Below are 115,343 nucleotides of genomic sequence, written 5' to 3' on the forward strand. Positions count from 1 at the left end.
TTCATGCGGGCGAGCATACCGTCCCGCCAACCGCCCTGCTGGAGAATCACCATCTTGTAGCCGCTGCAAAAAACCCTCATCAACGCCAGCCACACGAAAACGGTGCGCTAGGGAGTAACAATCCTCGACACTTCTAAGTGCTAGGTCGCTCTCAATTCTCTCCACAGGACCCTAGCGAATCTCAGGGATACCCCCTTATCAAAACTCGCGGAAAAGTGTGCGCGGCTTGGGCTATGGTCTGCGAGCAAAGCACGATCAGAATTTAACCCGCCCCCACCCCCTCGACTTTTGACATTGCCGCGCACCACTGGGGGTAACGGCTTGCAAACCGTTGCCACTTCAAACGGGACCACCCCCCCGGGCCAAAACATTCATTTTTTGCCAAAAAATGCACGCGATTACAGAAACGGCTAGCGTTGCGTTGCACTCTGGAAACCGACCACCCCGGGGGGAAGGGAGGTCCCCCAACCAGAATTTTGATATGTAGGGGACGTTTGATTGCAAAAGCCCCGAACGTAGGCAATCCGCGGGAAGGGACCCGACCGCGGGGATTGGGTCCTTCCGGGTGCACCCCGCAGGGGCTAAGTCGGTAGCAATCGGGGCGTTTTCTTACACGCCTCGAAAAACTCGACTTGTACTACCAATACCAAACGCCTTCACTTAGTCGCCCCCGATGCCGTCATAGAGCAAGAGCAGCTCCACGTCGTCAATCTCTTGGGCGGGTGTCTGCGGGCTCAGCCGGGCCGCGTACCACCCATCGAGTACCCCGCGGGCATAGAACAACAGCCGCTTGCCGTCGCGTTTAACGTGGTGGTCTGAGGCGAGCCATCGGACTTCGCGGTCGAAGTAATTGACCGTCACGTCCAGCACGTCCGCCATCGCTTGCTTGGTCAGCCAGGTATCGGGCCGGGTGGGTTTGCTGGGGTTGGCCATGTTCCGACTACTCGCTTTGCTCTTACTACCACCGGGAAAATAATTGCCGTGTACAAAAAAGTCTCTCGATCGCTACTGGCGTAGCCCCCGGGGAGGGCCTCGGGAAGAACCTAGAGCATGGGGGGGAACATATTTCTATGTCGCGATACTTCCGCAAGGGCTAGGTAGTTACCATCACGAAGTAGTACCTACGCCCTTGGCCCGTTGTTCCGCCTCGGCATGGGCTCGGGGAGTAAAGTAGTTCGCCTTGTCCGCCGTCGTGATTCGCTTATCCCCGAGGCGAGCGAGTAGCCGCTGGCAGCGCTCTCGCTTTGCGTTGCTGTCGAGGAGGTCCTTTTGATCGTTGGGGGCTTGGTACCTCATGTTGTCGCTCTCTTTTTAGGTGTCGGGTATTGTCGCTTTTAGAAGTTCACTAGGCGGTAACGGTAACGGAAGGTCGCTCTAGCCCGTGTTTGTGGGGCTTTTGTTACCGTTACCGGTATGGCCGTTGCAGTGGTGGTGATGCTCAGCCGTGCGATGGTTTGCGATGGTCGGTTTGTTGTCGTCGAGGAGGAAGCAGCGCTTCGGTCGGCCCGCGGTCGATTCCACTTGCCATGTTCCTAGTCCCCGCCCCGCGAGCTTCTCCAGGGCGGCCTCGGCTTCTCCCGGCTTGCGGTACTGCCGTGAGGCATGAGCCAGGTCCCGCGGTGTCATCGCTCCGCCGCGACGTTCGATCAACTCGACCAATTCCCGCTCGGCACGCTCCTCGGGCGAATCGTTGAACATGCCATAGACTCGCTTGGCCTCATTGCCAAACCAGTCAGTTAGCTCGATGGCCGCCTCGATGGAAAGCTGGTCGATCGCATGCCCGGCAGCCGCATCACCGGTGGCCCATGTGCAAAGTTGAAAGACGAGAGCGAGCCGGGCCGTGTACGCTTCGAGCTTGCTCCAGGCAGCGGCCAGATCGTCGTCGAGGTCGGCCAGCTCCGCACGGTGGCGATTGAAGTATTCCACCCACACGGCTTTTGCCTCGGGCGTGAGGTCCAGGGGGAAGGGCTCGGGTTCTGGTACTTCCCCTTCGTATTCATCATCGAGGCTTGCAGCCCCAGCCGGTTCCAACTCACAAAGCCGGTCAAACACTTCGGCCATGCGTTGCTCGACTTCGGGCGAGACGGTTTCGTCGGTCCACACCACCGGTCGAGGTCGGGGCATCGCCAGTAGCAGCCGTGCACAGAGCCCGTCCTGCATGTGTTCACGTCCGATGGCCGTTCGCAACACGCCCGGTTGCACGCCGCCCACCAGGGAGACGGCGGCCCGCGGTACATGCATCATGCGGATCGGTCCGCTTTTCCGATCCACGGTTAAAGCACCCGCACTCCACACGGCCAGCCAGTGGCCGAGGTCGCTCCCCTTGCCGCCCTTGTACTCCGCGATGCCGTGCAACCACCCGGCCAGTTCATCGCGGGCGACAAGCAAACCGTCAAACTGCCCAGCTAGCAAAGCGGTCAGCGCCTCGATCGTGCAATCGCTGGTGAGGTAACGATTGCAGATCGGCGGCTCGGGCTTCCACGGGGGGAGGTCGTCGCTCTTGCTCCGCTTCCAGGTGGCATAGTCGCGTTCGTATTGGGCCAGATCACGCTCATGGTCCTGCAAGGCTTGCTTATGCTTGGCGATGGAATCCGCTTGCTTGGTTTCGAGGAACTTCAGCGCGGAGTTGAGGGAGGGCGTCTTGTGGGTTCCGCTCTTGCCGACGATGGCCGCCCAGAGAATCGACGGTTCGGTCCACGTCCGTTTGAGGCGAATCACCCGACTGTTGCCGATCGCGCGGGCGAGTGAACACAACAGCGGAAGGGCCACGAACGAAGCATCGCAACCGATGGCAGCCGCCGCTGCCTTCACGTAATCGGCTACCACCGCGGGCAACGTGTTCACCGGGAAGGGCTCATACGCTGGTAACGGTAACGAAACCTCCTCGGGCTCGGGCGAGCTTGTGTTACCGTTGCCGTCGAGGTGTGCCACCAGTTCACTTTTCAGTGGGCTCAGTTTTTCCAGCCAGTGGCGTTTCGACTTGGGGGCTTCGATCTGCAATTGCCCGCCCGAGGCTTGTAGCTTCACGCCGTCGGCCTCGGCTTGCTCGATCAACTCTATAACGTCCATGCGATGATGTCCTCCTCATGCTGGTCGTCCGTGTTGAGCGAGTCGAGAAGTTGATCTAAGTCACGCATGGTCCGCTCGGCGCGGTTGGCCGCATCAATCGTCAAGGGCCGTAGCGGTCGCACTACCGCCGTCGCCCGTCGTTTGCCCGGCCAGTACAGTTCTCGATACCGCCGGGGCAAGGTCGCTTCCAGGTAATCCTCGGCTATCACTTCGGCAGCGTGAGCATGAGCCACCGGTAACCGCTCGATCCGCACGTCGAGATTCTTTTCAGCGAAAATTTCGAGATACCCGTCGCCATCGGTAACGACCAAAACTGGTTGACGCGGCGGGAGATCATTCTTGTTACAATCCATCGTGTAACCTCCGAAATTTGCCCGCGTCGATGGTCGCCAAACACTTCGGCGCGGGCTATTAAACTTGTCAGTTCGTAGCCGCTTCCAACTCACGCTCAGCCGCGGCAATGGCCGCTTCGCGTTGGCGATTCGTGCGGGGCTTGGGCAGGGATCCCCCGTCAGCCGCCGCCGTGGTGGCTTCGATGAATCGGCGGACCGCTTCGATGCTGGTCTTGCGTCGTCCGCCCACTTTTACGGTGGGCAGTTTCACGCCGCTCACGCCGCGCAGTCGCCAGCGATGAAGGGTCGAAGGATGGGGCCGGTCGCCAGTGGCTTTCTCGACCGCCGCCCCGAGGGGGAGGAGGGTTTCATCGGGGAGGATGACAACCGTGAAAGATTCGAGTCGCATCGCAATTTGCTCCAAGGGTTCGCGTTGGTTTGATGAACAACGCAATCAATTGAAGCAAATAAACGTGACACTATCGCATGGTTTTTTTGACAGGCTTGACGGCCTATGAGAGAAGGTCGAAACGCCAGAGTGTGACAGTGTGATAGTTAGGGGGTGTCAGGATTTTGACACATAGCGTGACTTTATCTTTGCGACGTTGGCAGCGGATAAGTGAGTGCGTTCGACGACGACTTGGTTATCGAAACCCTTACGGAAAAGGCTTATCGCATGTTTGGTTGTTGGTGCCAGTCTTCTAGAGTCCGGTAAGCGATCAGCGGAAGTAAGCCAGAAACTAGGAACGCGCCCTAAGGCTCGCTGTGTTTCCTTCACTACGCTAAGTGCCAGGAAATTGAGTTGCTCCCATTCTTTCTCTCGCTTTTCAAAATCGTAGAAGCTCTCTGCCAGAGCTAGAATAATGCTGCGAGCATTTTCCGCGAAAGTTGCCTCATCTAGTGGGAATTCAGTAGAGCTAGATTTCCAGTCATAATCCTCATCTATGTCATCGAACATGTATCTTGGAGGTACACGCCATTCTGGATCGTTCAACTGTTCGCTAACGACTCCAATCCAAGCGTCCGCCGCGAAAATGGCAGCTCCTACGTAAGTATCGTATGGGCCTCGCCAGCCAGCAAATGCACGTGACTTGATCGTTACAGGAGCTGGGCTTGCCATACCAAACTTGTTTGCGATCAGTTGGTCGTCCGCCGCCTTGCTTAATTCATAGCGGTGCAGCCAGAGCTTCTCGAAATCCTCTCGCATCTCGAGCGCATTATCACGCATAACATCAAGTTCAAATTCTGATGTTCTAGCTAGGTCGAATCGATAGCCGTCGTTGCAAATATCGACAAGGCATATATCGAGATGCTCAACTAGGCTAGCGATTAGCTCAACGATGCGATAAGCCGACAGCCCCACACTCTCAATTGAGGATTTTTGCTGAACCTTGTCTGATGTCTTCCCCATCGCACTACCTTCACAAAACGCCGGGCCGACCGACCGCTGGCTTTGGCGTAGTGCGGACCAAAACAAGCGGTCGAGTCTGTGCGGTCCCACTCCGTCGAGTTTAGGGCCGCGAACCCGGCTAGGTTTCGTTGTCTTATCGGTGATGTAAGGTGTGCGGGGGTTGATCTCGAATCTCTGGCGCGTCCCACCAGCCGATGGCAGCCCCGTAAACCGTGAGGACCGAAACGACGATGAAAAACACCAGCACCCCCGCGGCCAACCGTTCACGCCAGGTCCACCTACCGTATACGCGAAGTTGTTTCTTCTGGCGTTTCATGCTTTGCTGTCGATTCCACGAACGGCGTCATCACCGAAATAGTATGCCGTTTGAGGCATTGTCCCGGAAACGTGCAAGGCGAGTCAATCCACCGCGAACCATCGCACGATCCTCAGTCGAGCGAGCCTCAGCCAATCTTGCGCACCACTTCGATCCCCTTGGCCAGATCACGCTCCGCATATACTTGTGTCACGTCGGCAGAGCTATGCCCGAGGATCACTTGGGCGGCCTCTAGACCAAACTCACGACGGATTTCAGTGGCCGCGGTATGGCGGAGGCGATTAGGTGCCCACTTCTCGATGTCGTGCTTGTCGCAAGCCCGGTGAATTGCTCGACGGTAGCTATCCGTGGAGTACATCTCCCCCGCTTTGCATTTGGCCTTCCGCTTGCGATTCGTGCCCGGTCGGTTGCCGGTAGCTTGAGGCGTTATTCTGGTAGCATGTTTTGACGCTCGCCGTTTCGCTTCACTATCGCAAGGGCGAAAACAGTAGGCTTGTGCGTCGCGGGCCAGGTACTTCAAGAGAATCGCTTGCGCCTTAGGCCCGCAGAGAATCACCCGGGTCTTGCCGTGATGCTCAGTCTTGTGCGACTCAGGACGGTAGGTCCACACGTCCCCGCCACGATCCACGTCACACGGTCGCAACTGGCAAACCTCATTAGGCCGACAGCCTGTTGCGCGCTGAAATCTCACCATATCGGCTACCACTTCGGGCAAGTGGGCTAGCGTAGCATCGACGACGGAATCATCGACCGGCAACACGGGTGGATTCTCTCGTGCTTCAGTGCGTCCCTTGCGTAGCCCTGTCACCATCGACAAGGCTTGTGGGATGCTGGCGGGAATCATCTCCTCAGCCGCCGCCCACTTAAACATACGTTTCACGCGGTCCACGTTCTTGTTGATATACCTACGGGAATGATCCAGCCCAATCATCACTTGCCGAACGGCCTTGAGCGACAATGGCCCGAAATCCACGGCACGGCAGCGCCCATAGAGGGGCTTAATCAGCTTGCAGCTCTCGACGATCATCTCGTATTCACGGGTTGGCTTGCCGTTCTTGCGGTAATAGCCACGGGCAAAGCGAACATAGGCTGCCATGACTTCACTCACAGTAATCTCAGTTTGCCGATCATCGCGAAGCTGCCCGCCGCCTTGAAGCCACTCACCTACGAGCCGCTGGTACTCTTGTTTGCTGGCCGCGGAATTGTATTTGCCCAGATAGATGTCACGGCCATTCAGGGTGACGACCGCCAAGCCTTTGGCTTTGTGGCGACGGTATTTAGGTGGGCGCAAGAAAGAAGCGTTCGACATGGTGAAACTCTCCATCGGAAGGAACTCCTGTACGGTACAGGTTTCCCCATGATTTCGAGTCGCACTGTCAAACGCTGACAGGTAAACCTAACTTATGGTCTCGACTGGACTTACAAAAAGTGGCGGGGGCCGGATTCGAACCGACGACCTCGAGGTTATGAGCCTCGCGAGCTACCGGGCTGCTCCACCCCGCGTCAGATACGCAATTCTATCGGCAGGTTTGTGGGCTGGCAAGGCTCGAAACTGGCTACTTCGAGTCGGTTTTCTGGTGATTAATGCGAGTCTCTGATAGGCGGACTCGCCCGTTCGTCACGATCAATAGAGTCGTCAGGGTCTAGCTCTCCTAACATGCGGCATCTTCTGCGGGGTCGCTTCTGTCTAAGGGGTGCAGGGGCCGATAGATAGTAGGTTGAGCGGCTGGGGAATTCGTTTTTCTCTGAGACTATATATATATGGTCGCGATTTGCCGCGAAATGATGGATTTCCTACACTGTTACTAGCCGCAGGTCACGACACCATTGGCGTGGGAGAGCGGCTCGACTTGTCTCTCGTGGAACAGAGATTTCCCTATGGCACAAACGGACGCCTCGATGATGGGCTCCGCGACGGGGGCGGCTTTGCCGGTTGCCCAGCCGTTTGGGGAAGTCGTGCGCGAAGTCGGTGCTAGCGGAGAGCCAGTCGTCGGCGTCACGATTGAACTCACCAAACCGAAAGTCCCCGCGGGTGAGCTGCCCGCTGAGGACCAAGACGTTCGCGGCAATCTGCCGCCGCTCGCGACTTTTAGCGACTTGCTCGGCGAAGCTCCGGCTTGGTTGCTGAGTGCAGCACTGCACATGATTGTGCTGATCATCTTCGGCCTTCTGGTCATTGCCAACCGTCAGCCGCCCGGGTTTCTGTTGCAGCTCGAGCCGAGCGATACCATGGGCGAGGATCTCGAAATGGGCGAGTTCGACATGCCGCTCGAACTCGACGACGAGTTGATCGAAGATGCTGTGGCGGTTGATCCACAACTTGCCGAGGTCGCTGAGACGGAAGTGTTCACGGTCGATTCGATGCCGACCTTGGCGACGGGGCTTGAGCCTTCGAGTGAACCGATTCGCATGTCTCTCTCCGGACGAGAAGCGGGAATGAAAGCTGCGCTGTTGGCGGCCTACGGAGGAACCGGGGCGACGCAGGATGCCGTGGCGGAAGGATTGGAATGGCTCAAACGAAATCAACAGAATAGTGGTCTTTGGAGTTTGAAAGGAAAGTATTCTGACGGCGTCAATTCGGATAACCCTGAGGCGGCGACTGGGATGGCATTGCTGGCCTTTCAAGGTGCTGGGTACACGCCGTTGAGCGACCCGAAGGATCCGCACACACGAGTGGTGACGAGGGCCTGGTATGCGCTGCTCAAACGACAAGACCAGGACGGCAACTTCTATAGCACGGGCCGCAGTCATGGGCGGCTTTATACGCAGGCTATTTGCACGATCGCTTTGTGCGAGCTTTACGGTATGACGCGCGATGAACAGTACCGTGCGCCGGCGCAGTTGGCGGTTGACTATTGTGTTTCGGTGCAAGGCCCAGAGGGGGGCTGGAAGTACTTCCCCAACGAAGGGGGCGACCTTTCGGTGACGGGCTGGTTTGTGATGGCGCTGCAGAGTGCCCGCATGGCGGGGCTGAACGTGCCGAGCGAAACGTTGGTGCGGATCAATGGTTTTCTTGACCTGGTGACACACGATGGCGGGGCTCAATACAGTTACGACGCGCGGCACGCCGCCACTCCCTCGATGAGTGCTGAAGGGCTGCTCTGCCGTCAGTATCTTGGGTGGAAGCATAACGACCGGCGACTGATCCGCGGTGCCGACCGGTTGATCAAGAACCTGCCGAGTTGGAAGGGAACACGGAACAGCTACTACTGGTACTATGCCTCGCAGGTTTGTCATCACATGGAAGGGAAGCATTGGCGAACTTGGAACGACCGGATGAAAGTGGTGCTGCCCGCGCACCAAGTAAAAAAAGGACGCGAGCGAGGCAGTTGGGACCCGAGCGGCGACGTCGGCAAAGGACACGGCGGGCGACTCTACGTGACGTGCCTTTCGATCTACATGCTTGAGGTCTACTACCGGCATTTGCCGATTTATAAGACCGAGTTACTTTCGGGCGGCTAAGCCAAATAAAGACTGGGCCGACGAGCGGCTGGTGTTTTGCACGCTTTGACATTTGCACCAAAGTTGCATTTCGGCGTGCAAAAGTCCGAGGTGATTTTGCATTGCTGTGCTGCTTATCTCTATTGGCTCTAACGATTTAGGGCGTATCGGTGAAAACCGGGCTACCGACTTTTGCTTTGCGATCGTTAGCGTGCAGTGCAAAATTGCCGCATTGATCATGGCGGTCACTCTTTGAGCTCTTGAGGCGTTCATGCTCGCGAGAACTGTCATGGCTAACCCCGTATTTTACCAGGTTGGGTGGCCAAAAGCGGGTGGGAAAACAAGGGGAGGTAGGCGTTGAGTCTCCTAAGAAGGGCGCTTGCAACGCACCACAATAGAGGCCGGCGGAGCGTTCCACACACCCTACTTACTTGACTTGCGGTCAGCGTCAGGCCGTGGGCTAGGAACTCTCCGGAAAACGATTCTTGGCGTTGCCATTATGCCAATAATAGACGCTGACGTACCTAGCCCTCGGTGCGAGCAACTTTCCGAAATTGGGTCAGAAGCGGGAGAGTTTGAAGTTGCGGGAGGTGGCGTTCGAAACACCCGCTCTCAGCGACTTGTCACCGCGGCGCATCGACAGCGGTTGGTCCAACTTCACTCGCGAAGACGGTCCGCGAATTGAAAGAGGTTGTCGTAACCTCTGCAGCTTAGGAGCGGCGGCGACTGGCTGCTATAGCAAACACCGTAAGTGCGACGATCAGGGAACTTGGCTCTGGCACGGGAGCAGTATTGACGATAGTGGTAGTGCCGTAATTGGTTTCCCAAGTGGCAAGAGTTCCAATGCTTGGGTCGCGTTGCCACGCGAGGAAATCGAATCCGTCGACACGCTGGTTACCATCGAAGTCGCCAGGTATCGAGCTGCCAGTGCCCTGGAAATCACTGAGCACGACCGATGTTGCGGTGTAGTCGACTTGAAAGGAGCCGGTTCCACCGCTGTAAATATTCAATCGTGCACCGTCGGCGACGTTGCTGAAGATGCCTGCAAGCGCCGAAGAAGTAAGCACTGTGAACATATCGCTTGGAGCTGGCGTGAATCCGTTGATCAATGCCAACTCCAGTTCGCCAGCCAAGCCGGCTGTGCCCGAGATGTCGAAGACATCGAAATCGGGGTTGAGCGGATCAGAGTTGTCTGTGCCGCCGATTTCAAACGACAGCAAGCCGGTCACATCTTGACCGTAGTTGCCAGTTAGCGAAAGAATACCTGCAGAGTTACCAGGAGCGACGGTATCTTGGTTGAAAACATTTCCTACCACGGTTCCCTCGCCTTGCAAAGCACCTGTGGTGACTGTAACTCCTGTGCCGGCACTATTGTCGAGTGTACCGCCATCCAGGCTAAGCACTCCTGCAATGCCATTGCCACCTACCGTGACATCGCCATCAACCATGACTGTTGCGCCATTATTAATGTTCATCGTGCCGGTGCCATCGAAACCAACGAACAAATTACCACTCAGATCCCAAGTTGTGGCTGCACCGTCGACGGTGGTCGTCCCAGCCGAACCAATATTAAAACCAGTTACCAAGGTTGTTTGATTAATACTGCCTCCACCGGAGAGTATCAACTCTCCTCGGTCTACAAATGTCGCACCTGAGTACGTGTTCGCACCCGTGAGGGTTTGCGTGCCGATACCCTCTTTCAGCAAGTCGCCTGTGCCGCTGAGTACGCCACCGAATGTTCCGCTGCCATTGTCCAGACCGACGACTAATTGGGCAGACCCCAGTTGCACTGAACCCGCGCCTGATAGTGCGTCAATCGATTCATTATTACTATCCAGGTCGAAAATTGCCCCTGCAGATACCGTGACGTCCGTCACATCGGCCAAACGTTCGATAGCCCCCAGTCGGAGCATACCGCCAGTGATGTTGGTCGGCCCGGTGTAGCTATTCGCACCACCCAAGATCAACGTCCCGGTATCGGCTTTTGTCAAACCCCCTGTTCCTGAGATCGGAAAGGACTTGGTAAGTGTGGTGGCACCTGTCACGCTAATCGTACCGCCACCACTGTTGAGCGTAGTAGTGCGCTGCATGGCAAATGTATTAGTGGCGATCAACGTGCCACCATCAAAACTCAAAGCCCCCAAGGGAGCGCCGAGATTATTGTTAGCGTTAACTTCAAGCGTGCCACCATTGAAGGATGTGCCGCCCGTGTACGTATTCGCACCAGACAAAACTTGCGCTCCAGCACCTGTTTTGACGAAACCACCCGTGCCTTCGATCGTGCCGCTAAAGTTGCCGCCGCTATCGGCAGAACCGACAGTCAGGATGCCGGTGCCCAGTACGACGTCTCCCGTGCCGTTGAGTCCATCAATCGCATCGTCGATGTCATTCAAATCAAGCCCACCGGCGTTTAATCCCGCGGTGGCTGCATTTACTGTAACCGTCGAAACATCAGGAAGTCGACCGTTGCCATCGAGCCGCACTAAACCTTGGGTAATGATTGTATCCCCAGCATAGGTGTTTGCTGCGGACAGTGTGAGTCGTCCAATGCCGGTTTTTGTGAGCGAACCCGTGCCAGAAACGACACCTCCCAAATCCATCGCAGCATCTTCGCCAACGGTGCTCAAAGTACCGCCACCGTTGTTTAGAGTGACTACGCGGGTCGTGTTGAAACTATTCTCGCCTTGGACTCGCAGCGTACCTCCATCAAAGGATAAAGAGCCTGCAGGATCGCCCAAACTTTCATCTTCTTCGACGTCCAGAATCCCGCCATTGATCGCCGTGTTGCCGGCGTAGGTGTGTGGGAATTCATCCATTCCTACAGACTTGGTGCGTATTAGCTGCGTTCCTGTACCAACTTTCGTAAGTCCGCCTGAACCGCTAATTACGCCGGTGAACGTGCCTCCTCCATCATTGGCCCCGATAGTAAGCGTGCCGCTACCCAGCGTCACGTCACCGGTACCTGCCAATGCATCAATCGTGTCGCTCACGTTATTGAGATCGAAAGTAGCTCCGTTAGCGACGCTCACATCGGTTACGTCGGGCAATTGCCCCGCTCCAGAAAGGCGTACTGTACCAGCATTGATGGTTGTCGATCCTGTGTAGGTATTCGCAGCCGTGAGTTGCAATACGCCAGCGCCGGTCTTCGTGAATTCGCCATCCAATATGGGAATGTCGTTGGACAGCGAGCCCGACTGAGTCAATGTAGTGCCAGTATTCACATTAAATGTACCGATGCCCGGCGAAAGCAATACAGAACGAGCATTGGTGAAACTCGCCGTCGTGTTGAGCGTTCCATCGGTGAGCTGCACAGCGTTTCCTGCATCTCCTAGTTGATTGGAAGCATCGACACGCAGTGTCCCGGCGCCAATGACGGTATTACCCAAATAAGTATTGGCGGCTTCTAGATCGAGATCGCCATCGCCCGTTTTGATAAGAAGACCTGGACCAGAGACAATACCCGTGCGAGTGAGCGTTGTGCCGGCAACGACTTCAAACGTGCCGTTGCCCGGTCCCATGACAGCCGGTCGGGCCGTAGTAATGTTTCCAGTGGTACGCAGTGTTCCTCCATCAAGAGTGAGCGTACCAAGCGTGCTGCCTAGGTTCACGGCACTGCTGATTTCCACCACACCCGCGTTGACATTCGTGCCACCCAAGTAGGTAGAAAATCCGCTGAGCACCAATGTGCCATCACCAATTTTTGTTAGCCCCCCGGGGCCAGTGATGTTGCCTGAGGCGTCTAGTGTCGTGGTGTCATCGACATCGAATGTGCCGCCGCCAGCTTCAAGCTGAGTGCCGCGAATCATGCCAAAGCTGGCGGTCGTATTCAAAGTGCCTCCGTCAAACGAAAGCAGTGTGCCAAGTGAACCAAGATTCTCGCTTTGGCTGACTTGCAACACGCCATCGTTGATGAAGGTGCCGCCCGTATAGGTGCTGACGCCAGTGAAGACCTGCGTGCCTGTGCCCTCTTTGATGATGGCACCACCCACGCCACTGATCACACCGCTATACGAACCACTGCCATCATCGGCACCAATCGTGAGTGTCCCCAGGCCAAGCAACACGTCGCCACCACCGAGTAGTCGGCCAATCGTGTCTGTAACATCGGTCACGTCAAACGTCGCACCATTGAAGACATCAACACCACCATTGGCAAGCAGTCCTCCGCCTGTAAGACGAAGTGTTCCTTCGGTGATCTCGGTCAATCCACCGAATGTGTTTGACTGGGTAAGCACGAGCGTTCCAGCACCAGATTTCACCAGATCGGCATTCGCCGCACCCGCGATGGGGCTGGCAAAGGTAAGCGTCGTGCCAGCGGCTGTTTCAAACTCACCGATGGAGTTAATCGTCGTTGTACGGCCGGTGGTGAATGTGGATGTCGTACGCAGCGTCCCTTGATTAAATTCGAGTGTAGACGACAAAGCACCTAAGCTACTGTTGTCCGTAATTTCTAAAGTACCTTGATCAATCAGCGTGGAAGCCGTGTAAGTATTCGCACCGCTGAGCACTTGAGTACCACTACCCGTTTTGACAAAAGCGCCGGTCTCTTGGATAGAACCACTAAAGTTACCGTCGCCATCAGCATCACCTACAGTCAGCGTGCCACCTCCTAATAGCACCGTGCCATTGCCGAAGAGTCCGTCAATCGTGTCGCTCACGCCGTTCAAATCCCACACCCCGCCAGCAGTGACATCAAAAGCATCGGGCAATTCCCCGGAACCAAACTGCAAAGTTGCATTGCTAGAAATAAACGTATTACCCGCGTGGATTGCAGGCTCGGTGAGAATCATTGTGCCCGGTCCTTGGATAGAGAGATTCCCCGTGCCACTGATGCCGGCAGACTGTGTAAGCGTGCCACTATTCACAGAGATGGCACCGGAACCCGCGATCACAATCGGATGCAGATTGGTAAAGCTCGCCGTGGTTTCTAAAATGCCACCATCGAGAGTGACTGCCCCACCATTGGCACCAAGATTTGCATTTTGACTCACACTTAGACTAGCGTCTTGAACTGTCGTGCCCCCTTGGTAGGTGTTTACGCCCGAGAGCGTGGCAAATTCTTCGTTGTCAGCAGCAATCGTCAAGCTTCCCACGCCACTGATGATACCCGGCACATTAGCCGCCACCCCACCTTCGTCACCGATGCGAATAATCCCTCCGCCGCTACCCAGCGTGATGTCTCGGCCAACGCCCAAATCAACTACGTTGTCGGTAATCTGTAACGTACCACTATCGATGCTAATGTCTCCCAACGAATCGCCTAAATTACTGTTGCCGCTAATGGAGAGAATGCCTTCGTTGATCGTGGTAGGCCCCGTGTAGGTGTTCGCTCCGGCAAGAATCAGCGTGTGCGTTCCATCTTTGATGAGTCCTCCCGTTTCAGAAATAATACCACTGAATATTGTAGCTCCGCCAACTTGATCGACAGTCAAGTCACCACCACCTAGCAGGATATTTCCGGCCCCTGAAATCGAGTCGACCGTATCGTGGTTGCCATTGAGATCCCAAGTCGCACCGCTGGCGATGCTGACATCGGTCGTATCGGGAAGCTGCCCGAAATTGATGAACTGCAATGTGCCGTCGTTGATGTTCGTAGGACCACCGTAGGAATTGGTACTCGCCGAAAGCTGCAACGTACCGTTGCCTGTTTTGGTAAGTGAGCCAATCCCCGTGATAGGAGTGCCGGCAAACATGGCAAAAGTTGTGCCGGTGTCGACATCAATCGTTCCGCCACCGGCGTTGAGCTGAATGCCCTTCAAGTTGTTCATTGTAGCAGCGGTTTCAAGGGTACCACCGTCGATCTGAATCGTACCATTGCCTAAATTGCTCGACGTGCTGCCTGTGATGCGCAGCGTGCCGCCATTGATTTGCGTGCCACCATCCCAGGTGTTGCTTCCAGACAGCGTTTGCGTGCCAAGCCCGACCTTCACGAAAGCTCCAGACTCGGTAATGTTCCCAGTAAACGTACCACTGGCGTTGCCACCACCAACGGTGAGCGTACCGCCACCCAGGGTGATTGAGCCGCTGCCAATAAGCGCGTCGACCGTATCGCTCACGCCGTTAAGATCAAATGTCGCCCCACTAGCTACGTCGATGTTGCTGGTGTCGTTGAGCCTACCTGCACCCGAGAGTCGAAGAATTCCAGCATCGATGTCGGTGGTTCCAGTGTTCGTATTGTTTCCGGTTAGAGTAAAAGTGCCCGAACCAAGTTTGCCTAAAATCCCCGCACCGCTAATGACGCCCGAATAAGTTGTCGAAGTGCCATCTGAACCCACTCGCAGAGTCGTAAACAGTTCAGTCGATCCGGCACCTGCCAAGCTGCCGATATTTTCAGGATTAAAAACTTGGAAAGTCGCGCCCGAATTGACAGTCACCCGGGTTGAATCACCCAGTGCATCGCCAGCACCCGACATTGCAAATGTTCCCTCATTGACAAAAATGTCGCCATCGAATGTCCCTGCATCAGCACTTGTTTTATTCCAGATACCATCGCCAATCTTATTGATCGTAGTTGTGGAACTACCTGTGATGCCGCCCGATTGCACAAGCGTAGTACCACTGTTGACATCAAATGTCGCTGAGAGTCCTGGGTCGATCGTCACAGTGCGACTGTTGGTCAGCGTCCCGGTGGTGTTGAGCGTGCCGCCTCGAAAGATAATGCCGCCACTGCCTAAGTTACTACTGCTGCCAATGCGTAGCACACCCGCATCAATGGTCGTCGTGCCGGTATAAGTATTGTTGCCAGATAGCACCATTGTGTGCGTGCCTAGTTTACGGAAACTGCCTGCTTCGCTAATCACACCTGAGAAGGTTCGTGTGCCGCCATTTTCATCGACAAAGAGAGAAGCTCCGCCCAAAAGAATCGAGCCTGCTCCGCTAATCGAATCGACTTGATCGGTCAGCCCGTTCAAATCCCACGTCGCTCCCGAAGCAACAGAGACATCTGAAGACAAAGAGAAATCACCATTTCCTGAAAACTGCACGAGTCCATCATTGATAACCGTCGATCCCGTGTAGGTTTGTACGGAAGCAATGATCGCGGTATGATTGCCCGTCTTGGTAAAACCACCGCTTCCGCTGATGACGCCGCTCCAAGTAAACGTGCCGCTGGAAGCATCCACAGTAATTCTTCCACCGGTGCCTCCTGTATCAACACTCGAAAGCGAGCTATTACCAGACAAAGAATTGACGGTCTCGCTGCGATTGTTGAGGTCGAGCGTTGCGCCGGCTGAGATGTCGACATCCGAAGCATTGCTGATGGCATTGGTAGCGTTGATTCTTAGGATACCATCACTGACGTTGGTGTCCCCGGTGTACGTATTTGAAGCGTTCAAGACGAACGTACCATTACCCGATTTCGTGATCGCCCCGGTGCCCGAAATCGTAGCAGATTGTGTGAGCGTGGTACCGTTGTTGACTTCGATCGTGGCAGTCGTCGAATTCGTGGTAATGTTGCGTGAATTGGTAAAAGAAGACGTCGTGTTGAGCGTACCTGATCCAATTTCAACTGTGCCGCTGCCAAGATTCGCCTGACTACTGACGCGCAATTCGCCTTGGTTGATGTCGAGTATGGAAAAAGCGTTGTTGCCGGAAAGAATCAATGTTCCGGCACCGTTCTTTTGCATTTCACCCGTTTCAAGAATGTCGCCGCTAAAGGTGCGTGTGCCGGAGGTTTCATCGACCGTCAGGATACCTCCTCCCAGCCGAATCGTGCCCGCCCCGGCTATCGAGTCGACTGTATCGCTAACGCCATTGAGGTCAAACGTGCCGTTGGCTTCGACCAGTACGTCAGTCGAGTTGGAAAGCCTGCCGGATCCTTCTAGCCGCAGCGTGCCGTTGTTTACCGTGGTAGCACCCGTGTAGGTATTGCTGCCGGAGAAGACGGTTTCACCAGTTTGATTTTTGACAATACCCCCCGTACCGCTAATCACTCCCGAGAAAGTAAATGAGGGATCTACCGCCGTGCTTTCACCGAGTGTTAACACGCCCGATCCTAAATCGACCGAGCCGCCACCAGTTAAAACATCAATATTTGTATCAAAGTTATTGAGATCGAAGGTGCCGTCGGAGAAGACGCCTAGATCAGCCCCGGCTGCTAAGTTGGAAGATGAATTTATCTGAAACGTGCCGTCAAAAATATCTATTTCACCTAGTGCAGTGCTTGATCCACTGATACGCACAAAAGAACCATTGTTAATCGAAAGTCTGCCATTGGTGACAAAACCAGAGCCTGTGATGCCACTATCAAAGAAAACATCGCCTCCGCCTGTCACAAAAATAGTGGAGCCACCCTGTTGAAAATTAACATCCGAATCAAAGTCGATCGTGCCGTTGTTCGCGCGGATGCTCAGGGTTTGGTCTCCTAAGTTCACCACGGAATTGAATTCCAACTCTTGCGAGTCGTTATTCACAATCTCCGTATCAACGGTCAGCGCTCCACCCGACAAAAACATCGCTCCGCCGCTAGAAACGTAAGAGGAAGACAAGGTGATTGAGTCGATATCGTAGTCGACATCGTTATTGAAAATGTCCTGAATATCTGGCGACGTGTCAGAGCCTTCTAAGATAATGTCAGTATTGATGCCGTTCGTGGGCGGAGCAGATAAACCACTCCACTGAGTAATATCTCCCCAGTTGCCGTTCGTTCCCGTGCCGGTCCAAGTAAAGGTGGCTGCCTGGGAGTAAACAATTAGCCCCATTAGTGACAAGGCTAGTGACAGAATACCGACAGCTGGTACTTGATAGTTTCTTCGCGCGCGCAGACACAAATCATACGAGAACGTCATCTCACACCTTCCCAACCCGAGGCTGATAACTGATGACAAAAGACGAGAAATCTGCTCGACAAATCGCAGTGTTTGCAGAATGGACCACATTGCCGATCAGGCAGATCTCGCAGCAGGCGCGCCACATTCTATTCGCGTATGCAACATGTCGCAAGTAATTATCTTGTTTTGAATTAGATTTTCCTTGATCGGCCTAAATGCGCGTTCTTCAACGGACTCATTGCTTAGGCCATATGCTCATGCACCACCATGCGTGCCAGCGTCTAGAAATCAGTTTGGACGAATGAATTCGCTGCCCCTCCGTTCTTGTGTTGGGGGGAAACGAGTCACCCAACAGCTCACTCTCGGCACTGAATCGCCTGATTGTCGAGCGGCTGCAAGCAAAGCTACTTGATTTCAACCTGAATCCAAGTCGGCCGACAATCGTACGCTGATTTCTCTGGATGAGTTTTCTGACTTTTGACATCTTGAAGCTGCACACCGACTGATGCGAAAAGGACGTGACTTTGGGGTCAGCGCCGTACTGGCTTTCCAAAGCATTTCCGACTTGCATCATGCCTACTCCAAAGACGACCAGTGAAAGGCGTTACTGTGACAGGTTGGTAACCCCACAGAGGAGGTCTGAGAGATGAAACGCTTCCAGTTTGGAGCACTCGTCGCGCTCAGTAGTTTGCCACTGTTCGCACTCGGCTGCGGTTCTTCCAACCCAACTACCACCCGCCTGATGCCAAGTCTCGCGGAACTCGTCCTCGGGGTTGCTCTGGTAGGTAATGCTGCCGCCCACGGGGAGTTGCCACCAGCCCCCGGTTGCGGTGACGGTGCGGATGAGGATGTTGGAGTCGAAGCCTAGTTAGAAGGTGGAGCTGCAGTAGGCACCGCGGGCGTGAGGGTTCGAGTTCGGCGATGATTTCCATTGCGCACCTTGGGTGCACCGGTGATGGAGCCGCCGGGGAAGCTGGTGCGGAGGAGATCGACGATCCTCATATTCTGGGCATCTTCTTCAATGTCGCCCGAAGAATCTAATTGCAGAATTCGATGCGGCTGGCAATTCCTGATATAGTAAGCCTTCATCGCTTCCGCGAACTCCTCCTCTAATTCTACAGTGGGTCAGATCGAATGAAAAAAATGGCCATCTTTGTCGCGATGTTGGACATTAGCCTGTCAATCTCCTCTGGCTACGCACAATCCGGCTTCCTCCTCGAACCGACCCACGCCCTCACCGCCTCGGCGGACTTCGACACCCAGTTCACGACCGGCGCGTGGACGCCCTCCGCGCCCACCGTGGGCGGCCCGGGTACGGTGCTCCGCTTGGACATCGACGCCTACACCGGCGGCGGCTCCTCAGACGCTGACATCGAGAACGATTTCGCGCCGACGGTCTACGACCTCTCCGGGCTTGTGCTCAATTACAACGATAGTTTTTCTGGCGCCCGTACATCATCGCTCTTACGCCCGGCGGGCTCCTCCTGGCGGTTCGTTTCCAGCGGAGGGATCGATCCGCGCATCGAGCGGACTAACTCAGGCCGATGGGAATTCGAAGCCCCGATGGAGTTTGCCAACGACGTCACCTATTTCTCGTCGTTCCGGCCGGCCGCACTTTTTCTAGAAGGGGCGATCACCGGAACCGGCGGCTTGATTGTCGACGGCGTCCTGCAAGATTACAGGGTCGGTAATGTCGGCAGCACGCTGAAGCTCAACGCACATGCCTCTTATACGGGACCGACCATCATTCGGGCCAGAGGGCTGGATATCGAAGACGCTGGCAGCTTGAGCGCGACCAGTTCCATCACGATCGAACCAGCAGGCCGCCTCACATTTCTTGTGGGTTCAAACTTGTCGGGCAATCGGATCGGCGATACGATCCCGGTGACGCTTGCCGGCGGTGCCCTTACCGGCAATGGTATTTCTGCCACTTCGTACACCGAAACCATCGGCGACGTCACCCTGGCACGGGCCACCTCGAGTCAAATCGGCATACGTCCCTATCGGGGCGACCTCGCCTTGAGCAGCCTCACTCGGCAGCGGCACGCGACGCTATCGGTATATGGCGAAAGCCTGATCCGCGGCGTCGGCGGCGTAGTGACCGAAGGCGGGATCAATCCCGGTAACGCCCTGCCGCTCGTTGGTGGAGCGGGCGTCGCAGGCACGACTGGCATCAGCATCGTCCCCTACATGGCTGGGCATTCGAATCAGGATGCCAACCCCATCTTCGCGGAACCCAACAGCCTGGTCACGCTCGATCCCAGCAACAACTTCCGTGTGCTCGACCGAAGCACCGAGTTACAAGCCAATTTGACGCCCGATACGCTCACCAACGCCAACGTGCTGCAGTCTAGTGACTCGGTGCTCACCGCCCCCACCTCCGTAAACGCGTTGGTGTTTCGTTTTAGTGCTGAAATCGGGGGCCCAGGGTCGCTCAGCATCACCAGCGGAGCCCTTGTGTCATCCGACGTTGCTAGTGTTATCGCTTCGATTGGCGTCAATGACCTACTGTTTCCCAACGACGCGTACGTGTGGGCTTCCGAGCGGGTCGAGATATTCTCCGATGTCACCGTCACTGGCGACTTCAACAAGAGCGGTCTCGGACTGCTCGAGCTTTTCGGCCCCACGACGGCCAGCGGCGGAGCGGCCTTCACCCAAGGCAAGACGGACCTCTACGGCTCGCTCGACGCGACTGACCATGTGATCGTGGGAGGAGACGGTGAGCTGGAGATGCTCGCCGGAGCGTCCCTCACTACGCCTCTGCTGGAGATCGCGGGCGAAGAAGCCCGCTTCACGATGAGCGGCGGCGACCTCCAGGCCGGCGCTGTGATCGGCAATCTGTTCCTCGAAGGCGGCGCGTTCTCCCCCGCGTCCGCGCTCGAGACCAGCATCGACGGCAACCTCACCCTGTTCAGCGGCAGCGAATTGGCCATCGATATCGAAGGCACGGGCGCCGGCCAGTTCGATCAGATCGACGTCTCCGGCGACCTGCTGATTACCGGCGGACTCGACCTTGCGATCGGAGCCTACACCCCAATGCCCGGCGACGTGATCCCCATCGGCCTGATCGACGGCACGCTGGCGGGCCAGTTTACCGGGCTGGGTGAGGACGACGTTGTGGCCACGGCAGGCAACGTCGACCTCCGCATCAGCTACACCGCCGGCGACGGCAACGACATCGCCCTGCTAGCCGTCTTGCAAGGTGATTTCGATCGTGATAACGATGTCGACGGGATCGATTTTTTACTCTGGCAGCGTGACCCAAGCGTCGGGCTACTCTCCGATTGGGAATCTAACTACGGTATCCCAGCGAATGTGGCTGCCGCAGCAGTTGCCCCCGAACCGTCCTCGATGCTGTTGGCAGCTAGTATAAGTCTGCTTTTCTATTCCCGAGAAAGACGGAGTTAAATGCCGCCGTCTGTACGTCACCGCAATCAGTCGCGCGCATGCTAAAGTCTCTCGAAGTTGGACAAACCGAACTCACAACCGCAATTTGCAGAATTGCACAGTCGTAACAGACCGATGCTGTTTCGGCGAATTCCAACATTACCTCAGCTGCATCGACTGAGACGCATTTCTGCGCGGTCGCTACGGAATCGCTTCGCTATAAGAGTGGGAGTGCGTCGTCAATCGGTTTGGGCCGGGTTCAGCTTCCATTCTAGTACAGCTTATTCGTCCTGTGGCTTCAGAGAATGCCGTCGTGCAATCAAGCCAATGCCTTCAACAACCCGCGCGCATAGTGCCACGTCTCGCGATACTCGACCTCGGGGTCGCTCTGGGAGGTGATGCCGTCGTCCTTGGACTGCTTTTTCGCCGGATTTATCCGATAAAATCTCGAAGCCTTGCAATGGGCCGCTCAGGTGGCGACATATGCAGGTGTCGTTATCAAAAAACACTCTGGAATAGGGATGGAGCTATGCGATTTTTTTCGAAGAAGGCCGTTGGTCTCACAGCAAGAAAGTTCCGCGCCGAGCGGCTCGAGGATCGGCTGCTGATGTCGGTGAACGAAGGAAGCTTCGCGCCGGGGGGCGATTTCGACGGCAACCAGCTTGTTGATGGCAATGATTTGGCCGTATGGACAGCCGACTACGGCTCGACCGACGATCTGGCCGCGGATGCCGACTGCAATGGTCTGATCGAAGGTCAGGACTTTTTGGCATGGCAACGAAACTTCGGACGCGAACTCAACACGGACTTCGACTTCGGCGACGCTCCGGCATCGTATGGCACGACCCTGGCCGACGATGGTGCACGGCATCTCGCCACGGGTCCGACACTCGGAGCCACTCGCGATGGGGACTTCGACGGGGTGCCCTCCGGCCAGGCCGACGCGGACGGCGCCGACGAAGACGGCATCATTTTCACTGACCCGATTCAAGTCGGCGCCCTCGGCGTGAGTGCGTTCGTCGATGTGTTCGGGGCAGAGGGGCAGGCGACTAAGCTCGACGCGTGGATCGACTTCAACGGCGACGGATCGTTCGGCGGCTTCGGCGAACAGATTTTTGCGTCGCTCGAGTTGGCGGGGGGGCCAGATGGCAGGCGGTTGCTTCGGTTCGATGTGCCGAGCTTCGCCGTCGCCGGTGAGCAGATCGCGCGGTTCCGCTTGAGCACCGAGGGCGACCTGGGGCCGACGGGCGCTGCCGCTGACGGAGAGGTGGAGGACTACGTCGTGACGATTCTCGGGCCAACCGCATCGACCGGCCTCTTCCAAGATCAGCCAGCGATCTCCGATTCGGAAACGGGCGCAAGCAGCGTGTCGGCGGCCGACATCGATGGTGATCGCGATATTGATGTCGTGTCTTCGCGCGGCAACACCTTGGTCTGGCACCAAAACTTGGGCTCCGGCATCGCCTTCACCGAACACATCATTGACGACACCTTTGACGCCAACGTGTCGGCGTCGATCGCCGCCGACCTCGATGGCGATGGCGATATCGACGTCATCTCGGCGACCAACTTTCAAAACGGCGTAACCAATCGTGGTGTCTTCTGGCACGAGAACGATGGCAGCGATAACTTCACGCGTCGCGGAGTCTCTAACGCCGGCGTCGTCAATCGGGTAGAGAGCCTGTTTGTCTCCGACGTCGACGGCGACGGTGACCAAGACATCCTCGCGATCACCAATTCCACGAACGGCAACAACATTTCCGTGCTGGTGAACGACGGCTCGCAGAGCTTCTCCGTTCAGGCTGTTGGCGCGGCGAGCTTCGGCCGAAGCGTTTTCGCGGCGGACGTGGATTCCGATGGCGACATCGACGTTCTCTCTGCTTCGCGAAACGACGACAAGGTCGCGTGGTTCGAGAATCAGGGAGGACTCAGCTTCCAAGAGCACGTGCTCACGACGAGCGCCAACGGCGCCGCAAGCGTATTTGCCGTGGACCTCGACGGCGACGGCGACACCGACGTGATCAGCGCGTCGAACCAAGACAGCACGGTCGCCTGGTTCGAGAACGACGGTGAGCAGAACTTCACCGAGCGGGAGATTTCGACGAACGACCGCGGGACGTTCGCCGTGTTCGCCGCCGACTTTGATGGCGACGGGGACATCGACGTACTCAGCAGTGCGACGGCCAACGGGGAGCTTGCCTTGCACGTGAATGACGGCAACGAGAACTTCGCGAAGCGCAGTTTTGGCTCAGGCCTTGCCAATGCCCGCCGGATCTTCGCCGCCGATATTGATGGCGATGGCGATCTCGACGCCCTGGCCGCATCGGCGACGCCGGGCAGCACCGTGTCGTGGTTTGAGAACCAAGTACTCGAGGGCCAGCCCGAAGTCGTCTTCGATAACGGCGCGGGCGGCGTCAACACTCCCGGCCAAGTCTTCGCCGATTCGCCGGGGGACCGGCTGAACGCCGACGACGTGACGCTCGCGGAAACGACGCTGGTGACCTCGATCGCTTGGAACGGTCGCTACGCGAACTTCCTGGAAGACAATGCCCCCTCTGAGCTAGACGACTTCACCATTGCGATCTACGCCGACGCCGACGGCAGCCCGGCGAGTGGCCAGCCGCTTGCGGAGTTCAACGTCGGCAACGCTGTGGGCCGCACGCCCACCGACCGCAACTTTGTCTTTTCCTACGAAGCCGACATCAACTTCCTTATGGAGGCCGGCGTCCGCTACTGGGTCTCGCTGCGAAACAACACCCCCGACGACCCGGCCAGCTTTCAATGGTTGGTTGATCCCGACCTCACGAATAACGTCCATTTCTCTAGCGACGGCGGCGCCACGTGGCTGTTTCAGGGCCAGCAGGCCGACTTCCGGCTGTCTGGGGTGACGCTGAATCAGCAGGCGGCATCTCTATCGTCTCAAACAGCGATTGAGTCTGATTTGACAGAGCGGGAATCCGACACGCAAGACGAGGCGCTGCTGCTCTACCTGGAAGAGGCGGATGCCGTTGAGGCCTTCGGGATATAAGTGGCACCTAGGCTGAGGCACCCTACGGTTACAGATTTCAGCTAAGTGCTTCTGGGATTCCACGCGCCTTGTGCCCCGTCTCGCGGTACTCGTCCTGCGGGCAACTCCGGTCGCCTATTTCTCTGCGAACACGGATTCCAGCAATTCCTCAGAGAGCCACTCCTGCGGCCCTTCGGGTGATCGGTCGTCAGCTTGCTGAGAAAGGGTCTCTACGGGAGTGTCATCTGAAAAGGACACGAAGTGACGGACAGCTGATTCCAATTGTCTCACTTCTGTGAGTATAGGAGGGACTTGCCTTGGAACGATTGCTTCGACGCGATTGTCAATGTCATGCAGTGCCATTTCTAAGGCAGCATCGATTAGCTCCGAGCGATCCGCAATTGGTTCTTCTGTTGAAGGACTGCTCGCTGCCGCGACGATCGATTGCGTCTGTCCGTAATTGGTCTTCCATAACGCAAGATCAAAGCCGTTGACGGCCCCATCGTTGTTGGCATCGCCGTCGGCTACGGTGGCACCGCTGGTGACGCCGAAGCCGCGTTGCCAGGTGAGGAAGTCGAAGCCATCTACGTCATCGTCAGTGTCGAAGTCGCCCGCCGGCAACGTGAAGACTTGGCCGGTCGCATCGCCATTGCCTGTGCCGACTCCGCCGAGCGGCAACGGTGTGGGATCGACCGTGTCGAAGATCGAATCGTCGTCGATCAGATTCAGACCAAGGGTTCCAGCGCCGGCAATGTTCTCGATATCGACCAGGTAGGAAAAGGGCTGCTGTTCATCAACGCGGAGAATCGTTCCGGTGGCGGTTCCAGTCGTCGCAATCTGGAAATCAGTGACATCGACGCCCGTAACCGATTTGTTGAAGGTTACCCAGAAGGTCAGAAAAAACGGTGGGAATGATATCTCATCAAGGCGAACGATGCTCAGCACTTGCGGCAGCATGTTATCGATCATGTAGACTTCGCCCTCGAAGTCTCCGTTGCCAACGCCAAAGTTACCGAGCGGGTTACCATTAGGATCGACAATTGTATCATCGTCTTCTAGGTCGAGGCGCAGGGTTCCAGTGCCGGTGATGTTATCGACTGTCACGGTATAGGAGGAAGGTGTCCCTTGCACAACTTGCGAAACATTTCCTGCTACATCGCCCGTGGTTGTCAACGAAAAATCGTCCACGCTTACGCCTATCGCATCGCGGTCAAAGACGACTGAATAGGATACGCTCCCTGCATTGGTTGGAGTGGGATCTAACCGTGTGATCGAAGTCGCCAATAGCGGCGCCACAGTGACCGTCGACGAGGTTACGTTTGCCTGAGGAAGAGACAATAACGGATCGGTTTGGTCGAAATACGTTGCCGAAGTTGTTGTTGCTCCTGTTGTTTGATGAACCAGGCGAAAACTCGTTTCTGGAGCAGCCCCCGCATTGGTGGGAAACTCGGCGACAACGAGATAAGAACGAGTAGTAGCTGCGAGCACAGCAACGGTGCCAACGCCCGAGGGAAGTGAAAGTGAGAGCAACCCATTGGTCAGCGTCAAGTTGTCAACAGAGCTAATAGCGGTGTCAATTGGGGCGTTAAAGACACCATTATCATCGTCGTCTCGATAGAGAACCAGTCGGTCAATCACCGCATTGGCCTCAGCGGTTGTCAAAGCCGTACCACTGCTTGTCTCGATGCGGAGCTGCACTGATTCCAACTGCGCAGCGGCATCGCCGCTCCGTCCCAAATGGGTAAAGTCAATCTTCAACAGCTCGCTCTCATCACCGGGTAAAATCTGCGCTGGTGCAGTATCGGAAGTATTCAAACTGAACTGCGCACGGCGGTTCTCCCACCAGGTGATGTCATTAGCACGAACTGCGGCTCCGAGGACATCGAGATCACCGTCCCCGTCCACGTCCGCCGTGGTTACGGAAGTAGAACCATCAAAACTGCCGTCGATGGTATGCTCGGTCCAGGCCGAGCCATCGCTGGCGGTGTTCTCCCACCAAGTGATGTCATCGGCAGCAAATGCCGCTCCGAGGACATCGAGATCGCCGTCCCCGTCCACATCCGCCGTCCTGACGGAAGCAGCACCGTTGAAACTGCCGTCAATGGTATGCTCGGCCCAGGCCGAGCCATCGCCGACGGTGTTCTCCCACCAAGTGATGTCATCGGCCCGCTGTGCAGCTCCGAGGACATCGAGATCGCCGTCCCCGTCCACGTCCGCCGTGGTTACAGATCTAGCGCGATCATAGCTGCTGTCGATAGTATGTTCGGTCCAAGCCGAGCCATTGCCGGCGGTGTTTTCCCACCAAGTGATGTCACCAGCATTATCTGCAGCTCCGAGGACATCGAGATCGCCGTCCCCGTCGATGTCTGCTGTTGTTACGGATACTGCACCAAAAAAAATGCCGTCAATGGTTACTTCTGCTTGCGAATTGATCGTGATCCCCGAGTGAATCGCCAGATTCGCTCGCCAGACGCGGCGGTTGTTATTGGAGGAGACATAGCTGACGTCCAAATCACCATCGTTATCGATGTCGCCTATTGCGACATCCTCGGCAGTTGGCGGCATTTCCAGGACGTGGCGAGTGAACGTGGGATCGCTCTCGCCGCCGTTCTCATACCAGGCAATCGTCCCCGAACCGCTGCGCCCGCTGGCCAGCAGGTCGAGATCGCCATCTGCGTCCAAATCGCCCACGGTCACGTCATAGGCACCGGTGAGTCCGCTATCGATAGTCTTTTTGAAAGGATTTCCTTGAAAGAAATTTCCTGTAGTGCCATGGTTGTTGTACCAGACTAAATCGCCATCGGTACCGGAAGTGGCGATGACGTCTGTGAAACCATCACCGTCAAGGTCCGCGGCAGTTAGGTTGCGTGGGGCATTCAGAGGAACGCTCGCCGTTGTTCCCCCAGCATCGAGAGTAATGGTGTTTGCGCTCAAGTCGGCAGTAATGATATACAGTTGCCCACCCTGATTAGAATCGGTCGTCGTAATATAGTCGGCACTCAAGCCAGACCCTGACGGTGTGAAGCCGCCCGAGCCGTTGTTTTCATACCTGCCCACATTGCCGTCGAACAGGACGTCCAGATCGCCATCGCCGTCATCGTCGACCAACTTGACAGACGCGCCAACGCTGCTGTGCGAAAAAATGAGTTTAGGAGAACTAAAAAAGTTGGGACCAAAATTTTCAAACCACTGCACCTTATCGTCCGAGACAGACGAGGCGAACACATCGAGATCGCCATCGCGATCGACGTCTCCCACGTCGAGTCCGCGGACGTTGTTGGCTTGTGCAGCCGTGGCAATCGTTTGTGCCGAGCCAAACGTGCCCGCCCCGTCGGTGTTCTCGTACCAGAACACGCCGTCGTCGGCCGCCAACTGGTCGAGGTCCCCATCGCCGTCGAGATCGGCCATAATGATGAGGGTGTCGGTGGCCTCGTTGGTATCAATCAATTGCTCCGGGCCAAATGGCACAGCCGTGAGCATGTGACGCGATTCGAGCTGTTCGAGACTGAGGCGACGTCGATGGGCAGGCGCAGAGTGTGATCGCGGCTTATGAGTCATAGTGTTGGTTTCAGAGTACCAAGATGAGAGTCGTGTCCGGGTAAGGTCGAATCACCACCATCGCTGTCGATTCGACCTAACCAGCTATTATGCTCAAAACGCGACTAATTGCGAGGAGAATGCTGCAGATTGGATTATCTGCGTGAGACCTCGAGGTGTTTCATGATAACTGGAATGGGGTCAGCTTAGCGCTTCCAGCAATCCCCGCGCCTTGTGCCACGTTTCACGGTACTCGTCCTCGGGGTCGCTTTGCGCCGTAATACCGCCACCGACGGGGAGTTGCCACCAACCTTGGCTTGCCGTGACGGTGCGGATAAGGATATTCGAGTCGAACGTGCCGTCGAAGCCTTGGTAGAAGAGCGAGCCGCAGTAGGCGCCGCGGGCGGTCGGTTCGAGCTCGGCGATGATTTCCATCGCGCGGACTTTGGGGGCGCCGGTTATCGAGCCTCCTGGGAAGCTGGCGCGGAGGAGGTCGAGGGGCGTGATGCCTTCCTGCAGTTCGCCGCGGACGACCGAAGTGAGGTGTTTGACAAAGGCGTAAGTTTCTAACTCAAAGAGCTTCGCGACGTGGACGCTTTCAGGTTTGCAGACGCGTGAGAGATCGTTACGCAGGAGATCGACGATCATCACGTTCTCAGCTCGATCTTTCTCACTGGCAAGTAAGTCGTCGCCGGTGAACAGATCGGCCACGGCATTTGGCGAACGCCCACGGGTGCCCTTGATGGGGCGCGTTTCGACCTGCCGCTGTCCTTCCGTTCCTGTACGGACGGTGAGAAAGCACTCGGGCGAAGCGCTGCAGATTTGTGAGTCGCCCAGATCGAGGTAACAGGCATAAGGAGCGGCGTTTCGCGTTCTTAATCGCTGATAAAGTTCAACTGAAGAACTGGTTGCTGGGGCGAGCAAACGCTGGGCGAGATTCACTTGGAAGCAATCGCCGGCGTAGATGTAGTCGATGCCGTGCTGGATACACGCGCAGAATTGGTCTTTGGTAAAGTTGCTGGTGACGGTTTCGCCCTGGATGGAGTGTTGGGGTGCGAGCTGCGAGTTGGGAGTTTGTGTTGGAGAACTTACCGAATGAGGTCGTGGATCACGAAGCCACTGCTTCGCTTCGGCCAGACGAGCTTCAGCTCGTTGGTGCCTATCAGCAAAGTCGGTCTCGGGGAAACCCTGCGAGATGATCCAACTCTGGCCGGTGTCGTGATCGAACGCGAACACTAAATCGTAGAGCCCAACAGCCAGGGCAGGCACCGGCAAATCGTCGTACGTGGGCGGGGCGATTCTTTCGAGGCTACGGGAGAGATCGTAACTCGCTAGACCTGCGATGCCGCCTTGAAAGGGTGGTAAGTCGTCGCGATTCTTCGCTTCGAATGGCTGCGCGACCCGAGCCAGTTCGCTGAGTGCATCCGAACCGTTGGCGGGGATCGTAAACCAGTGAAAGGGATCAACCGCCAGAAAAGAATAACGCCCCGTCTTTTCGCCTTGCAGCGCGCTATCGAAGAAAACAAGATGCTCAAGACCGGCAAGCCGTACGAAGACCTGCTCCGCGGTGAGCTTTGCGGGGAGGGGTTCAGCTAGTGGGAGTTGGAAGGTCTCTAGCATTTGTGGCCGTAACTATTTCCGCTTCAAATAGTGGCGAGTTTCTTCTCGGGTGGCGAATCCCCAGTTGAGGGGCTCGTCTTGTTGGTAGGTTTTGCCTAGGGTTATCGCCGTGAGGGCTTTGCACATTTCGTAGCCCAGGTAGAACGCGTGGCCGGCGTCGAGGTTTTTTGGCAGGCCACCTTCTGGGCCGGAAGTGCGTAGTTGCTCCATCACGGTGAAAGGGTCGGCATCGTGGAGGTGCAGTCCGTTGCCTACAAGGTGGACTTCGCCGTCGGTGGCGAAGATGCGGTAGTTATTGTCCTTAATCGAACTGGCAAGTTGTTCGATTTCATTCAAAGTAGTTTCGACGACTTCAGGATCGCGAAGCATCACCAACCGTGGTTCGACGTGCTTGGGCAGCACCCGCTGCGTGACGGCATGGTGCATTAGTCGACGGGCGAGGTCACATTCGAGGACGCTAGTTCTGGCCCAGTTAATGACTTCGGTCGTGAGAATGCTGCGGATGCCGATTTCTTGGCAGAAGCCTAAGAGCAACGTGTTGACGCCGGCGGAATCTACGTCGGTCAGTTCGGTAAGATTGCCGACGCCCATCATCATCTCGGCGTCAGGGTAGCGCTGGCGAATTTCGAGATACCGTCCGAGACTCTTAGCAAAGCCGAAAGCGATGGGTTCGAGAATGGGATCGATTCGTAGGCGGACGCCTTCGCGGGCGAGAAAGTCGACCGTCTCGTCGAGTCCTTCCAAAGTGGCAGGAACGTCGGGTGTCGCGATCACCTCCACACCCCAATCGATTGCCGCCTCGCGGTTAGTGCTGTTGATGCTGAGGACGAGCTCGGCACCGGCGGCGACGGCGGGGGCGATTTCTTTGGGGTTGAGACTGTCAATCGAGACGCGATACCCGGCGTCTCGCAAAGCGTGGACGGTTTCGCCGACACCGTTCCAGGGGGCGCCCGGTTCGCAGCCGACATCGATCACGTCGGCACCATTCTCTGCATGACGCCTTGCGATCTCCAGAATCTCCGCAAGTTCTAATCGAGGGCAGTGATTGATCTCGGCGATGATCTCCAGGTCGTACGCGCCGTATTCGGTGGGTGGGGCAGGGCGGGAGAAGAAAGTCGGGAGTTGGCGAAGATCGCGGGGGCCAATCACGATGGGGCAATGTGCGGCGGCTTCAAGCGGCTGCACGTCTCCCTCGCAGTAACCGGGGACGAGAAGTTGAGTTGCCTGCTCAGGAAGTTCAAGCCGCTTGGCGATCCACGCGGGGGACATCAATGCAGCGACGGTAATCGGCATGACTTGGACGGAGTAGTCGAATCCAACTTCTGCAGCGAGCGGCGCGACGATCGACTTGAGCGCGTGTTCCGCCAAGCGTCCGGTGACGAAGTGGTAGTGTTCGCGTTGAGAAGAAGAATCGGACATCGAAAGTAGCTCGGGCCTCCAGGCCCGAGATGTTGGCGGTTGGTAATTCAACCTCTAATAATTGGTTGATTCGCTCAGAAGTTCAAACTCTCTCTACTCAGCCTTGGAAGGCCGAGCTACGGAAGCCGCCGTTGACCTTCAATGTTTGCCCGGTGATGAAGGAGGCTTTCTCTGAGGCTAAGAAAGCGACCGCAGCGGCGACATCATCGGGTGTCCCCCAACGGTTCAGCAACGCTTCCTTCTCCGCACGAGATTGCCAGTAGTCGGACGCTTCTTCGCCCCAGGCGGTTTTGATCCAGCCCGGCGCGACGCAGTTGACGCGGACTTCGGGGGCGAACGATTTCGCAAGGCTTCTGCTAGCGCACATGATGGCCCCCTTCGAGGCGGCGAACATCTCGCCGCTGTCGCCCTCCATGCCAAGTTCTGCCTGATCCCAACCGATGTTGATGATGCATCCTGAGCCACGCTCGCGCATGCGGCTGCCAATTTCGCGTGAGAGCAGCAGAGTAGCAGCGACGTCGGTTTTCCAAACGGTTTCGAATTTCTTATCAAACGAAAGGTCGGCGTCGGCGCCCGTGAGGACGTCGGCGCCCGCGTTGTTCACCCAAATGTCAATCGGACGACGTTGCCACAAGCCCTCGGCGAACTTGCCGAGCCGGTCGGTTGCGGAGAGATCAAGCAGCACAATGTCTGTCTCGCGACCGAGTTGTTCAACCTCCTTCTGAACTGCTTCGGCCGCGGTCCGGTCGTGTCCGCCGTGGACGACGATATTCACGCCCGCGTTGGCTAGCTCAAGGGCAATCGCTCGGCCGATACCTCGGGAACTGCCGGTGACGACGGCCCACTGCTGTTGTTTGTCATAGGGTGCGGAAATGGTTGGACTCGTCGATCGTGGTGGGTGGACTGTTCTCGTGTGATTGGCTCAGGTATAGGATAACAGTCTTGCAGGTTCTCTTGAATGATTCACGGGAGATTGATGTCGTGTCGAACGAAACCGTTGCCGGACCACGAAGGGTTTGGATGCCATTTGTTTGGGTTGGGGGCCTTGCGGCTCTTTACGCTGGGTATCTGATGACCGATGCGCCTGACGATATAAAGAACGTTGTTGGGTACATCGCCGTGGCGGTCGCGCTAACCGGGCTGGCGATTTGGATTTGGCGAAGTAGCGGATTGCGGGGGACTGGCCGTTTGGTGGCGGTCGCTTTAACGCTCGTCGTCGCCCTGTTCTTTACCCCTGCGACTTTGTTCCTCGCTCAAGTGCTTCCGATTGAAGCCGTGCATAACGGCGATGTTGGGATCATTGGTTGGCGCTGGCGCGGCGGCGAAGCAGATCGTGATCTTGCACCGGCAGTCGCGAACGTTAAAGAAGTCGTTGCGGACGATCCTGACTGGAGTTCGGCGGCAACAGATTATCCGCGGTTTCTGGGTACCGGTTTTTGGGCAGAAGCGGAGAATGTGAAGCTCGATCGTGAGAGACTTGCGAAGTCGTCTCCCAAGGAAGTTTGGCGGCAGCGGATTGGTGCGGGTTGGTCAGGCTTTGCGGTGATCGGTCGACGTGCGATTACACAAGAGCAACGGGGCGATGACGAGCTAGTCACTTGCTACGACCTCGACACAGGAGAATTAATTTGGGCTCATGACGATCCGGTGCGCTGGGATCCAAGTGGCGCCGGTTCGCTAGGCTACGAAGGCCCGCGTGCCACACCGACGATCCATAAGGATCGCGTTTATGCGCAAGGTGCGACGGGGATTCTAAATAGTCTGGAACTTCACACGGGCAAGGTTGTTTGGTCGCGTGATGTGCTCAAAGAGAACAAGGCACAGAATGTTCTCTGGGGTAAAAGCAATTCGCCGCTTGTCTTTGATGGAGTCGTCGTCGTCAGCGTGGGTGGTGAGGATGGCCGTTCGTTGATTGCCTATGATGCGGAAACTGGCGACGAGCTATGGACTTCAGGCGACGCGCTTTCCTCTTACGCTTCGCCCGTGTTAGCTACGCTTGCGGGTGTGCAACAGATTCTCAGTGTCGATCAAGGTCTTGTGCGTGCCGTTCGCGCGGATGACAGCAAGCAGCTCTGGACTTACGACTGGCCGAGCGACAGTGGTGCTGACGCGGCAGTTTCTCAGCCGGTCCCGCTAGGTGAGGATCGTGTTTTTCTCTCCAAAGGATATGGACATGGTTCGACCGTTCTCCAGATCAAGCTCGACGGCGAGTCTTGGGATGCCAAGCCAACTTGGCGGGGGGGGAAGCAGGGCGTTTTGCCTGTGATGAAGACCAAGATGGGCAATGTGGTCGTGCATGAGGGCTACGTTTACGGGCTCGACGAAGCGATTTTGCAGTGTGTCGACCTAAAGACGGGGCGCAAACGCTGGAAAAAGCGGCGCTCTCCTAAATTAGGGCACGGTCAGATTCTACTGGTCGATGATGTAATTCTTATCCTCAGCGAGTACGGCGAAGTGGTTCTCGTCGAAGCCTCACCGAAGCGGTATACCGAACTCGCTAGCTTCGAGGCGATCGAAGGCATCACTTGGAATAACCCCACGCTCGCGGGGAACCTCTTGTTGGTTCGTAACGCACTGGAGGTAGCTTGCTTCGAGTTACCCGTTGTAGAGCAAGAAGTTACGGAACCCAGCGAGCCGACAGAATAAGAAAGTCGACGATAACCAACTGGATTCGCTACTTTCAGTTTCTGTCGCGTGCGTGCGAAATTATTGTCGCTTGCCACACATGTGGCGTGGCTCGCCGCAGTTTTGCGCAAAAGATTTCTATCCGGTTCGTATTCTCGAAACGAAATAACTCGCACAAGAGTTAGTCAGAACGCGTTCGCAGCAACTCTCACTGCGCGCGTCCCAAAGTGAAAAAATCTGGACGATTCTTCTGGCAATTGGAAAACGGAATAAGTAGGCTGCTGACATTAGAGAAGGTGCGAGCATCAAACACACCTCTACCACATGAGCTGACGTATTTTGCTCTCGTCACCTTTGAGGAGCAACGTATTACTTATCGAACACTCTTCAGGACCAAAGTTCGGTAAGTGATTTTTGAGCTGTTGCTTCGTTTCTCTTTTCATTTTTGTTCCTGCTGACCGTCAATGTCCTATTCTGGGGAGTCGTCCATGCCTTCATTCTCAGGTCGTAAAAAGCCAACACGTAAAAACCAATCAAAACGGGCGAAGCGCCGTGCCGTTAACGCTCGCAACGGTCTTCGATTGGAAACTTTGGAAAGCCGGATCCTGCTTACCAGCGACCCGGTTTTGAGTTTTACGGCTCCAGGGCCGATTGATGAAGGCTCTTCGGTAAGTGTTGGCTTTAGTTTCTCCGATCTGGTTGAAAGCAGCGGCACTTCGAGTGTCGGTCTTGATCCGGCAGACTTTACTGCAAACAGCACAGCAAATGGCCTTTTTGATCCGGCGACAGACGTCGTCATTGATACCGATGCGTTGACGATTTCCGGTGGATTTACTGGGAGTGGTGTCATTCAAACGGCGGATGCGGGTTTCGGCTCGTACGAGATTGCCGTGTTTGCCTTCGATGACTTCGAACTAGACGCGGGAATCAACCTACGGGCGACGGGCTCGCGACCGTTGGCGTTGTTGTCGCAATTAGATGTAGACATTTCAGGAAACATTGATGTTTCTGCCGAGTCATTCGTGAATACGAATCTTACGCAAGCAACTATTCCAGGTGCTGGTGGCGGCATGGGTGGCGACGCTCAAGGCAACGGCTTGGGCGGACGTGACGGTTACGCGGCTGCGGGTGCTCCGCTCACCTCGGTCGGTGAGCTTGGTACCGGCGGACCTTTGGGAGGAGCCAGCGGCTCGGGAGGTGGAAGCCACGGCAACGGTCAAGCTGGATCAGCCTTCGGCAGTGGTCGAGGCTCGGGTGGAACGGGCTTCCTTGACGTTGTGAATTCCATCCAAGGCGGTAGCGGCGGAAGTGCAGCTGGTGTGAACACAACGGCTACTGCCATCGGATTTGGTGGCGCAGGTGGTGGCGGAGTAGAAGTTGGGGCGGTGAATTCCATCGTCATTTCTACGACGGGGCAAATCTTGGCCGACGCAGCTAGTGGCTACCCAGGTTTTAATGGGGGAACTGGCGGTGGTGGTGGTGCTGGTGGCGGCATCCTCGTTCATGCGACCAACATCACTCAAGACGGCACCTTGAGCGCCGATGGTGGTGACGGTGGAAGTGGTATCCAAGTTGGTGGTGGTGGCGGTGGCGGTGAGATTGTGCTCGCTTACAGCGCCTCAGGCACTTTCTCGGGGACGGGAACCGAAAGCGTTGCAGCAGGCAGTGGCAATGTGTTTGCGAATCCTACTGCTACAGATGGCTCTGTCAGCACGATCACCTTCAGCGGTACGCCGATCATTGAGAATTACTCCTACACGATTAACTGGGGCGACGGTTCAGCAACCGAAACGGGAAGCGATACCGGCGGTGAAATCGCTGTTACCCCTGGCAGTCCGGGTGGACCTGACACGATGGGCAGCTTCAACGGCACGCATAGTTACGTTGATGATGGTGTGTTCACCGTTGAGGTGATAGTGACCGACACCGGCGGCGGTAGCGTAACGGAGCTGTTTGATGTCACCGTCAATAACGTGGCCCCGAATAACTTGGTTCTCAATGCGACGCCAGTGATCGATGAGAACGGTGTGGCGACGCTTGATGTTTCCTTCGACGATCCAGGGGTCCTTGACGCCCATGAAGTCGTCGTCGATTGGGGCGATGGCAATACGGATACCGTGAATTTAACCGTGGGTGATCGCACAACCCAGTTGACACATCAGTACCTGGACGATGCTCCGACCGGGACCGCGAGCGATAGCTTTACGATTAACGTCACAGTAACGGATGATGATCTAGCGTCGGGAAGCGGAACGGCAAACGTCACCGTTAACAACGTCGCCCCGACAAACCTCGTGCTGACTGCAACGCCGACGATTGACGAGAACGGTGTCGCAACGCTTGACGTTTCGTTTGACGATGTGGGAACGCTCGACACGCATGATGTAACGATCGACTGGGGCGATGGCACGGTCGAATCCGTTGCACTCACACTCGGCGACCGTAGCGGCTCGTTCACGCACCAGTATCTTGATGACGACCCGACCGGCACGGCCAGTGACGCGTTTACCATCAATGTGACCGTTGCGGATGACGATCTTGGTTCGGGAAGCGAAACCGCAAGCGTAACGGTGAACAACCTAGCGCCGGAGATTACTAGCCTAACAACCAGCTCGCCAGCGATTGGTGGAGCAGAGCAGGGCGAGACCGTTACACTCTCCGCCGATTTCACTGATGTTGGAACGCTGGATACGCACACAGCGGTGATCGATTGGGGTGACGGCACGACGACCGTGGGTGTCGTCGACCAGAACACAGGGACGATCACGGGTGACCATGTTTACGCCAATGGTGGTTTCTACGATGTGACGCTCACCTTGACGGACGACGATACGGGTGAAGCGGTCGAAACAACTGCTACGGTGATTGCCGGCGTAGGCCTGAATGATGGTGTTCTTCAGTTCGTCGGCACCAACGGCGACGATCGAGTAAAGGCGTTCCACACCTATAATTGCGATATCAAAGTGAAGTATCGCTTGGACGGCGGTGCGGTTCAGTCCGAAGTGTTTGACCCTGCGGACGTGGATCGAATCGTCTATTACCTGGGTGACGGTAACGATGTTGGCTTCGTCTCTTCGTGGATCGATCTCGATGCGACCATGTTCGGCGACGGTGGCCACGACCTGTTGCTTGGTGGGCACGGCAACGACGCGCTAATCGGCGGCGATGGCGACGATACCCTTGTTGGGCGTAGCGGTCGCGACTTGCTAATCGGCGGCGACGGCTCGGACTTGATCGTGGGGCAAGGTGGTTCAGATATCCTGATCTCCGGCACGACAAGCTTCGATAGCGATTTGTCCGCCATCGATTCCATCATGGCCGAGTGGACCTCGAGCCATGACTATGACACCCGTGTCGCCAACCTGACACAACAAGGCTTAAATCCCGAAGCAGTTGACCGGCTCAATGGAGATATCTTCTTAGTCGCGGATCTGACTGTGTTCGACGACGACGATACGGACTTCCTGATTGGTGGCCGAGGGAAAGACCTCTACTTCGCCAATCTTGAAGGTGGCACCGAGGACTATGTCTTCGGGCTGCGTAATAGCGAGTTCGTTGAAGAACTAGACATCGTGTAGTTCTTGCTGCTTCCCGAATGACTCCATCGAACCGTCGGCCACTTTCGAGTGACCGGCGGTTTTTTGGCCACAGATGAACACTGATTTCACGGATTGTTCGCGTGAAATCAGTAGCCACGCTCGCCAGAGCGTGGACTTGTGTCCGTGTGATTGTTGAATCGATCCACCGTCTGGCAACGGTGGCTACGGCGTGGGGATGCGAGGTTCACTGCGGTGCGTTCTCGATCAGCCAATCTTCGAGGATGATATGCTTCACATGCGGTGCCCGTAGTAGCGAAGCCCTTGAAGGAAGCAATGCTGAGAGCCAGGAACGACGGGCCAAGCCGGCGACCGCTCTCAGGCGAAAGCTCTCAATGGAGTTGCTGCCTGTCTGTTGTTCGACGTTCTCTGCCAGCCGCTGGAAGGTTGCCGGGATGACGTTGGGCTCGGGCCCAATGTGAATTACGGTTTCAACACCAGCAGCGAGGGTTTCGCATACGGCATCCCAGAGCCGTTGAGGATGGTCGACCCACTGTCTTAGGACTTCGCGGCCGGAATGGTCGTCATAGCTGCGCTTGCCCGTGACCAATGAAACGACGGGGGGCGAAGGAGGCTGCAACCCGCCAGGAAGGTTCTGCATCATAACAGCCGCCCGGTCAGGAACGGCACATTGCCGGACGATTGGAGTGTGTAGCGGTGGCCACTGATCGGAATTGAGCCGCAGGTGGGCTTTGTGCGGCAAGAGCTCGTGCATCTGATCCTTGAATCGCTGGACCGTCTGGTTCTGGCCAATCAAGAGATAGGTATTTGGGGACAACACGGCCGAGATGCCGATCGTTCCTTTTCCTTCGCTTGTGATCGTGACGCACAGACGATCAACGTCTGCTTCGGGGATTGCTGGTCCACGCGAGAATAACACGCCCATCCGCGTCTCTTCAGAGAGCAGAACGCAGTCCTCAGCCAATGCCAAGGGGACCCGGACAAGGTCTTCCACGGCAAAGACACCGCTGCAACACACTGCCGAAAGCTCACCCAGACTGTAGCCGAAAGAAAGTTTTGCTCTGCCATGGTCTACTCCATGGACTTCTTTGAGCAGCCGAAGTTGGGCTATCTCGGTTGCCACAACCAGGGCAACCGCCTCGCTGTAGTGAGCTAGGTCGGGTTCATTGTCATCCTGGACTAGCTGGAGCAAATCAACTGGACGGCAGGCTTCACGCTCACAGACAGCTCCGAACCGACCCAGTTCTTCGGCAACGATCTCCCGATAGGCAGCGATCTCGAGCAATTCGCTGGTGCGTCCTAGATTCGTGACGTTGTAGCCCCGGAAGGCTAAAGCCGCGTTGACGACTCGGTCAGTTGATAGTCGTTGGGGCTTGGCCATTGGAAAAGCAGACGTTGAGCCACGGGTTTGTTGTCACGGAAGATTTGGCTACCCAATCATACACCGTCGCTTCTCCTTTGATGGCGATGAGGTGAATCGTCTGGAGCGATCGTAACGGCTGCACCGGTTGTAGCTCCCTTTCCTTGTGACAAAGTCTCGCATCAAGGAGTTCTGCCAGTTAATTCGTCGGGGATTGGACTTTCCTAACCTAGATTTCCACTGGACAGCTAGAGCCGCAATCTAGGAGAGCGACGCAGTCCGGTTCCAGTCAACGAATAGAAGCTTTGAAAATCGGAGATGAAGATGACAAAAGCCAGCGAAATCATGTCAACCAACCTGACCGTGATCGATCAAAATTGCTCAGTCAAAGAGGCCATCGACACGTTACTAGAGAAGAATATTAGTGGCTTACCGGTTACGGATGATTTCGGCCACCTCGTGGGAATCGTTACTGAATTTGCTTTGCTAGCAATCGCTTACGACCACAAGGTGACCAACGACACCATTGCTGAGCACATGACGACCAATGTGCTATCTGTCGAGGCAGATGAGCCTGTCAATAAAGTCGCCGACCTATGCATTGTGCATCGAGTGCGTCGTGTGCCAGTGATGGACAACGGAAAGCTTGTCGGCATGATTTCGCGACGTGACGTTCTCAAGGCAATCTACCAAGAAAGTAGTGCGGCACTTGCCAGCTAAATAGCTGAAGCAACAACGCCTGAAACCAGATACGTGTTCAAGTTCTCCACAGATCTGCCGACGAACGAACGCCTGATCGAGGCTCTGCTGACCTCAGCAGTCCTCCTGATCTCGGGGTTGATGTGGTTTTACTATGTGGATACGCCTTGGCTGCTGCACCTGTATTACCTGCCCGTCGTCTTGACGGGATTCTTCCTGGGCAGGTCACGAGCGAGGTTGTTGTCGCTACTAAGCGTTCTCACAGCGACGATCATCTTCGTTCCCAGTCTGAATGAGACATCAGCGGGAATCCCACTTGCGACGGTTCTTGCTTTCTGCCTCTGGATACTGACGCTCGTAACGACCGCCATGCTTGTTGGTTCGATGAGTGATCGTTGGCGTGTGGCGATGCACGAACTACGCGAGTCTCACAAAAAAGACGTGTTGGTCGACCCGCTCACGCAGATTGCCAACCGCCGGGCATTTGAGTTTGAATTGACTCGACGTCTTGCAGAATGGTCTCGTCACAAGACACCTGCCGCGCTTCTCACCTTTGACATTGACTACTTCAAGAGCTTCAACGATCGCTACGGACACCAAGCGGGCGACGCCGTCCTAAAGGACGTTGCCGCGACACTCATGGAAGCGGTGCGGGATACTGACCTTGTAGCCCGTTGCGGTGGTGAGGAGTTTGCCGTCATCCTACCGGGAGCTGATGCGGTTCATGCCAAAGAGGTTGCTGAGCGTGCTCGTAGCCTGGTTGAAGCAACACGTTTCGTTCATAACGGACTTACACTCCGCCTCACGGTTAGCGTTGGCGTCGCTTGCCTCATTGACGGTGACGATGCTGAGTCACTCACGACACGCTCGGATGCCGCGCTCTACCAATCGAAAGAAGCAGGGCGGAATTGCTCTCACTTGCATGATGGAATTCACTGCAAGAAATTTGGTAACGGCATCGCTAAAGAATCAGCAGACGCCCTCAAGCCTGTTGTAGAAACCGTTGGCGGAGGGGATCTCTATGCCGATCCCACAACAGGGATGCCCGCAGGAAAAGTGTTCCTGGAAGAACTTCGTCGCCGCACGGCAGAGACGCACCGATACGGTGGGCAGTTCTGTGTAGCGATTCTCAAGATCAACGACTATCTGTCCGTAGATGTTGACGATGTCAAAGCGCAGAAGAGCCTGATCGCAACCGTCGCTCAGTTAACCACTTCCGTACTGCGTGAGCCAGACTTGGTGGTTCGGTACGACAAAGACTTACTGGCCGTGATGATGCCAGCCACGACGCTTGAACGGTCGCTAATTCCTCTGCAACGCTTACGGGCGAAAGCCGACGAACACCACGAGAAGCAATATCCCACGCTGAGCTATGGCGTCACCATTGGCGTGGTGGAACTCGAAGAGAATGATACGGCCGGCTCGCTGCTCCACCGAGTCGAATCCGCTTGTCAACATGTCGCAGAATCCGACTGCGTGGGTATTGGCGTTGGCAGGAATGACTATCTAGAAGTTGTCCGTGGAGAGCAACTCGTAACCAACAGCTAAGGCGGCTTCCCCATGTCGCAGAGACAAAAACGATCGATTCTGCAGCGAAGCACGATGGGAATCGTGCTTCTGTTGTTTCATTGCTGCGCGATAAGTGCTTCGGCAGTGGACGTGACCTATACGGTCTCTTCCAACACTGACGATGCGGATGAAATCAGCGACGGCACAGTGTACGTCACCGATGGGAGTAGTTTTTTTTCCAGTACGCGTGTTGGATTTCGTTTCCAAAACGTAAACATCCCCGCTGGGGCAACGATTACCAGTGCTACGCTGGAAGTCTTCTCCAACAGCAACGGAACAACAAGTTTCTCCGTCGATATCCTTGCGCAAGATGCCGATAATCCGTCCACTTTTACGACCTCAAACGGCAATATCACCAGCCGACCGATCACCAGTGCCCAGACACTTTGGTCAACAGGTTCGGTGAGCTATAGCGTCGGCGATTCAATTGTGTCGCCGAATTTCGCTTCTTCGATCCAGGAAGTGATTGACCGTAGCGGGTGGGCATCGGGTAATTCGCTGGTTGTCCTGACGACGGCCAATTCAGGTGACAAGGGTATCTATAAGCGATCAGGGTCACCCACCCATGCGCCACAGCTTCATATTTCGTACACAACGGTGAGCAGCCCGCTTAGGCTCCACTTGAAGCTTGACGAAACATCCGGAACAGCAGCGAACGACTCTTCAGAATACAACAACCACGGCACCTTGGTCTCTAGCCCCACTTGGCGAACAGATGGACAGAAGGGAGGGGCGTTAGATTTTGAAACCGACGATGGTGCCGACCGAGTTGATGTCCCTAGCTTCGATACTGATAGCTCGACAATCACCCTTGCCGCTTGGGTAAAGGTAGAGACGCTTCTGAATGACTCCCGGCTGATCATGAAATCAACGGGTACCGCTAGTAGCAACCAAACCTGGGGAATGACGATCAATAACACGGGAGCATTTGACTTTCGCGTTTCAGCAGGAGGAACGTGGGATCGCGTTCAAGTGCCCGGAGTGATCGTCGTCGGACAGTGGTACCACGTCGCGGGCACTTACGATGGCACAACGATGCGTGCTTACATCGACGGGGTTGAAGTCGGCTCGAAAGCTCACTCGGTGGGTGGGAAGATCGATGCTGATCTAGGTGCCCCCATTACCCTTGGTGATTCGACGGCTGGGGGCAGACCCTTGGATGGCTTGCTCGACGATGTTCGTGTGTACGATTACGCTTTGCCTTCCAGCGAAGTTCTTCGCCTTGCGTCCTCGGGCTTAATAGGGCACTGGAAGCTAGATGAAACGAGCGGCACGACGGCAGTGGATAGTTCGGATTCGGGCTACGATGGGACTTACACCAATGGTGCCACACCAGGGTCTGCAGGCGTTCGAGGATACGCTGCTGACTTCGATGGCTCAAACGATTACATCACTGTTAGCGGCGGCTCGGACTATAACCTCCAACAGAATGTGACCGTCTCTTGCTGGGCAAAGAGCGACACGGCAACCTGGAGTGGGTGGGGCTGCCTAGTTAGCAAACGCAACCAGTTCTATCTGCATCCCAGCGCTGGCGGTACCTATATCTACTTTGCTGGCGATACGACCGGCTCAGGTGACCATTCGGCAGGCGTCGATATGGCTACCATCGGGAGTATCCAAAATTGGCACCACTACGTTGGGGTCTACGACTACGACGCGGGTGAAGTCCGGTTTTATGTAGATGGGGTACTGCGTGCGACTACAACGCTTACGGCGAACACTTCGCTAGAATCAGATACCGGCGCGCTAACGATTGGCTGGGATGATGGGCTTGGGGGGACTCGATACTTCGATGGAAAAATCGATGACGTTAGGCTTTATAACTGCACGCTCACCAATGCAGAGGTGGCAGAATTGTACGGTTTAATTGGCCACTGGAAGCTTGATGAGACTAGTGGCACAACGGCAAGTGACTCCTCCGAATTGAAGCACGATGGAACCCTGATCGGCTCCCCGGCGTGGAACTCAGGAGGAGTTTACTCGGGTGGTCTGGAGTACGACTACACGGATGGAAACGACTACGTTGAAATCCCGAACTCAGATGCCCTGGATATCCTGCAACTGGGTGACTACTCGATGTCCACTTGGTTCAAGCCCTCCTCGGTACCCCCAGAAACCGGTTCCGGCAACCTCTCCGGATACGGCTTGATTAAAAAGCGTAACAGCTCTTTAGGGCTCCACTACTCACACATCACCGGCTTTCAGTTTAACCATTACGCTGACGAAGGCTCAGGCGGAGTGCAGCAAGCGGTCACTTCGACGGGCAACTACCCCGGGAAGTGGCATCATGTTGTAGCGACCGTCAATGTGTCCGCGGGGCTAGTCAGCATGTATGTCAACGGCGAGCTCGTTGGAACGAACTCCTTCGTCCCTGGGTCCCCTGGTATCGACTATGGTAGCCAGCAGTGGCGGCTTGGCATTTCGAACCCAGGTGGCTCAAGTTCCGAGCGGCCTGCTCATGGGGTGCAAGACGACGTGCGACTCTATAACCGCGTACTCACCTCGGCAGAAATAGCTGAACTTCACGGTTTGGTGGGTCATTGGAAGCTCGATGAAAACGCCGGGAGTACAGCGACCGATTCGTCGCTCGCCGAGAATGACGGGACGTACCAAGGTGGCGCTGCCCCTGGTGCGTCGGGGCCGTACGCCAAAGCAGGAGCCAATGCGGCTGAATTTGAAGGAAACTCAGGCGACAAGATTGCGTTGCCCACGATGGACTTCGATTTCTCGAATGGATTGACACTTTCCGTTTGGTACAACGTGGACAATCTTACGGGCAGCTATACCGACTTTTTCTCGCTGAGCAACGGTTCGCTCGTCGATGATATTTGGTTCGGACTGGATAACGCGCAGGGACTTGACCTGTTTCTTGCAGATACTGCTGACGGTGCTTCGTTTCGGGGGCTCATCGAAAGTACTTCCATAGCCCTGAATAGTTGGCAACATGCTGTAGCTGTCATCGACTCGTCAGGAAACGCCGTCTTGTATCGGAATGGCGTTGTTGTCGCTTCTGGCTACGTCGGTTTGCCTCGAGATACCGCCAGGACTGTCAACGGGATTGGAGAAACTACCTTCGGCCATACCATCGACGGCAGACTTTTTGACACGCGAATCTATAATCGACCGTTATCCGCTTCCGAAGTCGCCGAACTTCACGGCCTTGTTGGCCACTGGAAGTTCGACGAAGGCTCAGGCATCACCGCAGCTGACAGCACAGCTTTTGGTAACAACGCCACCCTCTACGGAGCCACTTGGACCAACAGCTGTGAAGGTGGAAATGCCATCGAATTCGATGGCGTTGGCGGCATTGCTTCCACAGATGCCGACTTCTGCCCACCTGCCACCGGTTCTGTGGCGATGTGGCTCCGGTCGGCCGGGAATCCCGGCTCGCGGTCACGCCCATTCGGCAACGGTGGCAATTGGGAAGTGCGGCAAGAGCCCGATGGCACACTCTCATTTGACCTTGGTGGCGAAGGCCCGGACGTCGGTGCCGGGGGCGATGAATTCGTTACCACTGAAGGGCTGAGCTTTGAAGATCGTTGGTACCACGTCGTGGCCCAGTTTGATGCGGATGACGAATCGTTTGAAATCTACATTGATGGTTCGCTTGTCCACAGCGGCACGAACGGAGACGACATGACGGAACAGGCGGCGAATATTCTCTCCTTTGGTACTCGTACGGGAAGCACCGAGTACTGGGAAGGCGGGATGCGCGACTTCCGCGTTTACAATCGCTGGCTGGCTGCCGGAAACATTGCGGAAATCTACGGAAGCCTGGGACATTGGAAGCTGGATGAAACTAGCGGGACAGTCGCCACGGACTCCAGCGGAGCGGGCAACGATGGTGCCTATGTTGCTTCTCCGACCCTCGGTGTGACGAGCCGTTACCCGGTGAAACTCGGCACGGCAGTTGAGTTCGACGGCACCAACCGGATGGAAGTCCCGGGGAGGTTGAGCGAGCCTGCCAATGTCACGATTGCTGCGTGGGCCAAACTCGACGCCGCCGATGCAGGGGGGGCAGAAGTCATCAGTATCGGTAACAGCTTCGCGCTTCGCATGGACGACTTCAATAACCTGGTGTCCTTCATCTACAACGGCACGGACTACGACACACGCGTCACGCAAAGCCAAAGCTATCAAGGTACCGGCTGGCACCATTTCGCCGCTGTTTTCAACGACACCGATGATCTGTACGAACTGTATGTTGATGGCATCCTTGTCGACACCATTTCCACGCCTGATTCCATCTCATGGACCGACGCCCCGAATACGACGATCGGTGCCCACGCTTGGGCGGATGGAAACTTCGACTTTAGCGGCTCGATTGATGATGTCCGCGTCTTTGGTCGGGCTTTATGCGCCGCAGACGTCTATAACGTCTATCGAGACTTCGTCCCCGCGGGTGTGCGAATAAAATCTTGGGTCGAGACACGGTAGCTCAAGATCTTCTTTCTTGGCCCCGCGTGAGACGTGGCTTGCGAAATAGTCGTAGAGCAATGCTGGAATCGGCACTAAGGGTGCGTGCTACCGACATGGCTATCGATGCGTTCGCCGGTGCCGTCTAGCGTGTAAGCATTACCAGAAGCAGGGCAGACCGGGATTCCGCTGGGAAAGTGCTCTGCTTCCAGATCGGAGAGATTCGTCGGGAAGCTGCCGTGTTCGAGGTTGTACTTTTCCAGTGCGGTATTCAATTGGGCTCGATTGTGAGAGCAAGCCTTCTCTGCGGCATTACGATTCGAGACCGAAGCTCTGACAACGAGGACACTCGCAAGAATCCCAATAACCGTCACGACTGCTAGGAGTTCAAGCAATGAGAACGCGCGACGCTTCGAGGATTGGATCTTCATATTTTCTTGCCCCAGGTTTCTCTTCCTATCGGTGTTGATCTCCTCATGGAAGGTGGCACCTTCAGCGGAGGAAAATTGGATCGCTAAAAAATACCTCTCTACTGGGGTTATGCAGATTCGTTGATTCATCTTTTCACCATCCCGTAGGACTTGTCGGGTTGAGATCACGCTCTATGAGGGCTTTGACGATTGTGACGGGTAGCAGTTCTTGGGGTGGCTGTACTGCTCAGTAAGACTTTGACTCTGCACTTCTAGGAGCTACTTTTTGCTAGGTGTTGCCACAGGGCAACGTCGTTAGAGCGCTGATGCCTCTAAGAAACAAGAAGACTACCATCCTCGACTTGCAACTGTCATGGCAAAGCCCCGCGCTATCGTTTTGCTCATCGAAGAAGAGCCAATCCTTCGCGAAATCACCGCGTTTCGCTTGGAGTTGCTCGGCTTTGAAGTCATCGAACGTGAGAATGCAGCGCAGGCTTCACTGTGGCTCAGTTCGAAGCTCCCTAACCTGGTAGCCGTTGGACAAATGTCTGACGTTGACTCCATAGATTTCGTGAATCGACTTAGCGACGACCAGCGGACGAATCATCTCCCCGTCGTCTATTTATCAGCCAATTCCGACCTAGAAGAGGTCCAGCGAGCCTTCAACGCGGGTGCGGATGAGTACCTGGTGACACCCTACGATCCTGTTGTGCTCGAGAAGAAAGTTGTCGGACTTATCGCCGCTGCTGAAGTTGAAGAGAACTAAACAGGGTCGGGACGAACCGGCTCTCTTCTATCCCCTACATACCTAACACCGATCCCTACAAATAATGGCCCGCTTAGGCGACATCCTGGTTCGACAAGGCTGCATCACTGAAGCCCAGCTGCAAAGTGCGCTGGCGGCTCAGGGGTCGGAGCGTGGACTGCTGGGTACGATTCTGATCCGGCGGAATCTCATCACGCCCGAGCAATTGGGCGGTGCCCTATCAGAGCAATACGGTGTTGACTTCGTTGAGATTGTGGCCGAAGGCATCAATCCCCAAGTTGTCCGTTTGCTGCCCGAGGATCTCGCGCGTGAACGTCGCGTGGCACCGATTGCTATTCGTGATCGATCGTTGCAGCTAGCGATGATCGCTCCTGACGATATGGACACGATCTGCGAAGCGGAGCTGATCACGGGCTACCATGTGGACCCAGTCGTCGCTCTGCCGAACAGCATCAGCGCCGCTTTAGACCGCGGTTTCGACGATCGGGTGGTGGCACGCCAAACGGTTGTTGACATGAAGATGGCCGACCTCGAAGCGGCCGAGGAGATGATTGAGGAGGAACTCAATCAGGAGGTGGTTGAAGAGGATCAAGCCCCGGTAGTCCGACTTGTGCGCGCTATTTTGATGGGTGCGATCAATGCCGGCACCAGTGATATCCACCTGGAGCCACATCAACCTGAAATGCGGGTTCGCTATCGTGTCGATGGTACCCTGCAGGCGGTAATGACCATTCCGCGTCATATCGAAGAGGCGGTCGTTGCGCGTATCAAGGTGATGGCTGACATGGACACCACTGAAAGCCGCCGCCCCCAGGATGGCCAGCTAACGATTCACGAATCAGGCTCACGCGTTAATTTTCGCGTGAGTACGATTCCGACGGTCGGTGGTGAGAAGGTCGTGATGCGGTTGCTGGATGAAGGAAGTCGCTCTTTCCAACTCGAACATCTGGGCCTATGCGAGCGCGATCTCACAAAGATTCAGGCGTTGATTGATAAGCCACATGGCATGATCGTGGTCACCGGGCCGACGGGTTCTGGTAAGAGCACGACCATGTACTCGGTACTGTCGAAACTCAATGCCGTCAGCCGAAACATCGTCACGGTCGAAGACCCGGTCGAGTATCGCCTCCCGGGCATTAACCAAGTTGCTTCGGACAGCGAACATGGTCTGGGCTTTGCGAACGCATTGAAATACATCATGCGGCAAGACCCAGACGTGATCATGTTGGGCGAGATCCGCGACCACGAGACTGCGAAGACAGCCGTGCAGGCTGCCCTTACCGGTCACTTGCTAATCAGCACCTTGCATACGAATGATGCCATCGGCTCAGTAGGGCGTCTGAATGACCTGGGCATTGATAACTTCAAGACAGGCGGTGCCCTGTTAGGTGCCATCGCACAACGATTGTTGCGTTCGATCTGCGAGCATTGCAAAGAGCCCGCAGAACCGAACGACCATTATCTGAACGCCCTGCATCACAATATCGATATCCCCGACGATACGATCTTCTTCCGAGGTCGCGGCTGCAAGAAGTGCCTAGGGACTGGCTATGCAGGCCGAGTCCCTATCTACGAGATCATGGTCGTGACGCCTCGGCTTTCCGAGGCGATCGAGAAGGGATTGCCAAACACCAAGCTACGTGAAATCGCCCTTGAAGAAGGGATGGTCGAACTAGCAGGAGCAGGGATCGAGCAAGTGATCGCCGGTCGCACGACACTGGAAGAAGTTTTCTATAAGGTTTCTGGCTAAGTCGCAAGCGAGATCGAATTCATGTCACGACGCAAACGCTACGCCTCTGCCAATGCCGGAACTTCGATTTACTCCAGTGGTTCGAGTGAAGCGAAGAAGGATGAGCCCTTCGATTTGTGGAAGGCGCTTACAAAGCCACGAAACGGCACGCAGAAGATGAAGCCTGCAGAGATGACTTTCATCCTGCGCAATCTTTCAACGCTTGTCAGTAACGGTGTTCCGCTGCCCAAAGCCTTGGCCACACTTGCCAAGGAAGATACGCTCGCGAAGCATCGTGACGTTCTCGATTCGTTGCGTCGCAAGGTTGAGGGCGGCTCGATGTTCAGCACGGCGCTCGCCGCTTTCCCGCACATGGCGGACAATATTACGCTAGCGCAGATTCGTCTGGGTGAGCGTTCGGGTACGCTCGTCGATACGCTTTCTCACTTAGCTGAGCATCGCAACAAATCAAAAGAATTACGCGATCAAGTCATCAAGAAGTTGGCTTATCCTGTGCTGCTTTGTGTGTTGGGTGGCGGATTGATCACTTTTCTGTTGCTCTACGTGGTTCCTGTCTTCGAGCAGACGTATGCCGATGCAAAGGTCCCGCTGCCCTTCGTGACGCAAGTGCTGATCACATTCGGGGCCTACTGCAAGGGTTACCTGGGCTGGCTAGTTGGAGTAGGTATCCTAGCGGTGGCAAGCATCAAGCAACTTCGCAAGAATGAGCAATTCGCTGCTCAGATGGACCGTGGAATCCTCAAGCTACCGCTGTTTGGCAATTTGTTTCGCGACATGGCTGTCTTGCAAGTCATGGAAGTGCTCAACAACTTGATGACTGCGGGATTCAATCTGGCTGATGCTTTGTCTGACACGGCCGACTCCGTGAAGAATCGGGCCGTCCGCCAAGCAGTACTCGACCTGCAGCATGCTGTGCAGCGAGGGGAACGATTCAGTCGTGAACTGGAACGTCACGAAGATCTGTTTCCACCGATTGTGAACCAGCTCGTTATCGTCGGAGAAAGCACGGGCAAACTGACCAATGCGACGCTCGATATCTGCAATCACGTACGGCTAGAAATCGAGCGAAAGACAACGTTACTCGTTGGTTCCCTGGAGCCAATCCTCACGATTTCGCTGGCTTCGGCCATCGCAGTCATTCTACTTGCGATTTACCTGCCAATGTTCGACATGGTGAACACGGTCCAATAAAGGCAAAGTAAGTGATGACGAAGTGCAACTGCAGTAACTTGGCATCCAGCTTCGGCAGAACCGGCTTCTCGATGACCGAGATGCTTGCTGTTGTCGCGTTGCTGGGGATCCTTAGTGCGATGATCGTTCCACGGATAGCTGGCAACGATACGGAAGCTGACAAGGCAGCCTGCCATTCCTACGTTGGTGATATCGAGATTCAGGCGGAGATTTGGAATCACAACACCGGGGGATGGCCGGCAGCGAATCTCTCCGATATCGGAACTGACCTGAACTACTTTCCAGGGGGACTTCCGACGTGCCCCGTTGATGGAAGTACCTACACAATCGATTCAAACGGAAGAGTCATCGGTCATACCCACTGACCGTGTCTACAAAAGACAAGTCACGAGGATTATGACGCTTGTAAGTCCAATTCACGCTAACGAACAGGCAAACTAAGCGGAAAACATCAGCCTGTTGCAAAAAGTAATCTACGTTTAAGTAAACCGATAAGGCAAACATTGCCACAGATGGGTCAGCAAACCGGCCCCCTCGATATTTCGACCCTGCCACAAGGAGTTCCCTAAGATGAAGAAGACTGGAAAGCGCGGCGGTTTCTCGCTGCTCGAATTGCTCGCCGTTGTTACCATTCTCGGCATTATCGCCTCGATCATCGTCCCTCGCGTGACGGTTTCGAGCACCACGGCTAAAGAGAAGGTACGTGCTCACCACGTAGCTACGATGAACGCTGCGTTCGAGCGTTACTACATTGAAGAGAACGCCTGGCCAACTGCGATCGCCACCCTTGTACCAGACTACCTACCAGATGGCGAGCCAGTCGACCCAACTGGCGTTGGGTACACCGTGAACAACACTAGCCACCGCGTTGAGTAATCGACACTCAGCGTGACAAGGAGATTGCAGATCGCGATGCGACGCAATTTGGAATATCGGCAAAAGGCTCGCCGCTGCTTGCAGTGGCGAGCCTTTAGTTTTTTGGAAGTGATTGCCGTGGTAACGCTCATCGGCATCGTTAGCCTGGCGGCGATTTCGCGCTTCGGTCACTCCTCCTTAGAGAACCTGAGTGCAGAGGGCTACGCCCGGCTCCTGCAGCGAGACCTCATGCAGGCTCGCCAAAGGACGGTTGCCACAGGCGATAACCACTATCTGAGCCTCACAACGATCGGCGGAGAGGTTACCACCTATACCATGTGGCGAAGAGCCAGTGGAGGTGACGTAGCGGTTGATCAGGCACGCACAACCCCTACTGGGCTAACCGTCACAGCTAGCCACACAACGCTGGAATTCGACTTCGACGGCTCGGCACTAGCCAGCTATGTCGTCACCGCCGCAGGACCCGACCGTTCGTGGCAAGTCTCGGCCATTCCCGCTACGGGACTGTGCCAAGTCGCGGACGTCAGTCCCTAGGTCGGCAATCTTGTCCAATACCTATTCTGACGGTTACTCGGGTCTGCGGACTTGGCGTTAAGAGGTGTCGGGAAGCCGACTTGAGCCTTCTGTGACCTACGCTTGTCATAAGACGTTGAGTTCTGTCAACGTGGTTCTGATGAAGACTGCCTCATGTTTCGACTTCGTAACAACCAACGCCAACAGGCCAAGCGTTCCGGTTTCTCTCTAGTTGAGATGATCGCCGCGACCGCCTTGGTCGCCGGTACGCTCGTTCCAGCACTGGCAGTGATGCGCGAGGCGATGTCGTTGAGTCGCGAGACACACCTGCGGAGCTTGTTGGCAAATTTCGCTGTCATGAAGTTGGAGGAGTGTTCCTCGGTCGCGATGCGGAATTGGACTAACGCCACTGATGATGGCGACTTGAGCGCCTACGGCTACAGCAACTTGAGTTTCACGATGGTGCGCTCGGACGACCCTGCGGATGGCGGTATGGTTGGTCAGCTTATGTCTATTAGCGTGACTGTCTTTGACGACCTCGACGGAGACCTAATCCCAGATACGGGGGAAACTCAGGTGCAGTTCCGCACCAAAATATCGAAACTACTTACCTACGAGAATGAAGAAGTCTAGCAACAACGCGAAACGAGGCTTCTCGCTGCTGGAACTGAGCATCGCGATGGCTATGATGGCTGCGCTTTCCGCGGCTAGCATGGTCCTGCTGCGCACTTCGCAGAATGCGTGGAATCGTCATCGCGACGATCATGAGAGATCACAAAGTGCTTCGGCGGCGTTGAGGCATATCGTTCGAAATGCTCGACAATCAGTAGCAGTAACGGCCATCACCTCGCCCACGAACAATTCAGGATCGCTCTCACTACAACGGTCAGACGGCGCGATTCTCGTTTGGAATCACGACGGAGTCAACGACCAAGTGAACTACGGGATCACGACCGCCAGTAGTTTGCTTTCCAACTATATTACTGCCTTAACCTTCACGGGATACAAGGCGGATGGGATATCTACCACCGAGGACGTCGATCTGATTCATATCGTCGAGTGTACCGTCACTTACGAACTTGATCGCCCGACTGGAACAACTGCCAAGCAACTGACCTCAAGAGCATGGCTGAGGTCCTGGTGACAACTAGAGAACCGATACGCATGAACCGTCTTTCACGACAAAACGGAGGACCCAGTCGTCTTCGCACCCCGGCACCACGCCGTGGGGCAGCGATGATGCTGTGTTTGTTTGTCGTTTTCATGGTCACGATGCTCTTGGTGCAAATCCTGAACACAATGACGAGCGATTTAGCTTTAATCCGTAGCACGATTGACCACGAGAGAGCACTTTACCTAGCCAATGCTGGGATTCATGAAGCAACCGCCATGGTGGAAGCAGACACGACTTGGCGAGGGGTTGTTTCCGAAGGAACTTACCCAAACCACGACTCTTACACGGCAACAGCCGTTGATGGAACCGACCCGTTTACTGTCTCGGTAACGTCGTCTGGCGCTTCGGGCGCAGTCACCAGAACCGTTACAGCAGTCCTTGAGTTCTAAATTCCCACTGGCAACTAACCAGAAACTGTAGAAAAACATGAGCGATCGCAGAGAACAAACTGATCGACGAGAAGAAGGCGAGCGGCGACGACCAAAACGACGCCAAGCTGGTGAAGAACAAATTCTGATCGTTGAACTCAATGGCTCCGAGCTGTTTGCGTGTCTCATGCAGCAGCAGGCTGGGGATTCTCCAGACCTTGTCAGTAGTTTCAACTTGACCTGGCGACGGGAATCCGCCGTACTCAATAGTGAGGCAGGGCTTGAGGAAATCACTGAGGGTATGCGTGTTATCGCGAAGCACTTCAAGCTAGTGACGACTTCTGTCCACTTTGTGCTTAGCGGCGAATACTGTGTAACTCGCGCCATTCGCGGCAGTAGTGATGATGTCAGGGCGGAACTGCAACGTATTAGCCAACGCAGCCGTCTGTATCTGTCGCTTGGACCTGGTGAGAAAGTTGTTGTCTCAAATACACGCACTCTCGACGCACGGCATCAGCACGCATTAGCCGCTGTCTGTAACGAGAAAACGCTCAAGACGATTCAATTGGCATCGGAAAGTGTTGGCTTGCAGATCGCGTCAATCGAACCGGCGCTTTCGGCAGCCAATCGCGCCGTGAGCCGTATCCCTGGCATTCCAGAGACGCCCTATCTGCTCATCCACCTCGATGATTCCTCGCCCGACATCGGGGTCTGCCAGCATGGGCAGCTACTGCTGGATTACCGTCCAGGAGGTCAGACGAGTCCCGACGAGCTTCCCGCGTTGCTGCTGGAGCATCGGAATCGATTGCAACGACATACGGGGCGACAACTGCAGCAAGCTCCTCCTGAGCTGACGACGGTTTACCTCTGCGGCCAAGATCGCGCGGTGAGCGAAGCAGTCACCGCTTTTGCAAAGCAAGGAGATTTCACGGCCATTCAAGCCGACTCTCAGTAAGTGCAAGCAACCTGGCAGCTAGTTCAGGGAGAGAGCGGTGAAGCAGGCGTTCCCTCGCTAGGAGCGTTATTGGGCAACCACTATCTGGCTGACGCTGACCGAGATGCCCCGAATCTGATGGAGCACATCATTGCCAGTACCCAAGAGCCTCTCAAACCGACGCTCATTCGGTCCGCGATACCACTTGCAGCCATGCTGCTGCTAGCAATTGGCATGTTTGTCATCAACTTCAACGAACAGGGCAAACTGACTCAGCTTGAGGCGGAGTACAGCAAGCTAGAGCCTGTCGAGATGCGTGCCAAGGAACTGCGGCTTCAGTTGCTAAGAACTGAATCGAAGGCAGTCGAGATGGAAAAGGTCGCCTCCCAGTTGAATCGACCTTTAGGAAGCGAAGCCCTGAAACAGCTGGGGAATTGCATGCCCAGTGACGTTTGGCTTCGGCGACTGACGCTTGAGAATGGCAAGTCCATCCAGCTAGACGGCAGCAGCTTCCTGCCTGCTGGCGTGTACGACTTTGTTCGCTGGTTGGAACAAGCCCCTGGCTTTGACGAGGTTGCTCTCAAAGCGACTCGTCCGACTTCCTCCGAAGCAGGCCCTGTTACTGGCTTCACGCTCGAACTGGAAGTCGTTGACCTTAACGATCAGGCTGAGATTACCGCAGAAAAGGTGGCAAGCAATGAATAGTTCCCTAATCCGCAAATTTTGCGAATCCCGATACCGTTGGCCAATCGTTGCAACAGCCACCCTGTTGGTGGGCCTCGTGACGCTGCTGCCACTTGCCGATGTCTATTCTGAGAAAAGAGAGGCTTGTAACGTTCTTAAGGACAAATTGGATAGTGCCCGTCAGACGGCCAAGACGCTTCCGAAGTTTGAGGAACGTGTCGAAAAGGTCGCTCAGGAATTGGAGGCCCTGGAAGCAAGAGGTGTCGGCGAAGAACGCATCGGAGACTTGCGGAACCGCATCATTAAGCTTGCCCGTGATAACAACTGCCAAGTCCGTAAGATTGAGATGGGCTCACCGCTCAGACGCATTTGGCTAAAGGATGCCGACGTGCTTGAAACGCAAGCCGTTTCAAAAAGTGCAAAAGGCAAGACACCTTTCGAGTTGGTTCGGCGCACGATGGTTCTTGCTGTTGACGGCAACATGGCTGACCTTGAGCTGTTGCTAGAGAAGATTCAGGAGGAGAAAACCTTAGCTCACCCACAACGCTTGAGCCTCAACCATACCGGACGAGGGGCAAAAACCGTTGGAATGGAAATTGAACTCCTCCTGTTTGATTTGACCAGAAAAAGGAAGACGTAGATTTAAGTTAACGGAGTGTTAAGCCCCCAACAGATGACAGGCAACCCGTTTTCAGTGGTGGCACACAAAGTTTACAAGCTCGAAGTGTAATCAACTCAGGAAGTACAACTCGCTATGCCTTTTCGCCTGATTGCCCTATCAGGCGAAATCAGAGTCAAAACGAAACGCAACGTTCTCTGGTATTTGAGGACGATGCAACTTGGGGCAGTGTCAAGGAGGACACATGCTCGACATTGATAAAACTATTCTAAGGAGAGTTCCGAGACCGTCGCCTCGACGGTTTGCGGTCTGCGCTATCCTAATAGTATTCGGGTGCACGCTCTTCGCCCCGGACTGCAACGCACAAGCGCTTCAACCTCCACAGAACGGGCGATCCGCGGACAAGTTGCCCGCACAAGTCGTAGCTGAGAAGGTCGAAAGCCTCCCCGAGCAGAAGGATTCAGAACCTCAACTGACTCTCGATGAGGCTCTGGCGAGGCGAGGAGACCTCACACTGCGGGGTGCGAATTCCAGCATCGAGAACGCACTGTTTGCCATCAGTGAAATCTGGAAGGTGAATATCGTTGTCGGCAAGGATGTGAAGGGAAGCGTTACAGGGACTTTTAAGCAGACGCCGCTTCGCGAGATTCTCGACTCGATTCTTCTAGCCAATGGTTACTCCTATCGGGCCATCGGCGATAGCATCACGGTTCTGCCCGCCAGAGAAGTTGGGAGTGCGAACCCACTTTTCAGTGAGTTGGCAATCCCCATTCAGCACGGTGATCTCAAAGAGTTGGTCGAAGCGGCTCAACTCTTGACGAGTACTCAGGGTAAGGTCCGCGCACTCAACTCTTCTCGCAGTATTCTTGTAATCGATTATTCTGACCGAGCCGAGAAGATCGCCGCCTTTATCGAGAAAATGGAAGATGCAGCTTCCCGAGTGGAACCCACGCAAGTTGCACCGGATGGTTCGATTGAACCAGTACCAAGCCAACTGGAAGTCGCCTACTTCCACACGCAGTACGTTGCCGCAGAGACTGTCAGAGCCCCACTCCTGGCCGTCATGAGTACCCAAGGTCGCGTTGAGGTAATGACGGCTGAAAACCGCTTGATTGTGGTCGACACAGCAGATCGCCTGGAGATGGTGCGACGCGTCTTGGCTCGCATTGATCGCCCTCGTCCGCAGGTGCGGATCACGGCTCTTATTTATGACTTGAGCCTTGAGGATGTTGAGCAACTTGGCCTGAACTGGAACAGTGGCGGTAAAGGTAATTCCTTAGGTGCTGAAGGCGGACCGAATCAGCTTCTACAACTCGATACGACAACGCTTGCTCCCTTCACCGCGGGCGGAGCTGGTGGGGCACTGACAGTGCAAAGCCTGACCCGCAACTTTGACATTACCGCAGTAGCGCTGGCTTTACAGAACGCGAATGACGCCCGGCTGTTGGCAGATCCCAACGTTACGGTCATGGACAACGAAGTGGCGGAATGGAAAAGCGTTTCGGAAATTCCCTTCCAGCAAGCAACACAAACAGAGTTTGGTGGCAACATTGGCACGACAGCCTTCAAGGAAGCCGGTATCACGCTGAAAGTGCAGCCGACAATTGCAGCCGACGGTACTGTGGAGATGCTGATCGAGCCTGAATTCAGTCGACTCGCGGGTTTTACTCCTCAAGAGAACCAGCCGATTATCGATACACGGAAGACCAGCACGACCGTGCGTGTGGCAAATCGTCAGACGCTGGTGCTCAGTGGCCTACGGCAACGGAGCGACACGGGTGAGTTCAATGGCATCCCCTTCTTGAAAGACATCAAAGGAATCGGTCCCCTGTTCCGATCGCGTGACACGCTCGTTCGGGAAAGCGAACTGATTGTGTTCATCATGCCAGAGATCGTCGGCTACGAAGATCCGCTCGACGCCCGCCAGTATCAGGCTCTCGACACGGTGAACTGCCGCCTCGCCCGTATTCCCGAGGCTGAAGGGTGCCCTTCGGACGGTCAAGGCTGCAGCGATTGCGTTGGCGACTGGGGAGACGAGCACCTAATCCAGCTTCCACCCGTCGAACAAGAGCCCGCCATGGAAGTGCCTGTCTCCGACGTTGGCCCGATGCGACAGAACTACGAAGCGCGCTTCCGGGCGAATGCCCCCAGCCAATTGCAGGGAAGGCTTACTGATCGCTCCACAGAGAAAGACCCCGCTCCCGCTAAGCGGAGTATCTGGCAACGAATGAAGGGCTCGTAACGAATCTGCGGCCTAAGGTGTACTCAGCCGAGGGACTACGGCTCTGTTTTTCTCCCTTGTTTTCTAGGGTCTTTCTAACACCCGCAGCTGAGAGAGCTACCTTTGAGTAGCTAAATCCCTCAAGTCGGTTCCGCTTTTGGATCCGTATGTCGGATGAGACGACGTTCAAGGCATAATCTTATGAGACAGTCCCCAATCTCACTTCCGCTCTTATTGCTTCCTCTTGCGATGCAGGGTTGCAGCGAGGCGGAACCGTCTGCCGTGGTCGCACCACCAGTGGCAGCAGTCGCGACACAAAGCACTGCACCCCCTAAGCAACAGGCCAAGCCTGCTTCTTCCAAAAAGAAGAGTGACGCTCCAAAAGGCAAGGAACTGAAGGGCACCGACCAGCCGGCTAAGGTGGAGAAGAAGGCGGATTACGCGCCTCCGTTTCCTGACCGTGTCGAAATGTTTGCCGCTCCACGCCGCAATGGAGCCCTCAAGAACAACAATGGCGAACAGGGTGAAGCCGTCGAACTGATGGGCTTCTCGACGCTCGACAAACCCCGCGCATTGCTACTGCTCAATGGGGAAGTCTCGACGCTTGCTGAGGGTGACAAAGTTGGCGAGCTCGAAGTGGTTTCCATTCAGCCGCCCACGAAAGTGGTTCTCCAGCAAGGGCGTCAACGGACGCAATTGTCGCTAGACAATTAGTTGGGATGACTGTTCGCTTTAGACGTGATTCAACTTGTTCAGCCCGTTGTACGCTGCCACCTTGTAGCACTCGGCTAACGTTGGGAAGTTGAACACGTTGTTGATGAAGAACTCAGCCCTGCCGCCTAGAGTCATCACGGCTTGGCCGATATGGATGAGCTCTGTTGCTCCGGTCCCAATCGTGTGCACGCCCATGATTTCGTGCGTGTCTTGGTGGATCAAGAGCTTGAGCATCCCCAGGTCGTCACCGATGAGTTGGCCACGGGCGATTTCGCGATAGTGGGCGATACCTGCTTCGTAAGGGATGCCTTCTTCAGTGAGTTGCTCTTCCGTCTTGCCGACCATCGAGATCTCTGGCACAGCATAGATGCCGTAAGGAAAGAGCGAGGTGTTGTAATTACCCACATCGCACTGACCAAAAGCGTGGCAGATGGCCCGGCGGCCCTGTTCCATTGAAGTGGAGGCTAACGCCGGGAAACCAATCACGTCGCCGGCGGCATAAACGTGGTCGACGTTCGTTTGGTAGTCATCATTGACGTGCAGGCGCTCACGATCATCGAATTCAATGCCAACTTTTCCTAGTCCTAAAGCACCGCAGACGCCCTGTCTCCCGACGGCATAAAGCAAAGTTTCCGCCCGTAGTGTTTTGCCTGATTCAAGTTGCGCTTGCACGAGCGTGTGCGAGGTTCCGTTTTCGACATGAACTTCTTTGATCTCTTCAACTTTCTCACCCAAGCGCAGCGTGACGCTCTTTTGTCGTAAGAAGTATTGAAATGCGTCACAAATCTCTCGATCAAGGAAGCCGAGCAATCGGTTGCGGCCTTCGACCAGCGTCACACGCACACCGAGCGTCGACATGATGCAGGCATATTCAGTGCCGATGACGCCACCACCAACTACGATCATTGTCCTGGGAAGGCGATCCAGCTTGAGAATTTCGTCGCTTGTGAGGATCGAATGCTCGTTGAACGGAATGTGGCTTGGGCGGGCAGGGCGGGTTCCGACAGCAATGAGAAACTGGTCTGCGGTGATGACTTCCGAGTTGTCTGGACCATGCACCACCAATTCATTAGGCGATTGAAACTCCGCTCGACCCCAGATCAGTTCGACATGATTTCGTTCGAACTGGCTACGAATTACGTCCCACTCGTGCCTGATCACTTGTTGCGAGACGGACGCAAGGTCGGCAACCGTGATTTCGCTCTTGACCCGCGTCGTGTTCCCAAACAGGCCCTTTCGGTTGGCTCCGGTGAGGTGAAGCGCCGCTTCACGGAGCGCCTTCGAGGGGATCGTCCCCGTATTGATCTGGGCCCCACCCAAGACGGCATTTTTCTCAATGATTGCGACCCTCTTGCCGAGTTTGGCCGCTTGGATCGCGCCCTTTTGGCCCGCGGGACCGGTTCCGATGACAATGCAGTCGTAGTGTTTCATGGCGAAGCGATCTCGGCGAATTCGAGGAATGGCTGTGGTTAAGAGCGTCTCGTAGGACCATCGACCCCAAACATGACAACTCTCTAGTCGGTCCGCCTGTGCCGTTATTACCCTTAGGGTAGCGAGGCGAACCCTGACGGCGTACAACGACTGTAAGGATTGTAGTCCGTTTCTCACATTCATCGACCCTAGAATGATGTCGCTTTTTGCTGCCCAAGAGGAAGAGAACCGCCAGAGCGTGATGCCGTTGGCGGCACGGATGCGTCCACGCACGCTCGACGAATTCGCAGGACAGCAGCATTTTCTCGGCGAAGGCAAACTGCTGCGGCGACTGATTAAAGCGGATCGACTCTCTGCGGTGATCTTCTTCGGCCCCCCCGGCACTGGGAAAACCACCCTGGCTCATTTGCTGGCGAGTTCAACGCAACAGCGATTCCGCCAGTTGAATGCTGTCAGTAGCGGCGTGAAGGAGCTTCGCGAAGTTCTTGACGAGAGCCGAGATTCGGTCGCTTCTGGCGGATCGCGAACATTGCTGTTTATCGATGAGATCCATCGCTTCAACCGATCCCAGCAAGATGCTTTATTGCCCGATGTCGAAGCGGGCAACGTGGTCTTGGTGGGAGCAACCACGTCGAACCCCTTCTTCGCCGTCAACGATGCGCTGGTGAGCCGGAGTCAAGTATTTGAGTTCCACCCGCTCACCGAAGACGACGTGTTTGGGCTGTTGAACCGAGCACTAGCGGACGGAGAGCAAGGCTTAGGCAAGATTTCCGTCGAAGCCCATCCTGAGGCTCTTGAGTTCCTCGCCAAAGTCTGCGACGGTGACGCGCGACGGGCGTTGAGTGCCCTGGAAGTCGCGGTACTGTCCAGCAGCGAGCGTCCCGTCGAACTCAACTTGGAGCTCGCGGCTGAATCGGTCCAACGCAAAGCCATTCAATACGACGCTAGCGGCGACAGCCACTACGACGCGGCTAGCGCTTTGATCAAGAGCATCCGCGGAAGTGATCCTGATGCGGGCCTGTACTGGCTGGCTCGAATGATTGAAGGGGGCGAGGATATTCGCTTTCTCTGCCGCCGGCTGGTGATCCTCGCCAGCGAAGACATCGGCAACGCAGACCCTCGCGCACTACCGCTCGCCGTGGCGACGATGCAGGCTTGCGAATTCGTCGGTTTGCCGGAGTGTCAATTGAATCTTTCGCAATGCGTGACCTATCTGGCTTGTGCCCCGAAATCGAATGCGGCGACCGTTGCGATTGGCGAAGCTCGTACCGACGTCCGTGAGGGACGATTAGTGCCCGTACCGATGCACCTGCGCGATGGGCATTACGCAGGTTCGAAGCGGCTGGGGCATGGCCAAGGGTATGAATACGCCCATAACGCGGAGGACGGTATCGCTTCGCAGGACTATCTGGGCGTAGAAAGGGAGTATTACCGTCCGGTGGATCGCGGCTTCGAGAAAGAACTTCAGGAACGCGTCGCAGCGATTCGCGCGAAGTTAGCGGCGGCGAAGTCAAACGAAATGGAACGCTAGTTTTCGGCCACGGATTTCACGGATGACGCGGATTTGTTTTTACAGGAGGAAACGGAGGGTACTGAGTGCGAAGTCTCATATCTAAACCTCTCCGCTATCTCTGCTTCCTCCTGTTCAATAATATCCGCGTCATCAGTGAAATCCGTGGCCAAAGCTCAGCCCTTTTGCTGTGAGTAATCTGCCTATGTCTAGCGATATGATCTCTGCTCCCTTCGACGCGGACACAACCGGTATTATTCTTGTTGATCACGGGTCGCGTCGTGCCGAAAGCAACGAACTACTTCTCGAAGTCGTTGCTGCCTACGACAACTCTTCCGATTGGAGAATCGTTGAGCCAGCGCACATGGAACTTGCCGAGCCTTCGATTGAAACCGCGTTCGGACGCTGTCTCGAGCGAGGGGCCGAGCGAGTTGTCGTGTTCCCCTACTTTCTATCACCGGGGCGGCACTGGAATAGCGACATCCCCCGTTTGGCTGGCGAAGCCTCGCAGAAGCATGGCAATATTCCTTACGTGGTGACTGCACCGCTAGGTCTGCACGAACTGATGATGCAAGTCATTAGCGACCGCATCGATCATTGCCTCCAGCGCGTTAAGGGCGTCGCAGACTCGTGCGACGTTTGTAGCGAATCGACTGGGTGCAAATACGCCGCCGAAGGGTAAGATGTGTTGCTCGTCCAATCGCGGCGAAGTTGCCGGCTTCTAGGCCCATTGGCTAGCACAGTAACACCTCGCTAACGCTTTGCGCTGCGAGAAAGCTTTCTAGACAAAGGATGAATTGGTGAAGCCTTTCGAATCTTTGCTACGTGCTTTTCTTGATCTGCACCCCGAAGATGCGGCAAGGTCGTTTGAAACGATCGAGTTCCACGAAGCACTACGACTGTTCAAGAAACTCCCCAATAGCGTGGCCGCGTCCTTGCTTGAGCGGCTGAACTTAACCGTCGCTGCACGTATCTTGGAGAAGCAAGATACTCACAGAGCCGTGGAATTACTGTCCGCGATTCCCACTCGTCAGGCGTCTTCGCTGACGCACTTAATGGACGACGCCCAAAAGGCATTGATCCTCGAATCGTTGCCGGAGTCAGAGGCGCGTATACTCCGGGAACTTGACGCTTACGCACCCGAAACTTCCGGTGGCATGATGGAGCCGGGTGTCGTTTCGCTCTCGATTGATCTGACGGCTCAACAAGCGATCGCAGCAATTCGAAAAGCTCCGCGAGAAGCGCTTCATTATCTGTATGTCACAAATCGTAAGGGAGAGTTATCCGGCGTTCTCAATATGCGAGATTTGCTCCTCGCAGCACCGCGCGATCTGATTGAACCACTGGTGAAGCGTGATATCGTTGCGATTCCCGACACGATGGATCGAGAAGAGGTCGTCACGCTGATGCAGGATCGCAGGTTCCTCGCATTGCCTGTGGTCGACTTCGAGGGTCGACTTATCGGAGTTGTGAAACATGATGAAGCATTGCAGGCCGTGCAGCTCGAAGCGTTTGAAGACCTCCAAAAGATCGTCGGTGCCGGAGCCGAAGAGCGAGCTATGTCACCCGTCCGCACGGTCGTCCGCAGCCGATTACCGTGGCTGTTTGTCAATCTACTGACGGCATTTATGGCCGCGGCGGTGATTGGCTTGTTCGAAGGGATCATCGCTAAGGTAGCAGCGTTGGCGGTGTTGATGCCCGTTGTGGCTGGGCAAGGTGGTAATACCGGCTCTCAATCACTGGCTGTGGTGATGCGTGGTCTAGCGCTCCGCGAAATCATTCCTGGTGTCGAGAAGAAAGTCATCCGTAAAGAATTGATTGGCGGACTGGTCAACGGTGTTTCGATAGCCTTGGTTACCGCTGTCGCAGTTTTCGGCTGGAGAATTCTGAAAGGCGATCCCTTGGAGGCGTGTACCGGGCTGTCGCTGGTCATTGGCCTCTCAATGATCGTCAACATGGGAACGGCCGCTCTGTCGGGAGCAGTGATTCCGCTTGTGCTCAAATCACTCGGTCGCGATCCGGCACAGTCGGCGTCGATCTTTCTGACCACCGTGACCGATATCGTGGGCTTCGCTTCGTTCTTAGGTTTTGCCGTCCTCTTCTCGGGGATGATCATGTAGCCAAAAGGAGCTGCTAGCAAGATTCGCTGCAAGAGACAGTGGCTTTGGCTTACATGTTAGTTTCTTCCGGTTAGGAAAACTTTAACTCTTAGTGCCTAACGTCCGATACCAGTCCGTAGACCCATTCTATGCGCTGGAGTCACGGACGATGGAACGTACCAAACTGCCTTTACTGCTAGCACTCACTTCGCTTTTTCTCTCTGCCGGCACGTTCGCGGCTGAGCCGTTTGTGCCGGGTACTGGCGTCAAAGTTGAGCGTTTGGGGGACGACTTCGAGGATGCGAATTGGAAGTACACGATGAATGGCAGCAAGGCCAGTCACGAGCAAGATAAGAAGCAACGAGCTCCAGGCGGTTTCTCACACAACAAACGTTGGTACGAGAGCGCGTTACGCGGACAGCCGGATGTCGTCCAACGGATCGCGACTCCACCTGGTGGTATGGCTGGAAGTGAAGGCTCGCTGCTGATGGCGACACGGCTATCAGGAATTCCTGGGAAGCTTGCCGGCGAGCAGATGCAAGACGACCTGATTATGGGCGTGCAAACGAGGCTCGGTCGACCAATTCATGTTTCCTGGCAGCCAAGTGCGACCGTTCGTGTCTATTTGCCAGAATTTCATCGCTGGGAAAATCGCACCGGTGCGAGCTTTGGCTTCCGCGGCGATGTTCGTGGAAGCAACGCCGATGGGGATATGGAGCCCTATTGGCCCGGGTTCTTCATTTTGTTCCGCAGCGAATCGGACCGTCGTTTCAAAGAAGATTACGCACAACTAAGCGTTCGCGCCCGAAAGAATGGCCGTGACGTGCCAGGCCCGAAGATTTACGAGCATGGTTGGTGGACCCTCGGCATGTCCTACACGCCTGATGGGCAAGTCCATTACTACGCCCGCGAAGGAATCGGTGACTTGACTGAGGATGACCACCTCTTCAGTAGTTTTCCTTACAACTCGAAGGTGAAGTATCTCGACAGCATTTTCTTTAACGTCGCGAACTGGGAAAACGGCAAGAACTGGTCAACGCCTTGGGTGATTGACGACCCGAAAGTCTTCGTGATTCCGCCGAAGGGGCAAACCGTGGCTGATTTGCAGCGTCGCGGGGCAAAGTCTCAGACCGCGCGTCGCCGAACCGGGTTGCAGTCGTTCTTCGATAAGTTCCGGTAAGCTTTGTTGGTAATGTTTTTTGTCAGCGAATTAACCGAATCGCACGAATGACTCGCGATTTGGGTTATCATCAGCGCTATGGTGAATCAAATAGCGTCTGAAACTCCTTGGCAATTTGCAATCGACGTGGGCGGTACGTTCACGGACTGCTTGGCGACGGCCCCTAGTGGCGAGCAATTCCGCCATAAGCTGCTAAGTTCAGGCGTTATGAAAGGGGAAATCGGGGAAGGCTCGAGCGTGGGCTCGATCGTTGATAATGCCCGCCGGAGTGATCCCGCCAACTTCTGGGATGGAGCGACCTTTGCCTTACTCAGCGAGAACGGTGAGGTGACGGTAGAGCGACAAGTCACTCGGTTTGATCGTCAGCGAGGTGTTTTCGAACTTTCCAAGTCGCTCGACGAGTTGCCAACGGCTTCTTTTCGCTACGAGCTTCGACACGATTACGATGCACCGGTCTTGGCGATTCGCTATCTGCTCGGCCTGCCGGCAAACGCTACGCCGCCACCTGTTGTGCTTCGGCTCGGAACCACCCGCGGCACGAATGCCTTGCTCACGCGGACGGGCGCCAACTCGGCACTTGTCGTGACCAAAGGCTTTGGTGACGTTTTGCGAATTGGCTATCAAGACCGACCGAAGCTCTTCGAGTTGGCGATCAAGAAACGCAAGCCACTGACGGAACGGTCCGTTGAGATCGACGAGAGGGTATCTGCCGATGGTGAAACACTCCGTGAACTAGATCCCCAGAAAGTTCGACAGCAGCTTACCGCACTCAAAGAAACTGGCATCGGGTCGTTAGCGATTTGCTTGATGCACGCCGACTTGTATCCGCAGCATGAGCTCGTGGTCGAAGAGATTGCTCGTGAGATTGGCTTCACAGAGATTAGCCGGTCTAGCGAGGTCTCGCCACTCGTGAAAATGGTCGCCCGTGCCGAAACCACTTTGGTCGATGCCTACCTGAACCCCGTCCTTAGAACCTACTTTGCCAAGCTCCAAAAGGAACTGCCAGGAAGCAAGATCCGTCTGATGACTTCTGCTGGCGGGCTCACGAGCATCGAAAGCTTCCGCGGTTGCCAGAGCGTTCTCTCTGGTCCAGCAGGTGGTGTTGTTGGATATGCGCAGGCCGCTGAGCAAGCCGGCTATTCGAAAGCGATCGGCTTCGACATGGGTGGTACGAGTACGGATGTTTCTCGATATGCAGGAGAGTATGAGCAAGAGTTTGAGAGCGATAAGGCAGGCGTCAGGTTAATGACGCCGACGCTGGCGATCGAGACCATTGCCGCGGGGGGCGGTTCGGTGTGCTGGTTTGATGGCGTGAAGTTGCGAGTTGGCCCAGACAGCGCCGGTGCTGATCCGGGTCCCGCCTGTTACGGTCGTGGCGGGCCGTTGACGGTGACGGATGTTAATCTCGCGTTGGGCCGTGTTCTCGTGCACCGCTTTCCGTTTCAGTTGGACAAAATGGCCTCCCTCAATGCGCTGGATGCTATCTCACGGCAAGTAGAAGCGCAGACTGGCGAAAGACTAACAGTCCAAGACCTCGCCGAAGGCTTCTTGAAGATCGCCAATACGAATATGGCTGGGGCGATTCGCAACGTCACCATCGCCAAAGGCGTACAACCGGATGAGCATTTACTGGTGGCGTTTGGCGGAGCGGCGGCCCAACATGCGTGTGCCGTGGCGGATGACTTGGGTATTCGAGAAATCCTGCATCATCCCGACGCAGGGATTCTTAGCGCTTACGGCATCAGCGTCGCTGAGGAAGTTCGCCACTCAACGCGAGGGCTTTGGCAGTCGTTGGCCATGCTCGATGAATCAGACTTACAGGAAATCTTCAGTGGGCTTGCCGAGTCGCCAACACAAGAGTTTGCGGCGGAAGGAGTCGAACGCGATCGCCTAGAGTTCCATCCCTACTTAGAGGTCCATTACACGGGCTCCGACGCAAAGCTGATGATTCCCTATAAAGCTTTTGACACCATACGAACGCAGTTTGAGGAGCTCCATCAGAAGCAGTTCGGCTATTTGCATCGTGATCGCCCCTTGCACATTGCCAGTACAAGACTAGAAGTTCGCTTGCCAGCATTGCGTTTGGAATCAGAGATCGAAAACCTACGCTCCGAGATCAGTGAGCCATCTTCCTGCGAGATCTTCTTTCACGGACGACTTCTCGAGGTTCCCGTTTACGAGAGAAAGACGCTCGCGACGGGCACACGCATTGATGGTCCTGCGCTGATTGCTCAAGAGCACACACTCGTTGTCGTTGACCCAACTTGGCGGGCTCAAGTCTTGGAGAGAGGTGAGCTGCTGCTATCCAAAGACTCGGACGCTGGACAGGAACTTCACAGAGCTGAGTCACAAGCAGTCGAGCTGGAGATCTTCAACAATCTGCTCGTCGGCGTAGCGGAACGGATGGGGAATGTTCTGCGACGGACGGCAGTTAGCGTGAACGTGAAGGAGCGGCTCGACTACAGTTGTGCGGTGTTCACCGGCGAGGGAAAACTTGTAGCCAACGCTCCACACGTGCCTGTGCATTTGGGCGCTATGGGAATCACCGTGCGGAGCATCTTGGCAGACAATCCGAATCTGCAACCCGGCGACGTATTCATCTCAAATGACCCCTATCGTGGCGGTTCGCATTTACCCGACATCACGATGGTGCTTCCCGTCTATGATGAGGTCACGGGCGAGTTGCTCTTTTGCACGGCGTGTCGCGCTCATCACGCAGAAATTGGTGGGGTGCAGCCCGGATCGATGCCGCCAAATTCAACGAAGCTGGCTGAGGAAGGAGTGCTCATCAGTAACTTTCTCTACCGTCGGAACGGGCGAGTCTTTGAGAGCGAACTTCGCGACCTTTTTGTTAGTGCTAGATATCCGTCGCGAAATCCGAATGAGAATCTGGCCGATCTAGCGGCCCAAGCTGCCGCGGTGGAGCGTGGTGCTAATGAACTCAAGCAAGTTGTTCGAGAACATGGCAAGCAAAAGCTGCTAGATCAGATGCAAGCGGTGCAGCGTGCTGCGGAGCAAAAGGTCCGCCAATCGCTTGCCGGTTTCGCCGCGGGGCAGTATGAGTTCAAAGATTTCATCCAGACAGCCTCAGGGGAGAGTGTGCCAATCAAAGTGATGGTCACTTTGCACGGCGAAGACGCAAGCGGTGCGGCTGCCGTGTTCGATTTTGCAGGGACGGGCGGGGTGGTTGAGGGAAACTTAAACGCCAATCGCGCTATCGTCACAGCAGCAGTACTTTACATCTTGCGACTGTTGGTCGATGAAGACATCCCGCTGAACGAAGGTGTGCTCGATGCCGTCGAAATCGTCCTGCCAGAGTGCTTGCTCAATCCTCCGGCAAGCGAAATCCCAGGCGATTCTCCTGCCGTTGCTGCTGGGAATGTAGAGACCTCTCAACGCATCGTCGACGTGCTATTGGGAGCATTCGGCATCGCCGCTGCCAGCCAGGGAACGATGAACAACGTGCTATTTGGCGACGAGACGTTTGGCTACTACGAAACGCTAGGCGGCGGCAGTGGCGCGACGCGAAACGCAGCCGGGGCGGACGCTGTCCAAGTCCACATGACCAACACACGGAGTACAGACCCGGAGATTCTCGAACGCCGCTTACCCGTCCGACTTTGGGAAATGAGAATTAGAGAAAAAAGCGGTGGAGCGGGTAAGCATGTGGGCGGCAACGGCATGCGACGAAAGTTGGAATTCCTCAAGCCGCTCAAGCTTTCACTCATCACAGGACGCCGTGGTCCGCGTCCGCCGTTTGGATTGGATGGCGGCAGCGCAGGGGAGTGCGGTCGAAATCGCCTGGCAGACCGTGACGGAAACGTTGAAAAACTACCGGGTATCTGCGAACGTGAGATTGAAGCGGGCGATGTCCTGGAGATCGAGACTCCCGGAGGTGGGGGCTTTGGTGAACCGAGATAGGGCAGTCGTGCCTTGTTATGGCAAACCAATGTGAGAGAATAAAGCTATGAGCAAGAACGCGAATGATCTATCTGAACTCCAGGCCGAGCAAGAAGCATGGCTACGTGAAGTCGACCGTTGGTACGAACTGCTGCGTCCCAAATTATCACATATTGACCCACACGACTTACGTATGATCTTGCGCTCTTTCTTACAACCAGATAGCGTCCCACGTCGCTGGTTATTAAGAAAAAACGAGGAGGGCAGATATGTCTTCTGAGTCCGCTTCTTGGGAAGACGAGATCCTTCAAAAACTTGCGAATGCTTTGGCTGACTCGAAGTTGGAAGCGATCGTGATCGGTAACTCAGCAGCAGCGTTACAGGGAGTACCAATAACGACTCAGGATATCGATCTCTTTGTTCGTGACACTAAAGTGAACCAAGAAAAAATCAAGAGCTTGGTAGTAGCACTAGGTCCAGGCGTTGTGGCTTCGCGCCCCTTCGAACCGTCAAGCAAAATGATAAGGATCGAAGGATTGGCTTTTGATATCGATATTGTTTTTGAGCTTTCGAGTCGCGTGAAATTCGAATCTCTGCGTTCTCGGGCTTCAGAAATTCCGATTGGCTCTGGCAAACTAAAGGTTGCTGATCTCAGTGATGTGGTTGCGGCAAAAAAGGCTGCGAACCGGCCGAAAGACGTAGCGAGTTTGCCAATCCTAGAGCATGCGTTAGAAGTTCGTCGCGAGATGAAGGACGATGAGACGAACGGTTAAAGCGACTCCACGGTCCTTCTTTTTGTTTTCCAGTGGTAGAGCTTTGGGATTCGCATCGAAAGATCCGCTCACTACGAAGGTAGGGGTTGTCGGAGCCGCCAGAACCGCTGATAATTCGCGATTCAGTCACACGAAGCTCATCCCAGGCAACCGAGGTACCCAACATGCCCCGCAATCGTACTTATGACAACGCCGCCGAGGCTATCGGCGAGACACCGATGATTCGGATTAATCGCCTTGTGCCCGAGGATCACGCGACGGTGTTCGCCAAGTGCGAGTTCTTCCAGCCGCTGAACAGCGTGAAGGATCGTATCGGTGCAGCGATGATCGCAGCCGGTGAAAAGGACGGCAAAATCAATGCTGAGACGCACGTCATCGAGCCGACCAGCGGCAATACGGGGATTGCTCTGGCCTTTGTCTGCGCTGCGAAAGGTTACCGTCTGACACTCACCATGCCGGAGTCGATGTCCGTCGAACGTCGCGCTCTGCTCAAAGCGATGGGGGCTGAGTTGGTCCTCACGCCGGCTGCAGGCGGAATGAAAGCGGCTATTGCGAAGGCGGAGGAACTGACCAACAACGGTGAAAATACTTTCATGCCGCAGCAGTTTGAGAATCCGGCCAACCCGGCCATTCATGAAGCGACGACGGGTCCGGAGATTTGGGCCGACTCCGGTGAGAACATCGACGTCATGGTCGCAGGTGTGGGGACGGGTGGCACAATCACTGGTAGTTCGCGCTTCCTGAAGAGTAAGAACCCGAATTTTCTTTCCATCGCGGTTGAGCCCACGGACTCGCCTGTGATCTCCGGTGGCGACCCAGGTCCGCATAAGATTCAAGGAATTGGTGCCGGCTTTATTCCTGGCAACCTTGACACTTCGCTGGTTGATGAAACCATACAAGTAAGTAACGAAGAAGCCTTCCAGTGGTCACGTCGATTGGCCAAAGAGGAGGGCATCATGGCCGGTATTTCCAGCGGAGCGAACATTTGTGCCGCCGCTAAAGTTGCCGCTCGACCAGAGATGAAAGGCAAGCGGATCGTGACGATTATGTGCAGCCTTGGTGAACGCTACTTGAGTACTCCGTTGTTTGAAGGGCTCACAGGCTGATATGCCAAGGAAAGTTCGCGAACTCGTGCGAGATCTCCTTGACGCCGGTTTTACTGAACGAGGCGGAAAAGGTAGTCACCGGAACTATTCTCACCCGAACGTCAAGAAACCGATTACCGTTTCGGGTAAAATGAATGCAGATGCCAACCACTACCAAGAGAAGGCCGTTTCACGAGCAATCGAGGAGTCCAAGTCATGAAAGAAAGCGCTCGCTATGTAAAGATCGTCGAGTGGTCTGACGAAGACAATTGCTACGTTGGAAGTTCACCAGGCTTACTTTATGGCGGATGCCACGGCAACGATGAGAAGCAAGTCTTTGAGGAGCTGTGCCAAATCGTTGAAGAGACGATCGAAATCTACCATCAAGACGATAAGCCATTGCCTCCTCCCACTTCCGGGCGAGACTTTGCGAACAGGATGCAAGACGTCGCATGACAGCCTCATCCCCTGACGGAATTCCCCCGACCGAATCCACGCTACTCGAACTACCCATCGTTGATCCGCAACCGCCGCGTCAACGGCTTCCTGAATGGTTGCGCGTAAACCTTCCTGCGGGGCTTGGGCAGCAAGTCTTCAATGGGACGGATACCGCGGTTCACGGTAACTCCTTGCATACCGTTTGCGAGGAAGCCCGCTGCCCGAATATTCACGACTGTTGGGCCCGTGGTACGGCGACGTTTATGATCGCTGGGCAGAGCTGCACCCGCGGCTGTCGGTTCTGCTCTGTCGAGACGCTGAAAGCCCCGCCTCCTCCAGAGACAGAGGAACCCGAACGCTTGGCGGACGCGGTTGAGGGATTACAGCTCGACCACGTTGTGATTACCGTCGTCAACCGCGATGATCTGCCTGATGGTGGAGCAGGGCACTATCGAGATTGTGTCGAGGCGGTCCATGCCCGACTGCCCGAAACGACGATCGAACTTCTTTCCAGCGACCTTGACGGAAACTGGAAAGCATTGGAGCTCTTGCTCGAGAACTCTCCGCTTTCGGTATTCGCTCACAATGTTGAGTGCGTTGCGCGGTTGGACTCCCTCGTCCGCGACCCGCGGGCATCGTTTGCTCAAAGCTTGGAAGTCTTGAGACAAGCGAAGCAACTCGCACCAGAAATCGTTACGAAGAGCAGCTTGATGGTTGGGCTCGGTGAAGCGGATGAAGAAATCCTCGACTCCCTGCGTGAACTTCGCCGGGTCGGAGTCGATTTAGTGACTCTCGGCCAATACCTAGCTCCTGGTCGTCCTGGTACGCGGTTTCTACCCGTGGATCGGTTCGTTCCGCCTGAGCAATTCGCTGAGTACGAACGCGAGGCCTATGCGATGGGCTTTGCGGGGGTAGCTTCGGGGCCGCTTGTGCGGAGTTCTTACCGGGCCGGGGAACTGTTGGCGAAGGCACGCGGTATTACCGAGGAGTCGCCCTGAGTGTCAGTTTTTCTTCAGCTCTAGCCAGGAAGAGATGAGCAGCGCTGGATTTGTGTCTAAAGTCTGGTTGCCAAGTTCAGACAGAAATCCTCGGGCGATTGCCTCAACTCTTGCGAGGCTCAAGCCACAGAATGAGCTTTCGGAAATTTCAGCAGCGACGAGATCAATCAGCTCTAGTGACCGACGCGCATGACGCTCGACACCGCGAGGGTTTCCTTCGCGCGCCTTTACGAGTGACGCGGCAAGCTTGATCAAGGCTTTCAACCAGTCGGCAACCGTCCCCTCACGGCCTGCCGCGTGCCAGAGCGACTCCCACGCTTCATGGGCTTCCCAATAGTAGCCGTGATTGAACAAGTCGATGGCGTAGAGATAAGTCTCAGATGCATGCCAGTCGCCGGGGCTTAGAGGCGGTGGAACGACCTCCTCGCGACCGTACCAGTGTCCCGTCGGGTCGCTCACCGGGTGAGGCGTCTGCTTGGGCACGTAGGAATAGGGCGGGAGCTTCTCTTTCGAGTAGCGGGGGCGATCAACGACGGGTATTTCCGGCAGTACGCTCAAGATCATTCCTCCGCTGGGTTCTCCGGAAGTTGGGGCTCCGGCGGTGGTGGTGCGATGGTTTTTCCGTCCTCACCAGCCACTTGTGGCTTAGCCGCATCGGGCTTAGCCGCGAGCGGTTTCGCTACCGGCGGCTCTTTCATAATGAGTTCGAAGTGTCCCGTGAGTGACTCTTCAGTGAGGCAGGCGTCCCCACTCGCCCCGCCAAACCAAGAGAGCAGTGGCAGCTCGAAATCTTCGGGCATTCGCGTGAGCAAAAAACGATTCTCCGTCGGCACAGCCGAAGAAGCCCAGACAGCGATGCCATCGGCGGGCTCGTAGAGTTGATAGTCTCCGCCGAGAGCACAAACGAACGAGCCATCCATGAGTTGCTCGGCGACTTGCTGGCATTCGTCACGGGATACATTGAGCTGATTTCCTACGGTGTTCATCAAGCGGCTTGCCGCGACGCTCGTTTCGCGAGCTCGCCCGTACCCAAAGCTGCTGATCAGATCGGCCAACCCCGTGCTTGTCAGGTCCTGAACCTCAAACCTGAACTGGGCCGCTCGCTCCGCGGGTACCCGCGTTAGTTGCGGCACGACGGCGTTGGCGATCTCCGGCTTGAAAGTCAGCAATAAGTAGTCGTCGCGGCCCGCCAGCCACATCGCATTCTCAAGTTCGACCGCTTCCCCGGCAACTCGCGGTCGTTCACCAGTAAACAGCGCGAGCAATCCGGGCTTGGGCCACGCGCCGAGGTAGCCCCTGACCAAGTCAGCCGGCCTTCCGGCAGACTTTGCGGCACCTTCTCGAATGATCAACGGCGAAGAGAAATCTTGCACACCCCCAAACAGATGATGCAGTTCGGCATCTCCGCCGAGTAGTGGTAGAGCGGCCTCGAGTACAAGCTCGAAGTGCGCAAGATCGTTGGCCGCGGGGGTGATCTTGTGATCGCTCGGTGGGCCAAGCCAGTCAGAAACCTTGCCAAGTTTCAAACCTTCCCGCGGTTCGACAAGGATTTCAGCCACGAGTTGCTCAGCCACTTGTGTTTCGCGTTCTGTCTCGGGGTCCTTCTCAACGATCGGATTCCGCTGGATCGCGATCGAGACAGGCCGCATCGTGCCGACTTCTTGTAAGAATCTTTCAGAGAAGCGTCGATAGTCTCGTGCTTCCTCTTTGGTGACCTGTTCAACCTCTGTGTCGGCAATCGGCAGGAATAGCCCGGGTCGCCCACGCCTTGTGTCGACGCCTCCCAGGTCGTCGCAAATGAGTTCTGCCCCATCCACGCAAACGCTGAATCCCTCGGGCAGATAATTCTCTGCAATCAGCTCTGGTAAGGTTGTCGCTTGAGAACCCTCAGCCGCGGCCATGAGCCTTGCGATGGTAACCAGCTTTAAGCGTCGCGAAGAACTCAGCCGACGCTGGCTTTCGATCCACACTTTTGGTGAGCAGAGGGTCTGAAAGAAACGGTTGCCAAGGTGGACGAAGACAGCATCGTTACGTTCAACAGGGTAGGTGGAGCGAGCTAGTTGGAAAGCGGGATCCGTTGCAAGTGGCTGTTTCCCTGCGCTAGCAGCTAGGAAACGCTCAGCTAATGATCGGGAATTCGTGACAAGGTGAAATTCGCCGCTCTGTAAATAATATGATCGAACTTCTCCTGCGGGGGTCGAGATCAACGAAGCGTTTTTGCCCTCCGCTAATTCGATCTCGCTCTCTTCGGCCTTATTCTCTCCTTCGAGGAACTTCTGGAGAGCTTCGCGTCGTTGCGCGGTCAGGTCGCGTGACAGAAGGAAGTTGTTCTTTGCCTGAAACACGATCCCCACCGCGGCGCCGTCGTTGGTGTAAGGATCGAAACCGATGATCGCCACGTCGTTGATCACTTGCGGTCCGATAATCTTTGCGAGAGCCGATTCGCGAAGCGACAGTTGCTGCTCCAACCGCTTTGACGCGGCGCGGTTGATTCCCCTCCGGAGAATCATGTTCTTCAGATCGCCCTCCCACTTCCGGTTGAGATCGCGGAACCAAAGATAGTTCTTAAAGGTCCCGAACCGGATGTAAAAGCATTCGGCGGGGACATGCTTAGCCATTTCCTCAACGGTAACTTCACCTGGAACTTCGCCCTGCAGATCGACCTTAGGCTCAGGCCAAGGCATTGATGGTGGAAGAGCAACGAGTTCGCTCTCTTGGTTCACATTGGTCTTGGCAGCCAGAAGTTTTTGATCAAGGTCGAGACGATAAGCCTCCGTGGCGAACACCTCATCCCAGATCGTTTGCTTGGTTTGCTCCCAAGGAAGCCATGTCCGCCTAGGAGTCGGCAGTTGTTTGCCAAGTCGCCTTGCGAGCGTCGGAGCGGTGAAGTTTTCCACTACGGGTGGAAATTCAGGATCTTGCCGTAGGTCGCGCCAGCGATTGGAGTACTCTTCCCACCAGTCGTCCAGAAGTCGGCGATGCATGCGATCGTCAGTGACAGGTTGCACCGTGATCCGCTGTCGCGTCGGCGAGTACACCTCCAGGTCGAGCGGTGCATCGCCTCGGAAAAGAAAGTACAGCGTCACGGCGGCTGGAGTGTCGATTTCGAGAATTCTCCGCAGAAGGCGACGAACTGGTGCAATTTTGAGAGCCGGATAGAGAATCCGTCCGTCGGCTGACTCGACGGTGAAGCGTTCGTCGCTTAGAGGAATCGACGGTTCTCCTCGATCAACAGCCACGGTCACACGCCCCACGCCGAAGCTCTGCCCGCCTGCCTGGGCACTGAGATAAGCTTCTACACGCGGCGCCGACATGCAGTCGGTGACGATTGAAAGACTGAGAAGCAAACAGCCAGCGAAGCTAACTGCGAGACCTCTGATTGATGGAAGTGCAAACATACTTGATCGGAAAAACTTGCTATAATGCGAGCGGAACATTCCCCCTGCCGAGGCGAGCCGCTGCCGAGAGGACACCATCCATGCTACCGGCTCACCCTCAGCCCTGACAGGTATTTTGGCAAGATTCAGCACACTCAAGCGAAGCTTTATTGAGTGAATGCCGCGTGCTTGCCTCCAGAGAAGACCTTCTGGCAGAATTTGAACATGCTACTCCCCCAATTCTCGCTCAAGACAATTCTTGCCTTGGTGCCCGTTGCGGCACTTTTGGCACTGGCTGTGGCTAGTGCCGCTGGCGGAGGGGTTTGGGGCGTTGCGGTCACCATGGGTTCGGTGTGCCTGCTGGTTTGTCTTGCTAGCTATGTGCTGTTCTTTTTACTTTGCACGGGCTTGTCTTCGCTGGTTGGAAGTGAAGAAGTTGTCGCTCGCACGAGCCGTGGCGGCGTCATTCGCGAGTCCGCTTCCTCAGACAAACTTGGCGAAGAGGCGGTTTCAAGTGCATCACTTTCCGAGAGCGAGAATCGTTAATGCCCCGGAAGTCTCGCTTTTTCTCTTCGCTCATCTTGGTGCTGGTGGCGGCGCTGTTCTCGTCGGAGCCGACGCGGGGCCAAGGCATTAAGTACACCAAGCCGCTGCCTCCCCGTCCGGGTACGAAAGCAGCAGCCAAACCGCAACCGACAATCACGGTCTCAGCAGACTGCCAGCGAAATTACGGCTATTGCCCCGTGCAGATTGATTATCAAACGCCCGCTCCCACCGTGGCTGAGCAGGAAGTCACGGTGCAAGTTTCCTTTCGAGGTCGTCGCGGTCGGACGGTGGTGCAAAGCGAAAAGACCTTCGTCATGCCCAGCGGCTCCACGCGGGCGACCTCCGAAGTGCTGGTCCCCAAGTACACTGCTTGGCACTTCGTGAATTGGGAGGTTTGGATAGACGGTCGCCGAGAGGAGTCGCTATGTGCCACCGAGAATTACTTCTCTGTCAACGTTGGCCGAAACCAAGGTGGCCCTGTGCTTCTCTTGGTCAGTGAAAACACACGGTCCTCATCCAGCTACTTTCAACAGAGACACTTCGACTATGCCGGTGCCAGCCCAGTTGGCATTTCCTTCAAGCAGCTTCCTCGGCAGTGGTTAGGACTCACTGGATACGGAGTTGTCGTGTTTGATAGCGCCAGTTTCGACAAGTTTCGGGATCGACATCCGGAAAGATTCGAGTCTTTGATGAACTGGGTACGCGCTGGTGGCAATCTTTGGATTTTTCACTGTGGGGAATACTGGTCCGGGTGGGACCTTCCGGAATATCTCCAAGGTGACGCTTCAGAAACAGAGGTTCAGACGCGAAGGATCGATCCCGAGAAACTCGGTTGGCATACGGTCAAGATTAATAATCAGCAAGAAGAAGAGCTTCACGGTCTTGTTGAACTGAGCGATGCTGATCGGCGCTTCGCCGAACCTACCGTGAAAAGCGTCAAACAAGCCTTTCAAGATTTTAACGCGCAGACGTCGAAACGCATTTTCTGGGCACGCTCCCATGGTTTAGGTACGGTCACTGCTTTTCTTCCCACGAATCGTCCCCGCGATGCGGTGGCGGCAGCGTGGAGTTCCTTGATCTCGCGTCGTGCGATCTGGCAGCTTCGTCATGGGAATGCTCCGGGCTCGCCTAATTATGAGTTCAATAACTTCTTGATCCCCGGCGTGGGCCTCGCACCCGTCACACAATTTCAGTTGCTCATCACGCTTTTCGTCCTGGCGATTGGGCCACTGAATTACTGGCTACTAAAGCGAGCGAAGAAGTTGCCCTGGCTGCTGGTTACAACGCCCGTCTCTGCGGGACTCTTGACGCTATTTTTATTCGGGTACGGATTGCTCGCCGATGGTACCGGCGTCAGAGTGCGTGCTCGCAGTGTGACGTCGCTGGATCAGGCAGCAGGCGAAGCCGCCAGTTGGGCTCGGCTTTCCTACTACGCGGGCATCGCGCCGCCGGGCGGTCTTACCGTGCCTTGTGACACGGCTCTTTATCCGATTAATGCCATGATGACGAGCGCTTCCAACCGCTATTGGCAACGGCCTGTCGTCAACCATGAGATGCAATGGTCTGGGGATGAGCAGAAACTCACCGACGGCTGGCTCGCTTCACGCTCGCCGACTCAATATTTAAGCGTTACTTCCCGTGCAACAACGCGTCGGCTCAATTTCGTTGAGTCGGCAGACGGGCTAACGGTGACGAATAATCTCGGGGCGGATGTCCTCTCTCTGGCGGTAGAAGATCTGCAGGGCGAGAGCTACGGGTGCGATCGACTGGCAGCCGGTGAGTCTCTTACTCTCGAGAAAACGAACCGTCGAGAACAAGCAACCCAGTTGCGGAAGCTGGTTCTCGACAACGAGCCAATCTTCCCGCCTGGCGGGGAGATCACCCAGCGTTACCGCAATGATCGACTTGAGCGGATCTCAGACAGCTTGCTAGAGGCAGAAATTAGTGCAGCGATTTCTCCGCTGATCGATGGTCTCGGTCGTGGTCGCTATGTCGCGATCACGTCTCGTGGATTGGAAGTCGAAATCGGAGTTGAGGACGCCGAGGAGGAGTCGAGTTTTCATGTGCTAAAAGGACGGTACGCAATCGCGAGCAAATCTGAAGCAGACGGAACGGCGGAGGATCAACCATGACGACCAATGCCCCGCGTCGACCATTGATTGAAGTCTCCGGTTTGCATCGTTACTTCGGCAAAACCAAAGCCGTGCAGGATATGTCTTTCAAGGTTTTTCCGGGGGAGGTCTTCGGTTACATCGGACCCAACGGTGCCGGGAAAACGACCAGCATGCGAATCCTCGCCACGCTTGATGAGCCTACCTATGGCGATGCGTTCGTGGACGGATTCTCGGTCGTCGACGACCCTGATCGAGTGCGGCGCCGACTCGGGTTCATGCCTGACTACTTCGGCGCGTATCAAAACGTCAACGTCTACGAGTACCTCGACTTTTTCGCCCGTGCCTATGGGCTGCAAGCAAAAGAGCGGACGAACGCTATTGACTACGTGATGGACTTTACGCAGCTCGACAAACTGGCGGAGAAGCCGATCGATGGGCTTTCCAAAGGAATGAAGCAACGGCTTTGTTTGGGCCGCACCATGATTCACGATCCGGCAGTTCTGATTCTCGATGAACCAGCAGCCGGTCTCGATCCGCGGGCACGCATCGAATTGCGTGAAATGATTGCACTATTGGCCAAGGACGGCAAAGCGGTGCTGATTAGCTCCCACATTCTCACCGAGCTGGCTGAAATTTGTGATCGGGTAGGAATCATTGAACAAGGCAAGCTGCTCGCCGTCGGTTCCGTTGATGAAATCAGCGGTCGGGCAGAAACGGTTAGCAAAGTTCATGTGCGGGTGCTGGAAGATCGGGAGCGTCTGCTTAACTGGCTACAAGCACGCGACGACATTGCCGATATCGTGCAGAAAGATCAGGGAATCGCGTTCACTCATGAGGGCGGCCCACCAAAGCAGGCCTCGCTGTTGAAGGAGATTGTCGACGCGGGTTTTCCTGTGATTGATTTCTCTTCAAAGACCAAGAGCTTGGAGGATGTGTTCCTGCATGTCACGGAGGGCCGCGTGCAATGAGTGCTGTGACTTCTGAGGCGACCACCGAGACTGAGAGCACCACAAAATCGGCAAGTGGTTGGCGTGCTTGGCTTGAAGCCGCTGAACGAAAGTTGGTAGGGCTGCTCGAATGGGCCAACCCTATTCTCGTGAAAGAAACGAGACAGGCACTCAAGAGCAAACAGTTCCTGCTGACGTTTGCTGTGGTATTGATCGCCTGCTGGATCGTCACGTTTGCGGGTCGCGCGATGATCGGCCCGCAGATTTTTTATATCGCCTCGGGGCAAGAGATGTTGGTCGCTTACTATGCGATCCTCGCTTTTCCGTTAGCGGTGATCGTGCCGTTTACTGCTTTTCGATCGCTTTCTTCGGAAAAGGAAGACAACACTTACGACCTGCTTTCAATCACGACGCTCTCTTCGCTTCAGGTGATTACGGGTAAATTGGGCAGCGCGATCGTCCAGATTCTTATCTATTTTTCAGCGGTCAGTCCGTGTATCGCCTTTACGTTCTTGCTTCGCGGCGTGGATAGTCTCTCGGTCGCGACGTTGCTGGCAGTGACGCTGCTTGGCTCGGTCGGTTTATCGATGGTCGGACTGTTGGCTGGCACACTAGCATCGGTCCGGTACACCCAGATGCTTGTCTCCGTGGGGCTGATTCTTGGGCTCGCTGGAATTTTCTTCGGCTCTGTGGGTGGCGCTAGTGAACTGCTTGATGAGAGCAGCCGCTTCATTCGGGATAAAGAGTTCTGGTTGGTCCTTGCCGGGCTGCTAACACTTTTTGTCACGACGTTTGGTTTGCTCCACTCGGCGGCGGCTGCACAGATTTCTTTCCCGAGCGAAAATCGTTCGACACGTCTGCGACTGTGGATGCTTCTGCAGCAGGTTTGCCTCGCCGGGTGGATGACAGTACCTCCGATGCTGTACCCGAATCAACCCGAAGCTCTCATGGTCATGGTGGTTGCTTGCGGAGGCCTCAGCCTCGCGTACTGGTATCTGATGGGAACTTTGATGACGGGAGAATGGCCGCATCTCTCACGCAGAGTACAGCGGTCGCTTCCTAGCAGTCTGGCGGGGCGATCCCTATTCTCTTGGTTCAATCCTGGCCCCGCTTCAGGTTACTTGTTCGCCATCGCCAATTCCGGAGCGATTGTCCTGCTGGGTTGTGCTGTGTTGCTTCTCTACTCGCAACCGACGACTGGAGTTGCAACAAGGGAGAACGCGATTCTTTTTCTTGTCCTGGGTTGGTGCTACCTGATCGCCTATTTGGGAATTGGTCGCCTACTGATTGGGCTGATGCGAAGGATTACGTACGTGCCGCTTGTAGCAGCCTTTTTGCTGCACGTTATTTTGCTGCTGGCTGGTGTCGGTACTCCTGCAATTATCCACGAGATGTCCGAGCAGTTCCGAGGCAGTGGCTACTCGTTGCTGTTGGTAACGAACCCCTTTTGGACCCTCGGCGAACTCATGGAGGGCGGACTCACAGGGTATGTTCATATGCTGGTCATCATCCTTCCTGCCGCTGCGGTGGTTGCGTTCCTGCTGAATCTTCGCTCCGTTTGTGCTGAGTTGGCCCGACACCGCATCGCAGCTCCTGAAAGAGTGACTGAGGACGAGGAGGAATTGCATCCCGTCGCTGAGCTGGGACCAAGCAATCCTTGGGAGGCTGAGGCGGCATTGGAAAGCTCCGCGACCTCAGAGAACTAAACTGCCACCGACTATAGCTGGTGGGTTTGAATATTCGTAACCTGCGGTCTGACGCCCTTCACTCACGAACATAATAGCCCCGGGATTTATCCCGGGGTTCTAAGTTTACCAGAACATCGGTCGAGCAAGAGGCGTTACAGAAAGGCGGGGCATAGCCGAGACCGAAATTAGCCGCGGACTATTTCGACCTCAGCAACGCTCCGTGGGCCAAAAACCCTAAAGATTCGGTAGAAAACCAACAAACCATCCGTTCCCCTGGTATAAATCCCAGGGCTATTAAAACCTGAAGGTTCGCTTGAAGGCGAGGGTTCTAAACCCATCGTTGAATCAACGAGCTCAGGAGAGCTGGCCAAATGAATCTGTTCGCCTACGGAACGCTTATCTTCGAGGACATTTGGCAGCAAGTGGTTGGGCGTGCCGTGAAAAACGGTCCGGCTGAGCTTCAGGGATACGAAGTGAAACGCGTCGTTGATGATCTTTACCCGGTGATTCAACCAGCACCTGCGGAACGAGCAAGCGGAGTCATTTACTTTGATCTTACGACGACCGACCTCGCCAGACTCGATCAGTACGAATCGCACTTCTACGAGCGGATCGAAGTTCACCCCGTGAACGAGAAGAATGAAAGAATCACCTGCCAAACCTATGTGCTGTCCGAGTCCTACAGCTCGCTGGCCTCGGAGGATACTTGGACCGTCCAATGGTTCGCCGATCACGCAAAGGCTGAATACATGAAGCGACTGAGCTAAAGAGAGCTAGACTCCAGCGCGGCACTGCTCAGCGAGTTGTCTCCACAACTCGACTTTGCTTGTGCAATCGAGCCTTGCCAGATAAGCCTGGTCGAGTCTGTCGTGTCTGGGCTTTTCTTCACGCAATTCTGCGAAATCCGGGTTGGGGGCGGCATCCTCGTAGTTCGCCTCGTTAACGAGGCAATTCGCCACATGGACAGCGGTAACACCTGAAAACTGGTTGCCGGAATGCTGGCGAGGATCGTGATGGAAGGCGATTGCTTCCAATATGTCTTGAGGCAGTCCCCAAATGGCGGCCAGATAGCCACCAACTTCAGCATGGGAAGTATCGAACTGGTCTAGCTCGGCTTGTTCGAGCGGAAGGTTAGTGATTTCAGCGGCAGAGGCCACGATGGAATAGTCGCGACCAAGGTTCTCTGCCAGCACTAACTTGCCAACATCATGTAAAATGCCCGCGAGCATGGCGTCGTCGCTTGCATCACGGTCAAGCCCTTCGCTCTCGGCAATGCGTTTGGCTAGGCAGCCGACCGCGAGGCTATGTTCCATCACGTCCTGCAGTAACTCAGCGGGGACTTTTGATTTCTCAAGTTGCCGAAACACCCCAGCGGTGAGCACGAGCGGGCGAAGCGTGTTCAGGCCAAGCAACGCAGCGGCATGCGTTGCATCCTTCACGTGAACCGGCAAACCGAAGAACGAACTGTTCACCAACTGCAAGACCTTGGCGGTCATGCCGAGGTCTTTTGAGATCAGCTCGCCAATTCGATCCACCGAAGCATCTTCACGACGTAGTTCGTCGACCAACCTCAGATAGACGGCAGGCAACGAGGGCAGGGCGTCGATCTTGGAGACTAACGCCCGCAATCCTGGTTGGGCGAGTCGTTCTTTGAGTAGGCAGGCCCGTGAAATGACATCGTACAACAACTCCGGGTCGCACGGCTTGGTGAGATACTGGTGAGCCGGGCCGACCGAATTGAAGAGCTCTGAGTATTCCGCCTGACTGCAGAGCAACAATCGGACGGCATCAGGGTACAACTCGCGAACGTACCTGAGCAGTTCGGCGCCGGTCATGCCGGACATTTTCAGTTCGGTGACGACAACGTCGAACTCGTTTTCGGCAAGAAGCTGAATCGCCTCGTTGCCTCCACCACTGAAGGTCATCTCCCAGTGACGGCGGTACGCGCGGAGCAACTTCTGGAGGGCAGCCAGCTCGTTGGGATCGTTGTCGACGAAAAGTATCTTTTGCATCTGGGGACCGGTCGCACTTGCGGCAGCGTGTTAGTTGCTTTGAATCCTTCCCTCAGCCTCTGATTGAGCCCTGCATCGGAGGCCATTCGGAAGATACTAAAAGCTAGGTTACCGCTCAGACATCGTTGCTCCTGAAAGCTGAAACAGCCACGTTTTTCAGGGTTTCACCCCGAAGTGGCAAGAAGACAACATGAGTGATCTGGCAGTGATGCAAAAGCCAATCAACTGCTGCGGAAAGCCACCAAGAAGATGCATGATCTTGCGGAAGACAGCAATTCTGCTAGACGAGTGAATCGCCCGCCAAGGGTCCAATCGAAACGGTTGTTGCCCTGGTTAGGGGATACTTCTCGAGCACTCGGTGCAGGTCGTCCAAGGTGACACTATCCACTGCGGCCAAATCGTCCTCGACGCTACGGTAACTTTCCCGGAGCATCCAGTTGCCGCCGACGTTGAAGAGGCGGCTGCGGGGCCTTTCGCTTCCGAGCACGACTCGTGCTTTTACCTTGCTCTGAGCCTGGTGGAGCTCTTCTGCCGTAAATCCTTCCGCCTGGGCCTGCTCCTGAATGGTCCGAATACGCTCGCAATTCACCGCTGCATCGGCCGGATCGCAGCTCATCCAGGTGAACATCATGCCGGCCCCTTGGTACTCATAGTGACCAAGACTCGCGCTTTCGACACAACCGTTATCAACGAGTTCCCAATACATCCGGCTGCCCGAATCATCACCGATGATCGTTGCTAGGATCTTCGCGGCGTAGCGGTCCTCATCCTCGGCGGCTGGGCCATCTGCCAGTTGCAACACGTATTGCTGCGTCGCGGCTTCGTGTTGGACACTTTTTTGTTGAACCTGGGTACTCGGGCTTTGGATTTCGCGGCGCGCGTTGGCCGGCGTCCAACTGCCGCACCGCGCCTCCACCTGGCGTATAAGCGCGTCGAAATCGACTCGTCCCGCCGCGGCCACGAACAGGTTCTCAGGGCTGTAGCGACTTTCGAAATAGGCTTGCATCTGATCGACGGTCAGTCCGCCAACGGTATCTGCGGTGCCCAATACGCTCCGCGCCAGAGCGTGATCACCGTAGTGCAGCTCCTTGATATGGTCGTCCATCCCATAGGGAGGCTGATCCGCATACATCTGGATTTCCTCGAGGATGACGTTCTTCTCCATCTCGAAGTCTTCGAGTCGCAGGCTGGGCCGCATGATGTCCGCCAAGAGGTCGAGGCTTGCTTCTTGGTACTCGGGTAGAACCGATGCGTAGTAGACGGTGCTCTCTTCGCTGGTGAAGGCATTATTCTGCGCGCCGATTTCATCGAACTCGCGATTCACGTCCTCAGCCGTGCGGCGGGGGGTTCCTTTGAACGCCATGTGCTCAAGAAAATGGCTCACGCCGGCCACCTCATCGGACTCGTCACGTGAACCCGTTCGCACAAAGAAACCCATCCCGAGCGAATGGGCAGCCGGGTTGGATTCGGCGATGATCTGCAAGCCGTTGTCGAGAGTGTGTTGGCGGAATTGCACGTCTAATGTTTCTTTCTTTGAACGAGAGGGGTGGCTGGGGACGAGCCCCGCGAGCCCCCAGTTGCTTACAAGACTGGGGGCTCGCTCCACTCGTCCCCAGCCACCCAGAGTCCTACTCAGGGAATTGGCTCTGGAATTGTTAGCTCCTTCGGCCCCAATGTTGCGAAGGTAAAATCAGTGGGCGGGTTCGCGGTTAGATACTCATTGATGGAATCGGCGGTCAGCTCATCGATCAAAGCTCCTAGTTCTTCGAGCGAACGAATGCGTCCCAGGTGGAACCAATCCCGAGCGATGGAACCGCTCCGTGCTGAGGTCGACTCTTGCTGCATGATGAGGCCGCTCTTGATCCGTGCCTGAAGACGGTCGAGTTCGCCCTGGTGAATCCCTTGCCCGAGTCGCAAAAGTTCCGCGTAGGTAACATCGAGCGTTTCCTGCGCTCGTTCAGCCGTTGTCCCGGCGTAACAAAGCACACGAGCACGGTCGAGTTGCGTTTGCAGCGAAGCGGAGACCGTGTAGCACAGGCCGCGTTTCTCCCGGACCTCGGTGAACAGCCGCGAGCTCATCCCGCTTGAGAGAACGCCGACGGCTGCCCAAGCTCGCAAGTAATCGGGATCGCGGTAGGGAACACTGGGATAAGCGATGCCGATGTGGCACTGTGAAGACTCGTAGTCGATGTGGGGCGAGGTTTCTTTCGCGGCCTTCTCGATCTCTGGCTGGACCTCGACTTCTGGCCAGTCACCGAAAAGCTCTTCGACTTGATCGACGAGCTTGGACCAATCGATGTTGCCGGCAACACCAAGAATCGCCCCGTTGGGACGATAGCCTCGTTGCCATTGCGCTAGCAAATCGTCATGCGTCGCGCTGAGGACGCTTTCCTTGGTGCCGTGGCTCACCCGTCCCCAAGGATCGGGATACGCACGGCGACGCAGTTCGATCATCAACCGCTGCCCTGGGTCGTCTTCAACGCCGCGGATTTCTTGCAGACAGACCTGCTTGCCGAGGTCGAGTTGCTCGGCTGGCAGATGAGGACATCGCACGATGTCAGCGTAGATCGAAAGGGCCTCGGGTAAGCTCTGCGAAAGGGTTGCCCCGCTGAAGCTGGTTTGCGAAACGCCGACATTTTCACCTCGCTCGACGCCGAGGACTTCCAAGTCGTTGATCAAGGCCCGCCCGTCGCGGGCACCAGCACCTCGCAGGACCATGTCGCACAAGAGTTCCGACAGCCCCAAGCGATCTGCGGGATCAGTGCTGTACCCTGAGGGCACGAGCATTGTGAACGCGGCTGACTGAACCGCATCAACTGGTTCCGCCAGCAAGACTAGGCCGTTGGACAGCGTATGGATATACGCCGGTCGTTGTTGAACAGTGGACTCAGTTGGTGAGGAGGACTTCGACATCCGGAGAACCTAAGAAAGACACTCTATTGGCGTCAGCGTCTCTTCGTAACCCGAAGCGTGAGCGAGGGAGAACGCTAGCACGGATGCTCCCTCGCTTACGCTTCGGGTTATGATTGCTGGCGACGCTTCCAGCTTACCTAGCCGTTACACAAGCGGTGACGACTCACTGTAGTCGCGCTCAGCCGACTTGTATAGCGTGCGGGTGCGGCGGAAGCCCAGGCGTCCGTAAAGCCGCACGGCTGAGGTGTTCCGCGCTGTGACCTCAAGATAGACACGCGAGACCCCCACCTGCTGCAGTCCCGTTAGTGCCGCATTGACCAGAACGGCTCCCAGGCCGCGATGTCGATGGAACGGCGTCACGCCGACGTTCTGAATGTTGGCCCGGTTGCGCGAGATGCGGATCGCCTGAATCGTACCGCTGTTTTCCAGAAAGCGTTGGCCAGCCGCATCGTATTGGATGAGCCAAGTCGCCTCAGGAACGAAGCCCTGCTTGGAGCGAATCTCGTTGATCAAGTGCTGGCACGACTCAAGCTTGCTCAGGCTCGGAAAGATTTGTGCGTCGAGCTCGTCGCGAAAGCTGTAATACTTCGCCTCGCCGTGCGCCTCAGCCAGCTCATCACTCCAACCCACAAGCCGATAATCCGGATGCAACACCACCCCCGGCGACCGCCAACGACGCAGGTCGGCCTCCATGCGGAATCGCTTGTGGTATTTGAGATTGAACAGACGCATTGGGGTGAGGCTCGGCAAGTAGCTACGTTCGCCAGAACGTGGAGTTACCTACAAGAATACCACAACGGGCGGGGCTGACTAGCTTGCTGCGAACGGGATGGGGGGAATCTGTGGGGAGGCAGCGAGCCTGGCTGCGTTAGGAGTGGGATAATCGGTTTGATAGGCAGGGGAAGTATGTCAGGTCGATGAAGCTGAGGCAGGTTGGCAAAGGGTATTGTTCAATCCATTCTGATACAATCAGGCCATCCCCAATATAGTGTTTCTCCTTTGACTTCGCCTTCCTGGGAGTCAGATCTGCTTTTAATAAACCTCCAGGTTTCCAATGGATGAAAAAACCCGACGCGAACGACAACGGCGGTACCTAGCAATCTGTTCCGAACGCGGATGGCTCAACGCAGATAATGTCGAGAACTGGCCTGATGACGACTCTGAAAAGACGGAGATGGCACGAGGCCTATTCGGTCTCGCGCTCGTCTCCGATGCTGATAATCTGTTTGAAGATTTCAGGCAACGGATTGATGCTACAGCGCTGAATGCTGGTTCAAATGTTAACGGTGCCTATGCAATTTTGAAGGCGCTCAGCGATGAGCAAAAAGCGGCACTCTTGACTGTATTCGACGACCATCTAGACCTATCAATCCATATGTCGATGCTGCGTCTTGACCGATTTGACCACGGATTCATGAAACTCCAAGTACAACGATCCGACCCAGTCGAAAGCATGCCAATACCTGACTCCGAAATCGACATCATTTCGGACTCTTGCAACGAGTTGTTTCAAGATGCCCTGCAGTGGAAGGAAGATTTCAGTCGCGGTACCGAAATCGGAAGAAGAGAGCCTCACCGAGACTGACGCCACCATGCCCATGCGTGAAATTCCGAAACACCTTCGGTCCTCTTTACCTAGCCTGATCTATCACTGCTCAGCCCCTCTCACTCCCCAATACGCCCACGCAATCCAAGCCGCCGTCACGATCTCAGCAATTACAAAGTAATAAATCTTCGACGGCAGTTCGTACACAAACAGCGTCGGCAGTCGAAACACCACCAGCGCGGCGGTGACGATCGCGGCGAACGCCAGCCCACCCTCGCGTAGTTGGGGGCTCCAGCCGGTGAGGATCATTGCCAGGCCGATGCCTACTTCGAGGCCGCCGTAGACGGTGACGAACTCGCTACGGCCTTGGCCGCCTTGCAGTTCGAAGCCGACTTTGCTGGAAGTGCCTGACGGGTCGACCGTGCACCAGATTCCGAGCGCTAAGTACATGGCTCCGACGATGATCATTGCCCACATGAGTTTGAGTCCTTTTTGAGAATTGAGAGCTGAATTTTTTTTAACACGGATTGCACGGATGACACGGATAATATTTGGTCATTGTCGATCCGTGTGATCGGTGTTGAAAGATAATGTGTCGATCTTCTTTTAACCTCGCCCGCCCATCCAACCAACCTCATCGCGTAGCTCTTTCTTCAAGTCGGGGTCCTTGACCACCTGATAAGCCAACTCGCGGCGGCGGGCGATCTCCTCGCGGTCGCTTTCCAGAGGAAGTGATTGTTCCACAGCTTTGGACAAGGCGTCGGCGTGGGAGAGCAAGCAGTCGCGGCGTTCTCCTTCAGGTGCATCAACCGCAAGTTCGGCGAGCATTTCCATTGCCTCAAAAGCGACATTCCGGTCCGCGGCCACATATTGCCTCGTTTGATCGAACACGGCCGAGCAGAAATCTTGAAAGGAAGCGGGGTGCGTGATCACGCGCAGCGCGTGGTCGGAATCATAGCGATACGAACTGGGAATCTCACGGTGGGAAAGAGTCGCCAAAGAGCGTTGCAGCCACTTTAAGCAACTTATCGCCGTGAACGGATCGTTGACACCCGGTGATAGTGCGCGACCGATGATCTCTACGAGCTGATCGACGAGGAACATCGCGTTTTGCGTGGGTGTCCGTTCCGAGCCCCAAGCGAAAGTGTTTTGCAAATCCTTCGCGACGCCGTCATCAACGCGATCAGCAGGCCAAGCTTTCAGAAGGGTTTTCTTCTTGGTGGCAAAGTCACCAGGTCGGTACTGCAATCGCAAAATGAGATCGTTCTGCTTGGCCACTTCGATGAGGCCCTCTTCGTCGACTGCTTGAATGTAGCCGCTGACACCTGTTTGGATCGAGACGGAATTGTCGTGAAAGTCCTCAGGAACGTTCGGCTTATCAGCACTCTCGATTTCTTCGTGCGGCTGCCCGACTTCTTTGGGAAAGAGATTGTCAATCGCAGCCTCAAGTTCTCGACCGACTTGTGCCGTGATGTTCGAGACGTCGATTGTTTCGGGGATGTGATGGATAAAGTAGATCAGCACGCCAACACTCAGCAGTGCGAGTACGATTGCACAGAGCAAGGAAACCTGAGGAACAAAGACAGAAAGATTGTTCCCTTCCCCAAGTTCGAAGACGTCCCCAGCTTCGCGGATCGTCCGCAGAACTAGTAGCGAGTAGACGAACGTGGCGATAAACGTCCCTAGCGTGAACTGATTCCCGCGGTCGCGCATGAAGTTGCCGATCAGCCGCGGGCCAAACTGTGACGACGCGAACGAGACGGAAACAATGGTCATCGAGAAAGTGACACCAGCCACCGTGATCATCGAGCCGGCAATCGTCGAGAGAATGCTTCGTGCGCCATCCGGTTTGCTAGCAGTAGCCCATCCGAGGTCGGAAAACCACTTCGCACCGTAACGTAGGTCGAGTTCCGTGGTGATGACCGAAAGGATGATCGCCCCGAGGGCCATCAACGACGGGATGAACCAGTAGCTCGACCGAATGTGATAGAGATATTTGGTGAGCGTGGCTCGCATAATTCCCTTCCTCGCTAACCGAGCTAGGGAGTCGAGGCCCTATTCAGTGTGAGTTCTAATAGCTACCGTAATTTGAGGTATTGATTCAACCGAATCGTTTCCCGCCTCAATATCCCGCCTGTGCTGATTATGATCTGGTCTAAGTTGCTCTTCAATCCTGTTCGGTTTTCCCTCTTCGTTCTCGTGCTTACGCTGCTCACGGGTTGCAGTGGCGGTGATGCCGAAAAAACTGGTCACGATCATAATGAAACCTCGGCGAGCGTCGGACAAACTTACTCTGGCGAATACCCCATCCAGGCACTCGCTACGATCGGCCAAGTGGCAGAAATGGTCGAGCGGGTTGGTGGTGAGCACATTGAAGTCAAGCAACTGATGGGGCCTGGAGTTGATCCACATCTGTTCCGCCCGGTCGCCTCGGACACGAAAGCTTTGCGTGACGCGGAAGCGATCTTTTATAGCGGTCTTCATTTGGAAGGTCGCCTGACCGACTTGTTTGTTCAGCTCGCGCGGAAGAAACTCACTTACGCGGTAACGATCGGACTTCTCACTAACGAAGACGAACGCCTACGCGAGCCACCGGAGTTCGACGGCATGCACGACCCGCACGTCTGGCACGACGTGGCCATTTGGTCGCAGTGCGTAGAAGACTTGGCCGATGAGCTGGCCACCTACGATCCCAAACACGCTGAAGACTACAAGGCGAACGCCGCCAAATATCGCGCGGAGCTGGCCGAGCTTGACTCCTATGTGAAGCAGCAGATGCAGACGATTCCTGAGGAAAGACGAGTGCTTGTCACTGCTCACGACGCGTTCGGCTACTTGGGCAAGGCTTATGGAATCGAAGTCTACGGCCTGAAAGGGATCAGTTCCGAGCTAGAAAAGGACCTGGAACATCAAGAAGAAATCCAGGCCATGCTCATCGAGAAACAGATCCCTGCCGTGTTTGTCGAATCAGCGATTGCCCCACGTACCATTGAGGCACTCGTCGAGCCGTGCCGTGCTGCTGGGCTTGATCTGCAGATTGGCGGCACGCTGTACGCGGATGTTCTTGGCGAGAAAGGCACCGATGCCGGCACCTACGCGGGGATGATTCGACACAACGTGGACACGATCGTCACAGCACTCACGCGGGACGCGACCCTGTCGGAAGAGTAAAGTTTAGTGTAGGCTAAAGATTGTCTCAAAATTGCAATCTTTCTACTGGCCTACGCATGAGTGTCCCTGCCGTTGAAATCCACGATATGACGGTCGCCTACCAGCGGCGGCCCGTGCTCTGGGACATTGATCTCCAGGTGCCCGAGGGAAAGCTCGTTGGCATCGTTGGCCCGAATGGGGCCGGTAAAACGACGCTCATTAAAGCAGCTCTTGGGTTGATTCCGCTGGCGAGCGGGAAGGTCGAGATATACGGCAAGGCATACAGCGATCAACGTCACCTTGTCGGCTACGTACCGCAGCGGGAGTCGGTCGACTGGGACTTTCCTGTTTCCGTGCGCGATGTCGTCTTAATGGGGACCTACGGAAAGCTGGGATGGTTCAAACGTCACGGCAAAGCAGAGCGGGAGACGGCGGATCGCTGCCTGGAGCAGGTCGGAATGTTGCCGCTCGCCAAGCGGCAGATCCGCCAGCTTTCCGGCGGGCAGCAGCAACGGGTTTTTCTTGCCCGTGCCTTGGCTGAAGACGCCCAGGTGTATTTCCTCGACGAGCCCTTTGCCGGCGTCGATGCCGCCACCGAGTCGGCCATTGTCGAACTGCTGCACACACTTCGCACCGCTGGCAAAACGGTGTTTGTGGTTCACCACGATCTGCAAACCGTGCGTGAGTATTTCGATTACGTGATTCTGCTGAACATGCGTCTGATTGCTTGCGGACCTGTGGAGACGACCTTCACCAATGATAATCTGCAAAAGACCTACGGCGGGCGATTGACGATTCTCGACGAAGCTGCGGAAGCCATGCGCCAGGGCGAGGCATAGTAATGAATGGCCTTTCACTCAATGAAAAAGTGATGCTGGGCACGGCACTGCTGGGCGGAATGGCAGGCGTATCGGGAACTTTTGCCGTCCTGCGCAAGCGTTCCCTCATCGGCGACATGCTAGCGCACACTTCGCTGCCCGGGGTGTGCATTGCTTTCATGCTGATCGGTTCGCGGAACACGCTCGGCCTTTCATTGGGGGCCTTGGCGAGTGGGTTAGTAGCCATCGCGCTGATGACCTTAGTGATTCGCTGGACACGCACCAAAGAAGACGCCGCGATTGGCATCATGCTCAGCACGTTCTTTGGGCTGGGGATCGTGCTTCTGACGAACATTCAAAACGACCCTGCGGTGGGCAACAAGTCGGGACTTGATTCGTACATCTTCGGTGAGCCGGGGAACATGCTCACGCGAGACCTCGTGCTCCTAGCGATCGTCGCTGCCGTTGTTATCTCTCTAGTCTTCGCGCTCTTCAAAGAGTTCAAACTCGTGGCGTTCGACTCGGACTTTGCCCTATCGCAAGGTTGGCCGATTACTTGGCTCGACTACGCGATGATGGCTTGCGTGGCGTGCGTGACGATCATCGGCCTACCGATTGTCGGCGTGATTCTCATGGCGGCGATGATCATCCTCCCCGCGGCCACCGCACGGATGTGGACCAATCGCCTCCACACGATGGTGATTATCGCGGGCGTTCTGGGTGTGATCGCGGGGGTTGCCGGGACGCAGGTCGGGCGAAATCTTCCGGCGGGGCCTGTTATCGTGCTAATGGCCGCCTCGTTATTTGCCGTCTCACTTCTGTTCGCGCCGCAGCGAGGCATTCTGCCGCGACTCTGGGGAGAAGCCCAACTTCGATTCCGGATCGCCCGCGAGCATCTGCTCCGTTCGCTTTACGAGATCAATGAGCCGCACCTTAGCATTTCTGAGTCCGTCGATGCGAAGCCTGTGAGGCTTGAAACACTGCGAGAACATCGCCACTGGAAACCCTGGCTGCTCTCATGGCTCATCGACCGAGCGGAGCGAAATGGGTTGCTCTACGAATCGGACGAAGCTGTGACGCTCACACCCTTGGGCGTCCGGAAAGCGGCACAAGTCACCCGGACGCATCGCATGTGGGAGCTTTACATGCTGGAATACGCGGGCGTTGCAGCGAGCCAAGCTGACCGGGCTGCTGACAACGTTGAGCACATGCTTCCCGAATCGCTACTCATGGAGTTGGAAGCGAAGCTGAAGAAACAAGGTCGCTTGCCTGAAGGTCTTGAGGAGCTTCCCGCTTCACCTCACCCGGCGTCGCTTCGCCAACGTGAAGGAGGTCCGACATGAGCGCGCTTCTGCTGGCTTCCGATCTGTGGAACGCCGATGGCCTCTGGATCATCACGATCGGTGCGCTCACGAACGCGGCGTGCGCACTTGTCGGTTGTTTTCTCATTCTGCGCCGGATGAGCATGATGGGGGACGCGCTCTCTCACTCCGTGCTAGCAGGACTGGCGGTGGCTTTTGCTTTCACACAATCGTACAGCATCATTCCTCTGTTTATCGGGGCGGTTGCCGCGGGGCTGCTCACGACCTTTCTTACGCAGACGCTTCACCAATACGCACGAGTCCCCAGCGATGCAAGCATGGGCGTCGTGTTTACGTCGATGTTTGCAGTCGGCGTAGTGATTATCAAGATGTTCGTCAGCGACGGCGTGCACTTTGATGCTGCTTGTGTTTATGAAGGAGCATTAGGCTATAGCCCGTTTTTCACTCGCGAGGTATTCGGCTGGGAAATCCCTCTCGCGGCATTAACGGTGGGTCCAATCGCGATCCTCAACTTGGTTGTCATCGTCGCACTTTGGAAAGAATGGAAGCTGAGCTCGTTCGATCCAGCGCTTGCGACAACGATGGGTTTTTCAGCGACGTTGTTGCATTATCTGCTGATGACGCTTGTCGCCCTGACGACGGTTGCCTCATTCGAGGCCGTGGGATCGATTCTCGTCGTTGCGATGTTGATTGTACCCGCGGCGACGGCTCATCAATTGACGGATCGTCTTGGTCCGATGGTTTTGGTCTCCGTGGTGATTGCCGTGCTGTCAGCGGTTTTCGGCTACATATTTGCTGTCTGGGAAGACACCAATTACGCGGCGATGATGGCCGTAGTTGCCGGGGGGTTCTACGCGCTGTCCGTCGTTTTTTCACCCCGCTATGGGTTGCTGACGACCCTTTGGAAGAACACCCAGTTGTCTCTCCGCGTCGTGAAGGAAGACCTTCTCGCAATGCTGTACCGCGTCGAAGAGATCGGCACCGCCTCACCGTTGACCACAACTGCGGCGCGGGAAGCGGTCGGTGGCGGATGGCTCGCTTACGCGGGAATCTGGCAGCTGACGCGACGAGGCAGAATCAGCCAGGCAAATGATGCTCTCAAGCTTACCGAATTCGGTCGAGAGGCCGCCAAGAAACTCGTCCGCTCGCATCGGCTTTGGGAAACGTATCTCGTTGAATACCTAGGATTGCCACTGGATCACATTCACGAACCAGCCCATCGCGTTGAGCACTTCATCGGGGATGAAATACGCGAGAAGCTCGAGGAGAAACTCGACGCTTCGCAGGGTGATCCTCACGGACGGGATATTCCGGAGTAGAGACTTGGTGGCTACTCCGGAGGTGCAGTCTTGCTTCCAGCTTCCACTTTAGTTTCGGCTGCCCTGGATGAAAATACGTTTAAAATCAACCACTTCCCCCCGATGATCAAGTACAACCCGGCAAGCAGATAGACAGCTGAACCATAAAACCTTGGCGGCAAGTCGAGGAAGTCAAACATCACACCGTCATAGTAGTCCCGTTGCATCCAGAATCGCAACATAGAGGCAAAGTCTTCTGCAACACCTGCTGCACCAATCACAAAAAAATAAACACCCAGGAGACGCAATACTGCTTGGACTTGGAGAAGTAGTTTCGTTACGGCAGCTTTTCTTGTCGCAGTTTCGTGTTCTACCATTCTCACTACTCCGATTCAGTAAACTAACTTTCTATGCCATTGGTTGCAGCCTGTTGTTCGGCAATCTTGCTCAAGTCTTCAAGATCCGATTCGATCATCTTCCGCATCGTTCCCGCCATTAGCTTACTCAGCGGGGACATGACCTTGGCCATCAAGCTTACCGCGTGAGTTTCGATGTCGAGTTTGAAGTGCGTCCCGGCAATGTCGTGGATCAGTTCGTGAGTACAAACGTAGTGGCAACCGCAAGACTCGGTTTCCAGAGTAAACCGCTTCGGCGGGACGAACTCGGTGACCGTCATCTCTTCGGTGGCTTCTTTACCAAACATCTTGCGAGTCTCACGAAAGCGCGTCCCCACCTGCACGGGACCATGGGTCAGCAGTTCGACCTTTTCGATTCCCTGGATGTGATTGGCTGTGTTTTCGAAGTCAGTCGCTAGCCTAAAGACGATATCCGGTGTCGCGTCAATGTGTTTGGTGATGGTGAGTTTGCTCATAGGTTCAACTCAGTTGCTGGTCACGTTTCAATCTTCGACCAAGCCACGCAGCACTTCCAGATTGATTTCATCGAGATCACGTCCCTTCTCTTCCCCTTTGGGCGTTTCCAGACACATGGGAATTTTACGGAACCGGCGATCGTTGAGCAAAAAACGGAACGGCTCCAGCCCCATTTCCCCGCGACCGATCCCCGCATGACGGTCGACACGTGAGCCGAACGGCTTGAGGCTATCGTTAAAGTGAAACGCTCGGATCAACTTCACGCCTACCAGCTTGTTGAACTGGCGCATTGTGGACTTGTACTCTTTTTCCGTACTGGTCGGATAACCTGCGGCAAACACGTGACAGGTGTCCCAGCAGATGCCGAGTCGATCGGGGTATCGGACCTTCTCAAGAATCGTTGCCAAATGCTCGAATCGACAGCCAAGATTGGTTCCTTGTCCGGCGGTGGTCTCCAGCAAGATCTTCGTCTTGGCCTTGCGTGTCTGCTTGTGAACCTCGTTGAGCCCTTCGGCAATACGCTTCAGCCCTTCTACTTCTGAGCTGGTCGTATAGGAACCTGGGTGAGCGACCACATAAGGAATCCCCAGTTGGTCCGCCCGCTGGACCTCGACGACCATCGAGTCGATCGACTTCTTCCAGAGGTCGTCCTTGGGGCTGCCGAGATTAATCAAGTAAGAATTGTGCGCGATCGGGTTCGTAATGCCGTGAACGGCGAGAGCCTCTTGAAACCGTTCAACCTCTTTCTCCGTGATGGGCTTAGCCCGCCACTGGTTGTTGTTCTTTGTGAAGACCTGAACACAGTCGCAACCAGCAGCCTTGGCCGCATCGACGGCCTTGTAGTAACCGCCGGCGATTGACATGTGGGCACCGAGGATGGGCATGGTCAGTAGCGAGAAAGTGGAGAGTTGAAAGGAGAATACTTTGGGAACCACGAATAGCACGAATCTAACTAATAAGAAACCGTTAGTTGCAGTTAGCCAACTACATTCGTGCTATTCGTGAGATTCGTGGTTTATAAACTCTTCTCCTGTCGCGTTACAGATTTTCTAGCCTGAGAGCTGAAGGATGGCCTGTCATGCGTGCGGGCCTTCCCTCGACTGCTATAGCAGCCTAAAATCCGCTTTTTCTAGCACGCAATATCACGCTAACCTTAGAGACAATACTCATGCAACGTACCTTCATCCTGCTCAAGCCCGACTGTGTTCAACGTCGCCTCTCGGGTCGAATTTTGGCTCGCTTCGAGGATAAGGGGCTGAACGTCATTGCCATGAAGATGCTGCGGATCACCTCCGATTTAGCGAAGCAGCACTACGCAGAGCATGTCGAGAAGGGCTGGTACCCGACGCTAGAGGATTTTATCACGGGTGGTCCCGTGGTCGCCGCAGTGCTCGAAGGCCTGGACGCGATTCGCGTTGTTCGTGAGATGCTGGGAGCCACCAACGGTTTGAATGCCGCTCCGGGAACCATCCGTGGTGATTTTAGTTCCAGCCGTCAGATGAACCTCGTCCACGGCTCTGATGGCGAGGAAGCGGCTGCTCGCGAGATTGCTCTCTACTTCAATGATGACGAGCTTTGCCCCTACGAGCCGACCATCACGCCTTGGCAACGTGCAGCGGACGAGTAAGGGTTACATCCTCGGACGTTCGTTTCGTAACTCGTAACGCTTGATTTTTCGATCAAGCGTCGAGCGCTCAATGCCCAGGATGCTGGCGGCTTTGCTTTTGTTCCAGCCGGTGGCTTTCAGGGTGCGAGCGATGTGCTTCTTTTCGATATCTGCCAGTGATGCCGGTTCGTAGCCCACATGGCGTTCATCGGACATGCTGACTTCCGTATCGCCGACAGTCTTTAGGTGTGAGAGGACGAGGTCTTCGTGATCGACGTACTCACCTTGGGCCAGCACGACGGCCCGCTCGATGACGTTCTTCATTTCACGCACGTTGCCCGGCCAGCGATAGCGTAGCAATTCTTCCATTGCACGTGGGGTGAAGCCTTGGAGTTTGCGACCGGTCTCCTCGTTAAATTTTCGGAGGAAGAACTCAGACAGTTCGGGGATGTCTTCGGGGCGTTTTCGTAGGCCCGGAACGATGATCTCCAAAACGTGCAATCGGAAGTAGAGATCGCGCCGGAAGCTACCCTCGCTCACTTCACGTTCGAGATCGCGATTCGTGGCGGCAATCACACGGACATCGACCTTGATGGCCTCGGATCCGCCGACGCGTTCATAGGGATGTCCCTCAAGCACGCGCAAGAATTTGGCCTGAATCGAAGGGCTCATTTCGCCGATTTCGTCGAGCATGAGCGTGCCTTTGTGAGCTTGCTCGAACTTACCAATCTTTCTTTCCGTTGCTCCCGTGAAGGCTCCTTTCTCATGGCCGAATAGTTCGCTCTCCAGCAGAGTTTCAGAAAGGGCCGCACAGTTCAGACAGACGAATGGGCCTTCGGCGCGGGGGCTTGAGAAGTGGACCGCCCGTGCGACAAGTTCCTTACCGACGCCGCTTTCACCGCGAATGAGAACCGTAGCGCGACTCGGTGCGGCTCGACCAATTTGCTGTTCGACGCGCCGCATGACGTCGCTGGAACCGACAATCTCGCTCTCGACTCCAAGTTGCTCACGGAGTTGAACGTTCTCCGTGCGTATCTGGTTGAGATTCTCCGCCAGACGCTGCCGTTTGTTAAGGTTTTGCAGGGCAACACCGAAAGTATCGGCCACGGCAAGGGTGAATTCCAAATCGTCCGGGTCAGTCGAGTTTTCGGTGGTCGTCGTGTAGAGATGAACCAGCCCGAGTAGCTCCTTGTCCATGCGGATCGGTGCGCAGATGACGCTCGTGGCAAGGATTTCGCCACGACTGTCACGATTCCCTAATTGGCTGTCGTCCATCACGTTACGAGCCATCACCGCTTGGCCCTCACGCATGACTGTTGAAGCCAGAAAGCCAGAGACTTTGTGGTAGGAGTGATCGCTGTCACTACGAGAAGCAACGACTTCAAGCTCTTCACTTTGACGGCTTCCCGATTCGTCGCGCCGTCGAAGGAGGACGGCACCGGCATCAACTTGCGTGCCTTCGAAGAGGCCGTCGAGTGCATGATTGGCGAGTGAAACGACATCCATCGCTTTGGCCAGGTCAAAGGCTAACCGGCAAAGCTTTGCTGCCGCACGACCCAACTTGCCGCTTGAGTCACTCGCTTCATCACGAGCGGGCGCATCGAGTAGGCTACTTTGCACCTTGCGGTGAGTGATCGTTGCGGGTTCGATCACGTCGAACACGCTCTCATCATCGACCACACTCGAAATCGAGACGCCGCTTCCTTCGGCGTCGACTGATTTGGACGACTTGAGGATCGTGCTTGTCTCTGGAAATGCCTGTGCCAAATCGTGCACGAATGCCATCTGCGAATTGCCAATTTGGATCAAGTCGCCCGGTGCCAGTTTCACGTCCCCGCGCACCCGTTCCCCACCGACAGTGGTTCCATTGCGGCTATCGAGGTCGCGAAGCTGCCATTCCCCCCCCGCGGAGAAAACCTCGGCATGATTTCGACTACAGCGTTCGTCCTTAACGACGACTGCGTTAGTTGGAGCGCGACCGATGGTCAGGGATTCCCCTGGGACCAAGCGGATCACGTCCGCCCACTCCGACCCTTCTCGGAGGATGATGTACCCGGCGGGGATTGGTTCTTTTGTCACGGATATCGCGGAACTAGAGGCTGAAAACAGGTGTAGTCTGGCGGTTTTTGGGGAGATCGTAGTCTCGGCAAAGTGTATCAATATAATACACTCGAAAGTGGCTTGCTGGGCCACTCTTTTCGATTTCCTTGCAACGTAGGCGAACGTCTGAAAGCCCTAAGTGACATATGCCGTCAGGTTGACCACCCCGCGAGAATTGGAACCGATTACCCCGATTACGCAGGTGAGAGTAGATTTAGGTAGCTTGACTCTGCGGAAGTGGCCAAAAGTGTTGAATCACAGGCACTTAGCAACTACGCTCAATAAGGAGGGAAAGCACCCTAATAGGCTGGACCTGACGTTAGAATTTTCCGTCTAGTCACGGTCTGGCGGGATACCAACAGCCTCGTCTGGCTTTGGCTTCTCTAAGGCCTTGGTGTGCCCAAGGCCACAAATTTCACGAGTTCGGAACTAGAGAGACAACCAATTATGCGTAGGCAAATCAGCCATCGGCTACTTCTGACGGGATTAGCCTTCTTGTTGACCGTCAGTGTCGCATCGTTCTCCCAGGCACAGGTCCTTGGTGGAGGCTTCGTCAATCGAAACGTCGGTGGCATCAGCGTTGACGCTGAGGGCGTACTCTCTGCTCCGACGGTCAAAGAGGAGCAAGAACTCAATCGTATACGCCAAGAAGCGAGAGTTACCGTCCCTGAGCAATTGAGTCGATTTACTCCTCTCAGGGCTGTCTCTTTGCGTCAGCTTGAAGCAGAAATATCTAGATCGCTAGCAGAGAAAAAACCATTGCCTGAAGAGGTGCTCTACCTTGCTGGCCTGCAACGGGTCGAATACGTCATCGCGTATCCAGAGCGCAATGACATCGTGTTGGCTGGCCCCGCTGAGGGATGGAAGCTTGACGAGGTCGGCAACGTTGTCGGGGTAACAACGAATCGACCAGTATTGCTATTGGATGATTTGCTTGTGGCTTTGCGTAGTGGTCCCGCTTCGCGCGTTGAAGCGATCACCTGCTCCATCGATCCGACTCCCGAAGGGTTACAACGCTGGCAGAAGTTGGCCAGCAACATGCGTCGTATCGGCAATCCCGACCAAACAATGCGCCGCATCGAAGACGCTCTCGGCCCGCAAGTGATTAGCGTGACGGGAATCTCTCCTGACACGCACTTTGCTCGTGCAATGGTTGCTGCTGACTTCCGGATGAAGCGCCTAGCCATGAACTTCGAACCAGCACCCGTTGGCAACATGCCCAGCTTCCTCGAGATGTTGCGTTCCGGGGGAGCGAGTAGCATGATGCCGCGTTGGTGGCTGGCACCCAATTATCAGCCGCTAGCTCAAACGAAAGATGGCCTCACCTGGCAGCTCCGGGGGCCTGGCGTCAAATGCATGACGGAGCAAGATTTCATCGACGCCTCGGGCAACAAGCAAGCGAGTGGCAAAGCTCACCCGGTTGCTCAGAAGTGGGCCGATTCCATGACGAAGCAATTTGGCGAATTGGCCGCTCACGACTCAGCCTTTGGCCAACTCCGCAACGTAATGGACCTGGCGGTGATTGGTGCTCTCATTGAGAAACACCAACTGCTCGAACAAGTCGCACTCGACGCACCAAACCTGATGGCCGATTTGCAGCCAACCAGCTTTCCCGCCCCACGCTATACCTCAAGCAAAGCTAGCTTCGTGAAGCGAGGCAAGAAGTGGCTGATCAGCGCTTCGGGCGGCGTCGAAATTCTGCCCTGGCAGATTGCCGACGTCTCGGAAACCGTCGAGTCGCTCTCGAAGGTCCGCGAGCAGTTGACGAAATCTTCCGACGGGCTCTGGTGGGAGTAATCGGTGTAGGGCGGCCACTCTTGGCCGTCACAGCCCCGTAGCAGGGTCATGCCGCTCCCAGGAACGGGCAGGAGTGCCCGTTCTACTTCTAAAGATATCCTTCAACTCCAACGGCACTAAATCCAGCGGATTCTGCCTATTGCTGGACTTTCTCAGAGGAAGTCCTCAGACTGCGGATAGTTATTTCATCCCACAGACGCGAGGACGGGCACAATGCCACAAGGTACGATTAAGAAGCTTACAGACAAAGGGTTCGGGTTTATTGAGGGCGACAAAGGAGATATCTTCTTCCATCACTCTCAACTTGAAGGAGCCGCCTACGACAGCCTGACTGAAGGTCAAACCGTCGAGTACAACGAAGGCTCCGGACCGAAAGGGCCTTGTGCTGAAAACGTGAAGGTCGTTTCGTAGGAACTACCTGAAACTCAAGCGGCTAGGCCGCAAGCGGATTGATTTGACGCCATTTCACTTTTGAGTGGAGTGGCGTTTTTTCTATTGCTGCTCTCCTTGCGTCCAAACCCTGGGACGAACGACATCTTTCACGAGCCCCAGCTTCTCTAGGAATCGGATCGTCAGCCACGTCACGTCGAACTCCCACCACTTGTGCCCGTGAGCAGCGGCTCGTTGGTCGGCGTGGTGGTTGTTGTGCCAACCCTCGCCGTTGCTCCAAAGACCAACGAGAATGTTGTTCCGGCTGTTATCGCTCGTGTCGTAATTCTTGTAGCCCCAAACGTGTGTGACCGAGTTGACTGACCACGTGATGTGCCACGTGAGTACAGTCCGTACAAATACGCCCCACACGGCCAGACTCGCACCGAATTGTACGCCGTCCATCGGGGTTCCCCAAACGGGCCAACCGATGGCGAAACCCGCGAGGAAGAAAGCAGCCACCGAGCCTAGGTAGACCCACAGCCAGTTTTCGTTCCTTTCAAGCTTCATGTAGAACGGATCACGCAGAAGATCGCGGACGAAGCGTTCGTACTTGTTGACGTTCTTAAACTCGCGATTCGTGAACATCAACCAACCGCAATGCCCCCAGAGGAAGTTTACCAGCGGGCTATGCGGATCGGGCCTGTTGTCGGAATGTTTGTGGTGGATACGATGCATCGCAACCCAGCAGGCAGGCGTGTCTTGCAATGTGCAGACGCCCAGGATCGCAAGACCATGCTCCAACCACTTTGGTGCGGTCAGACCTTGGTGCGTAAGCATGCGGTGGTAGCACAAGTTGATGCCTAGGGTGCCGAAAACGTACAGCCCAAGAATTGCCAACACGACACCTGTCCAGCTAAACAGCCACGGATGAAACGCTAAGCAGGCGAGCACGTGAATCAAGGGAATCCCGATCGCGTATCTCCAGCGCACCTCAACAGGGTTCACGGAGGACTCAGGCCATTCGAGGTGACGCTGGGAAGCAGGCATGCGCTGCGGATCGTCGGGCGTCTGATCGTCGCTGAATGTTTCTTCTGCGGCGTCTTTGGGGAGCGTGTCAGTTGCCATGTCAGGATTGAGCTGGTGAGTTGAAGCTTGCGGGGGAGGGACGGGCCGAGACACAATCGTCAACCGGCATTATACTGTGCAGGCAACCCGATCCAAAGTGGCCGATTAGCACCCTATGAACGCAAGCCAGGATGACGCATCGAAGGCCACAGGATGGGCCCAATGGCTCGCCGGGCATCGACTGGGCATCCTGGCCGGAGCCTTTCTACTTACCGCAGCTTCCGGGCTACTCGCCACGCGGCTGGACTACGACTTTACGCCTCAGGCGCTCTTTTCCGGCGAAAACGAACTCGTCGCCTATAGCGAGCAGGTCAAAGCGACTTTCGGCCATGCGGAAAACATCGTGATCGTCGTATTACGATCCGAAGGGGAAGCCGACTGCCTGGAGCCCGCTGCACTCCGTTGGCAGGTCGCGTTCGCTCGCGAGGCTGCCCAACTTCCAGCCGTCGATCGAATCGACTCTCTCGCGACCATGCGTCTGCCTCGTCCACGCGTCCTGGGTCGCAGTGGCCTGATGTTCGTTCCCGTCGTTCGTGGGGATTCTCTCCAAACCGATTCCGCGGCAGAAGAGGAGTCGGCCTTGGTTCGCCAGAAAGTCGACGACCAACCGTTGCTTGAAGGAACTTTCATTAGCAAAGACCGTCGGCTCACGGCCTTGGTGCTGCATCTCGACCCGACGCGCAAGGACATTGATCACGTCACTGCTGTCGTCAAGCAAGTGAAAGGTTTGGTCGATCAATCGAAAATCCCAACCGGGTATGAATCATTCCTAGGCGGCCTGCCCGCTATGCGGGTGGAGATTGTCGAAGGTTTGAAAAGCGATCAAACAACGATCATTCCCTTGGCGGCTCTGGTGTTTGCTTTGGTGCAAGTGATCATTTTTCGAAGCTGGACCGGAGTTGTGGTTTCGGCGGTAGCCGTTGTGGCAGGCTTGGCTTGGACTCTTGCTGCGCTAGTGCTACTCGGGCAGTCGCTCACTATTATTTCTAATGTCCTGCCGATTCTGTTGATGATCGTGGGCGTCAGTAGCTGTGTCCACTACCTCAACGAATACGCCGAGCAGTTGGAGCGGACACCTGCAGATGCCCACTCGGCAGCGATTCGAACCACACAGCGAATCACGCTGGCTTGTTTGCTCACGAGTCTCACAACGGCACTTGGTTTCCTCAGTCTGTTGGCCGCACGAAGTCAACTACTCAGTCAACTTGGCTGGCAAGCCGCGATGGGGATTGGGCTTTTTTTCATCGCTACTGTGCTTGTCTGCTCGTCGCTCTTGCCGCTCTACCGCACGACAAAAGGAGGCCAAGTATCGCATAGAAAACCATCTAGCAATGAAGTGATCTCTCCACTTGCCAGCGTGGCCTGGGGATTTGGACGATTGGCAGTCGATTGGCCCCGCTTGACGATTCTAACGGGCGTGGGATTACTCACTCTTGCCGGAGTGATTGGGCGTAACACGGTGATCAACTCGACGCTGCTGGAAACCTTCGACGAGACGCATCCACAGACACGTCAGATGGGACTTATCGAGAAACAACTAGGTGGTTTTGTGCCGATGGAGATAATCCTATCCGCCGAAAATCCGGGTTGGTTCGTGGAAGCAGAGAATTGGCGAAACTTATTAAAACTAGAGCAAGGAATCGCGAAGCTTGATGGCGTGCTGCGAATTCGCTCCGTAATGGAGCTTATGCAAGAGGTTGATCGCCAACTTCCCGCCGGCCCTCAACTAACAGTGTTGGCTCGCCCTGACACGGAGAAATTCGAGCAGCGGCTTCAAGAATGTTACCGATTGCTCAAGAAGACTGCGGATCTCAATGGCGTGCATCGTTTTGCCACGAAGGATGGGAAGCAACTGCGTCTGCTGATGAGTCTACGTGACGTGGGAACGCAAGGCGGCTTGAGACTTGCCGCGGAGTTTCGTGAGTTGCTGAACGAGACTTTCCCTGAATCGTCAGGCAACAACGTCGCGTCGAACATCACGGGCGAGTCCTACGTAGCCGCCATCGCGTTGACGCGATTCATTCGCGATCTGCTCCTTTCTTTGCTGGGCGTTTCCGCTTTGATCTTTCTCGTGATTGGCCTCGTGTTGCGATCCCCCCGGCTTGGACTGATCTCGATTATCCCGAATGTTGCTCCATTGGTGGTGACACTCGGTTATTTGGGGCTGCGAGGTTACACGATTAACATGAGCAACGTGATCGTCTTCGCGATTAGCCTCGGCGTGGCCGTGGATGATACGATTCACTTCCTTGCGCGGTTTCGTCACGAGTCACTGGGAGAGTCCGATGTGACGGCCGCGATTCGGCGAACTTGCCTGGGCACTGGCCGTGCGGTTCTGATGACGACGATCCTCATCGTCTGCGGCATGGCGATCCTGCTACTCTCGTCGTTCGTGCCGACAAGACGATTCGCCGAGCTCGCTGCCGTGACGATGTGCTCGGCTTTGCTCGGCGACCTGCTTCTTTTGCCTGCGATGTTGAAACTCTTCTGGCCGTCCACCATAGTTGACGCTGAATTGGGCCACGGATGACACGGATTTCACGGATGCTTTTGAACAGGAGTGAACGGAGGAAATAGATTTTCGATTTGCTAACGTATCGTAAACCGAAGCGTAAGCGAGGGAGAATGCTCGCTGGGTTTCTTCCTCGCTTACGCCTCGGGTTATGAGATGGAACCGCATCCGTGAAATCCGCGTCATCCGCGGCCAATATTAAGGGCTTACTCCTGTGAAACTTTTCGATGTGCGCAAAGGCGAGCTAGCCCAAGTTAGCCTGAGTGCGCTATGGTTTTTCTTAGTGTTGGCCTGCTACTACGTCGTGCGACCGGTGCGTGATACCTTCGCAACCAATCTCAGTAGCGATGAGAAGGCAACGCTTTTCACAGCAACCTTGGTCGTTATGGTGCTGATCACGCCGCTGTACGGGCTGATCGTCGCTCGCACGCCGCGTGGACTGTTAGTGCCGTTTGTCTACGGATTCTTCACGATGAACTTGCTACTGTTCGCAGCGGTGACACCCTCAGCGCCTGACTGGCTGGGGAAAGTGTTTTTCGTCTGGGTCAGTGTCTTCAATCTTTTCATCGTGACCCTGTTTTGGGGCACTGTGGTTGACTGCTTTACTGGTGAGCAAGGGAAACGGCTCTTTGGAATCATCGCTGCGGCAGGTACGGTCGGCCAAATCGCTAGTTCCTGGTTGGTGCAACTGGCGGTTGAGCAACTCTCGACCAGCGGACTGCTTGTGTGCTCCGCTGCGTTGTTGATCAGTGCTATGGGCTGCTCGCTTGCTCTGAGTCGTCACACCGAACCGTCTGAAGCCTTGGACACAAGCCGTTTTCGCTGGTCAGCCGCTTGGGAGGGAGCAGTCTCCATAGCTCGTAGCCCGTTGCTATTGGGAATTGCCCTTTTCATTATCGGATCGAGCGTGTGCGCGACGTTTGCGTATTTTCAAATGACCGATATGCTTCGGGTAGAGTTCGCTTCACAAGATGAACGCAGCGCCTGGCTTGCCAATGTCAATGAGTGGACCGGCTACGTGACGCTCATTCTGCAATCGTCAGTTGTATCCGTGCTGCTGAGAAAGTTAGGCGTCGCGGCGACCCTTTCGATTGCGCCTTTAGTGCTTGTTGCTGGTTTCCTAGCGATGCATTTCTCTGCAACGCTCGGCATCATGTTTCTCTTCCAGGTCGCCTTACGCGGCACGTCCTTCGGTTTCGCCAATCCTTCCTTAGAAACGCTTTATACGCGAGTGTCGCGAGAGGAAAAGTATCGGGCGAAGGCCTTTATCGACACGGTCGGAAAACGGACTGGCGACGTAGCGGGTGGTCAACTCTCGAGCTATTTCGCACAAGGCACAATGGGAGTTGCTGGGATTGTGATCGGAATCGCCGCGTTTGTTGTGGCTCTACTCCTGGGCGTTCGCTACGGGAAACCTGTCGAGTCGAGGACTGAAACACGATGAACGCCAGCAAGTGGCTACTCCTGTGAAGTAACCTTGTTACAACGGGAAACCACTTGTGTCATTCGTTGACGAGAGTTCGTCGCTCAACTAGCTTGAAAGTAGCGCAAAGGCACGGGCAGCGATTCCCAAGATCACGCAGATTGCTATTCGCGCATCGGAACTTCTAGTGGCAAACGAGGAACGTGAGGGCAAGGAATTACGCATTGCGATCATCATTTTCAACGCCATTGGCGGCTGGCACAGCTTGGCTAATCCTCTTAGCGATCACCCACGCTCAGTCAGCTACTCTCTCTGGCTGGGACAACGTCTGGAACGACAACTTCTCGGGCAACTCGATCAATTACAGCCGCTGGGAAGTCGCTGACCGCGAATTTAGCCCCAACAACGAGCTCCAATATTACCGGCCCGAACAAGTCACGGTGGGTGGCGGGCAACTCACCATCACGGCGGTCAATCAACCGCTAGGTAACCAACAGTATCGATCAGGCTTAATTCGCACTTGGCAGGAGCACCGCTTCGGACGGTGGGAAGTCCGTGCTGACCTGCCGTGGGGGCAGGGCATGTGGCCGGCGATCTGGTTGCTCCCTCGCAATGCCGCTTGGCCCGTGGGCGGCGAGATCGACATCATGGAGAACATCGGCAGCAATACGTTCGCTGTGCTTGGTTCCTACCATTACAACTGGACACCGGGTACGCCGATTACCACGAATCAGTGGTACGGGGGCACTGATGCGAACGGCCAACCGATCGACTTTGCGGCCGCGATGCACGACTACGCCGTGGAGTGGGAGCCTGACCAGATGCGCTTCTACGTTGACGACAACCTCTATTTTTCGATCGATAACCCAATTCAGCCGCAAGCGGAGCCGATGAGCCTGATCATCAACCTGGCGGTTGGTGGGAACTTTCCAGGAAATCCCGATCCGAACGTTTTCCCGCAAACGTTCGACATTGATTACGCCCGCTATTGGACACGCGACGAGACGGAGCTGATCAATCCGGACTTCGATCGTTCGGGAACATCCCTCAACGGCTGGGGCACCTTTGGCAACGCCATTAACAATGTGAGCGCCCAGTCTGAAGCCGTCCTTGATGGGACACACTCTCTCAAACTGTATGGGCAGTTCGAGGAAGGGGAGACTTTCTCCGGCGTGTTCCAAGGCATCGCTTTGAACGAGGGCCAACAGGTAACTGCCGACGCGAGTGCCTTCATCCGCAATGAGGATTCCATCGCTGGCTCTTCCAACGAACTGATTATGAAGTTGGAGTACTACAGCAGTTTAGGAGCCGCTTTCGACAGCCCCGACTTCCTCGGTGAGGTGCCCCTGGTGATCGCCAATGGCAGCACCGAAGAGGACACTTGGCTTGCACACCAAATCAGCGGCGTCGCCCCCAAGGGTGCCGTCGAAGCCCGCGTCAGCTTCGTCTTCCGTCAACCGGGCCTTGATGGGGGAGCTGTGCATATTGATGCCGTTTCGCTCGTCGCGACCGACCCCACACCTGGCGACTTCGACAATAGTGGCTCCGTCGATGGCGGGGACTTTTTGATGTGGCAGCGGGGAGAGGTCACCAGTCCGCCAAGCGGCACTGACCTCGCGGGCTGGCAGGGCAATTATGGGACATCGCCGGGCTCGCTCGCTACGCAGGTTGCGGTGCCAGAGCCAAGTGCGTTTGCTGCAGGATTGCTTGGCCTCTCTGCGTTGCTTGGACGGCGACGCTGGTTCTGAGCCAAGTGTTTCGGCAAGAATATGTCGTTAGTTGCCTCGGCGTTTCACGCTTGGGCATGTCATCTATTGTGTCTGCCGTCAGGGGCATATATTGGGAAACTGCTGGACGCAGGCTACTTCAGAGGTTCTTTCCACCTAACGACTAGGCATGTTCACGGAGTTCCGAACCATGGAGTCGCTAATCGATTTCGTGAGAGCTAACGAACGATGGTTCGTGGGCCATCTACCGGAGACAAACGCATCACTTGATGCTGCTGAGCGCGAATTGGGATTGAAACTACCGACATGTGTCCGATGGCTACTTCGCGATTACGGGTACTGGCATGCGACCGGTATTGAATCGCTGGAAGATTCTGTCAAGAACACCATCGCGGGTCGAAAGCACGTTAGCCTGCCTCAGCAGTACCTTGTCTTGTACGACCATCAAGACGGTGGTGTCGTGGTCGTCGACTCGGACGATTGGAGAGTTGGACCACCAGTTTTTCACCTTGGATGGGAAGATGTAGAGGAAGGGCTGCATACCGAACCCGAGTTTGCTTCGTATCTCGCGTACGTGAAGTATGTGCTTGAGAGTCAGCGAGGCTTTATCAGCGAATCTGACATCGATTATGACCCGGCGCGATATCGAAGCGTGTAGAAACCACTGGAACTAGAGGTGCAATGATGCGGCGAACCCTGCCTCGGCTTCATCGACCGAGGCAGGGTTTTCACGCAATCTAATCAGTTTTCGTTAAGGCAGCCAAAGCATAGGCCGTCGCACAACGGCTGACTTCCGGGCCGAGTTGGTTGCTCAACGAGAGGACCCGCGCCTGCCAAGACAAGGCAGCTAACACAGTTTGCAGCAAGAATTCCCCTCGTCCGCTGATCAGCACTTCTGTCGGTGGCTCATCCCATCGCTGCACAACCTGCTGTATCGCGGCGGCAATCTGATCCAATTGTCTTCGTCGAACTAGTTCAGCAGCTTGGATTGCTTCGTCCAAACTCATCATGCTGGCGTCAGCGCAAATACCTCTGGCGATGCGTGCATGAGCGTGACGCCTGGTGCGGGGTCGACCGTTGGGGGTGTCGGTGTTGTGATCGTCTTCGGGCAAGTCGCCTAGGAGCACGTAAGCGTCCGCCGTTGTAGCAAAAAGCTCGGGTGCGAGCGGTGTTGATCTGCCCGCCAATTCAAACGTATCCACCAGGGCGAACAGCGGCGTGCGTTCGACTCCACTGTAGACGAGTTCACCCGTGGCGAGACGCTCAGGGTCGGTCAGTCCCCGGGTGGCTGGCTTGCCGTCGATGATGGGGATAATATCGCAGGTGGTCGTGCCGAGATCGATCAAGAGAGCAGTGCTCTTGTCAACAAAGCGTGACGCAAAACTGGCCAGCGCGTGCCAATTGCTGGCGGCTGCAAGCAACGGATTCGAGACGGCTTCCCGTGGCTCAACAAAGCGGCCATCGACGAGGTAGACGCTGAGTTCCTTTTGACTTGCAGCCTGCTGTGCCGCTTCGATGATGGACTGGACACCTTCGGCTTTCGTTTCGTAGCAGTCGGCCAGCTCGCCCGTCATCGTGATCGCGATTCGCTCCGTCTGTGGTGCGTCGGCAATCATCTCGGCTAGTGCGTCGGCCAACTTTTCCGGCTGCTTCCAGAGTGGGAAGGCGCGATGATCTGTGTAACCTTGGCCGTCTGCCACCTTGAGGTTCGCACCGCCGATGTCGAAGGCTAGGACTTTCACAGACACATGCTTTAGGTTTTGGGCCACGGATTGCACGGATACTATAAATCAGGATCGGTAGATTTATTGAACAGGAGGGAACAGAGCTAACGGAGAGATGAGAAGTGAATCACGGAACAGCTATTCTTACCAGTCCATCATTTTCGACATCTGTGTGATCCGTGCAATCCGTGTCGAAACTAACGCAGCCAACTAGAGAAGATTTGCGTTTCCATCAGAGGTGAACTCAAGGGGCACGTCTCGCTGCGTCACGGAGATCAGTTCGTTTTTGGCCGCTTTGATAGCCAGGCCCGCCAAGTTTTCCTTCACGACTTTACGAAGGCCAACATAAGAAGTCGTCAAGCGCGGGTTGATTTCAATCACATAGTCGCCGCTGCCGTCCTCCGCTTCGCCGAGAACAAGATCGACTCCGACAAAACCGTTAGCTGGCGGTAGCGCCGCCAGGGCCCTTAGTGCGAGTTGCTGGGCACGCTCCGCGAGCGATTTTTGCATGATGATCGAACCGCCAAGGTAAGCAAAGCGTCCCGAATCGCAAAGCCGCTGCCAACACGGGGGCAGGGCAGTCGTGCCGTTTGGGCCGCAAATGAACAGGACGCTTGCCGGGCGACCGGGGATGAATCGTTCCAAGAGTCTCGGCCAAGGATGCGGCTCCGGCGCGTCCAAGTGACCCTCAATAAGCAACGTGTGCTGCGAACCGGCTCCATCAATGGGCTTCAGAACTGCAGGGTAGCTAAAGTCACGCGGCAGACGCTCCTCATCCGCTGCGTGGAGCGTGGACTCCGGAACCGGGATCTCGAACTCCCTCAACTTTTCTGCCGTTTGCCGTTTATTCGCGGCAATTCCTAGGAACTCTGGCAAGGCGTTGAGAGAACGGGAGTCGCCCGATTGCAAGATGCTCACGCTCAGCTCAAGCTGGCGGTCAAACTCGGGGGCGATGGCTAGGGTGAAGTCTGCCGTCGTTGCATACTCCTCCAAGAGGTCATCGCGATGGGTGCCCGAGTGGACCTCGACAACCTCGCACCCCTTGAACGTTGGTGATTCGAGACGCAAATCACGTAGGACTGTGACGTGACTGTCTTCGAGATTAAGAAAGTCTTCCGCCAGAGCACTGACCATCGCCGAGCCTTCGGCCAGTAACGAGTCGGGCAAGCGGCCCCCTTCGTTAACGAGTCCTCCGCCGGTGACCCATTCATAAAGGAAGACGTGCATAGAGGCGGCTGTTGGCTATCGGCTGTCAGCTATCGGCATAGCGACGCATCCCACGATCGGGGCTTCCTGGCTAGAAGATGCCCAACTGATCTTTGGCGTCCTCGGTCATGCGATCGGGCGTCCAGGGGGGATGCATGACAAGTTTGACATCGACCTCGCTCACTTCATCGAGCTTGCTGACGAACTCTTTCGACTGACCAAGCAGCTGGGGGCCGGCGGGGCAGGCGGGGCTGGTCATTGTCATCTCGATATTTACTTCGGACTTGCCATCGTCCTGTTCGTCAATTTTTACCTCGTAGATGAGGCCGAGATCGACGATGTTGACGAACAGCTCAGGATCGATCACCTGCTTCAGAGCTTCGTAAACTTTTTCTTCAGCGACGGGCATCGGAACTACCTCGTGATCAATCTGCGAGTTTAACAAAGACCTGCTCGCCTTCGACTCTAACCTCGTGGGCGACAGTCGGTTTCGTCGCTGGCATCGTCATGGCGGCACCGGTTTCAACGTTGAACTTCGCGCCGTGACGCGGGCAGGCAATCGATTTGTCTTCGGGATCGACAGGACCATCGGACAAGGGTCCACCGTCGTGAGTACATACGTCATCGAGAGCATACCAATGCCCCGCGGCGTGGATCAGCACGATGAGGCTATCCTCGACTTCGACCAGCATTGAGCCAGGGTCGGCAACTTCGGATGTTTTGGCTGCAGCAACGAATTCAGACATCAAAATCCTGTTTAAATATCACGAACACGCTGGCCGATGGCTTCACCCAAGGCTTCGCGAACGCTTTCGATGGTGATGCGGTCGAAGACCTGTTGGAAGAAACCTTCGACAATCATTCGGACTGCTTCGGTTCGAGTGTATCCGCGTGTCATCGCGTAGAAGACTTGTGTCTCGTCGACCCGCCCCGAGGTGCTGCCGTGTGTGCAACGGACGTCGTCCGCTTCGATCTCCAGACCAGGGATTGAGTCGGCTCGCGAAGTGGTGGCGAGCATCAGGTTGTCGTTGCGCTGGTAGGCGTCGGTCCGTTGGGCGGGCTCATCGACTTTGATCATCCCACGCCAGACGGTTCGGGAATGATCTTGCAATGCAGCTTTGTAGAGCAAGTCGCTATGGCAATACGGGGCCTTGTGGTGCTGATGGGTATTGTAAGAAAGATGCTGCTTGCCTTGAGTGAACATTACACCGTTGACCTGGGCCTGGGCATCCTGACCGGCCAAGGCGACGTGCTGATTCACTTTCGCCAATCTGCTGCCGAGAGCACCGATGGTCCACTGCAGACTCGCGTTGGCCGCGACTTCACCCATCTGATGGGCAAAGTGCCACACCTTGTCTCCCCAGTTTTGAAGATTCACATAACGAAGGTGAGCACGCTCGCCAACGATCAGCTCGATCGTTCCGCAGTGCATCCCGCCATCGCTCTGTTCAATGCTCGAAGTCTCCGCGAGCATGGTTGCTTCGGCACCTTCTTCCAAGATGACGAGCGTGCGACTGAGGTCTACGCCCCCATCGGTTATCGTTGCCAAGGAGTGCAGCGGTTGTTCAACCCGCACTCCCTTGGGAACGTAAAGCAGGGTTCCACCAGACCAGCAGGCAGCGTTGAGTGCAGCGAACTTGTCGTAACCAGGATTGACCAGACGACGCTCAAAGAACGGCTTGAGTAGATCGCCGTGTTCGTTTGCTAATTGGCCGAGACTGCCGTAGAGGATTCCCTTGGAGGCAAGCTCGTTGGAGAGTGCACTTTCGACCGTGCGACTATCAACTGCTTGGGTTTGCCCGCCAAGATCAACGCCTTGACTCAACAATGCAGTAGGCCGGCTTGTCTGTTCATTCCTCTCGCCCGGTAGCGAATAGCGGTCGAGCTTGAACAGACGAATGTCTGTACGCATCCACTCTTCATCTTTGCCCGAGGGCATCGGAAGCTCGCTAAACTGCTGCCAAGCGGCACGACGCATGTCCGCGAGCCAACCGGGCTCGTTACGAGCGGTGAGGAAATCATCAAAGGCTTCTTGGGTGAAACCGGTCTGTTCTAGGGTTGCAGTCATCGTCTGACGGTACTTGTTTCAGTTGTGAGAATCGAAATCACGCTAATCATGGTGCCGTGCGGAGCTAACCCACACTGCCTTCCATCTGCAGCTCGATTAGGCGGTTCATTTCGACGGCGTATTCCATCGGCAACTCTTTGATGAGCGGCTCGATGAACCCGCTAACGATCATCGAGCTGGCTTCCGCTTCGGTGAGCCCGCGGCTCATCAGGTAGAAGAGCTGCTCTTCACCAATACGTGAGACGCTCGCTTCATGCTCGATCTGAACATCTTGCTCTTCGACTTCGATGTAAGGATAGGTGTCGCTGCGACTGTCGGAATCGAGAATCAGTGCGTCGCAGACGACATTGCTCTTGCAGTTGGTGGCTCCATCTTCCACCTTGCAAAGGCCGCGATAGCTGCTGCGTCCGCCATTCTTACTGATGCTCTTGGAAATGATGCGGCTCTTCGTGTCAGGAGCACAGTGGACGACCTTCGCCCCGGCATCCTGGTGCTGTCCCTTGGACGAGAAAGCAATCGAGAGGATCTCGCCGCGGGCACCTGGCTCCATCATGTAGACGGCCGGATACTTCATCGTCAGTTGACTTCCCAGGTTGCCGTCCACCCATTCCATAAGGGCATCTTGATAGGCCATCGCTCGCTTTGTGACGAGGTTGTAGATGTTGTTCGCCCAGTTTTGGATTGTCGTGTAGCGGCAACGGCCATTCTTCTTGACCATCACTTCAACCACAGCGGAGTGGAGACTTTCAGTCGTGTACATCGGGGCGGTGCAACCCTCGACGTAATGCACTTCCGCGCCTTCATCGACGATGATCAGGGTCCGCTCAAACTGCCCCATTTGCTCCGCGTTAATTCGGAAGTACGCCTGCAGCGGGAAGTCGATCTTCACGCCGGGTGGGACATAGATGAACGACCCCCCTGACCACACGGCGGAGTTGAGTGCCGCGAACTTGTTATCTTCAGGAGGAATGATCTTGCCGAAGTATTCGCGGAGCAATTCGGGATGTTCTTTAATGGCGGTGTCGGTGTCAGTAAAGATCACGCCTTTGTCGCCGAGCTCTTCCTGCAGTGATCCGTAGACGACTTCGCTCTCGAACTGCGCTTTCACGCCGGCGAGATACTTTTTCTCAGCTTCGGGGATGCCGAGCTTGTCGAAGGTATCCTTGATTTCCTGGGGAACATCGTCCCAAGTCTTGCCCTGCTCGTTGGCTGGTTTGAGGTAGTAATAGATGTCTTGGAAATCGATCCCGATGTCGCCGCCCCATTTTGGCATGGGCTTCGACTCGAAGATCTCCAACGAACGCAGGCGGAAATCCCGCATCCAATCGGGCTCGCCCTTCATTTCCGAAATCTGAGCGACGATTTCCGCGTCGAGGCCTTTGCGTGCCTTGAACACGTCGGTCGAAGGGGTGATGAAATCGTACTTGTTGATTTCACCTGCGGTGACATCTGCTTCGGGGATTACATCAGTGGCCATTTTAGCTTTCCTCTTTTCTGATTCACTAGCATGCGCTGCGTGCCTGTGACATTCTTAAACGGCTGCGGGGGTCTCTTTCATCTCTTCGCCGACAGCTGCTGCTTCGGGGTACTCGCCGCGGATGCGGTCGTAGCCGTCGGTGTAAAGCTCCTGTGCCAGTTCGACCCCGCCCGTTTCGACGATGCGACCGCCGAGCATCACATGGGTAAAGTCAGGCGTATTGTGGTCGAGCAGCTTGTCATGGTGCGTGATGATAAGGATGCCCATATCAGCACCACCTTTATCGACGTTAATGATGTCCGCGATACTCTCGCTCGCGAGCTTGACGGCATCGACGTCCAAACCACTATCAGTTTCGTCAAGGATGGCGAATTTGGGGCGAAGCATTGCGAGCTGAAGGATTTCCGCCCGCTTCATTTCACCTCCCGAGAAACCGTCATTCACGTAGCGACGGGCAAACTCGGTATCCATCTTGAGTTGGCCCATCTTCTCGGTCAGTTCCTTGCGAAATTGACGCATAGGAATCAACTCTTCGCCTTCCTTCCGTTCGGGGTTGCGAACGTTGGTCGTCGCATGGCGGAGGAACTCGGCCATTTTTACGCCGGGGATGGCCATCGGACGCTGGAAGGCCATAAAGATTCCAGCCCGTGCACGTTCCGCGGCGTCCATCTCGAGGACGTCTTGGCCTTCCATTTCAATCTGACCATCGGTCACCTCATAATTCGGGTGACCCATGATCGCGTTGCCGAGGGTGCTTTTCCCCGAACCGTTCGGCCCCATCAACGCGTGTGTTTCGCCGCGTTTGATCGTGAGGTTCACTCCGCGAAGGATCGGCTTGCCTTCAACGGCGACGTGGAGGTTCGTGATTTTCAGAGTTTCGGACATAGGTTTCTCTTCTCAATGAATAAATGTCGTTGGCTGATTAGCCGGTGATCTTTTGATGGTCAAAAACAGGGTCGCCTTCAACGGGCTCAGTGACATAACCGCTGTGGTGTGGGACTGGAAGTTCGTCCTCGACCTTCGTGCCTAGTTGAGCGAAGCCGGTTGAGCCACTTCTCTTGGCAATCTTGTGGCCTTTGATCTTGTCTTGAATGCGCATCAATCCTTCGAGCAATGCCTCGGGGCGTGGCGGGCAACCGGGAACGTAAACGTCAACAGGCACGACAAGGTCAACGCCCTTGACGACGTGGTAGCCATACTTGAAGTAAGGACCACCGCCGACAGTGCACGCGCCCATGGCAATCACAAACTTGGGGTCGGGCATCATGTTGTACAGCCGCCTCACCCGGCTTGCCATTTTGTAAGTCACGGTGCCGGCAACAATCATCAAGTCGGCCTGCCTCGGGGTCGCACGAAAGGCGCCCGCGCCGAAGCGGTCGAGGTCGTAGCGGCTGGCACCCGCGGCCATCATTTCGATGGCACAGCATGCCAAGCCGAAGGTCAGAGGCCAAATGCTCGACTGACGTGCCCAATTAATTGCGTTTTCCACGGTCGTCGTGATGACGTTCTCTTCAAATCGGCCTTCAATCCATGGCTGAGACATCGCTCGCCCTTTCAATTCATGATTGTCTGGTTGATCGTCTGATTCCTTAGGCGTCAGGCAACTTGCACGCCAGAATCGCAATCTTTCTAAGGTATCCGCATGACTGTCGTGCTACTAGGCGTTGACCGGCGTTAAGGGCTGTATTTCACGTGTTTTAATGGGTTTTGTTACTTTTCGTAGTCGACGACGTTGCCACACGCAATGTTTCAAATCACGAGGGTGTGCTTGTCTCGAACTTACAGCAAGCTTCGCCGTCCAGACGGCACTCAGTTAGTCGAACATCTTCTCCCAAGATTTCCGTAAACAACATTTTCTCCAGAGCACAGATCCCGCGGTCCTGTTCGGCCAAGTCGGGATAGGGGCAGGCGAGCGCCGTCAACACGGGTAGGCCGCCCTCCTCGTTTACCTCAAAGGCAATGTCGCGACCATCCAAATCGGTCGCCAACGAATTCATTCGCTCAGCGATGCTCTCACCGTTGATGCGATCCTTGTATTTTTCAGCCATTCCGGAAGCCAGGCGTGCCAAGAGGCCCTGGCGAACCGACTTATCATCGATGGAACGAATCTCTTTCCAGAGAACTTCGACCAGTTCTCCGTAGTTATTTCCACCCGATCGCTGGCCGGCTTTCGTTAGGCAATACTGGTGGGTGGGCCGCCCACGCCCGGCTGGTGCCGAGTTTCTTTCGATAATCCCCGCCTCAGTAAGACGTGCCAATCGTTGCCGAACAGCCGTCGCGGTGACATCTAGCGCCTCGCTCAACTCAGCAATCGTCGCCTGTCCGTTGCGACGCAGGCAATCGACGATCATCTCGTCGCCGCCCTTTTTCGACTGCGATCCAGCGAGAGGCTGGGCAGCGGATGCTGTTTGACTCGCCATTAGGTCACCATGAATTAGACTGTTACTTGTTCATTGCTAGTATCGTACGCTTAACGACATTAAACACAACCATATATTTGAAAAATAATTAACTGACAAAATTCATCCGACGTAAACTATTGACTAGAAACGAGTTATTGGCTAGAAGGGCTCGCTGAGGTGGGCCCATACTGGGCTGCTAGTAACGCCATCCTACTTTTCACGCTTAACAGAGTGGTGAGTGGCCCGTTAGAGGGCATCAAACCAAGCCGCGGAGACTACTTGATGTCGCTCAACAAGCTTCGATTCTTTCTCATTCTGACAATTGCGGCTTTCGGGATGAGCCTTGCTTTTGCGTCGACAACAGCCGTTGCGCAAGAAAAGCCAGCCGGAGAGGTCGTCGAAGCGGGCGAGGAAGCGAGCGTAGAACAGGCAGAGGCTTCCGAGGAGGGGGAGCAGGAGCTTTCCTTCATCGAGCAGTGGAAGGCCAACTGGGACGATCCCGACAAGTCGAACGGGGCGAAAGCTCAGGATAGCGTCAATCAGGTGTTCAACGTCGCTGTGCCGATGTTGGAGTCCGTCCTTTTCTATGAAGTGCCATTGCCATTTAAAGAGAATGTAGCTGCCGTTGAAGAACAGCCGGAAGATGAAATCAAAACGCGGTACGTCACAATGCCGCTGATCTTGGTGGTGCTGATACTAGGCGGCGTTTTCTTTACTTTCCGCTATGGTTTCGTCAACGTTCGCATGTTCGGACACTGCATTCAGGTGATCCGAGGGAAGTATGATCGACCGGACGATCAGGGGGAGGTTTCGCACTTCCAAGCGCTTACGTCGGCGCTCTCGGCAACGGTGGGCCTGGGGAATATCGCTGGCGTGGGAGTCGCCATCACCCTCGGAGGGCCGGGGGCCGTCTTTTGGATGTGGCTCATCGCGTTCTTTGGGATGAGCATGAAGTTCACAAGTTGCTCGCTCGCTCAGTATTACCGCCGCGTGAAGCCAGACGGCTCCGTTTTGGGCGGACCGATGGTTTATCT

At 55.6% G+C, this 115,343-nt stretch carries 89 protein-coding genes and 1 tRNA gene (2 of these 90 only partly in view); 49 read left to right on the forward strand and 41 right to left on the reverse strand.

Features of this window, described 5'->3' with window-relative positions:
- The 10 genes from RIB44_06465 to RIB44_06510 all read right to left on the reverse strand — a co-directional run.
- Window positions 1-80: the beginning of a hypothetical protein gene (locus RIB44_06465; GenBank protein ID MEQ8616220.1), read on the reverse strand. It extends 193 nt beyond the left edge of the window; 80 of the gene's 273 nt are visible here — the first part of the coding sequence; the start codon lies at window positions 78-80; its stop codon lies off the left edge, out of view.
- Between the two features lie 580 nt (window positions 81-660).
- On the reverse strand, window positions 661-879 hold the full coding sequence (locus RIB44_06470; GenBank protein ID MEQ8616221.1) for a hypothetical protein: 219 nt from the start codon (window positions 877-879) through the stop codon (window positions 661-663).
- A gap of 228 nt (window positions 880-1,107) precedes the next feature.
- Window positions 1,108-1,296, reverse strand: a complete 189-nt coding sequence (locus RIB44_06475; GenBank protein MEQ8616222.1) for a hypothetical protein — start codon at window positions 1,294-1,296, stop codon at window positions 1,108-1,110.
- A 78-nt stretch (window positions 1,297-1,374) separates the two neighbouring features.
- A complete protein-coding gene (locus RIB44_06480) occupies window positions 1,375-3,069 on the reverse strand; it encodes a DUF3987 domain-containing protein (GenBank protein ID MEQ8616223.1) in 1,695 nt (564 codons plus the stop codon).
- Complete coding sequence (locus tag RIB44_06485) at window positions 3,057-3,422, reverse strand: hypothetical protein (protein MEQ8616224.1); 366 nt, start codon at window positions 3,420-3,422, stop codon at window positions 3,057-3,059. The genes RIB44_06480 and RIB44_06485 overlap by 13 nt, the downstream gene beginning before the upstream one ends.
- A 67-nt stretch (window positions 3,423-3,489) precedes the next feature.
- Window positions 3,490-3,810, reverse strand: coding sequence for a DUF1580 domain-containing protein (locus RIB44_06490; protein ID MEQ8616225.1), 321 nt, complete (start codon window positions 3,808-3,810; stop codon window positions 3,490-3,492).
- Window positions 3,811-3,966: 156 nt separating this feature from the next.
- Entirely contained in the window at window positions 3,967-4,812 is an 846-nt protein-coding gene (locus RIB44_06495; GenBank protein ID MEQ8616226.1) for a hypothetical protein, read from the reverse strand.
- A 133-nt stretch (window positions 4,813-4,945) separates the two neighbouring features.
- Entirely contained in the window at window positions 4,946-5,128 is a 183-nt protein-coding gene (locus RIB44_06500) for a hypothetical protein (GenBank protein MEQ8616227.1), read from the reverse strand.
- Window positions 5,129-5,255: 127 nt separating this feature from the next.
- On the reverse strand, window positions 5,256-6,437 hold the full coding sequence (locus RIB44_06505; GenBank protein MEQ8616228.1) for a site-specific integrase: 1,182 nt from the start codon (window positions 6,435-6,437) through the stop codon (window positions 5,256-5,258).
- Between the two features lie 120 nt (window positions 6,438-6,557).
- Window positions 6,558-6,631 (reverse strand) — tRNA-Met (locus RIB44_06510).
- A gap of 375 nt (window positions 6,632-7,006) precedes the next feature.
- Here RIB44_06510 and RIB44_06515 point away from each other — a divergent pair.
- Window positions 7,007-8,590, forward strand: coding sequence for a terpene cyclase/mutase family protein (locus RIB44_06515; protein MEQ8616229.1), 1,584 nt, complete (start codon window positions 7,007-7,009; stop codon window positions 8,588-8,590).
- A gap of 689 nt (window positions 8,591-9,279) precedes the next feature.
- Here the strand turns inward: RIB44_06515 and RIB44_06520 are convergent.
- Together RIB44_06520 and RIB44_06525 are read right to left on the reverse strand one after the other, a co-directional pair.
- Window positions 9,280-17,268 carry an autotransporter-associated beta strand repeat-containing protein gene (locus RIB44_06520; GenBank protein ID MEQ8616230.1) on the reverse strand — a complete coding sequence of 2,663 codons (7,989 nt, stop codon included), beginning with the start codon at window positions 17,266-17,268 and terminating at the stop codon, window positions 9,280-9,282.
- A 673-nt stretch (window positions 17,269-17,941) separates the two neighbouring features.
- Window positions 17,942-18,187, reverse strand: coding sequence for a hypothetical protein (locus RIB44_06525; protein MEQ8616231.1), 246 nt, complete (start codon window positions 18,185-18,187; stop codon window positions 17,942-17,944).
- Window positions 18,188-18,636: 449 nt separating this feature from the next.
- Between RIB44_06525 and RIB44_06530 the strand changes: the two genes are divergently transcribed.
- Entirely contained in the window at window positions 18,637-20,745 is a 2,109-nt protein-coding gene (locus RIB44_06530) for a hypothetical protein (protein MEQ8616232.1), read from the forward strand.
- Between the two features lie 508 nt (window positions 20,746-21,253).
- Window positions 21,254-23,752 carry an FG-GAP-like repeat-containing protein gene (locus tag RIB44_06535; GenBank protein MEQ8616233.1) on the forward strand — a complete coding sequence of 833 codons (2,499 nt, stop codon included), beginning with the start codon at window positions 21,254-21,256 and terminating at the stop codon, window positions 23,750-23,752.
- A 114-nt stretch (window positions 23,753-23,866) separates the two neighbouring features.
- On the opposite strand, the gene RIB44_06540 is transcribed toward RIB44_06535, so the two are convergent.
- The 4 genes from RIB44_06540 to RIB44_06555 all read right to left on the reverse strand — a co-directional run bounded on the left by RIB44_06540 (window position 23,867) and on the right by RIB44_06555 (window position 31,181).
- Window positions 23,867-27,289, reverse strand: coding sequence for an FG-GAP-like repeat-containing protein (locus RIB44_06540; GenBank protein MEQ8616234.1), 3,423 nt, complete (start codon window positions 27,287-27,289; stop codon window positions 23,867-23,869).
- Between the two features lie 180 nt (window positions 27,290-27,469).
- Window positions 27,470-28,888 (reverse strand): anthranilate synthase component I family protein, encoded by a 1,419-nt coding sequence (locus tag RIB44_06545; protein MEQ8616235.1) that lies wholly within the window; start codon window positions 28,886-28,888, stop codon window positions 27,470-27,472.
- Window positions 28,889-28,900: 12 nt separating this feature from the next.
- The gene (locus RIB44_06550) at window positions 28,901-30,307 is read right to left on the reverse strand and encodes a DUF6513 domain-containing protein (GenBank protein MEQ8616236.1); all 1,407 of its coding nucleotides are present in this window, start codon (window positions 30,305-30,307) and stop codon (window positions 28,901-28,903) included.
- Window positions 30,308-30,404: 97 nt separating this feature from the next.
- Window positions 30,405-31,181, reverse strand: a complete 777-nt coding sequence (locus tag RIB44_06555) for an SDR family oxidoreductase (GenBank protein MEQ8616237.1) — start codon at window positions 31,179-31,181, stop codon at window positions 30,405-30,407.
- A 107-nt stretch (window positions 31,182-31,288) separates the two neighbouring features.
- On the opposite strand from RIB44_06555, the gene RIB44_06560 reads away from it, so the two are divergent.
- On the forward strand, window positions 31,289-32,953 hold the full coding sequence (locus RIB44_06560; GenBank protein ID MEQ8616238.1) for a PQQ-binding-like beta-propeller repeat protein: 1,665 nt from the start codon (window positions 31,289-31,291) through the stop codon (window positions 32,951-32,953).
- A 467-nt stretch (window positions 32,954-33,420) separates the two neighbouring features.
- Window positions 33,421-36,510: a PKD domain-containing protein gene (locus RIB44_06565; GenBank protein MEQ8616239.1), complete on the forward strand. Its 3,090-nt coding sequence runs from the start codon at window positions 33,421-33,423 to the stop codon at window positions 36,508-36,510.
- A 205-nt stretch (window positions 36,511-36,715) separates the two neighbouring features.
- Here RIB44_06565 and RIB44_06570 read toward each other — a convergent pair whose 3' ends face one another.
- Window positions 36,716-37,870 carry a hypothetical protein gene (locus RIB44_06570; protein ID MEQ8616240.1) on the reverse strand — a complete coding sequence of 385 codons (1,155 nt, stop codon included), beginning with the start codon at window positions 37,868-37,870 and terminating at the stop codon, window positions 36,716-36,718.
- Window positions 37,871-38,173: 303 nt separating this feature from the next.
- On the opposite strand from RIB44_06570, the gene RIB44_06575 reads away from it, so the two are divergent.
- The 3 genes from RIB44_06575 to RIB44_06585 are packed head-to-tail and all read left to right on the forward strand — an operon-like array spanning window position 38,174 to window position 44,554.
- Window positions 38,174-38,569: a CBS domain-containing protein gene (locus RIB44_06575; protein MEQ8616241.1), complete on the forward strand. Its 396-nt coding sequence runs from the start codon at window positions 38,174-38,176 to the stop codon at window positions 38,567-38,569.
- A 33-nt stretch (window positions 38,570-38,602) separates the two neighbouring features.
- Window positions 38,603-40,096, forward strand: coding sequence for a diguanylate cyclase (locus tag RIB44_06580; protein ID MEQ8616242.1), 1,494 nt, complete (start codon window positions 38,603-38,605; stop codon window positions 40,094-40,096).
- Window positions 40,097-40,108: 12 nt separating this feature from the next.
- Window positions 40,109-44,554 (forward strand): LamG domain-containing protein, encoded by a 4,446-nt coding sequence (locus RIB44_06585; GenBank protein MEQ8616243.1) that lies wholly within the window; start codon window positions 40,109-40,111, stop codon window positions 44,552-44,554.
- Window positions 44,555-44,628: 74 nt separating this feature from the next.
- Here the strand turns inward: RIB44_06585 and RIB44_06590 are convergent, their stop codons facing one another.
- Window positions 44,629-44,964: a type II secretion system protein gene (locus tag RIB44_06590; protein ID MEQ8616244.1), complete on the reverse strand. Its 336-nt coding sequence runs from the start codon at window positions 44,962-44,964 to the stop codon at window positions 44,629-44,631.
- A 352-nt stretch (window positions 44,965-45,316) separates the two neighbouring features.
- Between RIB44_06590 and RIB44_06595 the strand changes: the two genes are divergently transcribed.
- The 14 genes from RIB44_06595 (at window position 45,317) to RIB44_06660 (ending at window position 56,753) form a co-directional block, all read left to right on the forward strand.
- The gene (locus RIB44_06595) at window positions 45,317-45,709 is read left to right on the forward strand and encodes a response regulator (GenBank protein ID MEQ8616245.1); all 393 of its coding nucleotides are present in this window, start codon (window positions 45,317-45,319) and stop codon (window positions 45,707-45,709) included.
- Window positions 45,710-45,773: 64 nt separating this feature from the next.
- Complete coding sequence (locus RIB44_06600) at window positions 45,774-47,459, forward strand: ATPase, T2SS/T4P/T4SS family (GenBank protein MEQ8616246.1); 1,686 nt, start codon at window positions 45,774-45,776, stop codon at window positions 47,457-47,459.
- A gap of 21 nt (window positions 47,460-47,480) precedes the next feature.
- On the forward strand, window positions 47,481-48,650 hold the full coding sequence (locus RIB44_06605; GenBank protein MEQ8616247.1) for a type II secretion system F family protein: 1,170 nt from the start codon (window positions 47,481-47,483) through the stop codon (window positions 48,648-48,650).
- Window positions 48,651-48,664: 14 nt separating this feature from the next.
- Window positions 48,665-49,015 carry a type II secretion system protein gene (locus RIB44_06610; protein MEQ8616248.1) on the forward strand — a complete coding sequence of 117 codons (351 nt, stop codon included), beginning with the start codon at window positions 48,665-48,667 and terminating at the stop codon, window positions 49,013-49,015.
- Between the two features lie 205 nt (window positions 49,016-49,220).
- Window positions 49,221-49,526: a prepilin-type N-terminal cleavage/methylation domain-containing protein gene (locus RIB44_06615; protein MEQ8616249.1), complete on the forward strand. Its 306-nt coding sequence runs from the start codon at window positions 49,221-49,223 to the stop codon at window positions 49,524-49,526.
- A 36-nt stretch (window positions 49,527-49,562) separates the two neighbouring features.
- Entirely contained in the window at window positions 49,563-50,060 is a 498-nt protein-coding gene (locus tag RIB44_06620) for a hypothetical protein (GenBank protein MEQ8616250.1), read from the forward strand.
- A 153-nt stretch (window positions 50,061-50,213) separates the two neighbouring features.
- Complete coding sequence (locus RIB44_06625; protein ID MEQ8616251.1) at window positions 50,214-50,672, forward strand: prepilin-type N-terminal cleavage/methylation domain-containing protein; 459 nt, start codon at window positions 50,214-50,216, stop codon at window positions 50,670-50,672.
- A complete protein-coding gene (locus RIB44_06630; GenBank protein MEQ8616252.1) occupies window positions 50,659-51,183 on the forward strand; it encodes a prepilin-type N-terminal cleavage/methylation domain-containing protein in 525 nt (174 codons plus the stop codon). Before RIB44_06625 ends, RIB44_06630 begins: the two co-directional genes overlap by 14 nt.
- Window positions 51,184-51,203: 20 nt before the next feature.
- Window positions 51,204-51,602: a hypothetical protein gene (locus RIB44_06635; protein ID MEQ8616253.1), complete on the forward strand. Its 399-nt coding sequence runs from the start codon at window positions 51,204-51,206 to the stop codon at window positions 51,600-51,602.
- A 37-nt stretch (window positions 51,603-51,639) separates the two neighbouring features.
- Entirely contained in the window at window positions 51,640-52,536 is an 897-nt protein-coding gene (locus tag RIB44_06640) for a hypothetical protein (GenBank protein ID MEQ8616254.1), read from the forward strand.
- The gene (locus tag RIB44_06645) at window positions 52,537-53,220 is read left to right on the forward strand and encodes a PilN domain-containing protein (GenBank protein MEQ8616255.1); all 684 of its coding nucleotides are present in this window, start codon (window positions 52,537-52,539) and stop codon (window positions 53,218-53,220) included.
- Complete coding sequence (locus tag RIB44_06650) at window positions 53,213-53,839, forward strand: hypothetical protein (GenBank protein MEQ8616256.1); 627 nt, start codon at window positions 53,213-53,215, stop codon at window positions 53,837-53,839. The genes RIB44_06645 and RIB44_06650 overlap by 8 nt, the downstream gene beginning before the upstream one ends.
- Window positions 53,840-54,224: 385 nt before the next feature.
- Entirely contained in the window at window positions 54,225-56,060 is a 1,836-nt protein-coding gene (locus RIB44_06655; protein ID MEQ8616257.1) for a secretin N-terminal domain-containing protein, read from the forward strand.
- Window positions 56,061-56,240: 180 nt separating this feature from the next.
- A complete protein-coding gene (locus RIB44_06660; protein ID MEQ8616258.1) occupies window positions 56,241-56,753 on the forward strand; it encodes a hypothetical protein in 513 nt (170 codons plus the stop codon).
- Window positions 56,754-56,771: 18 nt separating this feature from the next.
- On the opposite strand, the gene sthA is transcribed toward RIB44_06660, so the two are convergent.
- Window positions 56,772-58,184 (reverse strand): Si-specific NAD(P)(+) transhydrogenase, encoded by a 1,413-nt coding sequence (gene sthA / locus RIB44_06665; protein ID MEQ8616259.1) that lies wholly within the window; start codon window positions 58,182-58,184, stop codon window positions 56,772-56,774.
- A 196-nt stretch (window positions 58,185-58,380) separates the two neighbouring features.
- On the opposite strand from sthA, the gene RIB44_06670 reads away from it, so the two are divergent.
- The 9 genes from RIB44_06670 (at window position 58,381) to lipA (ending at window position 70,167) form a co-directional block, all read left to right on the forward strand.
- Entirely contained in the window at window positions 58,381-59,715 is a 1,335-nt protein-coding gene (locus RIB44_06670; GenBank protein MEQ8616260.1) for a replication-associated recombination protein A, read from the forward strand.
- Between the two features lie 184 nt (window positions 59,716-59,899).
- Window positions 59,900-60,376 carry a CbiX/SirB N-terminal domain-containing protein gene (locus RIB44_06675; protein MEQ8616261.1) on the forward strand — a complete coding sequence of 159 codons (477 nt, stop codon included), beginning with the start codon at window positions 59,900-59,902 and terminating at the stop codon, window positions 60,374-60,376.
- Window positions 60,377-60,494: 118 nt separating this feature from the next.
- Complete coding sequence (mgtE, locus tag RIB44_06680) at window positions 60,495-61,814, forward strand: magnesium transporter (protein MEQ8616262.1); 1,320 nt, start codon at window positions 60,495-60,497, stop codon at window positions 61,812-61,814.
- Window positions 61,815-61,962: 148 nt separating this feature from the next.
- Complete coding sequence (locus RIB44_06685) at window positions 61,963-62,973, forward strand: hypothetical protein (protein MEQ8616263.1); 1,011 nt, start codon at window positions 61,963-61,965, stop codon at window positions 62,971-62,973.
- A 78-nt stretch (window positions 62,974-63,051) separates the two neighbouring features.
- On the forward strand, window positions 63,052-66,894 hold the full coding sequence (locus RIB44_06690; GenBank protein ID MEQ8616264.1) for a hydantoinase B/oxoprolinase family protein: 3,843 nt from the start codon (window positions 63,052-63,054) through the stop codon (window positions 66,892-66,894).
- 305 nt (window positions 66,895-67,199) lie between these two features.
- Window positions 67,200-67,646: a hypothetical protein gene (locus RIB44_06695; protein MEQ8616265.1), complete on the forward strand. Its 447-nt coding sequence runs from the start codon at window positions 67,200-67,202 to the stop codon at window positions 67,644-67,646.
- Window positions 67,647-67,810: 164 nt separating this feature from the next.
- Complete coding sequence (gene cysK, locus RIB44_06700; protein ID MEQ8616266.1) at window positions 67,811-68,752, forward strand: cysteine synthase A; 942 nt, start codon at window positions 67,811-67,813, stop codon at window positions 68,750-68,752.
- 195 nt (window positions 68,753-68,947) lie between these two features.
- Window positions 68,948-69,187, forward strand: coding sequence for a type II toxin-antitoxin system HicB family antitoxin (locus RIB44_06705; protein ID MEQ8616267.1), 240 nt, complete (start codon window positions 68,948-68,950; stop codon window positions 69,185-69,187).
- Entirely contained in the window at window positions 69,184-70,167 is a 984-nt protein-coding gene (lipA, locus tag RIB44_06710) for a lipoyl synthase (GenBank protein ID MEQ8616268.1), read from the forward strand. Before RIB44_06705 ends, lipA begins: the two co-directional genes overlap by 4 nt.
- Window positions 70,168-70,170: 3 nt before the next feature.
- On the opposite strand, the gene RIB44_06715 is transcribed toward lipA, so the two are convergent.
- Together RIB44_06715 and RIB44_06720 are read right to left on the reverse strand one after the other, a co-directional pair.
- Window positions 70,171-70,725 (reverse strand): DUF309 domain-containing protein, encoded by a 555-nt coding sequence (locus RIB44_06715; protein MEQ8616269.1) that lies wholly within the window; start codon window positions 70,723-70,725, stop codon window positions 70,171-70,173.
- A gap of 2 nt (window positions 70,726-70,727) precedes the next feature.
- A complete protein-coding gene (locus RIB44_06720; protein MEQ8616270.1) occupies window positions 70,728-73,481 on the reverse strand; it encodes a hypothetical protein in 2,754 nt (917 codons plus the stop codon).
- A gap of 288 nt (window positions 73,482-73,769) precedes the next feature.
- Here RIB44_06720 and RIB44_06725 point away from each other — a divergent pair, with 288 nt between their 5' ends.
- The 5 genes from RIB44_06725 (at window position 73,770) to RIB44_06745 (ending at window position 79,606) form a co-directional block, all read left to right on the forward strand.
- Window positions 73,770-74,090 (forward strand): hypothetical protein, encoded by a 321-nt coding sequence (locus tag RIB44_06725; GenBank protein ID MEQ8616271.1) that lies wholly within the window; start codon window positions 73,770-73,772, stop codon window positions 74,088-74,090.
- A complete protein-coding gene (locus tag RIB44_06730) occupies window positions 74,090-76,222 on the forward strand; it encodes a hypothetical protein (GenBank protein MEQ8616272.1) in 2,133 nt (710 codons plus the stop codon). The genes RIB44_06725 and RIB44_06730 overlap by 1 nt, the downstream gene beginning before the upstream one ends.
- Window positions 76,219-77,172: an ABC transporter ATP-binding protein gene (locus RIB44_06735; protein ID MEQ8616273.1), complete on the forward strand. Its 954-nt coding sequence runs from the start codon at window positions 76,219-76,221 to the stop codon at window positions 77,170-77,172. The genes RIB44_06730 and RIB44_06735 overlap by 4 nt, the downstream gene beginning before the upstream one ends.
- The gene (locus tag RIB44_06740) at window positions 77,169-78,857 is read left to right on the forward strand and encodes a hypothetical protein (protein ID MEQ8616274.1); all 1,689 of its coding nucleotides are present in this window, start codon (window positions 77,169-77,171) and stop codon (window positions 78,855-78,857) included. Before RIB44_06735 ends, RIB44_06740 begins: the two co-directional genes overlap by 4 nt.
- 353 nt (window positions 78,858-79,210) lie before the next feature.
- Window positions 79,211-79,606, forward strand: coding sequence for a gamma-glutamylcyclotransferase family protein (locus RIB44_06745; protein ID MEQ8616275.1), 396 nt, complete (start codon window positions 79,211-79,213; stop codon window positions 79,604-79,606).
- A 6-nt stretch (window positions 79,607-79,612) separates the two neighbouring features.
- Here the strand turns inward: RIB44_06745 and RIB44_06750 are convergent, their stop codons facing one another.
- The 4 genes from RIB44_06750 to RIB44_06765 form a co-directional block, all read right to left on the reverse strand.
- Complete coding sequence (locus RIB44_06750) at window positions 79,613-80,851, reverse strand: response regulator (protein ID MEQ8616276.1); 1,239 nt, start codon at window positions 80,849-80,851, stop codon at window positions 79,613-79,615.
- Window positions 80,852-81,131: 280 nt separating this feature from the next.
- Window positions 81,132-82,367 carry a pitrilysin family protein gene (locus RIB44_06755; protein MEQ8616277.1) on the reverse strand — a complete coding sequence of 412 codons (1,236 nt, stop codon included), beginning with the start codon at window positions 82,365-82,367 and terminating at the stop codon, window positions 81,132-81,134.
- A gap of 116 nt (window positions 82,368-82,483) precedes the next feature.
- Entirely contained in the window at window positions 82,484-83,764 is a 1,281-nt protein-coding gene (locus tag RIB44_06760) for a pitrilysin family protein (GenBank protein MEQ8616278.1), read from the reverse strand.
- Between the two features lie 144 nt (window positions 83,765-83,908).
- On the reverse strand, window positions 83,909-84,496 hold the full coding sequence (locus tag RIB44_06765; GenBank protein ID MEQ8616279.1) for a GNAT family N-acetyltransferase: 588 nt from the start codon (window positions 84,494-84,496) through the stop codon (window positions 83,909-83,911).
- A 322-nt stretch (window positions 84,497-84,818) separates the two neighbouring features.
- Between RIB44_06765 and RIB44_06770 the strand changes: the two genes are divergently transcribed.
- A complete protein-coding gene (locus RIB44_06770) occupies window positions 84,819-85,349 on the forward strand; it encodes a hypothetical protein (GenBank protein ID MEQ8616280.1) in 531 nt (176 codons plus the stop codon).
- Between the two features lie 63 nt (window positions 85,350-85,412).
- Here the strand turns inward: RIB44_06770 and RIB44_06775 are convergent, their stop codons facing one another.
- Entirely contained in the window at window positions 85,413-85,787 is a 375-nt protein-coding gene (locus RIB44_06775) for a DUF4345 family protein (GenBank protein ID MEQ8616281.1), read from the reverse strand.
- 129 nt (window positions 85,788-85,916) lie between these two features.
- Complete coding sequence (locus RIB44_06780; protein ID MEQ8616282.1) at window positions 85,917-87,326, reverse strand: DUF2254 domain-containing protein; 1,410 nt, start codon at window positions 87,324-87,326, stop codon at window positions 85,917-85,919.
- Window positions 87,327-87,509: 183 nt separating this feature from the next.
- Here RIB44_06780 and RIB44_06785 point away from each other — a divergent pair, with 183 nt between their 5' ends.
- From RIB44_06785 to RIB44_06800, 4 genes are read left to right on the forward strand one after another with little or no spacing between them, the layout of a single operon-like run.
- Window positions 87,510-88,481, forward strand: coding sequence for a zinc ABC transporter substrate-binding protein (locus tag RIB44_06785; protein ID MEQ8616283.1), 972 nt, complete (start codon window positions 87,510-87,512; stop codon window positions 88,479-88,481).
- 56 nt (window positions 88,482-88,537) lie between these two features.
- Window positions 88,538-89,299, forward strand: a complete 762-nt coding sequence (locus RIB44_06790; protein ID MEQ8616284.1) for a metal ABC transporter ATP-binding protein — start codon at window positions 88,538-88,540, stop codon at window positions 89,297-89,299.
- Between the two features lie 2 nt (window positions 89,300-89,301).
- Window positions 89,302-90,621, forward strand: coding sequence for an iron chelate uptake ABC transporter family permease subunit (locus tag RIB44_06795; protein MEQ8616285.1), 1,320 nt, complete (start codon window positions 89,302-89,304; stop codon window positions 90,619-90,621).
- Entirely contained in the window at window positions 90,618-91,919 is a 1,302-nt protein-coding gene (locus tag RIB44_06800; GenBank protein MEQ8616286.1) for a metal ABC transporter permease, read from the forward strand. The genes RIB44_06795 and RIB44_06800 overlap by 4 nt, the downstream gene beginning before the upstream one ends.
- 11 nt (window positions 91,920-91,930) lie before the next feature.
- Here the strand turns inward: RIB44_06800 and RIB44_06805 are convergent, their stop codons facing one another.
- Genes RIB44_06805 through RIB44_06815 form a run of 3 tightly spaced genes read right to left on the reverse strand, consistent with a single transcriptional unit; the run spans window position 91,931 to window position 93,654 of the window.
- The gene (locus RIB44_06805) at window positions 91,931-92,275 is read right to left on the reverse strand and encodes a hypothetical protein (protein MEQ8616287.1); all 345 of its coding nucleotides are present in this window, start codon (window positions 92,273-92,275) and stop codon (window positions 91,931-91,933) included.
- A 23-nt stretch (window positions 92,276-92,298) separates the two neighbouring features.
- Window positions 92,299-92,769, reverse strand: a complete 471-nt coding sequence (locus tag RIB44_06810) for an SRPBCC family protein (GenBank protein MEQ8616288.1) — start codon at window positions 92,767-92,769, stop codon at window positions 92,299-92,301.
- Between the two features lie 27 nt (window positions 92,770-92,796).
- The gene (locus tag RIB44_06815) at window positions 92,797-93,654 is read right to left on the reverse strand and encodes a deoxyribonuclease IV (protein MEQ8616289.1); all 858 of its coding nucleotides are present in this window, start codon (window positions 93,652-93,654) and stop codon (window positions 92,797-92,799) included.
- 284 nt (window positions 93,655-93,938) lie between these two features.
- On the opposite strand from RIB44_06815, the gene ndk reads away from it, so the two are divergent.
- Window positions 93,939-94,397 (forward strand): nucleoside-diphosphate kinase, encoded by a 459-nt coding sequence (gene ndk / locus RIB44_06820; GenBank protein ID MEQ8616290.1) that lies wholly within the window; start codon window positions 93,939-93,941, stop codon window positions 94,395-94,397.
- A 3-nt stretch (window positions 94,398-94,400) separates the two neighbouring features.
- Here the strand turns inward: ndk and RIB44_06825 are convergent, their stop codons facing one another.
- Window positions 94,401-96,455, reverse strand: a complete 2,055-nt coding sequence (locus RIB44_06825) for a sigma 54-interacting transcriptional regulator (protein MEQ8616291.1) — start codon at window positions 96,453-96,455, stop codon at window positions 94,401-94,403.
- A gap of 468 nt (window positions 96,456-96,923) precedes the next feature.
- Between RIB44_06825 and RIB44_06830 the strand changes: the two genes are divergently transcribed.
- Both RIB44_06830 and RIB44_06835 read left to right on the forward strand, forming a co-directional pair.
- Complete coding sequence (locus RIB44_06830) at window positions 96,924-98,273, forward strand: DUF1598 domain-containing protein (GenBank protein ID MEQ8616292.1); 1,350 nt, start codon at window positions 96,924-96,926, stop codon at window positions 98,271-98,273.
- Between the two features lie 213 nt (window positions 98,274-98,486).
- A complete protein-coding gene (locus RIB44_06835) occupies window positions 98,487-98,684 on the forward strand; it encodes a cold shock domain-containing protein (protein MEQ8616293.1) in 198 nt (65 codons plus the stop codon).
- An 81-nt stretch (window positions 98,685-98,765) separates the two neighbouring features.
- Here RIB44_06835 and RIB44_06840 read toward each other — a convergent pair whose 3' ends face one another.
- Window positions 98,766-99,770 (reverse strand): acyl-CoA desaturase, encoded by a 1,005-nt coding sequence (locus RIB44_06840; GenBank protein MEQ8616294.1) that lies wholly within the window; start codon window positions 99,768-99,770, stop codon window positions 98,766-98,768.
- Window positions 99,771-99,885: 115 nt separating this feature from the next.
- On the opposite strand from RIB44_06840, the gene RIB44_06845 reads away from it, so the two are divergent.
- The 4 genes from RIB44_06845 (at window position 99,886) to RIB44_06860 (ending at window position 106,090) form a co-directional block, all read left to right on the forward strand.
- On the forward strand, window positions 99,886-102,300 hold the full coding sequence (locus RIB44_06845; protein MEQ8616295.1) for an MMPL family transporter: 2,415 nt from the start codon (window positions 99,886-99,888) through the stop codon (window positions 102,298-102,300).
- A gap of 196 nt (window positions 102,301-102,496) precedes the next feature.
- Window positions 102,497-103,726: a hypothetical protein gene (locus RIB44_06850; GenBank protein MEQ8616296.1), complete on the forward strand. Its 1,230-nt coding sequence runs from the start codon at window positions 102,497-102,499 to the stop codon at window positions 103,724-103,726.
- 203 nt (window positions 103,727-103,929) lie between these two features.
- Window positions 103,930-105,453, forward strand: a complete 1,524-nt coding sequence (locus RIB44_06855) for a glycoside hydrolase family 16 protein (protein ID MEQ8616297.1) — start codon at window positions 103,930-103,932, stop codon at window positions 105,451-105,453.
- A gap of 214 nt (window positions 105,454-105,667) precedes the next feature.
- Complete coding sequence (locus tag RIB44_06860) at window positions 105,668-106,090, forward strand: SMI1/KNR4 family protein (protein ID MEQ8616298.1); 423 nt, start codon at window positions 105,668-105,670, stop codon at window positions 106,088-106,090.
- Between the two features lie 79 nt (window positions 106,091-106,169).
- Here RIB44_06860 and RIB44_06865 read toward each other — a convergent pair whose 3' ends face one another.
- The 9 genes from RIB44_06865 to RIB44_06905 all read right to left on the reverse strand — a co-directional run bounded on the left by RIB44_06865 (window position 106,170) and on the right by RIB44_06905 (window position 114,327).
- On the reverse strand, window positions 106,170-107,201 hold the full coding sequence (locus RIB44_06865; GenBank protein ID MEQ8616299.1) for a hydantoinase/oxoprolinase family protein: 1,032 nt from the start codon (window positions 107,199-107,201) through the stop codon (window positions 106,170-106,172).
- A 165-nt stretch (window positions 107,202-107,366) separates the two neighbouring features.
- The gene (locus tag RIB44_06870) at window positions 107,367-108,383 is read right to left on the reverse strand and encodes an ATP-grasp domain-containing protein (GenBank protein ID MEQ8616300.1); all 1,017 of its coding nucleotides are present in this window, start codon (window positions 108,381-108,383) and stop codon (window positions 107,367-107,369) included.
- Between the two features lie 70 nt (window positions 108,384-108,453).
- A complete protein-coding gene (locus RIB44_06875; GenBank protein MEQ8616301.1) occupies window positions 108,454-108,771 on the reverse strand; it encodes a metal-sulfur cluster assembly factor in 318 nt (105 codons plus the stop codon).
- A gap of 16 nt (window positions 108,772-108,787) precedes the next feature.
- On the reverse strand, window positions 108,788-109,108 hold the full coding sequence (locus tag RIB44_06880) for a Rieske 2Fe-2S domain-containing protein (GenBank protein ID MEQ8616302.1): 321 nt from the start codon (window positions 109,106-109,108) through the stop codon (window positions 108,788-108,790).
- Between the two features lie 11 nt (window positions 109,109-109,119).
- Entirely contained in the window at window positions 109,120-110,430 is a 1,311-nt protein-coding gene (gene sufD / locus RIB44_06885) for a Fe-S cluster assembly protein SufD (GenBank protein MEQ8616303.1), read from the reverse strand.
- Between the two features lie 64 nt (window positions 110,431-110,494).
- On the reverse strand, window positions 110,495-111,907 hold the full coding sequence (gene sufB / locus RIB44_06890; protein ID MEQ8616304.1) for a Fe-S cluster assembly protein SufB: 1,413 nt from the start codon (window positions 111,905-111,907) through the stop codon (window positions 110,495-110,497).
- Between the two features lie 54 nt (window positions 111,908-111,961).
- The gene (sufC, locus tag RIB44_06895) at window positions 111,962-112,792 is read right to left on the reverse strand and encodes a Fe-S cluster assembly ATPase SufC (GenBank protein ID MEQ8616305.1); all 831 of its coding nucleotides are present in this window, start codon (window positions 112,790-112,792) and stop codon (window positions 111,962-111,964) included.
- A 37-nt stretch (window positions 112,793-112,829) separates the two neighbouring features.
- The gene (locus RIB44_06900) at window positions 112,830-113,450 is read right to left on the reverse strand and encodes an NADH-quinone oxidoreductase subunit B family protein (GenBank protein MEQ8616306.1); all 621 of its coding nucleotides are present in this window, start codon (window positions 113,448-113,450) and stop codon (window positions 112,830-112,832) included.
- Window positions 113,451-113,661: 211 nt separating this feature from the next.
- The gene (locus tag RIB44_06905) at window positions 113,662-114,327 is read right to left on the reverse strand and encodes a winged helix-turn-helix transcriptional regulator (protein ID MEQ8616307.1); all 666 of its coding nucleotides are present in this window, start codon (window positions 114,325-114,327) and stop codon (window positions 113,662-113,664) included.
- Window positions 114,328-114,591: 264 nt separating this feature from the next.
- On the opposite strand from RIB44_06905, the gene RIB44_06910 reads away from it, so the two are divergent.
- Window positions 114,592-115,343: the beginning of an alanine/glycine:cation symporter family protein gene (locus RIB44_06910; protein MEQ8616308.1), read on the forward strand. 994 nt of this gene lie beyond the right edge of the window; 752 of the gene's 1,746 nt are visible here — the first part of the coding sequence; it begins with the start codon at window positions 114,592-114,594; the stop codon falls past the right edge of the window.

This window comes from Lacipirellulaceae bacterium, assembly GCA_040218535.1.
GTDB lineage: Bacteria > Planctomycetota > Planctomycetia > Pirellulales > Lacipirellulaceae > Adhaeretor.

What these genes read in the sequence shown, in the direction of transcription:
- RIB44_06470 (MEQ8616221.1), bottom strand. Translation starts at nt 879, where the DNA reads ATGGCGGACGTGCTGGACGTGACGGTCAATTACTTCGACCGCGAAGTC.
- RIB44_06475 (MEQ8616222.1), bottom strand. Translation starts at nt 1,296, where the DNA reads ATGAGGTACCAAGCCCCCAACGATCAAAAGGACCTCCTCGACAGCAAC.
- RIB44_06480 (MEQ8616223.1), bottom strand. Translation starts at nt 3,069, where the DNA reads ATGGACGTTATAGAGTTGATCGAGCAAGCCGAGGCCGACGGCGTGAAG.
- RIB44_06485 (MEQ8616224.1), bottom strand. Translation starts at nt 3,422, where the DNA reads ATGGATTGTAACAAGAATGATCTCCCGCCGCGTCAACCAGTTTTGGTC.
- RIB44_06490 (MEQ8616225.1), bottom strand. Translation starts at nt 3,810, where the DNA reads ATGCGACTCGAATCTTTCACGGTTGTCATCCTCCCCGATGAAACCCTC.
- RIB44_06495 (MEQ8616226.1), bottom strand. Translation starts at nt 4,812, where the DNA reads ATGGGGAAGACATCAGACAAGGTTCAGCAAAAATCCTCAATTGAGAGT.
- RIB44_06500 (MEQ8616227.1), bottom strand. Translation starts at nt 5,128, where the DNA reads ATGAAACGCCAGAAGAAACAACTTCGCGTATACGGTAGGTGGACCTGG.
- RIB44_06505 (MEQ8616228.1), bottom strand. Translation starts at nt 6,437, where the DNA reads ATGTCGAACGCTTCTTTCTTGCGCCCACCTAAATACCGTCGCCACAAA.
- RIB44_06515 (MEQ8616229.1), top strand. Translation starts at nt 7,007, where the DNA reads ATGGCACAAACGGACGCCTCGATGATGGGCTCCGCGACGGGGGCGGCT.
- RIB44_06520 (MEQ8616230.1), bottom strand. Translation starts at nt 17,268, where the DNA reads ATGGGGCTAATTGTTTACTCCCAGGCAGCCACCTTTACTTGGACCGGC.
- RIB44_06535 (MEQ8616233.1), top strand. Translation starts at nt 21,254, where the DNA reads ATGCGATTTTTTTCGAAGAAGGCCGTTGGTCTCACAGCAAGAAAGTTC.
- RIB44_06540 (MEQ8616234.1), bottom strand. Translation starts at nt 27,289, where the DNA reads ATGACTCATAAGCCGCGATCACACTCTGCGCCTGCCCATCGACGTCGC.
- RIB44_06545 (MEQ8616235.1), bottom strand. Translation starts at nt 28,888, where the DNA reads ATGCTAGAGACCTTCCAACTCCCACTAGCTGAACCCCTCCCCGCAAAG.
- RIB44_06550 (MEQ8616236.1), bottom strand. Translation starts at nt 30,307, where the DNA reads ATGTCCGATTCTTCTTCTCAACGCGAACACTACCACTTCGTCACCGGA.
- RIB44_06565 (MEQ8616239.1), top strand. Translation starts at nt 33,421, where the DNA reads ATGCCTTCATTCTCAGGTCGTAAAAAGCCAACACGTAAAAACCAATCA.
- RIB44_06570 (MEQ8616240.1), bottom strand. Translation starts at nt 37,870, where the DNA reads ATGGCCAAGCCCCAACGACTATCAACTGACCGAGTCGTCAACGCGGCT.
- RIB44_06575 (MEQ8616241.1), top strand. Translation starts at nt 38,174, where the DNA reads ATGACAAAAGCCAGCGAAATCATGTCAACCAACCTGACCGTGATCGAT.
- RIB44_06585 (MEQ8616243.1), top strand. Translation starts at nt 40,109, where the DNA reads ATGTCGCAGAGACAAAAACGATCGATTCTGCAGCGAAGCACGATGGGA.
- RIB44_06590 (MEQ8616244.1), bottom strand. Translation starts at nt 44,964, where the DNA reads ATGAAGATCCAATCCTCGAAGCGTCGCGCGTTCTCATTGCTTGAACTC.
- RIB44_06595 (MEQ8616245.1), top strand. Translation starts at nt 45,317, where the DNA reads ATGGCAAAGCCCCGCGCTATCGTTTTGCTCATCGAAGAAGAGCCAATC.
- RIB44_06600 (MEQ8616246.1), top strand. Translation starts at nt 45,774, where the DNA reads ATGGCCCGCTTAGGCGACATCCTGGTTCGACAAGGCTGCATCACTGAA.
- RIB44_06605 (MEQ8616247.1), top strand. Translation starts at nt 47,481, where the DNA reads ATGTCACGACGCAAACGCTACGCCTCTGCCAATGCCGGAACTTCGATT.
- RIB44_06610 (MEQ8616248.1), top strand. Translation starts at nt 48,665, where the DNA reads ATGACGAAGTGCAACTGCAGTAACTTGGCATCCAGCTTCGGCAGAACC.
- RIB44_06615 (MEQ8616249.1), top strand. Translation starts at nt 49,221, where the DNA reads ATGAAGAAGACTGGAAAGCGCGGCGGTTTCTCGCTGCTCGAATTGCTC.
- RIB44_06620 (MEQ8616250.1), top strand. Translation starts at nt 49,563, where the DNA reads ATGCGACGCAATTTGGAATATCGGCAAAAGGCTCGCCGCTGCTTGCAG.
- RIB44_06625 (MEQ8616251.1), top strand. Translation starts at nt 50,214, where the DNA reads ATGTTTCGACTTCGTAACAACCAACGCCAACAGGCCAAGCGTTCCGGT.
- RIB44_06630 (MEQ8616252.1), top strand. Translation starts at nt 50,659, where the DNA reads ATGAAGAAGTCTAGCAACAACGCGAAACGAGGCTTCTCGCTGCTGGAA.
- RIB44_06635 (MEQ8616253.1), top strand. Translation starts at nt 51,204, where the DNA reads ATGAACCGTCTTTCACGACAAAACGGAGGACCCAGTCGTCTTCGCACC.
- RIB44_06640 (MEQ8616254.1), top strand. Translation starts at nt 51,640, where the DNA reads ATGAGCGATCGCAGAGAACAAACTGATCGACGAGAAGAAGGCGAGCGG.
- RIB44_06650 (MEQ8616256.1), top strand. Translation starts at nt 53,213, where the DNA reads ATGAATAGTTCCCTAATCCGCAAATTTTGCGAATCCCGATACCGTTGG.
- RIB44_06660 (MEQ8616258.1), top strand. Translation starts at nt 56,241, where the DNA reads ATGAGACAGTCCCCAATCTCACTTCCGCTCTTATTGCTTCCTCTTGCG.
- sthA (MEQ8616259.1), bottom strand. Translation starts at nt 58,184, where the DNA reads ATGAAACACTACGACTGCATTGTCATCGGAACCGGTCCCGCGGGCCAA.
- RIB44_06670 (MEQ8616260.1), top strand. Translation starts at nt 58,381, where the DNA reads ATGTCGCTTTTTGCTGCCCAAGAGGAAGAGAACCGCCAGAGCGTGATG.
- RIB44_06675 (MEQ8616261.1), top strand. Translation starts at nt 59,900, where the DNA reads ATGTCTAGCGATATGATCTCTGCTCCCTTCGACGCGGACACAACCGGT.
- RIB44_06685 (MEQ8616263.1), top strand. Translation starts at nt 61,963, where the DNA reads ATGGAACGTACCAAACTGCCTTTACTGCTAGCACTCACTTCGCTTTTT.
- RIB44_06690 (MEQ8616264.1), top strand. Translation starts at nt 63,052, where the DNA reads ATGGTGAATCAAATAGCGTCTGAAACTCCTTGGCAATTTGCAATCGAC.
- cysK (MEQ8616266.1), top strand. Translation starts at nt 67,811, where the DNA reads ATGCCCCGCAATCGTACTTATGACAACGCCGCCGAGGCTATCGGCGAG.
- RIB44_06705 (MEQ8616267.1), top strand. Translation starts at nt 68,948, where the DNA reads ATGAAAGAAAGCGCTCGCTATGTAAAGATCGTCGAGTGGTCTGACGAA.
- lipA (MEQ8616268.1), top strand. Translation starts at nt 69,184, where the DNA reads ATGACAGCCTCATCCCCTGACGGAATTCCCCCGACCGAATCCACGCTA.
- RIB44_06720 (MEQ8616270.1), bottom strand. Translation starts at nt 73,481, where the DNA reads ATGTCGGCGCCGCGTGTAGAAGCTTATCTCAGTGCCCAGGCAGGCGGG.
- RIB44_06725 (MEQ8616271.1), top strand. Translation starts at nt 73,770, where the DNA reads ATGCTACTCCCCCAATTCTCGCTCAAGACAATTCTTGCCTTGGTGCCC.
- RIB44_06730 (MEQ8616272.1), top strand. Translation starts at nt 74,090, where the DNA reads ATGCCCCGGAAGTCTCGCTTTTTCTCTTCGCTCATCTTGGTGCTGGTG.
- RIB44_06735 (MEQ8616273.1), top strand. Translation starts at nt 76,219, where the DNA reads ATGACGACCAATGCCCCGCGTCGACCATTGATTGAAGTCTCCGGTTTG.
- RIB44_06740 (MEQ8616274.1), top strand. Translation starts at nt 77,169, where the DNA reads ATGAGTGCTGTGACTTCTGAGGCGACCACCGAGACTGAGAGCACCACA.
- RIB44_06745 (MEQ8616275.1), top strand. Translation starts at nt 79,211, where the DNA reads ATGAATCTGTTCGCCTACGGAACGCTTATCTTCGAGGACATTTGGCAG.
- RIB44_06750 (MEQ8616276.1), bottom strand. Translation starts at nt 80,851, where the DNA reads ATGCAAAAGATACTTTTCGTCGACAACGATCCCAACGAGCTGGCTGCC.
- RIB44_06760 (MEQ8616278.1), bottom strand. Translation starts at nt 83,764, where the DNA reads ATGTCGAAGTCCTCCTCACCAACTGAGTCCACTGTTCAACAACGACCG.
- RIB44_06765 (MEQ8616279.1), bottom strand. Translation starts at nt 84,496, where the DNA reads ATGCGTCTGTTCAATCTCAAATACCACAAGCGATTCCGCATGGAGGCC.
- RIB44_06770 (MEQ8616280.1), top strand. Translation starts at nt 84,819, where the DNA reads ATGGATGAAAAAACCCGACGCGAACGACAACGGCGGTACCTAGCAATC.
- RIB44_06775 (MEQ8616281.1), bottom strand. Translation starts at nt 85,787, where the DNA reads ATGTGGGCAATGATCATCGTCGGAGCCATGTACTTAGCGCTCGGAATC.
- RIB44_06780 (MEQ8616282.1), bottom strand. Translation starts at nt 87,326, where the DNA reads ATGCGAGCCACGCTCACCAAATATCTCTATCACATTCGGTCGAGCTAC.
- RIB44_06790 (MEQ8616284.1), top strand. Translation starts at nt 88,538, where the DNA reads ATGAGTGTCCCTGCCGTTGAAATCCACGATATGACGGTCGCCTACCAG.
- RIB44_06795 (MEQ8616285.1), top strand. Translation starts at nt 89,302, where the DNA reads ATGAATGGCCTTTCACTCAATGAAAAAGTGATGCTGGGCACGGCACTG.
- RIB44_06800 (MEQ8616286.1), top strand. Translation starts at nt 90,618, where the DNA reads ATGAGCGCGCTTCTGCTGGCTTCCGATCTGTGGAACGCCGATGGCCTC.
- RIB44_06805 (MEQ8616287.1), bottom strand. Translation starts at nt 92,275, where the DNA reads ATGGTAGAACACGAAACTGCGACAAGAAAAGCTGCCGTAACGAAACTA.
- RIB44_06810 (MEQ8616288.1), bottom strand. Translation starts at nt 92,769, where the DNA reads ATGAGCAAACTCACCATCACCAAACACATTGACGCGACACCGGATATC.
- RIB44_06815 (MEQ8616289.1), bottom strand. Translation starts at nt 93,654, where the DNA reads ATGCCCATCCTCGGTGCCCACATGTCAATCGCCGGCGGTTACTACAAG.
- ndk (MEQ8616290.1), top strand. Translation starts at nt 93,939, where the DNA reads ATGCAACGTACCTTCATCCTGCTCAAGCCCGACTGTGTTCAACGTCGC.
- RIB44_06830 (MEQ8616292.1), top strand. Translation starts at nt 96,924, where the DNA reads ATGCGTAGGCAAATCAGCCATCGGCTACTTCTGACGGGATTAGCCTTC.
- RIB44_06835 (MEQ8616293.1), top strand. Translation starts at nt 98,487, where the DNA reads ATGCCACAAGGTACGATTAAGAAGCTTACAGACAAAGGGTTCGGGTTT.
- RIB44_06840 (MEQ8616294.1), bottom strand. Translation starts at nt 99,770, where the DNA reads ATGGCAACTGACACGCTCCCCAAAGACGCCGCAGAAGAAACATTCAGC.
- RIB44_06845 (MEQ8616295.1), top strand. Translation starts at nt 99,886, where the DNA reads ATGAACGCAAGCCAGGATGACGCATCGAAGGCCACAGGATGGGCCCAA.
- RIB44_06870 (MEQ8616300.1), bottom strand. Translation starts at nt 108,383, where the DNA reads ATGCACGTCTTCCTTTATGAATGGGTCACCGGCGGAGGACTCGTTAAC.
- RIB44_06875 (MEQ8616301.1), bottom strand. Translation starts at nt 108,771, where the DNA reads ATGCCCGTCGCTGAAGAAAAAGTTTACGAAGCTCTGAAGCAGGTGATC.
- RIB44_06880 (MEQ8616302.1), bottom strand. Translation starts at nt 109,108, where the DNA reads ATGTCTGAATTCGTTGCTGCAGCCAAAACATCCGAAGTTGCCGACCCT.
- sufD (MEQ8616303.1), bottom strand. Translation starts at nt 110,430, where the DNA reads ATGACTGCAACCCTAGAACAGACCGGTTTCACCCAAGAAGCCTTTGAT.
- sufB (MEQ8616304.1), bottom strand. Translation starts at nt 111,907, where the DNA reads ATGGCCACTGATGTAATCCCCGAAGCAGATGTCACCGCAGGTGAAATC.
- sufC (MEQ8616305.1), bottom strand. Translation starts at nt 112,792, where the DNA reads ATGTCCGAAACTCTGAAAATCACGAACCTCCACGTCGCCGTTGAAGGC.
- RIB44_06900 (MEQ8616306.1), bottom strand. Translation starts at nt 113,450, where the DNA reads ATGTCTCAGCCATGGATTGAAGGCCGATTTGAAGAGAACGTCATCACG.
- RIB44_06905 (MEQ8616307.1), bottom strand. Translation starts at nt 114,327, where the DNA reads ATGGCGAGTCAAACAGCATCCGCTGCCCAGCCTCTCGCTGGATCGCAG.